Source organism: Lactobacillus sp. ESL0791 (assembly GCF_029433255.1).
Lineage (GTDB): Bacteria > Bacillota > Bacilli > Lactobacillales > Lactobacillaceae > Lactobacillus.
This window is the reverse complement of the sequence record NZ_JAQTHU010000001.1, coordinates 519,042-633,779: the sequence shown is the minus strand read 5'-3', so window position 1 is coordinate 633,779 and position 114,738 is coordinate 519,042. Positions and strand designations below refer to the sequence as shown.

The following is a 114,738-nucleotide window of genomic DNA, read 5'->3' as shown; positions in this document are numbered from 1 at the left end:
CTGCTAATAAGATACCATAAGGTTACTCATCAACAGGATAAATTGTACAACCATAATTTCTAAATGAAATCTTCTAGCAGAATTTAATCAGATCAAAAATTACATAAAACTCAAACACCAACCATTAAGAAACATGGCCCTCAATTGTTGCAATATCTTTCTTTCCATCCATTTCCACAATTGCGGTAATCGCTGCGGTAATCCCCTTCACATCATCGCTTAGGCTCAATGCCGGGGTATCCGGACGGTCCACTACCTGCTCAGGTAAGAATGGGATGTGCATAAAACCGGCCTTAAGGTCATGAAATTCCTTATCAATCATATACTGCACCTGGTACATGATGTGGTTGCAAACAAAGGTACCAGCAGTAGTTGAAACGTAGCTCGGGATTCCGGCTGCCCGGATTGCCCGCGCCATCGCCTTAACCGGCAACTGGGTGAAGTAGGCATTCTGCCCATCTTCATGAATTGCTTCTGCTAACGGCTGGTGGCCTTTATTATCGGCAATCCGACCGTCATCAAAGTTAATCGCTACCCGTTCAGGAGTTAAGCCATAACGGCCACCGGCCTGACCGATGTTTAAGACATAATCAGGATTTTCCTTAACAATCGCGTTGTGCACCACGGTGGCACAATCACCAAAAACCGTCGGAATTTCTACCTTAACAATTTTTGCACCAGCAATTTCATCGTCCAGGCGTTTAACGGCCTCAATTGCTGGATTAATTTTATCATCACCAAAAGGGTCAAAACCCGTTACTAAAATTTTCATTATTTTTCTCCTTATTAATCACTAAAAAGCCAAGAAATACATCAAAATAATTTGAATGACCAGCATACTAATGGCAATCGGGAATTGTTGCTTGATAACCCCCAATTGATCCTTCATTTCCATCAGGGCCACCGGCAGCGTATTAAAGTTGGCAGCCATCGGGGTCAGCAGGGTACCACAATAACCTGAGGTCATCCCCAAGGCGGCAACGACAACAGCCGAGCCACCTTGAGCCACAACAAACGGGATCCCAATTCCGGCAGTAATCACCGCAAAAGCAGCAAAGGCATTACCCATAATGGCGGTAAACAAAGCCATGGCAACACAGTAAAGGCAAACACCTAAGAGGTGATTGCCAACAGGAAACAGCCCTGAAATGGCTTTGGCTGTAACCTGACCCACACCAGAAGCGGTGAAAACTACGCCTAAGGTTGCAAGCAGCTGCGGTAAAATACCTGCCGAGCCGACCGAACGCACCATTCTTTGCGTATCCTCGTAGGCGGTTTTAACATTTGACTTGGTCAAGATCATCGCAACCAGCAGCGAAACAATGGCGGCAATGCCAATTCCGACCTGACCTCCTAACTTAGTAAACTGTGCAATCACTAGGGCTAAAACTGCCAATAAAATACTTGGCAGAAAAATCCAGTTGCCGATGCGCTTGACCGTTTTGTTTGCGACCTCTTCGCTCAATTCCTTAATGTGACCAACGCGAACCTGCTTAAGCAGCGATAAAAGTGCAATTACCAGCAGCAGACCACCGTTTATTTCGTTAGGCAGCCATTGACCGCCACAGAACAAAACGGCAAACAAAAACCAAAATAAGCTGGTACCCCAGCGAACAGGATTAGTCTGATCACGCCACGATTCAATTGCAGCAGCCAAAAAGAAGAGGCCAATCAAAATATAAAATGCGAGCAATAAGTTATTAATTAAACTAGTCATTTACTTTTTTCCTTTCTGCTTCAGCTTCTTATCAAAATTATGGTTATAGAACAAGCATAAAATGTAACTAATCACAGCCACCGGAACCGTATATAAGGCAACTCCCGAGGTGCTGACAGGGTGCCCCAGAGACTTCATCGTGCTGGCGATCAGCAGGACGCTTGATGAGGCAACAAACAGGTTTTGGGCAAAAAAGTTCCCAAAGTTTTCGTTGGCGGCAGCACGCCCCTTAATCTGATCAACTTCCAGCGGAGTCAATTCGCCATTCACCTTGCCCGCAGCCTGCGCCATCGGATTGATCAGGGGCGCAATAAACTGCACATGCCCCTGAAGCGAAATTCCAAAAACACCAGCAAGTTCACGGATTGCCAAATAAATGTCAAAAATCCGTCCTGGGGTTAAATTCTTCATCTTCTTGATTAAATTAACTGCGGCTTTTTTCAGTCCGTGTCGTTCTAAAATACCGATCGTTGGCAGCGTCAAGAAGAATAACGATACCATGCGGTTATCCATAAAACCTTTGCCCAAAATCCGTAAAAATGAAACAAAGTCAATTCCAGAAACCAAGGCTGTGACCAGAGCAGCAATCACAACCACGGCTACTGTGTCCAGACCAAGGGCGAAGCCGACAACAATTACCAGCACGCCAAGTAGACTTAAATATTCCACTATTTTCCTCCCTTTTTTAAAAAACATTAATTAACTCTTATTAATAATATCACATCCAAAATAGTTTTTTTGATGAATTTCGGTCAACGACGATGAAAAAAAGCCCTAGAATGCTTATCTAGCGCCATTTTAAATTGATGTATAAATATAGAAAAATTTCAATGGAGCTTGCTCAAAACCAGCGAATCAACATCGGGTTTTATTGCACTAACCGCTTTTTATCTAAAATAAGCATTGCCATACAATAGACAACCATAAGTAGTGTAACTATCGCCGTAACCGGCAGGCTAACATTAGTAACTGCTCCATTGTGTAAAAAATCCGCCGGCGAGTAACTTACATCACCGGGCAACTTAATAAATGAATTCAAAACAAAAATAGCTATTTGTAGCACCAGCCCTGAACTCACAGCTACAAAGCGATTACTAACCCAAAGCGAAGTAACCATGACAAAAAGTGCAAATAAGCCGCCCCATACACCCGCAAACAGAATTGCCAGCAGTGCATGAATAAAAGGATGGGAATAATAAAGTGACACCAGCATTGTATTGATATTAATTATCAAGGCCCGTTTATTTAACAAATTATCCGGCCTAATATTGGGCAAGCGTAGCAGCCATAAAAGCAAATTAATAAGTAAAGGAATTACGATTACTACAAAACCGGTTATAAAAGTTACTGCAGCATATTTAAGCAAAGCGTGCTGCAATGTATTTCTTAGCTTAAACTTAGCAAATAAGCCATTATCAACATCATCTTTTAACATGACTCCCGCTGGCAAGCTGGCAATCAGCGGCAACAAAACAAAGAAAACAATTGGCGTAAAACCAAACGAATCTATCCCAAGCCATTGCGTATACGGCGTATCTTCAAGGGGAATTTGCTTTACTAAAAAGAATTGCGCAAAACTAATTATTAAGCCAATGACTAAAGCCAGCCATAATGCCCGTTTACTCAGTCGTACATATAAGAATCTCATCTTTTTCCCTTTCTATTCCAGCAGTAGTGAGTACTTAATATAGTGATCCGGCAACGGCACTAAAAAGCTGAACCTTGTTTTCTCAGTTCGTTTATCATAAGTTTCTCGCGGAACGGAAAAATATAAAGTATACAATTGTTTTTTCTTAATATTTTTAGCAATGTAATTATAGCCCACTCGCTGGCTTTTTTTATTTAAAACATAGTCACATTGATTACTAATGCCGTATGGCACGTTAAAAAACATATTATCCCTAAAATCAGGATTATCTTTCTTCAAACCATAATTAGCTGTTCCCGTTTGTTTAAGTGACAAGCGTACCTTAAGCCTAGCTTCATCCTTAGTTTCTGTTAATTTGACTTGATGCACAACAAAATCAACATGATAAGCATGAACCAATTCACCCCGCTTAAAAAACTTTTCCTCGGTTACGCCGCGCAACGCTGGATGGGCATTAACTTGTCGATAACGAAAACCAGCAGCTATACCTATTAAAAGCAAGCACAATATCAACAGACCATATTTTGATTTTTTACTTTTCATGACTAATTGTCCCCTCTTCGACAATCAAACGCTTGGTGGCAATCTGCTCAATAAAATCGCGATCATGGGAGGCAATGATGAAGGTCGAACCATTATGACTGTATTCTGTAATAATATTTATTAGTTTATCAACACTTTTGACATCAAGTGCATTTGTCGGTTCATCCAAAACAACTAGCGGATACTTGCCAAGCAAAGCCTGAGCAATCCCTAATTTTTGCTTCATCCCTAAAGAAAATTTCTTGACTTTTTGCTTGGGAAAACTGCTTAGGTCAAAATAATCGAGTAACCGGTTAAGTTCTCCAGCTTTAATGCTTTTATCTAGCTTGGCTAATAAAGCCATATTCTGGTATGCAGTAAGGTCTCCAATCAAACTAGGATTTTCAATTAAAATTCCCGCTTTCACTGGATAGGGCTCTTCAACCTTTACTTGCTTACCAGCAACAATGACTTCACCTGTTACCTTAATTAAGCCAAGAATTGCCTTCAATATTAATGTCTTTCCGGATCCATTAATCCCCTCTAAAACCGTAATCTCATTTTGGTCAATCTGGGCATTAATATCATGTAACAGTGGCCGTTTTTTAACTATTTTACCAACCTGTTTTAATTCTATAAAACTCATCTGACTTCTCCTAAATTTAAATCAACAAAATAATCAGTAATCAAATAAATAATTGCAGTAATCAATGTCGCAAGAATCAGTAGTAAAATATTGCCGCGGCTCACCCGTGCAAGCATCAGCGCGTTTAGCGGATTATTATGCCATGCAGTATATGGTGTCATAATTAACATACTGAACGGTACAATCACTCCTATCGCGGGATGCAAATTGCTAAACAATATCTGCAAAAGCAATAAAAAATAAATTCCAAGACAATTAATTACAGATAAAGACAATATTGCCTGACTATTTTTTAATTGACCTATTTGCAAGCCAGGCAATTTAAATAAAGAGGTGCACACAGCCAGCGTAAATATAGTTATACCGACATAAAAAAGCGTGAGCAGGACAAGCAAAACTAAATTTATTAGTGCAAATTTATACGGAGCAAATTGCAATCCACGTAAATGCATCGTCCGCGTTTCCCATAACTGCCGCAGACCATTCAATAAAATTAGCAGCGGAACAGCAAAATAACTAAACCAGAAAGCCGGAAAGTGAATTTCTTGAAATGTAACCCCTTGAAAAAATAAAGTAAAACCACTTGTGTACGGATTACCAACAAGCTGCGCACTAACAACACCAATTGCTAAGCAAATAAGAATTAGCCACATGATTAACCGTGTCCGAATTATTTGCCATAAATACAGCAACTGATTCCAAAATAAACGGCCCATCAAAAATCCCTCTTTTCAATAATAACAGCTAATAATGTCCCCACCACAAAAATAATGGCAAGCAAAACAAGAAATCTTGACCAAACAATTGCTTCAAAATCAGGCACAATAAAATCATAAAAAAGTGAAATTTTTTTGGCCCTATTAAGTGAAAAAGAAAAACTATTAATGACAAAAACAATAAAAAAAGCCAAAATTTTATTCTTTATAAATGCGTAAGCAGTAGCAGCAATTAATCCCAACGCAAAGCAGCACGTCCATAAATAAAGGAGCCGTAAAATTAATGACTTAAAAATATGGTTTAGCAATATAACTGAATTTGTTACTAAAATCACCCCTACATTGCCAACTAGCCAAATTATACACATCAGCACACAAGCTGCTGCAGCCCGATAAACAATCTCCCATACCAACACTTTCCGCGTTTGGCAGCGCAAAACATCATTGACCCGAAAATCAAGCGTTGCTAAAATCGTAATCAGCAAGGTCGGCACAAGTGCTAAGCAAATTGTAAAACGCGGTAAAACTGCATTCAGTAAGCTATAATCCGTATGACCATTTAACTGAAGATCAGGATACGTCGTAGCAGCAATTAGGAATGTAATCAGCCCACATAAAAGATAATTTTTTAAGTATGCGCGATTCAATAGTTTTTGCTGCTTTAAAAAATTTAGGTACACTGCTTTTCCTCTCTATCAGCTAGCAAAAACTCTTCATTTAGCAAATCACTTTTACTGTAATAAGATGGGCTTATGATATTGCCCACCCATGTTTTTAAGTTTTTGGACTGATTAGACCGATATTCCCTTAGTAATTCACCAACAGTCATTTCTGTCGCCTCTGTCTTCAAATTATTATAAGGATTTAATTATTTATATTTAACTATATCATAAAGATTTATTAATGAAAGACATATTTAAAAACTAAATTAATTTTAGATTTTTTATATAACAAAAAAAGAATCGTCCCTAGTAAGAACGATTCTTTAAAATTTTTAATAGCTAACTAAATTACATCATCCCTGGTGCGCCAGCGCCTGCAGCACCTGCGTCAGGAGCAGCAGGTTTATCTTCAGGAATATCAGCAACAACTGCTTCAGTGGTCAGAAGCAAAGCAGCAATCGAAGCGGCATTTTGCAATGCAGTTCTGGTTACCTTGGTTGGGTCAATAATTCCGGCCTTAACCATGTTCTCCCACTTGTCGTCAGCAGCATTGTAACCAACTTCAGCATCTTGGCTTTCAAGCTTGTTGACAATAACTGAGCCGTCTTGACCAGCATTTTCAGCAATTTGCCGAACTGGAGCTGCCAGAGCTTTCAACACAATGTTGATTCCTGTTTGTTCATCGGCTGTTCCACCTTTGAGACTCTTAACGGCATTTTCAACGTTAACTAAAGCAGTACCACCACCGGCTACGTAGCCTTCATCAACAGCGGCACGAGTTGAGTTCAAAGCATCTTCAATGCGGTAGCGGCGTTCCTTTAATTCAGTTTCAGTAGCAGCACCAACGTGGATAACTGCAACGCCACCTGTAAGTTTTGCAAGACGTTCCTGCAGCTTCTTCTTGTCAAAGTCAGAAGTAGTCTCTTCGATCTGCTTTCTGATTGACTCTTCACGCTCTTGAATTGCTTCACTTGAGCCAGCACCATCAACAATTGTCGTTGAGTCTTTGGTTACAGTTACGCGACGTGCTTGACCTAATTGGTCAATCTTGGTGTCTTTTAATTCCAAGCCAAGGTCTTCGGTAATTACTGTACCACCAGTTAGAGCAGCAATATCTTGTAATTGCTCTTTACGACGGTCACCAAAGCCAGGAGCCTTAACACCAACAACATTAAACGTCCCACGAACCTTGTTCAAAACAAGTGTTGGTAAAGCTTCACCATCAATGTCGTCAGCAATAATCAATAATGATTTACCTTGTTGAACAATTTCTTGCAGCAATGGCAAGATGTCTTGAATGTTGGAAATCTTCTTGTCGGTAATCAAGATGTAAGGATTGTCCAAATCTGCTTCCATCTTGTCGTTATCAGTTACCATGTATTGTGACAGGTAGCCGCGGTCGAATTGCATCCCTTCAACAACTGACAATTCAGTGTTAATTCCACGAGAATCCTCAATTGTGATAACACCATCGTTACCAACCTTTTCCATTGCATCGGCAATCAAGTCACCAACTTCTTTAGAAGAAGATGAAACAGAAGCAACTTGTGCAATCTGGTCTTTTGAAGAAACCGTGTGGCTAATCTTGTGTAACTCATCAGTTACAGCCTTAGTAGCCTTTTCAATTCCGCGACGAACGCCAACAGGATTAGCACCGGCAGTAACATTCTTCATACCTTCGCGAATAATTGCTTGGGTTAAAACAACGGCAGTGGTCGTACCGTCACCAGCAATATCATTGGTCTTTTGTGCAGCCTCGGCAACTAACTTGGCACCCATGTTTTCGTAGTGGTCCTTTAACTCAATTGCCTTGGCAATTGTGACACCATCGTTAGTAATTTCTGGATTGCCGTATGATTGCTCCAAAACAACATTTCTGCCCTTAGGGCCAATTGTTGTCTTAACAGTATCAGCTAACTTGTCTACACCCTTTAATAGGGAACGTCTTGCATTTTCTGAAAATTTAATATCTTTTGCCATCTTTTATATTCTTCCTTACTTATTTAACAATTGCTAAAATATCTTTTTCATGAAGAACTAAGTATTTTTCACCATCGTATTTAACATCTGTGCCAGAATACTTATCGTATAAAACAACGTCGCCTTTCTTAACAGTTAACGGGATTAGATCCCCAACACTGTTATGAGCACCTTCACCAACAGCAACGACTTCGCCTTCAGTTGGTTTTTGTTTAGCATTAGAAGCGAGAACAATTCCACCTACAGTTTTTTCTTCTTCTTCTTTAACTTTTACGATCACGCGATCACCAATTGGTTGTAACACGTTTGTCCCTCCTATATCATTTAAATCTCTTTTTGATGATTAGCACTCTTATTAGCTAAGTGCTAACTTACATCTATGATAATAACCTCTTTTAGAAAAAAAAGCAAGAAAAAAGTTAGCACTTTTTTGTTTCAAGTGCTAACTTCGCTCTTATTGTCGCTTTATCAAGCTTTTTGTCAATTATTTATATGGAACAGCAGCTGGTAATTGAGCGGCAGCAAGAACATTTGCCGGAATTGCCAATTGATTATTTTTACCAAAATCGGAAACTGCAACTGTAGCAGCCAAAGAATATGTTTTGCCGTATTTAGCTGAGAACTTAACTTGGTAAGACGTTAATTTTTCGCCGGTAACCGTTACCTTAATATGATAAAGGCCAAAACTAAAATGTTTCTCAAGCTGCTGATACTGCCCTTGATTCAAATATTGTTTTGCCATCGAAGCAAATAGTTTCTTGAGCTGCTTCTTTTGGTTAATCGTAGCAGTCAGTACGTAAGAATCACCATCCCGCGTCAATTTACCCTTTTTAGCCAGTTGCTTATAGAAACTGCTATTTTTCTTGGACAGAGCCGAATTAGTCACAGAATCAAGCATTGCATCATTAGACGTAGCACTTTTAACCCATGCATCATCATGCTTAGTGTAAGTAACTTTGTTCTTTGTATCAATCCACATTTCATTATTCTGGGTCTTGCCGTCAGTATTAATAGAATAATTAATATGACTGACTAGCGGATTCCCGCCAAAATCGCCATCTGCTTTGATTGTGGTTGGTTGCTTCGCAACTTTAAAGTTCATATCAGCATTTAATTTCCCGCTAGTTACTTTGCTGGCATCTTTTTTAACAATATTAATAACTTGATTCTTATTCATCGCTGCGGCAGCTTTTTGCGGTTGCATTAAACCACAAGAAAGCATCCCTACTGCAGCAACTAAACTAACAAGTGTCTTTTTTAAATTCATGATTTTTCTCCTCTTAAAATATTTAGATTTATTATATACCTAAAGATCGCTTTCTTAAATTTTATGATTAACACTTTTACCATTAAATTACTTTGACATTTCCTTCGTCATTTTTCGATCCTGAACAAGATCACCAACAGTAATAATTACCATATTTATTAGCATAATACTAAGAATAATATAGAATTCCTGCAGATGCCTGCCCGTATCCATTGGCAGGAAAGTGCCTAATAGCGGCACAAATTGCATTGCAAAACAACTGCCAAGGTCATTGATTAACTGCTGAGGCAGGGAATCCCGCACCACCGGAAACAAAACAAGTTCCGTTAACGATAAGATAAAGTTTAGAACTGACCAGATCAAATACAAATTGCTCCAGTCATTTTTCTGCCAAAAAATAATGGCTAAAAATACCAGTCCAAACCAAAAAATATTCTCTAAAATTCGGCGTTTCTTACTATTATCCATCTCATTCACCACTTGTCTTTCATTATAATTAAGAATAATGATTTTAATATTTTGTTACTTTAATTATATTATGAATTGCAAAAAAAGCAATCTGCTAATGCAAACTGCTTTCATATTTTTTACTTATTATTTTCTTTTTCTGAATCCAGGAAATAAATTAGGGTTTGCAGTTCTGTTGCCAAATCAACATTCTGCACGCGGATGCCGGCCGGTGTTGACAAGCGGATTGGTGTGAAATTCATAATCCCCTTCACCCCATCATTAATCATTTCATTGGCCGTTTTTTGTGCCGTATCTGATGGAACCGTCAAAATCGCGATTTCAATCTGCTGGTCAGTAATTTGCTTTTTTAGTTCACTCATATCATAAACCGGCACACCGCACAATATTTTTCCGGTAATTGCTTTGTTAATATCAAAGGCGCAAGAAATGCGGATATTGTTAGTGCGCTTAAAATTATAATTCAGCAAAGCATGACCCAAGTTGCCGACACCAATCAGTGCAACATTTGTTAAAGTATCCTGATTCAAAATCTTTTTAAAGAAGGCTAACAAATTTTTTACATCATAACCATATCCGCGTTTCCCCAAAGCACCAAAATAAGAAAAGTCGCGCCGAATTGATGCACTATCAACCTGAACCGCTTCAGACAATTCAGTTGAAGATACCTTTTCTTTACCTGCATCATTCAAGATAACGAGATAGCGGTAATATAGCGGCAGTCTTTTTGCCGTTGCCGTAGGGATTTTTATTTTTTCCATTTTTACAGAAGCCTCCATATATTTTTTACTTGTGAATTGGAATCGTCGATTAATACTATCTTACCTGTAATGTTGGAACTTTTGCAAGTATTTTTTTCACAAACTACCCGATTTTATCATTTTTATAGACCTTTTTAAGTCAAAAACCACTCAACTGCTAAATTTAACCACTTATCTACCCATTTCAACCATTTGTCGGCATTTTATTTCTTAGTTTGCGCAAAATTGTTAATCTAAAACCAGCACTTAAGGAAGAGGTTCAATAATGTTATTGCAAACAAAAAATTTAACTAAAAAATACCACGATAAAACTGTCGTGAATGGAGTCAATCTGCAAATCAGGCAGGGCAGTTTCACAACCTTGCTGGGCACAAATGGTGCCGGCAAGTCCTCCCTCATCAATATGCTGGTCGGCATCAGTACTCCCAGCAGCGGCACAATTAATTTGCAGCCATACACTAAAATTGGTGTGGTCTTTCAAAATAGCGTGCTCGATAACGAATTAACGGTTAAGGAAAATTTGCTCATCCGCGCACACCAGTATCCTAAATTTGACCCAAAACTCATTAGCCTTTTAGGTACACAACTAGGACTTGAAAAATTTATTAACCAGCGTTATGGCCGTTTATCCGGCGGCCAAAAGCGGCGCGTCGACATTGCCCGTGCCTTGCTGAACAAACCTGATATTTTATTCTTGGATGAACCCACAACCGGTCTTGATGTCCAGACCCGCACTGCCATTTGGAAACTACTGCTGCAATTACAGGAAAAAGAAAACCTAACAATTTTGCTGACGACCCACTACCTTGAAGAAGCCAGTCGAGCCGATTTTACCTACATTTTAAATTCAGGCAAAATCGTTGCCAGCGGCACAACCAAAGAAATAGTTGCTGCAAATGCGCAAAATGAACTGCGCTTAAGCGGAAATTTTGCCAAATTAGAAGCAACTCTTAATGAAAGGCAAATTTCCTTTAAAAAAGAAAAAGCTGCACTTGTGCTTACACCTAAAAGTGCAGCTGCGGCAGTAAATATTTTGCTGCTTGTGAACGAAAATCTAAGTGATTTTTCCTATTCACCGGGAAGTCTGGAAACCGCCTTTATGAATATTACTGGTTGGGAGATGAAATAATGTTTTACTTATGTAAAAGAAATTTACTACTATACTTTAGAAATCATGCGCGTGTTTTCTTCTCTTTACTAGGTGCACTGATTACCTTTGTTTTGTACGTAGTCTTTTTAAAAAAGACTTTTCAAACCAGCTGGCAGCAGCTACCAAATTCCAAACAACTGCTAGATCGTTGGCAAATCGGCGGCACGCTGGCAGTTACCAGTATCACAACCACGCTGAGTGGTTTGGCCGTGCTCGTCAGTGACCGCGAAACCAATGTCTTGGCCGATTTGACTTTGACTAAGCGCTCAAATTGGCAAATTCACCTCAGCTATTTAATCAGCAGCACAATCATCGGTATTATCCTACAATTAGTTCTGCTAATCAGCATGGTGGTTTACTTCCATCTTACTGATAATCTGAATTTCCCTTGGCATAATTTATTGCAAATTTGCCTGATAATTATTCTAAGCTCAATTTTGGCTGTACTTCTAAACGATCTTCTTCTTTACTTTATTAAGACCAATGCAACTTTAGGACAATTCAGCACGATTATCGGCACGGCATCCGGGTTCCTCGTGGGTGCATACCTGCCACTAGGCAGCCTGCCAAAATTTGCGCAGCTGTTAATGAAGTTAACACCTGGAACCTATGTTGCATCTATTTACCGCCAACTTTTAGTCGGCAATTCCGTTGCTCAACCCATGCGGGCTGAATTTGCCAAAATAATGGGAATCCGGTTAAAATGGAACCATCTATTAACGCTGCAGCAAACATTTTTGGTTGTCATAAGCATTTTGTTTGCCGCACTACTAGTTGACTACTTATTGCAAAAAGTAAAAGCATAGGAGTGATGAAAGTGCATGTAAGTTTTGAAAAAGATGCAAAAGTTGATGCTCATGAACCAACTATAGTTATCAAGGCTGCCGAAAAAAGCCCGGAGGTTGAGGCACTTTTACACTATTTGGACAATTATAATGAAGGTAGGCAAAGCAGCATTGTTGCTATTAAAACAAGCGAGCGGATTTTGATGGTCAAAACTGCCGAGATTATTTTCGTTGATATTTATAATGCGGCACTACTAATTTACACGACCAACGGAATTTTTCATGCTAAAGACACATTGGCAAACTTTGGCCGTAAATTACCCGCAGAACAATTTTTACAAATTTCCAAACATGCAATCATTAATGTCGATCATTTGCTGGCTCTTGAAGACAGTTTTTCCGGAAACCTAACCGCCAAACTAACCGGAGATTTTCGTACCAGTGTCAGCCGCAAATACGTCAAAGACTTGATGAATTTTTTAGGAATATAGGAGGCCCAGATGAAACGAATATTATCGGAAGCAATTTATGGGATTGGCTTTGGCGCATTTGCATATTTGATGCTCCTATTGTTTAAAACGCCCGCAACTTTTCCCAGTCAAAAAAATATTCTGACAGTTATTGTAATGAGCGCGTTAATCGGTATGCTGTCGGAAATTCTGCAAACTGACAACTTCCCTATTGTTAGGCTGCTACTACACTTTGGCCTTACTTTATTAATTGTCCTTGCCGCCACCGCTTATGAAGGCAAACTGGTGCTGGCCCTGCATTCAGTTATCTTCTGGCTTATTTTCATTACTATTTATGTTTTTGTCTGGATCGTCCTGATACTGATGAGTTATCTCCGAGTTAAAAAAATCAACGAAACTTTAGCTAAAAGAAACCACAAGAAACAAAACTAGCTTTGTAGAACCAGTGTATTTTTCACAATTCGCAATAGGGCAGATTTAGCTCCCTAAAGATTAATTATACAAATAGTAACCTAACAATTATCTTGTAAAAAATCAGGTTAAGATTATACTTAGCTACATATTTTTAAAGGAAGTGCGAACTATGTTTGTAAACAAATTAACCAAGAAACAAGCACTGCAAGTCTTTGCCTTACTGCAAATTATTATCGGCATTGTGTATTATCTTACTGTAAAAGGAAACTTTCGTTATATTTCCTTAAGCATTTTTGTTGTCCTCGGCTTACTAATTTTTATTTGCTCATTTAATAAAAAAATTGCTAAAGAAAAAGCAGTCATTAAAGAAAAGATGACGCAAGCGCAAAAATGGGATTAAGTCCTTGGTATTACGCTTATTTGCGGAGCAATATTGACCATGATTACTGAGCAACGGATCAGTGCTGGATTAATTATGATGGATGCTGGTCTTATAGGTTTGCTTAAGCCGCCAAGCGCAAATGATAAAAGAAAATCTATTTAAAATAGCAAAGGCTAGCCAAGATTTATTTCTGCGCTAGTCTTTTTTTGCCGTGATTGCCTTGCTGACACCTATTTTATTGCCTGATACTTGCCTGCAATATGCTAAAATAGGTTTTAGGTGAAAAATATGATAATTACACAAAGGCACAATTTATAAAAAATTCGGTGCCTCTATTTTATTCAAAAATGTTAACTTGGACAAAAAAAAACGGCATAATAAATAAAAATCTTCCACTGACTTTTTAAAATCATTGGAAGATTTTTTGGTATCAACACAGTTTTTATCATTTACGCTTTTTATAAATCAACAATCGAACCAGCACCATGTATCTGGGACCAGTCTGAGCTAAAGTCGCTAACCGCATCCATAATCAAATGGTTTTCCAGTCCCTTTTCAATAAACTCAGGAGCAACTGTCACTGCCTGAGCTCCGCTTTCAATTGCCTCATTTATTTGTTGAACGGTGTGGAAACTGGCAGCCAATACTTGAGTCTTACTCCCTGTTCTTGCAATGGCTTCGACAAAGTAAGAAAGAACTTCCTTAGCATTGATATTACTTTCCAGCATCCGGTTATAATACGGGGCAAGATAATCAGCACCGGCACAGATTGCTAAATAGCCCTGCAATTCGGTGTAAATCGCCGTTGCAGTTATTCTAACGCCCTCTTTTTTCAGCACCCTAATCGCTGCCAAGCCCTCTTGCGTCACAGGAATTTTAACATAGGTTTCTTTTCCCAGTTCAGCAATTATTCTGTGTGCATCTTTAATAATGCCGTCTCTGGTTGTAGCAACTACTTGTACATGCAAGGCACGGTTTGCGCCAATAATTTCCTTAATTTTTTTCAGTCGTTCGAAGAAGTCAACTTTGCCTTCTTTTTTCATAATTGACGGATTGGTAGTCACACCAGCCAAGGGAATTATTTCTTTGTATTTTGCAATCGCAGCATCATCAGCTGTATCTAACAGAAATTCCATTTCCAACACCTCTATTTATAATTTACAGTCCATTTTAATTAGCCGCTTTCATTCTACTACTTTTTGTCCTCTTGTTTCCTTGATTTTTATATTTACATTAGCACAATTCTTACCAGCCCCAAACATTTAGCATCTATTCCAAGATTAGCAAAGTAATATCTGCACCCAATATGCTAAAATAGTTTTTAGGTGAAAAATATGATAATTGCACAAGGGCACGATTTAGAAAAACAATTCGGTGCCACCACTTTATTTAAAAATGTTAACTTTTCGATTGACTCTAATGCCCGCATCGGTCTCGTCGGACCCAACGGTGTCGGCAAAACCACCCTACTCAAAATCATGACGGGTGAAGAAGAAGCAACACATGGCGACTTTACCGTTAACAAGAACATTGACGTCGGCTATATTGCCCAGGAAAATGCGCTAGACGAGGATAAAACCATCTGGAACGAGGTGCTGGAAGTCTTTGCACCACTGATTAATACAGGCAAAAAGATTGAACAGATGCAGGAACAAATTGCCGAGCAGCCAGAAAATCAGGATTTGCTCAAACAATATGACCAAATGCAGTTCAATTTTGAACAAGACGGCGGCTATACTTACCAGGCAGATATCAAGAGCATTTTGAACGGGTTTAACTTCCCCGAAAAAACCTGGTCGAAACTAATCGGCAGTTTGTCTGGCGGTGAAAAAACGCGACTGGCTTTTGTCAAATTGCTGTTGCAAAAACCGCCGCTGCTGCTGCTTGATGAGCCGACCAATTATTTGGATTTGGATACACTAGATTGGCTGGAAAGCTTTCTTAAGGGCTATTCCGGTGCCATTTTGGTTGTTTCACATGACCAGTATTTCTTGGATCATCTTGCGACCCAAATTTTCGAATTACAATTTGGCAAACTGACTGCTTTTAAAGGCAACTATTCCGCCTATCTCGCTGAACGCAAATTGCGCGACCGTCAGCAAGAAGAAGCTTACGAAAAGCAGCAGGAAAAAATCAAAAAAGATGAAGAATTCATCCAAAAAAACCTAGTGCGTGCAACCACAACTAAGCGGGCGCAAAGCCGGCGCAAACAGCTCGAAAAAATCGAACGGATTCAGCCGCCCAAACACAAGAGCAAGGTACGGATTCACTTTGCAAGTGAACGGCCATCAGGCAAGGAAGTCCTAATTTTAAAAGACCTTACAATTGGTTATCCCACAAAGACGATGGTCAAAGACATCTCGCTGCAGGTCAACAAGGGTGACCGCGTCGCCGTGATCGGACCAAATGGGATTGGCAAGTCGACTCTGCTCAAAACAATCATGAAGCAGCTGACACCTAAAGGCGGCAGCATTAAGTACGGTGCTGCGCTAGATATCGGCTATTATGATCAGGAACTGCAGACACTTGAACCGGGCAAAACCGTGATCGACACGGTCTGGGACCGCCATAAAACGATGCCGGAAAAGGATGTCCGGTCGATTTTAGCCAGTTTTCTTTTTACGGCCAAAGACATTGATAAGACCGTGGGCCAGCTATCGGGTGGACAAAAGGCGCGGTTAACTTTAACCGTTCTGTCACTTGAGCACAACAACTTCTTGTTAATGGACGAGCCAACCAACCACTTAGACATTGAAGCAAAGGAAGTTTTAGAAAATGCTCTGCAGGACTTTGACGGAACCTTGCTCTTCGTTTCCCATGACCGTTACTTTATCAATCAGCTGTCTAACAAGATTGTGGCGGTCAAAGACGGCCAGGCCAAAGTATACGAAGGCGACTATTCATATTACCTCGACGAAAAGGCCAAGCAGGATGCCACTGAGCAAGATAATAATGCACTGATGCAAAATGAAGATAAGAGCGATAGTGGTTCACAAAAATTATCGTACCAGGAACAAAAGCAGCGTGATTCGCAAAAACGAAAATTGGAACGAGATGTCAGTCAAGCCGAAGACAAGATTGACGATCTAGAAAAACAGCAGGCAGCAATTGAAGAGAAAATGGCGAATCCAGAAATTGCCACTAATTTTGATAAGTTAGGACCGCTGCAGGAACAGTTAACAGAAATCAGCCAAAAACTTGATAAGGCAAACACCGCTTGGGAGCAAGCCGTTGATGCATTAGATAAATTTGAATAACAAAAATGATTAGAGGAAAAATCTTCTAATCATTTTGAAGTGTTCTATAAAGGAACTATAGAACACAGAGCAGACATGTATGCTCTGCGTGTAATTTATGATTATGCCATGCGCCAAATTGATATATGTGTTGAGCCTGGCGAATTTATGAACCAATATGGCATTCCTGATTGGATGCTTGATGATACTAAATCATTGTTTAAGAAGAACGATGATTTGGTATTTTAGGAGGTTGAAATGTCAGATTTTGTGATGGGACTTGGCATGCTAACTGTGTTTGCTAGTATTGCTTTGTTTATTGTCGATTTGGTTAAGTTAGTAAAGAAACTGCCAGCAAGAATTAGTTATTCACTTATGCTTTTTGTGGCTGGATGGTTTATTGCATTTTTCGGTGCGGCTACTTCCATTGGCATGTTCTTAGTAATTTTGGCGATTGGCGTAATTATTGAATGGACCATTTATGCAATTAGTAAGGCGCTAAGAAAGCCTTCAAAGTATGCAACTGACAATGATAAAGCAAATTTAAAAATTACAAAGGATTTAAAACCTAATCTTATTGTTAAAGATTCTGAAGCCGAAAAAACTAAGATTACAGATAACAAAAAATCGGCAATTTCTGAAAATGTCCAAGAGAAAATTTCGACTCTTAAATCTTCAACAGATAAAATTATTTCAGATGCCGTTTTAAAGGATTGTGTGCTTAACCCTAAAACACCCAAGATACCTAAGTATCAGCAATTTTTATCAAAGCATGGCGTAGATATTGAAGATGTATCGGATACTAAATTAAAGGATTGCGTAGTATTTGATTTGGAAACCACAGAGCTTGGTTATGAGAACGATGAAATTATTCACGTGGCTGCGGTAAAGGTTAAAGATGACCAAGTAATTGATCAATTTAATAGCTATGTTAAACCTAAGAAAAGTATCCCTAGTTACATTACAAAAATTACTGGAATAACTGATGCTGATGTTGCAAATGCGGACCCAATTACTGAAGTAATGCCAAAATTTAATGAGTTTGTTGATGATGCAACTTTAGTTGGCCATAATATTATTCAATTTGATATTCCATTTGTTGTAAATAATGGTTTTGCTCAAAAGCATATTAAAGCTATCGATACTCTTCGCATGGTTAGAAGAATACGTGATGACTTTCCTGTCGCACTTAAAGATATGAAGTTCGCCACGCTAAAAGAATATTTTGGTCTTGGTAATAAGCCGCATACTAGTTTAGAAGACTGCAAGACAAATTTAGTAATTTACCAAAAATTACGTGATCATGACCTAGAATACAAAGTTCCTATTTGCCAGGAACCTGATTCTGAACTTAAAGGATTAACGTTTGTTTTAACTGGTATTTTTGATAAACCTAATAAAGATATCAAGGCTGAAATTGAGGCTCACGGCGGTTGTGTTACTGGTTCGGTTTCTACAAAGACAGATTACTTAATTGATGGTGTGCAACCTGCAAAAATTCTCAAAAACGGAAAGTATAGTGCTAATGAATGGAGGGCTCGCGAATTGCAAATGGATAAAGGCAAAATTCAGATAATAGCTTATCCGTATTTAGAACAACTTATAAGTGATCGGAAAGCTGATTAAAAAAGAACAGCAAATTAGTTTAAAATGTGAGGGATAGAATTATGGGCAAAGAAGAATTTGAAGTAAAGTATGCTAAATATATGGAAGAATTTCTTGATGAATTTGACACAAAAGAGCGTAATGATAAATTTCAAAAACGACTAGAGAAAGAAGTAGGAGAATCGAAAGATTTAGGTACTGCAGTAAGTAAGCTGGTTGCTGTTGCGTATGGTTATGGCATAGAATATTCAAGTTTTCTAGTTAAGCTTATGCTTGAAAAATTTTTAGATGTAGAGGATTAAGTAATAATAGCTTTTAATCAAATGAGCCTCTCAACAAATACTGAGAGGCTTTTTGAATGCAACAAAAAAAGCAATCGACTGCTTCCAGGTACCTTGCAAGTAGTCAAATTGCATTGTGCGTTTGTTCCATGCTATCCTTAACAAACTAATCAAGTAGTACAGGGAAAGAGCGATCTATTATGGATTTACCCGCGCTGGAAACAGCTCAAGATTTTCTTGGGCTGTCTTTGCTTATTTCAAATGCTCACATAAATCTAAATCTACAGCAATTCCTGTCTATTTATAAAATGACTCTTTAAGCTTTAATTTGCATGTAAAATTGCTTTAGTCAAAAGAGCGGAAAAATTCAACTTTTGCTTTTTAGCTTTTTGATCAGCCCATTTAGGAATAGTCAACGTCTTTTTAACAAGATCATTATTAGTTAAGTATTTTTCTACATCAGTTTTAATTAAAGTTGCAAATGAGCCAGCAGGAACTTTAAGCTCATTAATAGCGGTCGGCTTTTTAAAGGCATCATTATTTTCAATATAGTCCGCCAAAGTTAATCCAAGCGCCTCTTCAGCCATTTCAATCCCATATGAAATATCATTTGTATTAATTCCAGTGAATGCTCCTTGAACATCAGGAAAATCAATAAAATAGCCACCCTTTTTTTCTGGAGTAAAAATTGCAGGGTAAACTAAAAACATTTTTTTCGTCTCAGTCATGTTGATTCCTTCCTAAGATTTATTCTTTATAAGGCCGGCTTCTTTAAGGATTTTACGTTCAAGCCCATTGCCTAAATCCTGATTGCCATGAACTGGTACAGTAATTCTCACACCATCTTTATACAAATGATGATGTGAACCAGCAACCCTACGTTCAATCCAGCCATGTTCTAGCAACAGTTTTAACATATCTTTTCCAGTAAAAGGCATTTCTAACTCCATATTTATATTTTAACACGTATAATACGTGTTAAGCAAATAACACCACACATAATTAGTGTAACTTCCTGCTTACTAAAAATATATCATGCTTAAACATATTTTACTAGCTACATAATAGCAAGTTTGTAAAGATAAATTTGCACAACAAATTAAAAGCCATGAAGCTTTATTCCACTTCATGGCTTTTTTTAATATCACTTTATTTCAACATGCTTTTTGCATACGGCAATTCCAAGGATGGATCTGCATTCAGGGTCAAGTCAGCGAACTTACCCGCATTATACAAATTATAAGCGGCCGCCCCAATCATTGCCGCGTTATCGCCACACAATTTTAAATCCGGTAAGATCACTTTGGGCCGAATCGCTGCAGGAAGAGCTGCCAATTCCTGATTCATCCGCTCACGCAGACCCAGGTTAGCAGCAACACCGCCGCCCATAATAAAAGTTTTAGGCTGATATTCCTTAATCGCTCTGATTGTCTTATGGGCCAAAACATCAATGACGGCCGCCTGAAAACTAGCAGCCAGATCATATTTATTCAATTCTTGATGAATCTGCTCTGCATGATGATAAGTATTGATAAACGCACTCTTCAAACCGGAAAAAGAAAAGTCATAGTCATCGTCTTCCATCATTGCCCGGGGAAAATTAAAGGTATCTTTACCCTGATGTGCCCATTCATCAATTGTTTTACCCGCGGGATAATTTACCCCTAAAACCCGGCCAATCTTATCATACGCTTCACCCGCAGCATCATCACGGGTATCGCCCACAATCTCAAAGTGCAGCGGATCTTTTAATAAAACAATTTCCGTATGACCGCCAGAAGCCTGCAGTGCGAGCGCGGGATACACAATTTCATCTTTTAGCTGTGCAGCCATGATGTGCCCCATAATGTGGTCAACCCCAATCAGCGGCAAGCCAGTAGCCATCGACGCAGCCTTGGCGGCACTGACACCAATCAAGAGCGCTCCAACCAGCCCCGGTCCGTAAGTGACGGCAATCGCATCGATATCCTGCCAGCTGGCATCAGCCTCACGCAGCGCTTCTTTAGTTATCTGACTGATTACCTCAATATGGTGGCGGCTGGCAACTTCAGGCACAACACCGCCGAAACGCTGGTGACTCTTGATCTGCGTTGCCACAATTAGGCTCTCAACTTCGCGACCATTTTTAACGACCGCGGTCGAAGTTTCATCACATGAACTTTCATAAGCTAAAATCCGAATATCTTTTTTCTCACTCAAAACTTCTCTTCCCTTTCCCGGCCAAATCTGGTTTTAAACGCATAACCATCCGTAGGCCGGCAGTATGCGTATCCTGATAATAATTTTCCTGAACGTTGGTAATTGTGAAGCCAAATGTCCGATACAGCCTTTGCGCACCCAAATTATCAGACCGCACGTTTAAACTCACATATTTACTATCGTTATTCTTGGCCCAGTTCAGCATTAACTGCAGCAAGTATGTCCCCAAACCATGACTTTGCCAAGACGGATCAACCGCAAAATTAGTGATGTGGCACTCAACCGGGGCAAACCGCATTCCAATAAAGGCTACCAAATTCTCGGCATGGTAAACAACCAAATACACCGTGTTTTTTTTGCGTAACTCCGTTTTAAATGAAGATGCATCCCACGGCAAAGGACCATGATATACCTTCTGCTCCAGCGCCAGCAGTGCTGGGATATCTTCGCTGCCTGCCTGCATCACTTGCAGGGTCTGGCCCTGCACAATCGTCGCAACCGGGGCAAAAGTTGGCCGTACTTGTTTTTTCTCTGGATGAAACAAGCCCTGCAATAAATTAAACTTCTTCAACATAATTACGATCAGAGACAAATGGCTGGCCCGTTTTATTGTGCCAGTCAATTTCTGCTTGGGTCCGGCGTAAATATTTTGGCAGCAGGTCATCGGGTTCAGTCAACGGTGCCCCTAAAGCCAATTTTCCTATTCGTCCCGCATGAACTAGATTTTGTTCATCGCTGCCATAGGCATAAGCTAGCCCCAGTTGCTTAATCAGTTCATCCTGCTTGGCAAAACCGGAACCGAGAAATATTACCTTGTCACAATTAGTTTTAATTGCCCACTCCTTCACAGCCTGAAGCAGCGTCGTAATATGGTAGTGCCCGTCCGGAATCACGTTCACCAGTTGGCCGTCCTCATTGCAATAAGCACCCGCAAAATAATTATCATTTCTGGCGTCAATTCCGGCAACCGTCAGCATCTTTGTTCCAATTTGGTTAACCGCCAGGGCCTGCAGCGTAGAAATACCGGCAACCTCTTTTTCTAAAATGCTGGCAAACATTTTAACCGTTGTGATGCCGATTCGTAAGCCCGTGTACGAGCCGGGGCCGATTGCTACGGCATAGCGGTCAATATCCGCAAGCTGCAATTTATTAGCGGTTAGCATCTCATTAATAATTGGATCTAGGTGTTCATTATAATTGCGCCCTCCCTGCTCATTTTTTTCAACGATCACCTTTTCGTTTTCATTCAGGGCAATACTTAAATTATCAGTAGCTGTCGAAACACTCAAAATTTTCATTCTTAATTATTTTCCTTTTTATTCAAACTACTTTTTTATTTTAACACGAGAAAGTGCCGTCAAAACAAAGTAACTGGCAAAGATTTGCAGCCAGGGTGTGATTGTCTCTTTGGGCAGGCGTTGAATCAGCGCCGCCTTAAACTCCATTCCATACAATAAATGCACCCACAATGTGTTCAAGCCAATGTTTACGACTATTGTCACCAGCAGTGTTGCCGCAATTACGCGCCAAAGTTTTACCTGCCGGTCAAAGAAAAAGAGGCCATAAATAAGGGGGCCGACCATCGCGGACAGCGTGAAGCCAAGAAAAAAGCCGCCGCTATTGCCAAATAGCGCAGACGAAACCAAATCGCTGACACCGCCACCAACACTGCCCCAAACGGGGCCAAAAAAGTAGCCCAACATGACACTACCGACAAAACCCAAACTCAAGCGCACAGTAGCGGTGCCAAAAGCAATCTTACCCAAGATTACTTTAATTGCAACAACAAGCCCCAACAAAACAAGGCCCTGCAAGTCAATCTTCAGCCATTTTTTGCTTATCATTCAAAGTCCCCTTCCAATAAAAAAACATGACTTCTTGGTCATGCCCTAATAGTTCATCATATTTCACGCCAGGTAAGCTCACAAAGTGCCCGTGCTTTGCCTTCATCATCTTCAATCGCATGGTAAGACTTTGTCTCAGCATCATTTTCTTTCACTGTGACGCAAGAATATGGTTCCTGACCATAACGGACTTCTTGGTTAAATTTAATTTCAATTTTACTAACAACATGCTGACGCAAAAATTCACGGTCGAGCATGTCCAAAAACCAATTAAAATAATGACTATTGGTTAAATGATGGTTGGTATCTAAATCATCGTAGCGCACACGGTACTGCCTTTTTTTCTCATATTCAGCTTGCTGGCGCAGGCGCGGGAAGTGTGGCAGCTTTGGCAGCAGCGGAATATGCAATTCGTTCATCATTTTTTCGTCTGTCGCCACCATTTTACGTTTTTTCAAGTCAAACAGAACCCACTCACTCTTAACGGTAATCAGCTTATTGCCCGCCTGATCATCAATGCTAAAATCACGATATTCAAAAAAGCGGTTATATCCTTTAGCCTCGGTCGTCAAAACAACTTTTTCCGTTACGCGTGGCAAACGATTAATTTCAAAATGGTATTGGGTGACCACCCAACCAAGTCCCCGCTCATTCAGCGACTTGGTGCTGGCATCCCCATGCCAGAGCTGGTGCTCAGACACTTGCATCATTAAATCGATCAGCGATGCAAGACGGAGATTTTTATTTTCATCACATTCATCATATTCTACTTGGTGCTTTTCACTGTATTGCATTTTTACCTTCCTTTGGCTATTTTCTATTGCTCGTGGTACTTGTCATAAAGTTCATTTTTAGAAACACGATGTTCTTTAGCCACATTCTTCACCGCGTCCTTTTTGCTGCTGCCAGCTGCAACTTGGGCATCAACTAATTTGATCAATTCTTTCCAAGACAATTGCTCGGGTTCTTCCGTACTCGGTGAAACCAAGATAACAAATTCGCCACGTGGCGCATTTTCTGCAAAATATTCGGCAACTTCTTGGACCGTCCCACGGACAAACTCCTCATGTATCTTGGTTAATTCGCGCGCAGCAACAATTGGCCGGTCTGCTGGCAAAACACTCGCCAAGTTTTGCAGGGTTTTGCTTAAGCGGTGGGGTGCCTCATAAAAAATTGAGGTCGCATGCGCCTTATTCATTTCCGCAAAATAAGGTACCTGCTCCGTTTTCTTCCGCGGCAAAAAACCATAATAAGTAAAGGGCTGAGCATCAAAGCCGGAAGCAATTAATGCGGTCGCAAACGCCGACGGTCCTGGCAAAGGTACGACTGGAATATCATGCTTGATGCATTCCTGCACCAGAATATAACCGGGATCAGAAATCACGGGCATCCCCGCATCACTGATTTCCGCAATTACTGCCCCGTCCTGCATTAGTTTGATCAGTTCCGGAGCTCTCTCTTTTGAATTATATTTATGAAAGGACAACATGCGGTTATGCACGCCAATTTTTTCCAGCAAAATACCACTAGTTCGTGTATCCTCGGCCGCAATATAATCTGCCTGCTGCAGAACCTTCTTGGCCCGGATCGTAATATCTTCCAGGTTACCGATCGGCGTCGGTACAAGGTAAAGCTTGCCTTCATCTTTTGCATAAGAACTTTGCCGCTGCATGCTCTTCATCCCCTACTGTTTTTTCTTTTTTTCGCCAAAATTATCTAAGATATCAAGGCAAAACATGCAATCAGAATCGGGATCACGGTGTGAACCATAATACATGTTGCAAATATGATAGCCGGACTTGTAAATCTGCCTTAATGATTCAAGCCCGCTTCTCGTCTTGACAGCCGGTTCATTATTATTACTAGTCAACTTGTCCAGTTTCTCACGCAATAATTCATTTTCCACTTTCAATTCTGTGTTTTCCTTAAGCGTGTCCAAAATATTATTCTCAAGACTGGCAATTGTCTTAGTCATATTGGCCATCGTGTCGTGAAGCTGTTGCAATTTTGAATAAGGATCCACCATTTTCACCTACCGTTTCCACTGCAAGGCAAGATAATCGAGCAGATTACGAAAACTTACATTGCTATAACGCATTCGATCAACATCTACTAAATATTTTAACATTCTCGCACTCACTTGCGGATGTTCAGGTAAATCTTTTTGCGCCAATTGCTTAAGCTGAAGCAAAACATAATCCTGATCAAGCTTGCTGCTAGCTGCAGCGGCTAATTGATGGGCACTAACAAGAGACAAAGGATTTTTTTCTAGGCATTCCTGATAAAAATATCTACTTGTTTGATCAAGCTTAGCCGGATCATCCAGTCCAGAAATATCTTCCGGTGAAAAACCGTTCTTGAGTAAAAAATCACTTCTGCCATCGGCCTGATTACCCGCAGGAAAAACAACTGTCTGCGTACGCGAGCGCACAGTTGGCAAGATCTGGTCACGGTTGTTGGTTATCAAGATAGTAACAACGGGTGCAACCGGTTCTTCAAGTAAATTAAGCAGAGCATTAGCCGCCGGCAGGGTCAGCTTTTCTGCCTGATCAATAATGAAAAAACGGCGACTGCTCTGCACCGGGCTCTTCGCCAGCTCCTCTTTCAACGGTCGCACCTGGTCAATCCCCAAACTTTGCTTACCTTCCGGTTCCACCAGCAAAATATCCGGATGGTTGCCGGAAATAATCTGCCGGCAATTTTGGCACTGACCATCCGGCTTTTGCTTGCCAGTACAATTATCTAGGCAGGCCAGCCAGTAAGCTGTATTAATGCCTTGCTGCCGGTCACCAGTAACAAAAAGATAACTGTGGGCCAGCTGCCCTTTGTCATGAGCCGCACGCAAGCTTTGCGTTTCCGGGCCAACCTGTTTAATATCAATCTTCATCAAAAACGCTTAAATTCATCAATGGGCACAACAAAACAGGTTGCGCCGCCGACCGTAATTTTCACCGGCTGACTATTCATATCAAAGCCTGTCGGCACCATGTTGGGATTCATATACTCCTCGCGCGCCTTTGATTCCTGCTTAATAATCCGCAGCACCGTCTTGACATGCTCGTCATCAATCCCGATCAGGAAAGTCGTGTTGCCTTGACTTAAAAAGCCACCGGTAGTTGCCAGTCTGGTTTCCCGGATATTATTTTCAATAAACGCACGCTGCAGTTTCTTTGCGTCTTCTTTTTGAACAATTGCGATTACTAACTTCATTAAAATCAGTCCTTTATAAAATCTATTGGTAAACTATTTTCAATAATTTTAATACAATCAGCAACAACCTGCGTAAAATTTCGACTTGCATCAACAATCTTGATGCGCTGAGGATTGGCCTGGCAGATTTCTTGATAACCCTGATAAACTTTCTTATGAAAAGTCAATTTTTCCTGTTCCAAACGATCTTCAGCATGGGGACGCAGGCGATTGATCCGCGCCAAGCCAACTTCCGGCTTAACATCCAGGAATAGCGTTAAATCAGGTTCAACCCCGCTGGTAGCAAAATCATTGATCTGTTTAACTTGCGCAATGCCTAAATCACGCCCCACGCCCTGATAAGCAAGTGAGCTGTCAACAAAGCGGTCAGAAAAAACCATTTTTCCTGCCGCAAGTGCTGGCAGAATAACTTCCGCCATGTGCTGGCTGCGCGAAGCGGCATAAAGCAGTGCCTCGGTTTTAGCCGCCATTTTACTATTTGCAGGATCTAAAATCATCTGCCTAATTTTTTCGGCAATTTCCGAGCCGCCCGGTTCACGTGTCACTAGATATTGTGTCTTAAGTCTAGGTGCAAGTTCACGCACCACTTGGGCAACAACCGTACTTTTACCAGCACCGTCGGGACCTTCAAAACTAATAAAAAAACTTTTCATAAAACTCTCCATAAGTACATTTTACCTAAGTTACTACAATAATGACAGTTTGGACCAGCAGTTAATTGCCCAAAATAAAAAAGCCCAAAGTTTGAGCTTTTTACTGGCTGATCGCATTTGTAAAACCACTAAATCTTGTGTTGCGGTGCCGCGCTTCCTTATATAAAAACGAGTACTTGGCCTGCAAAATTTTACTGGCAGCAATATTATCATCCGACAAATCCATTGTGGTTTGATCAAGATCACTTTCAAGTGCTATTTCTGCCTGCAGCTTTTCAATCAAATCAACCAGAAGCTGGTCGCCTTGTTCTTTAACTATGTCTTTTTTTCGCATCTAAATCGCCGTTCTCCCCTGCACTGCCCGTTTCAAAGTAATAGAGTTAGCATACTCAATATCACTGCCGACGGCAAGCCCTGCAGCCAGCCGCGTAACTTTTATTCCCGCGGGTTTAATCAACTTGCTGATATACATCGCCGTTGATTCGCCCTCAGGCGTTGAATTAAGCGCCAAGATAATTTCTTTGACACTGTCCTGCTTTTGCAGGCGGACAATCAGGGATTTAATATTAATTTCTTCCGGACCGATACCATCCATTGGCGACAAGACACCATGCAGGACATGATAAAGTCCGATATATTCGCCCATTTCTTCAAACGCCATCACATCTTTAGGCTGCTCCACCACCATGATCGTTGCTTGGTCACGATTCGGATTGCTGCATATTTCACACGGATCTTTTTCCGTAATATTTCCGCAAATAGAGCAGCGCCGTAAATTCTGCTTGACCTCTGTGAGCGCCTTGCCAAAGTCCTGAACATCTTCATCAGGCATATCAAGCGTATAAAAAGCCAGCCGTGTCGCAGTCTTTTCACCAATTCCGGGCAGCTTCATGTAGGAATCAATCAAATGCGCAATGGGTAATGGATATTGCAATTAGATCATACCTTTCGTGTACTTACCTAAACTGGCCTGAGTAGCCTGATCAATCTCTTCCAGTCCCTTATTAACCGCATCAATCACTAGATCCTGCAGCATATCCGGATCATCTGGATCAATTGCCTCCGGATTAATCTTTAAATCCTTTAGTTTCCGGTCGCCGGTAAAAATGGCAACAACCAAATCATCGGCTGACTTACCAGTAAATTCCTGTGCGGTAATACTTTCTTGTTCTTGGGTCATCTGTTCCTGTAATTTTTTGGCCTGCTTCATCATCTGCTGCATATTCATGCCGCCCATACCGCCAAAATTAGGTCTCTTGCTCATTTTATCTCCTTTACACTTCTGCTTATTTAATCTTTAACAGTAACTGCATCGCCAAAAAGTTCCTTGGCCTTCGTCACAACTTCCTGTTCTTCCTTGATTTCTGCCTCATCAGCAGGAACATCTTGTTCCGGATCAGACTGCTTTTGTTTTGCCAGTAGCTCGTCTTTATGTCCCTTTAAAAATTCTGCCCTGACTTTCAGCCAGGATTCATCGGGTACCAAGACAATCTCATATTTATGCTTAGCAAATTTTTCAATCTCGTTTGTCAGCAGCGTGAGCAGGTCGCTATCAGAACTGGCCTTCTCAAACCAGAAAGCATACTTACACTTCATAACAACTTGATCACTGCTGGCAGCAACCGGCTCAAGCACATCCAGCAAAGCCCGCTGCGACACACCTAGTTTCGATTGCACGTCGGGCCAGACGTCTTTAATTGCCGTCAAGTCCCGCTTAGTCGCATTTTCAAGAACGTGGTAAATTCGTTTCCGATCCTGTTCATCATCATGCTTAACTTTCTTGAGCGGCTTTTTCGTCTTAATCTTTTGCTGTTCCGGCTCATTCTGAGAAGTTTTTGTCTCTTTAGCAGGAACACCTGCATCAATATGAAAAATTTGCTCACTAGAATGTGAACTTTGACGGCCACGAGCCAAAGTGGCTACTTGCTGAGTCAAAGTTGACACCTGCTTTTTTAACGTGGCAACTTCCGTCTGTAAGTTCAAATCTTCTTTAACTTCGCCCGCGCTATTTGCCAGTGCCTCTTCAGAAGCAGCGGCCACCAAAAATACCTCAAGCGGAATTTCCTGCTGATTGGTATAACGTAGGTCGGTTAGAGCCTTGTTGGCTAAGGTAATCAGCTTAAAGTACGTTTTCGCCGGAACCTTTTTGACCTTCTGAACAAAATCAGCAGTTAAAAAGTTGCCCGAACCGTCTTCACCCGCCTTAACAATAATTAACGATGTGGTCGCCATTTCAATCAGTTCGTCTAAAATATTTTTGACACTTGCGCCCGCTGCCAGCAACTCCTGGGCCATTGTCAGCGCGGCACCCGCGTCATGCTGCAAAAGACTGAGCAGAAGCTGCTCGATCTTTTCTTGAGCAGCAAAACCGGTAACATTGAGCGCGTCGGTATAATTAACACTGCCCTTTTCATAACTTAACAGCTGGTCCAAAATGCTTAGTGCATCCCGCATCCCGCCGTCGGCAACCTGAGCAATCACAGAAAGTGCCTTATCTTCATAAGAGATTTTTTCTTGATCCAGGATATACTTCATCCGCTGCTCAAGGTCAGCCTGGGAAATCCGTTTAAAGTTATAGCGCTGAGTTCGCGAAATAATTGTGGCCGGCACCTTCTGCAGCTCGGTCGTGGCCAAGATAAAGACAACATGCTCTGGCGGCTCTTCTAATGTTTTCAATAAAGCATTAAATGCTCCCATCGACAACATGTGCACCTCATCGATGATATAAACCTTGTACTTGCCTTGGGTAGGCGCATACTTGACCTTATCACGAATATCGCGAATTTCATCAACACCGTTATTGGAAGCAGCATCAATCTCAATAATATCCGGCATTATGCCTTGATCTGCTGCCTTGCAGTTGGCACATTCATTGCATGGCTCCCCATCTTGCAGGTTGCTGCAATTTAACGCTTTAGCGAAAATCTTGGCACAGGAAGTTTTTCCCGTACCACGCGGCCCCGCAAACAAAAAAGCATGCGAAACCGTACCACGCTTAATTGCATTCTTTAAGGTGGCAGTAATTTCTTCTTGACCAACAACACTTGCAAAAGTCCGTGGCCGCCACTTACGATATAACGCTTGATAAGCCATGAATTTGTCTTCCTAGTAAAAAACTCCTAACTCTTTAAAAGAGTTAAGAGTTTATGAATTTCTAATAAAAGGCACATGCTCAAGCGGCCTTAGTGCTGCTACCTTCCGGTCCTGACACGCTTTGGGAGTCAAACATTGCCCACAAATTATGATAACGTATTTTTCCAGTTTTTTCCACCGTTTTGCTGAATTTTTGCTTTTTTCTGTTCTGCTCGAATCGCCTGAAAAAAACTCTTTAACATTTGACTAGCCTCATCACGGTACAGGCCGCGAATTACGTTAGGATGATGGTTAAATTTGGGAACGGAAAAAAGGTCAATCACGCTGCCGGCAGCGCCAGCCTTAGGATCAGGTGCACCATAAAACACATTTTTAATACGGGAATTAATAATTGCACCGGCACACATCGGACAGGGCTCCAGGGTAACAAACAGGCTGCAGTCGATGAGGCGCCACAGGCCCAAATTGGCACAGGACTGCCGGATTGCCAGCATTTCCGCGTGACTACTGGCGTCTTGATCAAGCTCGCGGCGATTATACCCCGTACCGATTACCTGACCAGCGGGTGCAACAACAATCGCACCAATTGGCACTTCACCTTGTTCTTCAGCTTTTTTGGCTTCCGCAAACGCTAATTGCATGTACTTCTTTTTTTCTTCACTGGTAAAATCCATTTAACCCCCCTACTTTTTAACTGCTTGAAGCACGTAGTAGCCCTTATCACGCGCTAAAATTGTGCAGTTGCCATAAGTTGCCGTGAGCAATTTTCTAGCACTCGGTTCCCCCTGCTTTTTCTGGATGACAGCAAGCAAAACGCCATTATCAACCAGGTATTCTTTGGCGCCCGTCAAAATCGCGGACACGACTTTTTTGCCCGCACGGATTGGCGGATTGGTTACAATTAGGCCAAATTTTTTACTCTTATCCACTTGGCTATAGGCATCAGAAGAATAAATTGTTACATTCCGGCAGTAATTAAGCTGGGCATTCTCTTGCGCCAGTGCCAGCCCACGCTCATTAACATCTACCATTTCTACTGTTTGCTGGGGCCAGAATTTACTGGCAAATAGACCCAGAGGGCCATAGCCGGTCCCAACATCCAAAATATTACACGACGGAAAGGTCACTTCGTGCATTACTTTAATCAAAACACCGGAACCATAATCAACACGCATTTTTGAAAAAACACCAGCATCCGTCTTAAATTTTAAATCAATCCCGGCAACATGGTAGTCCACCACATGCTCATCATGTTTAGCGGTGGGATCAGCGGCAAAATACATTTGGTTTTCATTAGCCATCTTATTACTCATTTCTAAAATACTTCTTTAAATAATTTTACCAAAAATAAGAACAACAGTTAAAAACAAGGGTAGAAAAAAGTGCTCCTAACTGTTAGTTCTATGTCTAACAATTATGGAGCACTTCACTTTTACCGAACCTTGGAATTTCATGCAAGCTTATGGCATTCCTGATAGAATGTTTGATGACACTGTGAAATTATTTGAAAATCACAATGATTTATTGTTTTAGCAAAGTAAGCGTATTAATTAAAATTAATCTCTGATAAAATTATAGTTATAGATGAAAATTATTAATTTTAAAGAGGAGAACATGGTTTATATAATAATATTATTTACAACTATCGTTTTATGGTTTTTCGCAGTACGCCTTTTGCGACCGGCATATGATACTTGGAAAAGACACAAGGAAGGAAAGCAACGAAAATATGGTTGGTTTAAAATTATAATCGGTGGTTACTTCGGAATAGCGTTTTTGCTTAGTCCAATTCTCATGATTTACTCAGCTGTTAATCCATCCAGCTCTTCCACAGAATCATCAAGCACCACAGAAACTCAATCTCATGATGACTATGAACAAAAACAGAAAGACAAAGAAAAAGCTGAACAGAAAAAAGAAGCTAAGGCTAAAGCAAAGCAAAAGAAATTTAATGCCGAAGTTAATCGAGAACTTAAAAAAGGCCTAAGTGAAGATCAAAATTTCTTTGCTAAAGGCGATAAAAGATATAACTACGCGCCTTTTATTAACTCAATAAAATATACTGGTGAAGATGATACAGACAGAGCCAGGGCCCAAGTTAATACAAACTTTGCTAGTCTGGATAATGAAAGCAAAAGTATTGTAGCTGAAAAGGTCCAAGGAGTTATAGGTGCTGCACTTGCAGTTGTTAAAGATGATTACATGCAGGAAGAGCAAGACCAAGGTGCAGGTTTATTTTTCTATTTAGGTAAAAGAGCTGTGGGCCACTCAAGGATGTTAAGCAGTCATAAATACAAATGGTATAACTTGGATTAATTTTGAGGAGATAAAAATGAGTTCAAATAAAGAAGACAAGACTAGTTTTTTAGAAAATTTAGCAAAGATAAGTGAAGGTATGGATGAAATTCATTCAGCATTTCAGAAAAAAGTTCGTTGCCCTAGATGCAGGTCCACAAATGTTTCAGCCATAGGCCAACACAAGAAAAGTTTTTCGGTTGGCAAAGCTGCTGCTGGCACAATTCTTACTGGTGGAGTCGGAGCATTAGCCGGTTTTGCTGGCAAAAAGACCAAGAAAGTAGACATGATTTGTATGGATTGTGGTCGCCAATTTCAATATAAAAAGTAAACAAAAAATCCCTCGTGCATAAACACGAAGGACTTAATGGCTACCTAAAGTAATCGTCTTTAGGATTTACGAGACGAATCGCCTTTGAAACAATTTATTATTGGTTTAGTATCTAGTATACTGGCCAGCATTATTTCCGAATGGCTAATCAACCATTTTAAGAAATAATGTCAAAGAGGCTGTGGACAATACCACAGTCTTTTTTTATTAAAAAGCCTTCAAGAACAGCCTGGAAAACTCATCTTAAAAGCTAGTAATTGTGGGCAAAATACTGAATAATTCAGTGGTTTTTGTCTACCCTGTTTTATCATATTTAGGAGAAATTAAAAATGGCAATTACAAAACGCGGCAGCAAATGGCAAGCTCGCTTCATCTAGTACGATGAGCAAGGCAAACGTCATAGTAGATCTAAAGCTGGCTTTAAAACAAAATCTGAAGCTTCGAATTGGCTGGCGGATATTAAAATTAAGCATAATTCTGGCGTTGACGTTGTTAAGAATCCCGTTTTTGTAGATTATTTTAAAGATTGGTATGAAACTTATCGTAAAAATTCTTTAAGTTATATGGTACACAGCTTAAATATCGAGCTGCATACAATCATCTAAAAAAATATTGGGGCAATACAAAAATTAAGAATATTAGTCGCAAAAGTTTGGCAATAAGTTGGGAGAGAACCTGTCTGCCGATACTGTGAACAAAAATTGTGCCCCTTATAAAGCTTGTGTAAAAAATGCTATGACAGATGAAATTATCACTCGTGATTTTACTTTTGGTGCCCAAATTATTGGTAATGAAGCTCATACCAGAAAGGACAAAGTTAAATTTTTATCGCTGGCCGAAATCAAGAAATTGTTTGCTGTCGCTTTAGACAATCGATCTACCAATTCGACTAGCACATATATGATAATCACGGCAATTTTAACTGGTGCTAGAATTAGTGAGATAAAAGCTCTGCGTTGGCATAACATTCATTATGATAAACATACTATTGACATCCATCACAGTTACAGTGAAAAGCTCCACCAACTTATGCCAACTAAAAACGAATCTTCATACCGTACAATCAAAGTTACCCAACAATTGCTAGATATTCTAGATGAATTAAAAATTAACAAAACTGATTTTGTTTTTGAAAACAAGCGATATCAAACTATTCCTTTAACTGGTAATGTTAATAATGCACTTAAAAAATTAATGATTAAGGCTAATTTATCAAGCCCCGCGTTTACTGTCCACTCATTGCGTCATTGTCATGTGGCCATGCTTCTATACCAAGGAGTAGATATTTATGCAATAAGCCAACGCTTAGGACATAAAAATGTAAACATCACTTTGGGTGTTTATGCGTACATGATTGAGGAACTAAAAAACAAAAACGATAAAGAAGTAGAGGACAAAATAAACGATTTATTTAGCAAGTAGGTACACGTTTGGTACACAAATGGAAAAATTAAAAAAACGCACAGGCTCTAATCGTTGAGCTTGCGCGGTTTTTGTTAAGTTTGTCCAGTTGGACCGTAACTATTTAAGGGTTACAGTTGCGCCAACTTCTTCAAGCTTAGACTTGATGTCGTTAGCCTCATCTTCAGAAAGACCTTCCTTAACGTTCTTAGGAGCGCCATCAACAAGATCCTTTGAGTCCTTAAGGCCAAGGCCAGTAATGTCACGAACTGCCTTAATAACCTTAACCTTTTCTTGACCTGCTTCAGTCAATTCAACATCGTAAGTTGACTTAGCAGCTTCAGCAGCGCCAGCACCTGCAGCAGCAACTGGAGCAGCAGCTGAAACGCCAAATTCATCTTCAATAGCCTTTACCAGGTCGTTCAATTCAAGAATTGAAGCACCTTTTAAGTCCTCAATAATCTTTTCATTATCTAAAGCCATTTATGTATCCTCCAAAAAATTAGTATTTAGATATTATTTTCAACATTATTCTGCAGCAGATTCATCTTTAGAATCAGCAACAGCCTTAACAGCATATGCGAAGTTGCGCACAGGTGCTTGCAATACAGAAACAAGCATTGAGAGCAAGCCTTCACGGCCAGGGATAGCAGCAAGCTCCTTGATTTCTTCTTTAGAAGTCAATTTGCCTTCAAGCATACCACCCTTAATTTGCAAAACTTCAAAGTCATCTTCATACTTAGAAACAATTCTTGCTGGTTCAGTAATATCATCAGCATCATCAGTATAGACAACAGCGGTTGGGCCAACAAAAGTATCGTCTAAACCTTCAATGCCAGCCTTCTTAGCGGCCCGGCGAAGAAAAGTATTCTTGATAACTTTCATCTTAACGTCGTTATCGCGAAGTTCTTTACGCATGTTGGTAACTTCTTCAACAGTTAAACCAAGATAGTCAATTATTAAAATCGCCTTGGCAGTCTTAAGCTCTTCTGCAAAAGCATCAACCAATTTTTCTTTTGCAGCAATAGTAGCTTTACTCAATCGAATTCACCTCCGTTAGTAAAAATTGATAAATTCTCTAAAGGCCGAAAAAAACTCCATGCCAAGCAAGACATGGAGCATTCAAAATTCTTCATTATCTTCTGGCCTCGGCGGGATTTTAAGACTTTTCGTCACCCGAGTCTTAGGTAGAATCTACTCTGATAAGTATAGCAGATCAAACGGCTTTTGCAAAGCCATTATAATTCTTTTTTCGGATCATTCAGTTCAATCAATTTGCCCGTTGTTTTATAGACAACCCAGCCTGCCAGATTGACAATGTGGTCACCGATTCGCTCCAATAGCCTAATAACAACAAAGTAACTAGCAGAGGCAACGGCTGCGTTCGGATCTTTTTCAATGCCATCAACAATTAATTTGCGCGCTTTAATATAATCCTTAATCACTAGCTCATGGCTGCTGACAACTAAACGCGCCATTTTTTCATCATCTTGAACATAGGCTGTTAAAATTTGAATGAGCATGTGCCGTACCTGGTGGGTCATTCCCGAAATGATTTCCTCAACATCAGGGATCCGTGGATTACCTTTGAGACGAACTGTTTCCAGAGCAATACTCAAAGCATTTTCACCAATTCGCTCCAAATCAGTAGTTGCTTTCAAGATACTGATAACTACCCGAAAATCGGTTGCTACTGGCTGCTGCAGCGCAATCAGATCCAAGGACTTCTTTTCAATCCGCAGAGATTTTTTAGGAATTTCAACAGCATTCTCAATCATCCCCTTGGCAGTTTTCTTATCATGATCAACAAAGGCACGCGTCCCCTGATCGATTTGATCATTGACAAAAACACCCATTTCCATAAATTGTTCGTTTAATTTTTTTAATTCATCTAAAAATATTTCGTGCATTTTTCTTCCTCAAAGATTTAACCAAAACGGCCGTTTAAATAATTACTAGTGATTTCATTTTTAGGAGCAATGAACATTTCTTTAGTGGAGCCAGACTCAATCAAATCGCCGTTCATCAAGAATGCAACCTGGTCGGAGACACGGCTGGCCTGCTGCAAGTTATGCGTTACCATGATAAAAGTATACTTTTGCTTTAAATTCATCAAGGTTTCTTCAATTTCCATGCTGGAAATTGGATCAAGCGCGCTGGTTGGCTCATCAAGCAAAACCACTTCTGGCCGCACAGCCAAAGCCCGTGCGATACAAATCCGCTGCTGCTGACCACCGGAAAATTCTTGCGCATTGCGCTTTAAATTGTCCTTGGTCTCTTCCCAAATGGCTGCCTGCTTCAAACTCTCTTCAACACGCTGACTAATCAGTTCCTTGTCTTTAATGCCGGAAACTTTCAGGCCATAGGCAACGTTATCATAAACCGAAAAGGGAAATGGTGTCGGCTGCTGAAAAACCATCCCTACTTTTTTTCGTAACGCGACCAAATCCATTCGCGATTGATAAATATCCTGGTCTTCCAATAAAATTTTACCCGTGATCTTGATATTAGCAATATCATCATTCATCCGGTTTAAGCAGCGCAAGAAAGTCGATTTACCGCAACCCGACGGGCCAATCAGTGCCGTTAATTCCTTTTCGGGAAAATCCAGACTGATTCCGTGCAGGGCTTCAAACTTACCATAACTTAGTCTAACATTTTTGGCAGTGACAATATTTTTCATTTTTTATCCCCTATCCAAAACTACCCTGAATGTACTTCTCAGTAATTTCACCCTGCGGATTAGTAAAAATCTTAGCAGTAACATCATATTCCAGTGCGTGACCCAGATGGAAAAAAGCCGTATAGTCACTGATTCTTGAGGCCTGCTGCATATTATGGGTTACCATGATCATCGTATATTTGCTGCGCAGCTGCTTCAACGTATCTTCCAATTTAGACGTAGAAACCGGGTCCAAGGCACTGGCTGGCTCGTCCAAAAGCAAAATTTCCGGCTTAATTGCAATCGCCCGTGCAATACATAGCCTTTGCTGCTGACCACCGGACAAGGCCAAGGCACTTTGGTCAAGTTTATCTTTAACTTCGTCCCATAAGGCAGCAGCCCGCAAGCTTTCTTCTACTATTTTATCCAGCTCTTTCTTGTCTTTTAACCCATGCGATTTTAATGCATAAGTGATGTTTTCACGAATCGATTTGGGAAAGGGATTCGGCTTTTGAAAGACCATGCCAATCGTCTTCCGCAGTTCGTAAACATTGATATTATGCTTATTGACGTCCAGCCCATGAAACATGATCTGCCCGTCAACCCGGGCCACCTTGTCATTCATCCTGTTTAAGGACCGCAGAAAAGTGGACTTACCCGACCCAGAGGCGCCAATTAAAGCCGTGATTGTATTTTTTTTAAAACCCAAACTGACGTCAAACAATTTTTGTACGGTGCCGCCGTAAAATACACTTAGGTCGCTGGTAGATAGTGCTAATTCGTCGTCATCAAAAGTTTTAAGGTAAGCTTTTTGTGTTTGTAAATCATCCATTAAAATCACCTTACTTAGCCTTAGCGGCTGTGAGTTTGCGGTACAGCCAATTACCGAGTGTCCGCGCACCAAAATTAAAGATAATGACAACAATTACCAGCAAAGCGGAAGTTGCTGCCGAAACAAGCGTTGCGTCAGGAATAATTCCCTCTGTATTAACCTTCCAAATATGGACGGCCAAAGTTTCTGCTGGGCGCATCACATTCAAAAAGCTGGTCGGACTGAAGATATTCCAATTGGAATAATCAATCGTTGAGCCGCTTTGCCCCGCGGTATAGATCAGTGCTGCCGCCTCGCCAAAAACACGGCCGGCACTTAAAATAATTCCGGTTAAAATTCCAGGCAAGGCTGCGGGCAGAACAATCCCGCGAATCGTTTTCCAATTAGACAAGCCTAAAGCAAGGCCCGCCTCTCTTTGCGACTCCGAAACCCCATTAATTGCCTGTTCAATATTACTGGTCAGAATCGGCAGGTTGAAAAAGGTTAGTGCCAAGGCACCAGAAATAATTGAAAAACCTAGACCAAATTGAACAACAAACAGCAAATAGCCAAACAGACCAACAACAATTGAAGGTAAAGAACTCAGAATTTCAATCGTTGTCCTGATTAACCGGGTCAGCCAGTTATCCTTGGCATATTCCGCCAGATAAATGGCCGCACCTAAGGCAATCGGCAGGGAAATCAAAATTGTCAAAACAAGCAAGTACAAAGAATTAAATAATTGGTCGCGCACACCGCCGCCAGCCGCGAACGATGAGGCAGACGATGATAAAAAATGCCAGGAAAGATGGGGAACACCAGCAATTAAAATATCACCTAGGATGCCTGCTAAGATTAAAACAACAATACCAACAAAAATATAAATTAAGGCTGTTGCAACCTTATCATTTCGTTTTGCATTCATCTTATTACCTCTTCTTTCCGACTAGCCGCACTAAGAAGTTAAACACTAAAGACATCAAGAGCAGCAGCAGTGCCAACGACCACAAGGCATTGTTCGGTAAGGTTCCCATAACTGTATTCCCCATTTGACTGGTCAGTTGGCTGGTCAAAGTGGCTGCCGGACTAACCAAGTTATACGGCATCAAAACCGCATTACCAATAACCATCTGAACAGCGAGAGCCTCCCCAAAAGCCCGAGCCATGCCAAAAATAATTGCCGTCAAGATGCGCGGCGTGGCTGCCCGCAGCACCACGTGGTAAATTGTCTGCCAGCGTGTTGCTCCCAAGGCTGCCGAGGATTTGCGCAATTCATCCGGCACCGCCTTAAAGGCATCAACTGTCAAAGAGGTAATCGTTGGCAGTACCATTACAAACAAAATCAGAGTGGCTGCCAAAATTCCGAAGCCAGTGCCGCCAAAAATCATTCTGATTGCTGGGACCACAACACTCAAGCCTAAGAAACCATAAACAACCGACGGAATTCCGACCAGCAATTCAGTAACCGATTGTAAAAAGTTGGCGCTTTTAGCAGACGAATACTCTGTCATAAACAGCGCAACCGCAATTGCAAACGGCGCGGCGATCAAGGCCGCAATCAAGGTGACCGCAAAGGATGTAACAATCATGGCCGCGGCGCCGACATGCTTGTTGCCCGCACCCGGATTCCAGTCACTAGAAAACAAAAAACTAAAAAGATTGACGTGGTCGCTGAAAAAGGTCGCTAGGCCATGTTCACCAACAAAACCGATGATTGAAACCACCAACAGGCCTATCAGAAAAATAGCCAGCAGGGTCAGACCCCGGCCCCAGTATTCTTGGTGGGTTTCTTTAGATGGCTTAGTTAATTTTTCAATATCAACACTGTTGGGACCGATTTTTTTCAGCTTAACGTGAGGAACTTTTTGCTCAGCTAATGCTTGATTGACAACTTCTTGTAAGTCTGTTTCTTTTTCACTCATAATTATTTACCTATTTCCGTAATCTTATTATGACTGTCACGCATAACTTTCATTTCATTGACGCTAAGATAACCAATTTGGGGAATTAGGTTCTTTTGAACTTTTTTACTCAGCATGTACCTGAGAAAAGCTGCGGTGGCCTTGTTAGGTTTGCCCTTGGTATACATGTGCTCATAAGACCACAAATGCCACTTATTATCAGGAATATTTTTATTTACCGGCTGGATGTGGTCAATGCTCAGTTTCTGGATATTGCTGTCTTCCGCATAAGGAAAAGAAATGTAAGAAATCGTTCCCGGAGTAGAATTGACAATTTTCTTCACAGTACCATTGGAATCCTGCTCTTGCGATTTCATTGCGTCTTGCCCCTGCAGAATCAAATCTTCAAAAGTGGCACGAGTACCGCTGCCGCGGGAACGGTTGATTACGATAATATTCTCTTTTTTGCCGCCGACCTGCGACCAATTGGTAATTTTACCGGTAAAAATTGCCCGCAGCTGCTTAGTCGAAAGATTTTTAACACCAACATCTTTATTGACAATCGGAACGATGCCCACAACCGCGACCTTGTAATCATGCAGCTGGTTCGCATTAATTCCCTTCTGCGTGTCCGCGAAGACATCAGATGAGCCTATCTGCACGGCGCCTGCCTGTACCTGACTGAGGCCAGTACCGGAACCACCACCCTGGACGACAATATTGCTGCCCGAGTGTGCTAAACGATAGTCATTGCCTGCCTGTTCGGCAAGGGGCTGCAGCGCACTTGAGCCCACGATGGTAATCTTGGAGCTGTCATTGCTGCACCCGTCTAAGAGCGATACTAACAACAATAAGAAAATAACTAGTTTTGGTAAGGTTTTTCTTTTCATTCTATTTTTCCTCATAAATTATCATGACGCTATTGGTCCCTTCAAATGATAATTTTATTATTAGGGAACAATGTAAAGAATGACTACCGTTTAATGTAAAAGTTATGTAAATTTTCCAAATTTTAGATAATTTTTACATGATTACGGTTAAACATTTATAATCCATTATAACCTGAAATAAGTTATCATTGGTAATAGAACTATCACCCGCTGCAGCCGCTTGCAGCCTGAGGTGCACTCCTCCACTGCGCTCTGCAGTTGCTTTTTTTAATACCGATCTTAGGTGTAAAATAAAGTTTGTTTAATTATTTATGAGGAGGACCAGATGAAAAAACGAATTTTAATTGTCGAAGATGATCCTGCAATTTCAGAATTATTGCGCTATAACCTTGAACAAAATAACTTTCATGCGCTGACAGCATTTGATGGTCAAGAAGCCATGGAATTGCTTAAGAGCGTTTCTTTTTCACTCGTACTGCTAGATTTAATGTTGCCGAAGATTAGCGGGCTTGAAATTATTAAGCGCTTACGAGCAGATAAGAATAAGGTGCCAATCATCATCTTAACCGCAAAAGATAGTCAAGAAGACAAGGTGACAGGCCTGAATCTGGGCGCCGATGATTATGTTACTAAGCCCTTTGAAATCACAGAATTAATTGCCAGGGTTAACGCCGTTTTGCGCCGACAAGGGGCGGAAGCAAACCATATTAATACAAATGCACCGCTGCAAATTGATAACAACAACTTCCAAGCAGTGGTGGCAGGCAAACATATCCTTTTAACTAAAACTGAATACAAGTTATTCAAATATTTGTATGATAACGTCAACATTACCCTGACTCGCGAACAAATCGCGCAGCACCTTGGCGACATCTCTACTTTTTCATTGCAGTCTTCTCGAGCAATTGACATTCAAATCAGTCATTTACGCGACAAAATTGAACAAAATCCTAAAGAACCTAAGTATCTGCAAACTGTGCGCGGCTTCGGCTACCGCTTAACAATGTGAGGCAGTCAAATGAAGCAAAAAAATAAGGTCTCACTGCTTTTATTGGTGCTGGGGATAATCAGCTACAGCTTGTGCCTATTTACAACTACGGAATTTGCCAAACAGGACCAAATTAACCACCTAACAGCTTTAAAAGCTGATTATGCACTGCTTGATAAGGTAAGCAGCCGTCAGACACTTACGGCTTGGGCTGACCACCATCAAATGCAGATTGTAACTAATTCCAATAAGCCGCGTTCGGATTTGCAAGCATACGTGCACAAGCTGCTGCCGCAACAAAAAATGGATGATAACCTTCCAACCTATATAACCTATTACCACCAGAAAAAATACTTGTTTTGCCTGCTGGATACGACCAAAGCCAGTCCCCAAAAAGTTATCGTGAAAAGATATCGGTCCATCTGGTCAATTGCCAACTGGTTAATCCTTTTTTCAATTATTTTTGGCGTCATTTGGGCCTGTATCATTTACGGGCAACGTACACTGTTCAATGAAGAAAATCTAAAACGATGGACACTTAAGCAAAAACTTGACCAGCTGCTTTCAAATAAAAACGAAAATGCATACCAACAGCCTTCAAAAAAGCAGGTAACAATAGTAGAACTGCAGCAGGCGGTTGCATTATTGGCAAATAAAATGGACAAACTCGCAACCGATAATTTTCTTGCCAAGCGGCAGTTTAAAAGTTTAATGAAACATCTGCCCGTCGGGGTGATGCTGCTAGACCACAACGGCAATGTAATTCTGCATAACCAGGCAATGGCCGTGATTTTAGGCAAAAACATTTCTGATGAACCTCACTATTTTGACCAGGATATTACCACCGAGCGGTTGCAGAAAATGATTAGGCACACCATGAAGCAAAACCGCAACCACCACCAAGAAATCCAATTGACCAACGATACTAATAGCCTAGTTGATGCAAATGTAATCCGAATCACCCACACAGAAGAAAGGGTGCAGCGCCAAGTAATTGTAATCCTTTATGACCTAACGGAATTTAGGCAAGTGGAACAAGAACAAATCGATTTTGTGGGTAATGTCAGTCATGAACTTAAAACTCCAGTCACGTCCATCATTGGTTTCACTGACACATTGCTAAATGGAGCAATGAATGACCATGAGCAGAGTGAAAAATTCTTGAAAATTATCAAGCAAGAATCCTTGCGTTTGACTAACCTGATTAAAGATTCGTTGACACTGACCAAGATTGATCAGAGCACTCAAAATAAACTAGAACGAATTGACCTCAGGAAACTGGTTAATCAAACCTTGACTGAATATGCTCAGGCAAGTAAAAAAGCCGCTGTTACGGTCAGCTACCAAATTCAGGGCAACCCGTGGATTAGTTCGAACAAACACACACTGACACAAATTATCCAAAATTTGACTAGCAATGCAATTAAATATACCCCGCCCAAGGGTAAAATTGCACTTTTACTTAAGCACGACGAAATTGACAACTATTTAAAGCTTGAAGTCAGTGACAACGGCATCGGAATTGCGCCAGAAGATCAGGCACACATTTTTGAACGGTTTTACCGGGTGGATAAATCGCGCAACAAGAAAATTCCTGGTACTGGGCTGGGTCTGGCAATTGTCAAACAAGCCGTCCAGGCTCTCAACGGCAAAATTTCTGTCACCAGTAAGCTCGGTGTTGGTAGCTGTTTCAAGATCTTGCTTCCGCTGTAACAACACTTAAAAAGTGTACAAAAAAATAAGACTAACAGAGAAATATAATTCTCCATCAGTCTTACCTATAAAGCTGAGCTTTTCTCAGTTTTTTTAATTACGTGATTTAATAAAAAACTAGTCCAAGTTTAATGGGTCCAGTTTGATCCCAGGACCAAAGGTTGCAGCAACTGCAACACTCTTAATGTATTGTCCCTTTGCTGATGCTGGACGTGCACGTAAAATGACGTCACGCAAAGCATCAAAGTTTTCAATTAATTGCTCATCAGTAAAGGAAACTTTACCGATTGCCGTATGAATCGCTGCTTGACGGTCAACCCGGTATTCAACCTGACCAGCCTTAACGTTCTTAACGGCCTTTTCGATGTCCATTGTAACCGTACCGGTCTTCGGGTTTGGCATTAAGCCTTTAGGCCCAAGAATCCGACCCAAGCGACCAACCTTTGCCATCATCATTGGGGTTGCGATTACAACATCAAAGTCCAAGTACCCGTTTTGAATTTTTTCTACCAGGTCATCTGAACCGATTTCGTCAGCGCCAGCTGCCTTAGCCTGCTCAGCTTGCGGACCTTCAGCAAACACAACAACCTTTTGTGTCTTACCGGTACCGTTAGGCAAAACAAGTGAACCACGGATTTGTTGGTCGGCTTGCTTAGGGTCAACGCTCAAGTTATATGAAACTTCTACTGAAGCATCAAAGTTGGCATATGAAGTCTCTTTCACCAGCTTAATTGCATCTGCTACCGAATATAATTTCTTTGAATCTACTTTTTTAGCAGCATCCGAATATTTTTTACCATGCTTTGGCATGTGATTTCCTCCTTAATATGTGGTCAAACAAGTTTTCGTTAACTCTCCCACCTAAATTGTTATAAATAACAGGATTAGTCTTCGACTTCGATACCCATACTTCTAGCGGTACCTTCAACCATACGCATAGCAGCTTCGATATCAGCAGCGTTAAGATCCTTCATCTTGGTCTCGGCAATTTCCTTCACTTGATCCTTGGTTACTTTACCAACTTTCTTTGTGTTCGGCTCACCGGAAGCTTTCTTGATCTTAGCAGCTTGCTTCAAGAGCACTGCTGCTGGCGGTGTCTTAGTAATGAATTCGAATGAACGATCTTCATATACTGTGATGACTACAGGAATAATCATACCCTTTTGGTCAGCAGTTCTTGCATTGAAGTCCTTTGTAAAGCCAACAATGTTAATTCCTGCTTGACCCAAAGCTGGACCAACTGGGGGTGCAGGAGTTGCAGCACCGGCCGGAATTTGTAATTTAACTACGTTAATAACTTTTTTTGCCACGGTCAAAACCTCCTTGATTCCGTGATGTGGTTAAAATGGAAAGATTCCGTTCTTTCCTCCCACAATAATAAAAGTACTGTTGTATTTTATCATCGTTTACGAATAAATTCAACAGCCCATGTTTTTACTTAATTAATTTTCTTAACCTGATCATAATCAAGCTCGGTTGTGGTGGCCCGGCCAAACATGTCAACAGAAACAAATAACTTGTATTTGTCCGGCTGAATTTCGGTAATCTTGCCGACCACACCGTTAAAGGCACCGTCAATGATCGTTACGCGCTCGCCAATTTCAAAAGTGATGGCTGGCCGTTTGGCAGGTGTGCCCTGCTGCCGCAATAAGCGGTTAATCTCGTCATCAAGCAGCGGCGACGGCTTCGACCCACCACCGTGTGAACCGACAAACCCCGTAACGTTGGGCGTGTTTCTGACAACGAACCAGCTTTCATCGGTCATCACCATTTCAACCAAGACATAGCCGGGGAAGATTTTTTCCTCAACCGCTTCTTTTTTGCCGCGGACCTTTTCAATTTTTTCTTGTTCCGGCACCATCACTCGAAAAATATAGTCCTGCATCCCCATGCTTTGCGCACGCGAAAGCAGATCAGACTTGACTTTGTCTTCATAACCCGCATAAGTGTGCAGAACAAACCATTGTTTTTTTGCTGTTTCTACCATTATTATTTTCTCTCCTTGAATTTTTGCCAAATAAAAAAGCCTCCAAAAATACACGAGGGCTTTTCAACTTGCTTAAATTATAGCACTGATCAACAATTATTTCTATGATTATAAAAACCACTGTGCAAGACTGGTAAACAGCCAGTCCAAAGCACCCAAATAAATTGCAAACAAAATCGATACTACGATAACAATTATTGTATCGTGACGATTCTGCTTAGCACTTGGCCAGCTTACCAACTTCATTTCGTGTCCAACGCTCTTCAAAAACTTAAACAATGCCCTACCTCGTTTCCTTATGCAACGTCTTTTTTCCACAATGCTTACAGAATTTATTCAACTCAAGCCGCTTGGTGCGATTTTGGCTTGCGGTGATTGAATAATTACGCGCGCCGCATTCGCTGCAGGCTAAGGCCGCCTTTTTTACTGCCATAATCTCACTCCTAAACTTCTTTATTTTAGCAAAAATTTGCTAATCAAGCAATTATTTTAAAAATACCTTGAATCGCAGCTTCTTATTGCCATGATGTTCAACTAACTATTTAATGACTTGATATTGTTTTTGATCTTTCATCAACAAAATAATTCTTTTCACTATGACCATAACCACAAATAAAGAAAATTATGGCACAAATAACTTACTAGTTTAAATAAAGCATACATGATAGCTTTCAAAAGAAGCGCTCCAACTGGATACTTGAAATTTTTTGATCTGTATCAACAATTTTGATATTTTTAGTTGCTTTGTTTTGTCTTGTCTTAATAAGAGATGAATGCTTTGTCCGTCCAATTCTTTTTTCATAGAATGCAAATTCAGCAAAGTTTTAGATACAAATAAATCTGAACTTGTATGTTTTAGTCCAATCGCTATAATTTTACTTTTTGTAGACACGAAGCCGTCATATTCAAAAGAATAACTAATTTGCATATCTTTCGTTACCTTAACTTTAATACTAGTAAAAAAATACGGAAACACTTCTTTTTCTAAAAACAAATATGAGCTTTTTAAGTCTTTCATATGATACTTAAGCAATTTATTTGTTTTAGGGTTATATTTTCTGAAAAGATTATGTGGTATTTCTGACATCTATATTTCTTTCCATCGTGAAACAAACAAAAAACGCATCACCCTTAAAGTGACACGCTTAATCAGTTTTTAACTGAGCCACACAGTTTACGCTACATTAACAAATGCAGCAACCATATCTCTTTTAAGGCTAAAGAGCTTAACCTAACGTTAAACGCACAGATTTAACAATAACTTTTGGCTAGGTACTAATCAAACCTTTACTATGATTATAATCAATTTTTTATAAACTGGCAAATATTTGAAACAATTGGTTAGAATCAGAACGCCAGACAAACAAAATAGATATATAATGAAGTGAAGTTAATTATAACAATCATCTTATTTACCAGTTAAGGAGAACAATCATGAATCAGCACCCAAACTACTTATTAAATAAAATTTCCGGCCCCACCGATTTAAAAAAATTATCACTAACACAATTGCAACAGTTAGCCAAAGAAATTCGCACCCTAATCATTGAAAAAGATACTGCACTTGGCGGGCATTTAGGTCCAGACCTGGGAATTGTCGAAGCCACAATTGCTTATCACTATGTTTTTAACGCACCCAAGGACAAGATTATCTGGGACGTTTCCCACCAAAGTTATCCCCATAAAATGTTAACGGGACGCGCACAAGCCTGGCTGGATCCGGAACACTATCAGGACGTTGGCCCATATACCGATCCCGAAGAAAGTCCCTACGATTATTTTGCCATCGGCCACACTTCAACTTCAATTGCATTGGCCACAGGCATGGCTAAAGCACGCGACTTGCTGGGCGGTCACGAAAACATCATGGCCCTAATTGGTGACGGTGCAATGACCGGTGGACTGGCCTTTGAGGGTTTTAACAATGCTGCACGGGAAAAAGGCAACCTAGTCATTGTTGTCAACGACAACCAATGGTCAATTGATAAAAATGTCGGCGGCTTGGTTACTGCTCTCAAAAAGCTGCGCGCTTCAAACGGCACCAGCCCTGAGAATCCCTTCACGGCGATGGGCTTTGATTACCGCTACGTTGCCGATGGTAATAGCCTTGAAGCAATGATCGCCGCATTTAAAGCTGTCAAAAATATTGATCACCCCGTTGTACTGCACATTAACACGCTGAAAGGCAAGGGGTTTGCGCCTGCACTTAAAGATGAGGAGCACTATCACTGGGCTTCAGCCGACTTACTTTCAGGTAAAACGAGCAACAAAACAAAAGCAGATGCAAATTCTGTCGCAATTGATGTTCTCAAAGACGAAATTACTGCCGGACAAAAAATTATGGCCATCAATGCCGCGATCCCGGCTAATTTCTCCTTAGATGAAATCAAAATTAATTATCCAGAAAACTATCTTGATGTCGGGATTGCTGAGCAAGACTCAATCGCCGTGGCTGCCGGCTTTGCCAAAGAGGGCGGCATTCCGGTGCTGTTTGAAAATGCTAGCTTCCTGCAGCGGGCATTTGACCAGCTGTCTCATGATGTTGCCGCCAATAATTTACCCGTAGTAATGATGGTTGGCCGCAGCGGCATTTCCAATCAACCTAAAACGCACCTCGGCCTGTTTGATCAAGTACTGCTTAGTAACTTACCCAATTGGCTTTATCTTGCGCCAACCACGCTTGCAGAAGAAAAGGCAATGATGCACTGGGCAATCAGGCAGCGGCAGCGTCCGGTAGCAATTAAGATGCCCGCCCAAGCAGTTCCTGAAGATAATTTGACTGGCACCCTAACAGATTATTCCGAAATCAACTACCAGGTTAAGCCAGGAAAAAAGGTGGCGGTTTTGGCTTTGGGCGACTTTTATCCGTTGGGACAAGAAGCTGCCAGCCAGCTTGGCGCAACCTTGGTCAATCCCCTGTCTGCCAATATTTTAGACAAAAAGACATTGGCGCAACTAGCGCAGACTCACCAGCTGATCATTACCTTGGAGGATGATGTTCTTGATGGCGGCTTTGGTCAAAAAATCGCATCATATTTAGGAAAATCCGCTGTAAAAGTTCTTAACTACGGGCAAAAGCGTGTCTACACCGATCAAACACCACTTGATCAGCTTTACAAAGAAAATCACTTGACGGTTCCGCAAATTATCGCTGATACCCAGCAAGTACTAAAATAAATATTCCGTAATTATTAGATATAAAAGAGGAAAATCATACTAGATGGTCTTCCTCTTTCTCATCTTTTTAAATTATAAATATTCGGTTCACTGTGTTAATCAGTATTTTTTCTACTATAATATTAGCCACCAAAGTAAACACGCTGAACGTCAGGATTTGCCAGCAATTCAGCACCGGTTCCGGTCAGCTGGACGTTGCCCGTTGCCAGCACATAACCGCGGTCCGCAATTGCCAGCGCCTGCTTGGCATTTTGCTCAATCAATAAAATAGTTGTGCCCTTTTTATTTAATTCTTGAATAATTGTAAAAATTTCTTGAATAAAGAGCGGTGACAAACCCATTGAGGGCTCATCCAAAAGCAGCAGTTTTGGCCTGGCCATCAACGCCCGCCCCATCGCGAGCATCTGCTGCTCACCACCGGACAACGTGGCCGCATCCTGATTTTGCCGTTGTTTCAAAATGGGAAAGCGCTCGAAAACTTCTTTATAGGTGGCGAGTGTTTCTGTTCGGTTATGCTGTAAAAAAGCACCCATTTGCAAATTTTCTAAAACCGTCATTCCGGAAAAGATGTGCCTCCCTTCAGCAACCTGGGAGATTCCAGCCGCAACAATCTGCGGCGCCTTCATCTTTTGAATTTCCTGATCCTGGTAAACGATCGTGCCTTCCTTAGGCTTGAGCAATCCAGAAATTGTCTTAACAATTGTTGATTTACCGGCACCGTTGGCACCAATAAGGGAAACAATCTCGCCCTTATTGATTTCAAAGCTGACGCCTTTGACCGCCTGAATAACTCCGTAATTGACATGTAAATCCTTAACTTCAAGCATTGCCATCTAATCGTCACCCTCTCCCAAGTATGCTTTGATAACTGCCGGATCAGCCTTGATCTTTTCCGGCTTTCCGGCAGCCAAAACTTGCCCTTGATCCAGAACATAAATTCGCTGCGCCAGATTCATTACCAGCGACATATCATGTTCAATCAGTAACACCGTGATCTTGAATTCTTTTTGAATATACTTGATCAAATCCGTTAAATCAGCAGTTTCTTCCGGGTTCATCCCTGCAGCTGGTTCATCCAAAAACAGAATCTTCGGCTGAGTAGCCAGGGCCCGCACAATTTCCAGGCGGCGCTGCGTTCCGTACGGCAGATTCTTGGCTAACGTCGTCTGCTCATTTTCCAGGTCAAAAATTTTCAGTAACTTCTGTGCGGCGGTCTTCATTTCCTGCTCAGTCCGGTAGAAACTGGGTAAGCGTAATACTGTCGTCAAAAAGCCTTCATGATACTTGTTGGTCATTGCCGTTAAGACATTGTCCAAAACAGTCAAGTCCTTAAAAAGACGAATATTTTGAAAGGTTCGGGATAAACCTAAGTCTGCAATTTGCGTCGCCGTCTTACGCGTTAAATCATACGAATGGTGTTCCGTGTTCAAGGTTATTTTTCCGCTTGTTGGTGTCACCATCCCCGTTAACAGATTAAACAGCGTCGTTTTCCCGGCACCGTTCGGGCCAATCAAAGCAATCAATTCATTAGCATCTAAATACAGCGACACATCATTAACGGCAACTAGTCCGCCAAACTTTTTTACAACATGGTCAACTTCAAGTAAATGTTTCATGCGCTAACTCCTCTGCTTCCTGGTAAAGTGCTGACCCAACTTCTTTAATGATAATTCCCGGTTGCCTAAAAGGCCAGACGGTTTAAAGATCATGATCAAAATTAGGGCAGCAGCGTAAATCACCATTCTTAAAGCACCGAAGTTCTGCAGAACCGTATCCAAAATACCCAAAACAATCGCTGCAAGAAAGGTCCCGGTCATGCTGCCGACACCGCCCAAGACAACAATCACCAAAATTGAGATTGACTCCATAATGCCGAAATCACTTGGGGCAATTGTCTGCAGGTAAGATGCGTGAAGGCCGCCAGCAATAGCCGCAGTCGCTGCACCTAGGACAAAAGCAGCAAGTTTCCACTTGGTTGTGTTGATGCCCATTGCTTCAGCAGCAATATCGTCTTCGCGCACAGCCTTGATTGCCCGGCCGCTGCGGGAACGGACAAAGTTCAGTAAAACAATCGTAGTCAGGCAGACCAAGACATAAACCGTGGCCCAGGTACAATATTGGGGAATATTAAACATCCCGCTTGAACCGCCGGTAATCTTCAAATTATTGATCACGTTGCGGATAATTTCCGCAGCTCCCAGCGTGGCAATTGCCAAATAATCGCCGCGCAGACGCAAAGTCGCAAAACCAACAATCAAAGCCACGATAATTGACAAAATCATTCCCACAATCAGCGAAATGAGAAAGCCGAGATTGCTGTCCATGCGCTGCGTGATAATTGCCGTCGCATAAGCACCAATCGCCATAAAACCGGCGTGGCCCAATGAAAATTGCCCGCTAAAGCCGATAATCAGGTTTAGTCCTGTTGCCAAAATGATATTAATGCCGATCGTTACCAGCATGTTTTCAATAAAGTTGTCAATTACCCCAACCGCAATTAGAGCATCAATCAGGCAAAAGCCCGCAATCATAATCAGCAGCCAGGCTAAAATGTATTTCCAATTCTTTTTCATTTTGCCACCTACACCTTTTCCCTAGTATTTTTGCCGAAAATTCCGGACGGTAAGAAGAGCAAAATAATAATCAAAACAAGGTAAACAACGGCATCCTTATACGCCGACAAGCCGATTGACTGGAAGAATGTCTCCAAAATTCCGATCAAGAAGCCGCCAACCGAAGCACCAGGAATAGAACCGATGCCGCCCAAAACGGCAGCAACGAAGGCCTTAATCCCAGGGGTCATGCCCATCAATGGGTCAATTGAGTTGTAGTACATCCCAATTAAGACACCGGCGGCACCAGCCAAAGCCGAACCTAAAGCAAAAGTAAAGGAAATCGTGTGGTTAACATCAACCCCCACAAGCTCGGCTGCCTCCGGATCGACCGAAACGGCCCGCATGGCACGGCCCATTTTGGTTTTTTGAATAATAATTTGCAGCAAAACCATTAAAATCAGCGCGGTCGCTAAAATCAAAATTTGAATGTTAGAAATCAGCACACCGCCAATATTGAAATTAAACTGCTTAATTACCTGCGGAAAACTCCGCGGATTGGCGCCGAACAGATAGGACATTCCATTCTCTAATAGGAAGGAAACCCCAATTGCTGTGATCAACACCGCAATTCGTGGGGAATTACGCAGAGGCCGGTAGGCAAAATATTCAATCACCACACCCGACAGTGCGCCAATAACCATTGATGATAATAAAGCACCGATGAAGTTTAAATGCCAAAAGTTAATAACATAGTAAGCCCAGAAGGCCCCTAGCATATAAATATCTCCATGAGCAAAATTGATTAGTTTAATAATACCGTAAACCATCGTGTAGCCCAGCGCTAACAAAGCGTAGACCGCACCCAGCGACAAGGCATTAATTACCTGCTGCAAAACAGTTTGCAAATTGACCATCCCTTACTTATTTAACACTGAACGCCTTATTAATTTTACCGTTGACCAGTTTTACCATCGTGATCGGCATTTCCGGATCGTGCGTCTTATTCATCGTGATCTTGCCCGATACTCCCGGGAAATCTTTTAATTTGGCTAAACCATCGGCAATTTTAACTGAATCGTCAGATTTTTCAGATTCGATCGCTGCCTTAACCATGTAAACCGCATCGTAAGCTAAAGCTGAAAATGTTGGGGCCGCTTCGTTATAACGTGCCTTATAAGCCTTCATAAATTTAAGTGCAACTGGATTCTTCGTTGCTGCGCTGTTAGAAAACGGCGTCGTGTAATAAATATTAGTGGCGCTCTGACCAGCAATTTGTACAAACTTCGGATCAGCCATGCCATCACCGCCAAGGATCGGTACTTTGATGCCCATCTGCCTTGCCTGCTTAACAATTAGTCCGGCTTCAGTGTAGTAGCCAGCAACATAAATTGCATCAACTTTCTTAGCTTTAAAAGAAGTTAAAACGGCGTTAAAGTCCTTATCACCTGCTGAATAATTCTGCATATCAACAACTTTACCCTTGAAAGTCTTCTTAAAGGCCTTAGCTAGCCCAGTACCGTAGTCACTAGAATTATCCGCATAAATTGCTACTCGTTTAGCATGCAGCGTATCATCGGCAAACTTGGCTGCACTTGTTCCTTGGAAGTTATCCTGGAAGCAAGCCCGAAAGACAAACGGCTGCACCTTGCCATTTTTCTGCAGGGTATAATTAGGATCCGTAGCCGAAGGACTCAAGCCAACAACGCTTGCCTTGGTGACATTCGGAATTTCTGCAGTTGCAGCATTAGTTGTCGCCGGTCCAACAACAACTGCTACTTTATCTTTATTTACCAATTGGGCAGCAACTGAAGCCGAGGTCGTATTCGAACTCTTGTTGTCACGGGTAATCAGTTTAATCTTTTTCTTGTGGCCGTTAACATTGATGCCGCCAGCTTGATTGATCTCAGAAACAGCAAGGTCAATCCCGTTTTTTTCAGCGTTGCCATAACCAGCCGTTGCCCCCGACAATTCCATGTTCATTCCAATTTTAACAGTCTTGTCATCCTGCTTTGTGCCTTTTGAGCTGTTTTTCGCTACGCTACAACCAGCAAGCATCATTGTTGCCGCCACAGCTGAAAATACCGTCATTAATTTTTTCGTCGTTTTCTTCATAATTCCTCTCCTCTACCAAATAATCATGAATTACATAATTAATGAAAAACCTCAGTCAGATTAGTGACCGAGGTTTAAGTCTTACTGTCAGCCCCGGTCAATGATAAACGCAAACTAGGGCTTAACTTTAATTGTGCACAAGTCAAGTCCTCACCGCAGCAAAATCTCAATCTTTTGCACGGAAAACAAATTAATAATAATTTTTGTAGTAATTCCTTGGTTTATCATTAATTTATCCTCCCATGTATATCATTTTTATTTAATAAACAAAATTATAAACTTCTATTTCCGGCTGTCAAGTTTCTCAGTAGAAAAAATTTTTTGCACATTATGTTTGCTTTTTTTAATTATTTGACACTAAACGAATTCGTCACCTTGCCGTTAGTCATCTCTTCAACAGCAATCGGCATTTCTGGGTCATGGGTCTTGTTGACGGTAATTTTACCTGTAACACCATCAAAGTCCTTAATCTTGGCTAATCCGGCAGCAACTTTCGCTGAATCATCAGATTTCTCAGATTCAATTGCCGACTTGACCATATAAACCGCATCATAAGCTAAAGCTGAAAATGTTGGTGCAGCAACATGGTAACGGGCACGAAATGCGTTCATAAATTTTACAGCAACAGGATTTTTCTTAGCAACCTGAAGTGAAAATGGTGTCGTGTAATAAACATTGGTTGCACTCTGTTTACCGGCAATTTGTGCTAGTTTCGGATCGGCCATGCCGTCACTGCCAACGATCGGCGCCTTGATACCAATCTGCCGTGCTTGCTTGATAATCAGCCCAGCTTCGGTGTAATAGCCTGGAACATAAATTGCATCGATTTTCTTTGACTTAAACGAGGTTAGAACCGCATTAAAGTCCTTATCACCTTCTGAATACGTTTGACTGTCGACAATTTTTCCGGTAAAAGTCTTCTTGAAGGCATTGGCTAATCCTGTACCATAGTCACTGGAATTATCGGCATAAACGGCAACTCGCTTAACCTTTAATGTTTGTGCCATAAATTTAGCGGCACTTTCACCCTGGAAATTATTCTGGAAACAAGCCCGAAAGACATATGGCTGCACCTTGTCGTTCTTTTGCAGCGTATAACCCGGATCAGTTGCCGACGGACTGACGCTGGCAACAGAAGCTTTGGTAATATTAGGTATTTGGGCCGTCCCCGCATTGGTCGTTGCTGGCCCGACAATTGCAGCTACCTTATCCTTAGTTGTTAATTGCGCAGCAATTGAGGAGGAAGTGGTCGTTGCCGTTTTATTATCACGGATTACCAGTTTGATCTTTTTCTTGTGGCCGTTAACATTGATGCCGCCGGCCTTATTGATTTCGGAAGTTGCTAATTCAATTCCCTGTTTTTCCGCATTACCGTAACCTGCAGCCGACCCGGATAGTTCCATGTTAACCCCGATTTTAACGGTATCAGCATCCTGCTTATTACCGTGGCTACTGCTTTTGGCGCCGCAGCCCGTTAGCATTAACGCTGTCGCAGCAGCCATTACTGTCATCATTGTTTTTCGCATCTTTTTCATAATATCTTTCTCCTTAAACTAACTTCAGCCAAAATAAAAACCCCGTTCAATAATGAACGAGGCTCTATTTACCAGCTAAGCCCCGTCATTAAGGAACGCAAACAAGGACTTAACTCTGATAATTACCAATATAAGTAATCTAGTTAAGTCCGATAGCGCAACAACAAGGCCTCTATTTTTTGAGCAGAATATACTCTAATGTCTAAAAATTTTATTATTTGTTTTTCCATTAAAGTACCCTCCTCTGACTTTCATCTATATTTAACAACTAAATTATAAATGACTCATTTCTAGTGTCAAGCTAATTTTAAAATCTTTTTTATCTTTCCAAACGAAAAGACAGTCACTTAATTGAGCAGCTGTCTTCTTTAGTGGTTAAACTAATGCGTAACCACCGGGCGTAGAACATCATTATTAGTTGGATTTACTTCTTAAGATTTTTGTTGACGAAGGCTTCGATCTTATCATCAGAGTCGTTCAAAAATGGAAGCATATCTTCTTCCGTCTTAATGGTATCTCTACCATTCTTTTCCATGAAATAGTCCCAAAGGGCATCCCTGACCGGAATCTTTGAATCACTCCAGTCAAATACTTCATCCATGTAACGGTCCAACAATGCAGTTTTTTCTAGTTCTGCCATCTTAAATTACCTCCTAAAAATATTCTACAAATCAAATTATAGCCTCGTTGGACGTCATCTTCTAGTAAAACGCTAATTAAGCAGCACTTTGCGCAGCTTTTGCATCACGCGCGACCTTGCCCTGATCAATGTCAACCGGTCAATTTCTACTTCTTCTAGGCTGACTTCACCCAAAATAACTAGCAAAGCCTTCATTTCCAAATTCGATAGACTGTCTAAAAATTCTGTATAACTTTCACTCGCCGGAATTGATAAAAAATAATTAATTTGCGGCATAAAGCTGCATGCGTCCTCCGTAGTTAAAAATGCTTCCCACGAGATGGCTTCTTTAGAAGCGCGCCTGCGATAAGCCAAATCACGCCGCAGCAATGACGTTGCATGATTATTCAACCGCCTCTTAAAATAAGAACCAAAATGCCCCTTATCCGGCGAATAATCTATGGCCGCCTGGTGGCAGACAATCATTGCTTCTTGGTCCCAATCCTGGTCATCATAATCGCGGACAAAGTAGCTTTTCTTAACATTATTGATCAACGGTTGATAATAAAAGCACAGCTCGGGTAAGGCCTGATCATCATTTTGCCGAATGCGCTTGATTAAGGTCAGTTCTCTTTTTGGATTCATTTTAAGTTTCGCCATTTTGTATTCCTCCTTAAATAATCATTTATGAAGGAGCTTATAAAATGACGGATACCAAAAAAACAAAACTGATGTTCAAAGCTAACAGAAAGAAAAAATTGTTTTGGCAAAGAAAAAGCAAACGTAAATATGTAAAAATAAGATTACATAAAAGTTTGCAAATTTTGTGATATCTAAATGAATTTAACTATTTTACCGAATTTCTGCTATTCAGCATCTGGTAAAGCAAAATTCCCGTAGCAACACTGGCATTTAGCGATTGCACATGCCCCACCATCGGTAAGGTAAGTGTTTGATCCATTTGCTTTTTCAGCAGAGGAGCAATCCCTTTGCCTTCGTTACCAATTACCAGAACAGTTTTGCCCTTAGCATTCCACTGCCGGTAGTCCGTTCCCGCCATATCGGTGCCAAACAGCCAGTAGCCACGCTTTTTCAACATTTGTGCTGTCTGCACTAAATTATTAACACGGCAAACAGGCACATAGTCAATCGCTCCAGTGGAAGTTTTAGCAACCACAGACGTTAACCCAGTTGCACGGCGCTTAGGAATAATCACGGCATCTACACCCGTTGCGTCACAAGTCCGCAAAATTGATCCTAAATTATGGGGATCCTCAATCGAATCAAGCATCAATAAAAAAGGCTCTTTATTGTCTTGTTCAAATTGCTGGAGCAATTCATCTAAAGCAGCATATTTAAAACTTGAAACAGCCAAAACCAAACCCTGATGATTCTGTCCTTGAACTAAGCGATCAAGTTTATTTCGCGGAACTTCCTGCACAACCAGCCGCTTTTTCTTAGCCAAGCCATAAACCTGATTAGCAAAACTTTCTTGTGCTCCCTGCTGTAAAAATACCTTGTTGATTTTATCCGCATTCTGCGTTTTTAAAAAATCTAACCCACTGTGCCGGCCAAAAACAAAATCTTTATTTTCATCAGTCGAATTTGTATTCATCGATTCCACCATTTTCTACCGTTTCAATACACCACAAGGTCAGTTCTTTAATTCGCTCATCTTTACCGAGTAAATCAAGATAGCCCCAGACCGCTTCAAAGCCGGTCGAAATCTGGTATGTCCCTAAGCTCGTATTCTTCGCCTTGGTATGACTTTTAGCATTGCGACCGCGGTGAAAAATTGCAATTTCTTCTTCCGTTAAGCGGCCTTCATCCTGCAACTTGGTAATCAGTGCTGCCTGTGCTTTAGCCGAAACATAATGGGTGGCTTCGCGCTGCAAAACTTGGGGACGGACAATCCCGCCTTTAAGCAAATGCCGCCGGATATAAACTTCATAAACCGCATCCCCCAAGTATGCCAGCGTTTGGCCACTCAGCGTATCCGGATTAATCTCTTCTTCCACCAATTTTTTTATTTTAGTCACGTGTCCACCTAGTCCCTTGCGGGGTATCTTTCACGGTTACCCCCAGTTCTTTTAACTGATCGCGCAATTGATCACTCAATGCCCAATCCTTATTTTTACGCGCAGCGTCCCGTTTTAGTACAAGTGCGGTAATCTGGTCATCTTCTGTACCTGCTGTTTTCGCAATTAATTTTTCTGTATCAATGCCAAAAACACCCAGCCACGACTTAAGTAAATTATTCAGCTTCGCTAACTCATCCTTATCAACTTTAGCTAAATTGAGATTTTCATTAATCAGTGGTAATAAATTATAGAGTGTCGTCAGTGCATTCTGCACGTTGAAATCATCATCCATCGCTGCTTCAAAGTCAGTCTTCGTTGCCGCAACGGCTGCACGCAAAGCCGGTGCAGACAAACTATCTGTAGCATCAGCCAAACGATAGTCAAGTTCCTGCAAAGTATTTTTAAAGCGTTTCAGGATAATTTCCGCCTGCTGCAAATTTTCTTGTGAATAATTGATTTGCTTACGGTACTGCACGCTTGCCATAAAGAAGCGCAGCACCTGCGGATCAACCGTTTTAAGCAAGTCATGAACCGTTACAAAATTATGCAGTGACTTGGACATTTTTTCCTGCTCTTTACCAACCGTCACAAAACCATTATGCAGCCAATAATTAACAAATTTCTTACCGGTCGCAGCTTCACTTTGGGCAATCTCATTTTCATGGTGGGGAAATTCCAAATCCTGACCACCACCGTGAATATCAATCGTTTCGCCCAAATACTTGGTCGACATTACCGAACATTCAATATGCCAGCCCGGCCGACCCATTCCCCAAGGTGATGACCACGCAATTTCATCAGGTTCTTTTTGCGCCTTCCACAGTGCAAAATCAATCGGATCTTCTTTGCGTTCTTGTTCAACTTCATTAATGTGCTGGGAAGCTCCTTCTTCAAGGCTGCCAATATTTTGCTCGCTTAGTTGCCCATAATTTTTAAATTTTTTAGTACGGTAATAAACGTCGCCGTCAACTTCATAGGCATAGCCCTTAGCAAGCAGCTTCTCAATAAAAGCAATAATGGCTGGTATTTCTTCGGTTGCCCGCGGATGCAGACTTGCGGGTTCAATATTTAACGCCTTTGTATCTTCCAGATAGGCATTAATGAAACGCTCAGCCAGTTGCGGAACACTGATTCCTTCGGCCCGCGCCTCGTTAATCATCCTGTCGTCAACATCGGTAAAGTTAGACACATAATTAACCTGATAACCCCGATATTCAAAATAGCGGCGAATGGTATCAAAGGCAATCGCGCTGCGGGCATTACCAATATGAATGTAATTGTAGACAGTCGGCCCACAGACATACATCGAAATCTTGCCCTGATGTAAAGGATGAAATTCTTCTTTTGTTCTCGTCAGCGTGTTATAAATTTTCACGAATATTAACCTTTCTTAAAATATATGCTCTCTTTATTTTAGCAGAACTATAGTGAAAAATAATTATTAAAGCAAAAAATGCCTGATCTGCTAGCCTTCGGGCCAACAATTAGGCATTTGCACAATTGCTAATTAATTCTAACTAAGAATATCCCTTACTAAGGTTTTTCTTAATAAGAAGAGGGCAAACACAATATCGACAAGTATTTGAACAACAATTGACACCAGCGACAAATCATTAAGCGCTGTCGTCGCTAAAAAGTTAGCACCAAAATCTGCCGCAAAATGGAGCACCATTGGCAAGAGCAAATTCTTGGTCCGCAAATACAGTGCACCAAAAAGCAGGCCAGTACCGGCCGCGCCACAGGCATTCAAAACGGTATCAGATAAAGTCATATCCGAGAAAAAGAGGTGAATACAGCCAAACATTATGGCACTGAGAAATAGCGCCTGCAAAATGCCATGCCTATGCTGGCTAAAAACCTTAACCAAAGTCAATAATACGATCCCGCGAAACCAAATTTCTTCGAAAATTGCAGGGCCGAAGGTAAAGCAGAGATTAGACATATCGGTTACATTAAAACCAATTTGCAGTGTAGAAAAATTATAAAGATAGAATATCAGTGCAGCAACTGTGACAATAATCACGTTCCATGACCAGTGCCAATTATTAAAAGACAATTTTTCCTTAAACCAATATTTATTAGCAAGACAGAGCAGCCAAACAGCAATTACATATCTAAGGACGGTAAAAATAATCAGTAGGTTATTACCAATCTGCCTACATTCGGCTTTACCAATTGCAGACCAATGATATAACACAGACGCAAATAAACTGGGGATAATCATGCACAGAAGCGCAATTACCGTAAAGGCTACCAAGATACCAAGCCAAATAAGAATTACCGACCAGACACTCTTGTTTTGTTTTCCTAAATTCATTAAGACTCCTTTAACTAAATTTACTATAATTACCTTCACAAATGATTTAAATTAATTTAGACGATCAGTAATTATTATTTACACTTTCAAATTTTGAAATTTCCCAGAATTTTAAATTTGAAGCAAATAAATTGCTCACTTATTTAGCAACTGCTTTAGCTGTTTATTTCCCATAAGATACAAAATATTTGTTCCCAATTTGAACAATTTTCGTGAGCAATGCATCAAAAGGTGCTTGTTTTTCGTTCAAAATCATTCATAATTGTTCAAAATCGTTCATAATACCAAAATATTAATACAAAATAATGAAATTAAAAATCTATCTATCCAAATGAAATCATGTTACAATACAAGTGTAGACAAAAAAGAAGCCCCAACACAAAAGGGGACATCTTTTGAACTACAGCTCCCGCTTAAAGAGCGGTGGTCAGTAATAATAACTAAAAAGCTACCTGTAACTAGCCAAAGTTAAAACAAGGTAGTTTTTTAGTGCCGTCATTTTTTGTGATGATTGTCGATATATGTCAACAACATCAGCAGAAACGATCCAAATGCAAACAGAGTTGCAAGCAAATCGGTAACGCTCATCGGTCAAATTCCTTTCTGTGGATTTTCGTACCATTGGCACCCTCTCCTTTTTTAGAAAAATGACCACTACCCTTAAAACTCTTTGCTGTGTTCATGATTAATTATAGCAAAAAAATTATTATATTGCTTTAAGCTTTATGAAATTTATAGTCACAAAGCTATCTATCCAAGTGAAATCATGTTACAATACTGATGTAGAATAAAAAAGAAGCCCCATTACAAAAGGGGACATCTTCTGAACTACAGCTTCCGCTTAAAGAGCGGTGGTCAATTATAGTATAACTAAAAAGCTACCTGTAACCTACCAAAGTTAAAACGAGGTAGTTTTTTAGTGCCGTCATTTTTTGTGATGATTGTCGATATATGTCAACAACATCAGCAGAAACGATCCAAATGCAAACAGAGTTGCAAGCAAATCGGTAACGCTCATCGGTCAAATTCCTTTCTGTGGATTTTCGTACCATTGGCACCCTCTCCTTTTTTAGAAAAATGACCACTACCCTTAAAACTCTTTGCTGTGTTCATGATTAATTATAGCAAAAAATTATTATATTGCTTCAGCATTTGAGAAATTTGCGGTAACAACTCTACCCATTCAAAAGCAATCAGTGCGTTTCCCCAACACAAACATAAATTTCACCATTATCTAATACATGAGCGCCAATAGCAATTTCAGTTATTTTTGCAGTTGTTAAGTTCTTCTTTAAACTTTTAAAAGCTTCATCGGCAAATTTAACAGAAGACCCATTAAATGTTCCTGAGTAACCAGTATAGCCAAGAGAATTTTCATTTACTAGTTTTAAATTTGCAATATTCTGGCCAGCATTTATATCTTGCAAAAAAGGATAGAAGTTACAAAAACGACAGCCACTTAGACTGTCGCGATTAAGAATCGTTTTTATTTTTTGCTTGTCACAGAAGCAAACTCCGCTAACCTAGCTTCGCAATTCTTTAACTGCCAGCTGGCTAACTTAACTTGCGCCAAAGTAGCTGTTTTAGAATCATTAGCAGATTGAGCCAGCACAAGCGCCACTTCATAATTATCTCGCAAAGTGCCGGAACCTTGAGGAATCTCTATTTTCTTGTTAATCAAAGTTGTTAATTCCAGCTTATCATCAGGCGCAGCCACGGCAATATCGTCCTGGGCTTCTGTCGCCGTGTTGAGTGGCGTTAATTTGGTATAAGTAACAAATTTAACATCACTTGTCTTAACAAATTCAGTATCAGAAATTGCCTTATTATCGGCTGGCTCATCCAAATTTAGTACATGATAGAAAAGCTCAGCTTTTTGCTCATCCGGCACCCAAATATACATCAAGCTATCAACATTTATTCTCTTTCCCGGTTTAAAAGCGGTTTTGCCTGCATCTTTTTTGCCATCAATCGTGTAGACTGGTGTTTCTTTAGTTGGAATGACACCATAGAGGAACACATCCGCTGAATTAATTGGCTCTAAATCAGGTCGCGGTTTAGCACAAGAATATGCGGTAATGTATTCTTTAGGGTAATTATATAGCCGATAATATTCTGAAACTTCATCATCATCGTCCTCTTTATCATAAATCTTCAGGCCAACCTTAATTTTCTGTCCCTTTTTTAACTTTCTAGTTTTGTCGGACATATCCAAATTTTCTGTAGTGGCATTAGCAGCCAGCGTGACATAGACCGGACCGTCATAAAATTGTTTAAGTCCATCAATATAGCCGACATTATCAGCTCTCAGATAGCGATTGCGACCCAATGAATAATATTCTTTGCCCTTGATTTTTTTGGTTGCCAATGCTGTTTTAGTTTCTGTCCCCACATTAGAGGTATCACCACTAACAAGGTAATATTTTTGTTTAGCAGTCTTCGGCTGCACTTTACCAGCATACTTAACTAAGATATTCTTAGCCAGGCTTTTAATGTTTTTACGCTGACCATTCTTATTATAAACAGCTGCCTGATGATTAAGAAGCAGCTTCCCTTGTTGCAGGCTCTTGCCATTAACGGTTGCAATATCCGAATCTCTCAAGAAGGTCGTTTTGTCCAGCTGGTAATAAGTATGGCCCTTAAGTTTTCTGGTTTTACCAGTATAGGTTATCTTGTCGTAACTTGCGGCATACCAGTAACCCTGCTCATTTCGATGCATATCGGGGACACCAGAAGCTTTGCTGATCTTGACACGTTGCCCATTTTTATTATAAAAATATGCATCCCGCAGCAATGTCAGCTTATTCTTTTTGGCTGCTTCTACGACCTGCACGTTACTGCTTGGCAAAATTGCCGGACTGGCAGCAAGCAGCACGGCTGCCATCCCAGTAATAATTTTTCGTTTAAAACTCATTTTCAGCTCCTACAAGTTGTCGCCGCGTTCAAACTGATATTTAGATGAATTCAGTGTCTGCCGGACAAGCGAGCTGAGTAGTTTCTTGGTTTTCTTCGTGATCTCCGCAGCCGTCTTAATATTTGCATTGGTCAAATACTTAACCAGCGCTGTCCCCACGTCTGCCTTCGCCTCGCGATCAATTTCCTCAATTCGGCTTATCGCATAGCTTTGACACTCATCCCGGTAAGCGTTGACCTGATAAATAAACTGGTGGTAGCGCGGCTCAACCACAACCTGCAGTACCTTATACAACCAATATGCACTCCGGTCAGGGTCAACCATCTGGTCGGCAACCTGGTAATTCGCCGGTGTATCATCGATATTGGTATAAAAAGGTACATAAGGCGAATAAGCATAAAAGCCCATATTAAGCCACTGAACGGCCGCAAATTTGGCCGGAACATCGTTCCTAATCTGCAAGATACTGGATTCCTGATTACGGTCCAGAGCAATTGCCCGAAACATTTTCTGCTCTTTCGGGCTGCCCGATGCAAAAGTGCCCATCGGATCATACGGTGTTTCATTATAATGGCTGGTCAAAAAGCGCTGAACATCCTCAACACCGATTTTCTTTTCCGGTTTTCTTGTAAAGGGCATTTCCTGGCTGGTTGGTTCCTGCACAACATGCGGATTAAACAGTTTCTGTCCGTACCACGTCCGCGGTGTGTTATAGTAGCTGTCCGCTTCATCTTGCGTTCCGAAAATATCCCGAAAGTTGAAACTGTCATCGTTTGCCGCATTTAAATTATTTTTGCTCACAAAATCCTGCAGGGTGGAAGCAAACATAAAGTTATCCGCATCAGCAAAATCTACGTTTTGAATGACCATTAGATTCGGACAAATTGCGTAAGAATCGTCGGGAATGCGGGCTGCCACCCATTGGTGCCCGGCACCAGTTTCAAAGTACCAGACTTCTTTGTTATCGGAAAAAGCAATGCCGTTACTCTCACCGGTGCCGTATTTTTCAATTAATGCTCCAAGACGTGCAACGCCCTCACGGGCTGTCTTAACAAAAGGCAGGGTCAGATAAAGCATGGAATCCTCGTTAATCCCAGCCTTAACCAGTGGATCGTGCCCCAAACAGCGAGCATTCGTCATTTCCGTTTCGGTCGCCGACATGGCAACATTATATTCGTTGATCCCCTGCTCATCCCAGCGGCCGGCGCTGCTGTCAGCAGTGGGTGTCGCGGTCCACTTGCAGCCCTTGCCTGTAAGATGCATTTTAAAACCATTATAATTTGAAACATAGTCTTCATTGTAGGTTTTAGCAGGATTCAGAACAAAAACTTTTTCATTTATGCCGCCATACCCGTCTTCATCACGGGCAATGATGGTGGAACCATCAATCGTTGCGTCTTTACCGACCAAAATTGCTGTACAATTATCTTTTTTCATTTCGTCCCCTCTTCGCTTAGTAAAAATATATATCTATATTCTACTATTAACTTGCAGGTTGTGAGCAATTTTTACGTGACCATTCTGATAATCAAACAAATATCCGGGCTGAACATTAAATAAATAGACATTAAAATCCAGGCTGCCGTCTGTTGACACGGCCTGCAAGTTAATGCCCCGCGCCATCAGCTCATTACCGCGAAAAATCGGTGTTGCCTGGTAAAGCACTTTTTTATTTTCCCGCAGTGCTTCCCGGACTTTACTTTCAAAAACTGTTTGAATCCGCTGGTTGGAAAAAGCCGACTGTGTGAAAAGATTTTTAGGATTATTTTGGTCACCCGAACGATTATCGGGCTCATAATTACCCTCCTGGTCGATGCCCGCGGACACGGAATAAGCAATCAAATGCCCCCGATTATAGATTTGTTCACCATCACGGCGGTTGTAATGCCAGGCCGTCGGTTCAATAAATTGCCGCACCCGCAGACTATCATTGGCCACATTTCGTTTTTCAATAAAGGCGGTATTGGAATGTGAGGTGCGGTTCAGACTGTCCAGATCAGAATAAATTACCCGGTTAACCTTCCAGGCATGCTTAATTAGGGTTGATTTATCATTGTTGACAGTTATGTAGGCAGCGCCGCCGCTTTTAAAATCAAGCTTGGCCAGCTTTTCATAATCTGCGTGGGACAAGCCGCCATAAATTTTATTGGCTGGTTTAGCCTGCCTCAATTCTTTGCGCGGCGAAACCTTGGTCGTTCCATCCGTGAAATCCTTGACGGTCTTGCTCCCGTTCGGATCACTGCCGCCCTTGGTGCCAACGCCCCAAAGCAGCGCAATAATAATGATAACCAGCGTTAATAAGCTATTAGAATTTTTCTTTTTTCTGCGTCTTCTTGCCATCAGTCTGCTCTTTCTAGATAATTCAAGAGTAAGTATAGCAAATCGAACATTTGTTTGCAATGAAATTATGGTATTAAAAAAGTAATAAAGTGCTCCATAATAATTAGCAGAAGCACTTTTTTAACCTAACCAATTCTAATTACCTGATCAAAGAGCTTAATTGAAGATTGGCTCAAATTATGCGCAATAAACAGAATCGTGGCATTGCTATGACACAATCTTTGCAAAATCTTTTCCGTGGTTGCCTGATCAATTGCAGATGTCGCTTCATCCAGCAAAACAAATTTATACTCATGAAGCCAAGTTCTTGCCAGAACTATTTTTTGCCGCTGGCCGCCGGAAACATTCAGATTGTTTAAATTAATTCTGGTTGCTAATTTATTGGCAAATTTATCAAGGTCGTCTTTTAAATAAACATCCGCAACAATTTGTTTAACCCCTGGCTCTAGTTCATGATCAAACATGGTTATATTGTCGCTAATCGACGCTGGAAACAAAACGGGTTCCTGTGGAATGTAGCCTATTTTAATTTTCTCTGGTGAAATATTGCTGCCATTTTTATCTTTAAAAATAATTTGCCCCTTATCAGGATTAATTTTATTGCCTAGCAGCTGAAACAAAGTGCTTTTTCCGCTGCCCGACGGTCCTAAGATAAGAACCTTGTCATTGCTCTTAATATTAAAATCAGGAAAAGCAATCTGCTTGCCATTCTTAAACTGATACGAAAGATTGGTAACAGAAAGGGTTGCCGGTTCAACGACTTCTTTCTTGGTAGACAATTTCGTTCTATCCTTTTTAATCGCCTTATTCAAATCGCCAACTGAAGAAATCTGTCCAAGTTCATTGGTCAGCATCTGGAAACCGCCAGTCAAAGATTGGCTAAAGCGTTGAACCGTTGCAATCACACCAAAAATAATCATGTGTTTCGTAATCAAGTAGGCTGTAATTGTCAGCAGAGTAAATTGTAAAAACAAGGAAGTAGCTTTGTTCAAAATGCTAAGAGCCTGAACGGTCTTAGTTCTTTTAACATTAGCACTTTCTAAATTTTCAGAAGCATGTGCCATTTCCTGAGACAATTTTTTGCCCGCCATAAAGTTTTGCAATTCGGCTAAACCGTTTAACCACTTTTCCGTCGTATCCAAATAGCTTTTATTTGCTTGTGAAAGTTTATTTGCCGCTCTTTTCATCATTGGCCTTAACAATTGCGGCAATTTAAAATTAAGCAACGCTAGAATGAGCACAGCAATTAATAAGCTCCAGTGAAAAGAAAATAAACCAATCATTGCAAAAAGCACTTGTGCTAAATAATAGGGAATATCGGTATAAACGCTTAAATCCGAAGACTTAATGATATTCAGGTCATTAGTTAATCTGTTCTGCAACTGACTAACCGGGTGATCCTGATTATCATAGAAATAATGCTTAACCAGCTGCTTTCTCACGAGATGATTGTATTCCTGAATTTGCTTTTCAATCCAAAACTGACAACAGTTCATCCCAAGATAACTAAGCAAAAATGCGACTAATTCATAACTCATAAAAGTTAAAAAGGCATGCCAATTCTTAGCTCTAATGAAGGTGAAAATGTAAGTTGTAAGATAGCTAGTACCAATTACTAAGCCCGAAGTAATAAATTCTAAGATTAACAGGGCGATCATTCTTGGTTTATTAATCGAATATAATCCTTTAAAGCTCATTGCTGTCATCTCTTTTACATAAATGAATCTCACGGTCAAATAAATTTTTTGTCGCTTGGTCAAGATTATGTGCAATCACAATTATTGTTTGTTTACCTGCCAACAATTTGGTCAGAATCTGCTTACTTGTGACTTTATCAATTGCACTAGTCGGCTCATCGGCTAATAAAATTTGTTTTTGTCTAATTTCATTTCTTGCCAGAATGATTTTTTGCTTTTGCCCACCAGAGATATTGGGATTATCAAGGTTGATTTTAACTGTCTTTCCTTTAGCTGTTTGCTGAAGATTTTGGGCTAGCTCGACTTCTTTGAGAGTGTCATCAACTTGAGAATCCAAATTTTGGTCAAACATCGTAATGTTTTCTTGAATGGAAGCCGGAAAAAGTGTGCCGTCTTGAGGAATATAGCCTATTTGAAAGGCAGCACGGTTCTGCGTCTTGCCAACATCATCTTGGAAAACAATTTGCCCAGTTGCTGGTTTGATTTCCCCCAGTAACAATTTAAACAAAGTTGACTTGCCAACGCCGCTATCACCAGTTAATAATATCTTCTCACCCTTGGTAATTGTTAAATCCGGATAAGAAATTTTTTGCCCGCTGCTGTAAGCAATACTTAAATTTCTGGTCTTGATTGCAGAAAACTGTGCATGCGGACAAGTTTTATTATCCAAGCAAACTCGTAAATGTAAAATTCGCCCATTAATTGGTTTAGCTGATTGCATTCTCGTTAACGAAGTTGTGATCGTTAAAATGCCGGCAAAAATACTGGATGAAAAATTCCCGACGGCAAAGATCGCTCCAAATGAAATACTTCCTTGAAAGAAAAGCAGTGCTGCTTCAACTGTAATTGCGATTTGTGAAAATGAATTAGCACAGCCATTAATGAATTCAACAATCGACCAAATCTTTTGCCGCCTGACATATGTCTTTTCCAAACCCCAACCTTGCTTCTGCATTACTGTGTCCAAAACAGAAAAAGCCAAATACCGCCGTAATTCGGCCAGTCCATTAAACCAATTTTGAATATTAGCCAAGTAAGCTGTATTCTTTTTAGCAATTTCTTCAGTGGCTGCCGCAGTTTGCTTTTGGGCAAAACGCGGAATATAGAGTGTAACAAGTGCCAGAACGACTGTTAAGAGGACCAAGCGCCAATTTAAAATGAACAGTGTTCCAATAGAAGTAATAACTAATAAAATCGAATTTAAGATATTGAGGAGCTGATTAGCATAGCTATCAGTTAAAATTTGCAAATTATTGTTCAGCTCATTTTGCATGTTGGCAACAGCTAGCGGCTTATTTTGATAATAATGCTTAATCATTTGCGACCTAATCTGGTGAATGTAATCCTGGATTTGCTTGCTAAATAAGTAATTTGCCAATGCAGAAAGTAGGTATCCGCCAAATTGCATGACCAGACTAGCAACAACAATTAGTACAAACAAAAATAAATTATTGCCGCTTAGTTGATTGTAAGCCGTAATAATAATATACGAGCCGTAAGTAATTGCTAGTGCATTGGCAATTTCTAAAAGCAAAATTGTACTAGCTCTTAAATAATTGATCTTGATTAAACCTTTTAACTGCATAATTCTCACGCATTCTGCTTATGAACAATTATTTTTGCTTGCAGACAGTCATCTGTCTTGGCAAACATTTTTGCTAAAAACACATTTCTTCCTAAATGGATATTAGTTCGTTTAAAGATTATAAATATTATACCAAGATAAAATTATTTTTAAATATATTTAATTTTCAGTTAATAATTTCAGGGATTTATGTAGTATTCTAGAAAGAGGACTTACTATTTTTAGGAGGAAAAAATGTTTTCAGAAAAAATACTTAAAAGGTGGCACCTGTGGCAGACTTGGGCACAGATTGTTATCCTGCTGACATACAATTATTTCACCAAACTTAACATACAGCATCTAGGTCGAACCGCCAAACTAAGCCAATTAATTTTAATTAAATTTTGCCTGCTGTTAGCCTGCTTGGAATTTTTCTTATTAAAAAAAACCAAGAATCCAACCAGTGGCTGGCAGCAGTTCAATCACTATTTTCAGGCAATTGCGGTCACCTTCACCTTGCAAGAAAGTCTAAACTTTTTGCTGATGATGCTGGCTCATTTCCATATCTTAACAAGCACTTTCTGGGTGGCTGCGGTAACACTGTATTCTTTTGTAATGTACATTCCAATGACCATGCTGGCCTTGGTAAAGATTCAAAACAACTGGGGGCGGATCATCATTTTATTCGCAATTCTATTTGGTCTGCTCGTCGGCACGCCAAGTTCCATTGCGGAGGGTTTAAAATATGCTAAACCACTTAAAATTTTAACTGAATCGGGGTTAAGCGGCACTTTTATCCTAATTATTGTCACTGCAATTACCATGCGTGAGTGGGGGTTCCACAGTCCTCACTGCAAAATTAATTCTCAGGTAAGCAAAGGGATGCTGCTGGGGCTTTTGCTGATCATTGTGGCAACGACCCTCTTCAACGGCTTTTCAACCGCAGCGTCATTTAACAATCTTTTTACGGCCTGGAATTTCAAACTGGTCAAGGTCAACTGGAAATTAGCACTGACCGCCGTCGAAGCCGGAATTGCTGAAGAGTGGCTGAATCGATACTGTGTTTTAAATTTACTAGCCAGAATTTTTAAAAACACCAAGCAAAAGTTAATTTTGCTGGTTGTCACTGACGGAATTATTTTCGGGCTTTTCCATTTCGGCAACTTGACGGCCCAGCCCCTGTCTGCCACTTTAGAGCAAATGTTTGCTGTCGGTTCCTGGGCTTTGTTCATAGCCGCCCTATATCTCTACACAGATTCACTGACAATCACCATGATTTACCACGGCTGCTGGGATTTGTTGGCATTCTTTACCACCGGCACAACCCACGAAAGCGTGCCGACCACATTTGACTGGCAGCTGGACATTGTTTTTTTAATCATTTATGCTGCTTTAGCCTACTTCTTGATTTCCGGTAAGCGCAAAGAGGTAGTTGAAAATAATTTACACCAGGCAGGATTATGATTCATTAAAAAATAAAATATTCTTTTAAACTAATTCACTGCCGATGGCTTATTGACAACGGGCGCATCAGGCGGTTTTTCTGGTGGATCGTCAGGCGGTTTTGGCGGCGGTGCTTTTTAAACTTTCTCATTCAAAATATCCTAAAATAAAAACGGAAAGGCTCTCACCTTTCCGTTTTTATTTATCTTCTTGCCCAATCATCCAGCATATTCAGAAAAAAACTCTCAGACCACGAACGAATCTTGGCTCCCTGTTTACTGAGATCGCGGACAACTTTCAAGTCTTCATTTTTCTTATCAAAAAAGTCATGGTCGCCGCTAATCACATAATCGGTCTGCGGTGTCACAGCCTGGTCCACCTGCCCGCCTAAATTGCTGACCATCGTCGCCGCTTCCGCTTTATCCATTGCCAGATTGCCGGTAAACAAAACTCGTTTATTTTTAACCGGATTATGGAAACCATACTGCAACGGCGCAAGTTCTTTTTCAAGTAAATCGATATTTTTAACATGCGCCTGAGCCTGCTCAAGCAAAGCGGGCGTAAAATTATCCCGAAAGTCATCATAGACTTTTTTCGTATCAAGCGAATCAGCTAAACCATGGTGCTCCTCCACTTGGGCAATCCCGGCCCGCTGCATGCAGTCCAGCAGGCGGTTGTGCTTTTCATGTGGATAAAAAGCACGAGCCAAACGCAAGACATCAACATAATCATTATTAAGTTCTGGCAGGTGAAATTTTTTTGCTAAGTCATACAAAAAATTTAGGTCAAAGTTGACATTGTAGCCAATGATAACGTCATCCCCGATAAATGCCCGAAAGTCTTTCATGGCATCAGCAACCGGCACCCCTTCACTAAGCAGCCGCTCCTCGGTAATTCCGTTCAGTTTGGTAATAAATGCGGGGACTTTATTTGATTTGGGGTAAAATGTCAGATTGGTATATTGGTCAACAACTTCGTTATTGACTACCTTAATTGCCCCGAGCTCGGTCACCCGGTCGCGGTATGGGCTAAGCCCCGTGGTTTCGATATCCAGCAGCGTGTAATCGGTCAAAAAAGCAGGCCGCTCCTGCCCCTTGCCGCGCAGTTTTTCCTGGGCGCCTGAAACATGCAAGACACCATTTTTAACAAAAATGCTCATTTTTCTTCCTATTCTTTTGCTAATTCGGTTAAAGCCGTGGTTAAATCTGTATCAAGTCCAACCGCCCGCTCCTGAATGGCATCCGGCAGTGCTTCTTGGCTAAAATCAGCCGCAACATACGACCAAGTCGGGTATTGTTCCACCAATTTAACAATTGGTTCCGCTAGCTGCGGGCTGGTTTCATCAACACCGAGTTCCAAAAAGACCAGCTTTTGCTCTTCGTGACCGGTTAAAAACCAGCGAAAAACGGTATTGGCATCTGTGTCGGGAAAGAAATGAGGCGTCAGCGGCATGTGCAGCTCCAGCGGCTGGCCGCATTTAGGGCATTTTGGCACGAATTCATCTGTCACCTGCTTGCCCGCTTTCAGCGCAGTCATGATTTTGCTAACAACCGCACCATCATCATAAAGACCGTGATTGATGCCACTTGAACACTGCATTTTTGTCCAATCACCAAAAGCATTAAAAATGCGCTTGGGATTAAAGCCGGCGTTTTCAAAAAAATGCCCAAAAGTAGACGTTGCAATAAAATATTCTTTGCCCTGCAAAACGATTTTTAAAGCGGCCATCGCCTGACTGGGCTGATAGTCATGCGAATACTTGCTAATCAACTGACTCCAAACGGCCCAGGCCTCATTCCAAGAAGCAAATTTTTGATCCAGCGCGTCGCCAATTGTCCGCACATCATATTTGATAGCAAGCTCTGGAAAAGCAGCAGCAAAATCCTGGCTGCTTAAAATATCTAGCCCCTCAGCCTTGGCAAATCCGTTACCTGCGGTCACTATCACCGCGTCGGCCGCTGCCAGCAGCTGCTGTGCATGCTTAATTTTTGTCATTTAATCCTCTTCTTTACTATTGCTGATAGCTTGTAAAGGAAATTTTACCATTATTAAGTTCACCCAAGAAAACATCGTTAACACTGTTAAAGCCGGCCTTCTTGACTTCTTCCTCAATCCAAGACTTATCCTTATGAATTAATTCAAGCACATCTTGGTTGATTTGACCATCACTAATTAATGGGAAACGGATATTTGCTTCATCATTCTCGATCACTGTCAGCTGGCCGTTTTGTTCAAAAATACAATTCTTAATCTTTTCCACCGAATAAATGCCCTGGCTGCGCAATTTAAACATTAATTCATTAGCCGAAATTCCGGCCTTCATGCAGTTGGCCACCAGCACACGCCCGTTCTTGATGACCTGCACGGGCTTGCCGTCAATCAAGCCGCGAATCCAATTATTATGGTCACGCGCAAATTTCAAAATAAAGACTACTAAAGTCCAAACAACCAGAACCAGCAGGAATTGCAGAATGGTGATACTGGAATTATAGATCAAACCACCGATAATCCCACCAAGAACGTAGTTTTGCAGCTGGTCTAGGGCTGTTGAAGGCGCTAAATTACTCTTACCAAAAATATTGATCTGAAAAATCAGCGTTAACACGCCAAGTGCAAATTTAATAAAAAGCTGTGTATAATCCATTTTTGTCTCCTACTTCTTAATTACCCGATGATCAATTACGTGCGCCTGCTTCAGCGTATAGCTGTTGTTGTCGCCATTCAGCGTCAGCTGGTAATCCTTGTTCTGTGAATCAATCCGCACGATAATTCCGTCCTGCAGCGTGGTTGAATTAACCATCACATCGGACTCCGCCACGCCATAATCTTTGGCTACCGACTTAATAAAGGGTACAACTTGCGCCGACTGTGATTTTTGCGTGTTTGTCTGAACGTAACGTTCATACTGCGTTCCCGCAAACAATAACAAAAATAGCAGCGCAATGATACCTAAATCCCGGTAACGGGTATCGAGACGGTGCCGTAAATAGAGCACCGCAAAAATAATCATTAAAACAGCAGCGACCAAAATCAGCGTGTACAAAATTGTTTTGTTTTGATCTTGGTTTTCCTGAATAAACTTAAGTGTGTAAAAAGTCATAATGCCTCCCAAATTAGCGATAAATACAGATCTTATTATTCGCTTAGCTTTATTTTAGCATAACAAAAAACTGCTAGAAAATTCTAACAGCTTTCTCACCAACTTTATTTTTAACTTTGCGAAGCGCCTGTTGCTGTGTCTTCACTGGCGGCAGTTTTTTCTTCCTTCTCGGTTTCGGACTTGGTTGAAGCACCACTCGTACTATCGGGATCAGAATTGCGCCGGTAAGTTGCACCCGTCGCTGCATCCTCATCAACGACCAGCTTTTGACCAGTGGTCTCGCAGAAATACTTTACGAGCGGATAGAGGTCCTGCACCCATTCATAAACGCCGGCATAATTGCCTTCGTCGTCTTCTACCCGCTTATAATAATGCAAAATCAACTTTTGCAAATTACCATTCGGCACCGGCATGTAAACATCGTCATGTCCCGCCTCCTTGGTGCGCAAGGCGTGCACAACTTTTTTGGCTTCGGGAATAACGTCGCCAATATCCGGGTGAACATCCTTCATCGTATCGCCGACCTGCGCCGGCACACGCTTGGCCTTCATTTTTGCATTTGGGTCAACCGGCCGGTTGTACCACAAGAATTGGTTGTTATCATCAACAAAACTTAATTCACCGATTGTGCAGCGTAACATCCAATTAAGCTGGTTGACTGTGAGCAGACCGCTATCAAGCTTGACATAATCATCGCCTTCTGCCGCGTGCACCTTCTTAGCCGCCTTGTCCAGCCAATCCGGATCTTCTTTATCCATACCTGTAACCGTGTAGCGCGACTTGCCTGTTGCAGCAAAGTCTTCTTTAAGATACTCGTCACGGTTCATCTTTTTTAACCACTCTGGTTCTGCCATAATTATTCCTCCTTACACCAATAATTAATTAAATTATACAACAATATTCCACCAATAATACTACTATATATTACCTTAGCGTAGCCTTTGCCCTTTTACAGATAGATAGTCTAAAATAGAAAATAATAAGTTAATTAAGGAGAAAAATATGAAAACTGGAACCAAAATTATCACACTAGACAACGGCTACCATCTTTGGACCAATACTCAGGGGCACGGCGACATTCATTTATTAGCGCTGCACGGCGGCCCCGGCGGCAATCACGAATACTGGGAAGACACCGCCGACCAGCTTAAAAAACAAGGATTGGACGTGCAGGTAACAATGTATGACCAATTGGGCTCACTTTATTCCGATCAACCCGATTTTTCCGATCCAAAAATTGCTGACAAATATTTGACTTACGAATACTTTTTAGACGAAGTTGATGAAGTGAGAAGAAAGCTGGGCCTTGACAATTTTTATCTGATTGGTCAAAGCTGGGGCGGGCTGCTCGTACAGGAATATGCCGTAAAGTACGGTCAGCATTTAAAGGGCGCCATTATTTCGTCGATGGTTGACGAAATTGATGAATACGTTGCGTCTGTCAACCGGCGCCGGCAAGAAGTGCTGCCGCAAACCGAAATCGACTTCATGCACAAATGTGAACAAAATAATGATTATGATAACCAGCGCTACCAAGACGATGTTAATATTCTGAACATTAATTTTGTTGACCGCAAGCAGCCGTCCAAGCTTTATCACCTGAAGGACATTGGCGGCAGCGATGTTTATCACGTCTTTCAGGGCGATAATGAATTCGTCATCACGGGCAAGTTAAAAAATTGGCACTTCAGAAAGCAACTGAAGAACATCAAGGTGCCGACCTTACTAACCTTTGGTGAACATGAAACCATGCCGATTGCAACTGCCAAAACCATGCAGAAGGAAATCCCTAATTCAAGATTGGTAACCACCCCAGAAGGCGGCCACCACCACATGGTCGACAATCCGACTGTTTATTACAAGCACTTGGCCGATTTCATTAGGGAAGTAGAAGCCGGAACATTTAAGGGTGAATAGAAAAATCGTAGGAAATACTGCGAGATTAAGTAAATACCATTTAAAAAGAACGTTAGTTTTTTATTCTAACGCTCTTTTTTTAAGTTAAATTTTTCTAATTGGCTTAATTAAAAAATACCACTTTCTGCAATACGACTTAAATACATAAAAATAATTCTTAGTTACCAGTAAAATAAGCAAACAAAATCTTATATGCTTCTACATGATTCATATTATTAATAATTCTAAAGTAAATCTCTTCTCCAAGGCTCAGTATCTTTGTACAGATCAGCCTTATTAATCGCATTAAATAATTTATTCTTATGGTGAACAACCTTTTTAGCAGCTACAATACAACTCGGGAAAAGATGATTAGGATCCCATCCATCATTTTCCGAAAGCACTTTACGCGCTTCTGCAAAGAACGCATATTTATAATCTGAGGAAATATTAACTTTAGTTATACCTGTTTTAACAGCATCAGCAATCTGATCATCAGGATTAGAAGAGCCACCATGCAGTACTAAAGGAACATCAACTTTAGCTAATATTTCTTTTAAAATATCAATTCTAATTTTAGGAGTAACATCTGAAGGATAGATACCATGTGCAGTCCCAATTCCAACAGCCAAAGTGTCAACGCCAGTTTCATCAACAAACTTTTTTGCGTCATCAGGCTGAGTATAAATTCCATTCTGTAAATGCTCTTTGATATGGTTACCAGTCTGACCTATGGTTCCAATTTCGCCTTCGACTGTAACTCCAACAAGATGACACATTTCAACTGTCTTTTTAGTAATTGCAACATTATCTTCCCAAGTACTTAGAGAGCCATCAATCATTACAGAACTAAATCCATCATGAATAGCTCTAGCAACATTTTGTATTGTATCACCATGATCTAGATGCAAGACAAAAGGTACCTTACTATTTTTTATTCTTTGAAGTACATAAGCAAAAAAGTCGTCTTTTGCATACTCAAGTTCGGAAGGATGTACTGCAATTATTCCAGGTGCATTGTCATCTTCACATTGTTCAACTGCTGCTTTTAAAAGTTCCGAATTAGAAACATTATATGCTCCAACTGCAAAGTGATTCTTTTTAGCTATTGGAAGCAACTGATTCATATTTATTAACATATTTTTTCTCCTTAGTATTAAACTTTATTATTCTTTATTACTTGAGCCGACAATTTTAATATATTTTTTTACAGTATCTATAGCAGGCTGAATAGTCGTTTCAACAATTTCTACAAAATCGCGATCTGGATTGTTTTTATATTGTTCACATAGTGAATCTGATTGTGCTTTCATTACATCAGAGCCAATGTTTACTTTATTTATTCCAAATTCAACAGATTTAGAGATATTTTCAGGTCCACATCCAGAACTTCCGTGCAAAACTAATGGCATATTTGTAGCCTTTTTTATTTCTTTTAAAATATCAAAATTAAATTTTGGTACATAATCTTTAGGCATTATGCCATGCGAAGAACCAAAAGAAATAGCTAATGCTGTTACTGGAACTAACCTCACAAATTCTATTGCTTGAGCTGGATCAGTATACATCTTTTGATTAGTGTATTGACTATTCTTCACAGCACCCATAGCTCCCACTTCCGCTTCAACAGAAACATCATTTTTTTGTGCTATTTCACATATTTCTTGGCAGTTTTTTATATTTTGTTCAAACGTGAGCTCTGAAGAATCCATCATTACACTAGAAAATCCAGCATGGATCGCTTTGACAACATAATCCTTAGACTTACCATGATCTAAATTTATTGCAACATGAACCTTTGCTTTTCTAGCTAAGTCAATAACACACGGAAGGACTGTTTCCATACCAAGGTGTTTTTGTAAGTGTTCCATCAAAAGATCAATAATAATTGGTGAGTTCATCTCTTCCGCCGCGGTAATTACTGCATAAGCGCTTTCTAAATTAAAACAATTAATTGCTGCAACTGCATAATTTTCTTTGTTAGCCTTTGCTAACATATTAGTCATTGATACATACATATGTCTCTTTATTCCTCCAATATAATAATTAATTTTCTTTAATATCACTTAAATCAATGTCATTTTCAGTCTGTGCTGTATCCTCTTTTTCTTTTACTGGATTTCTCTTTAAAAGGAGTAAGATGAGTGCGGTTATTAAGCTTCCCACAAACAAATCTAAACAAAAGATCCAAGGATGGGTCATTGCAGGAACAATAAACATGCCTCCTGACGGGACTGGACTTTCCACTCCAAATGATAAATTCATTCCGCCCCCAATAGCAGCACCTATCGTACAAGCAGCAACAACTCTAACTAAATCTGCCATTGCAATTGGAATACATCCTTCTGTAATCATGCATATTCCCATCGGAAAGGCAATTTTGATATTATCTTCTTCCTTTTTCCCATAAATTGGGTGCTTGAAAAGTAGTGATAATACCCATGACAAAGTAATTCCAAAAGGTGGAACCATTGAAGCTAAAATTTTTACGGCTTCTGGTCCTTTTATTCCTTGCAAAAGCAGTCCATCACAGAATAATGATGCAACCTTATTAACAGGACCACCAAAATCAAAAGCAGCCATTCCTCCTAAAATTCCACCAAATAAGAATTTAGCTGAACCTTGCATACTTTGTAGAAATTCTGTTAACCAGTCAGTCAACCAAACGATTGGTTTTCCAAGGATAAAAAACATTAAGAACAAAGCTGCTATCGAAGCAAGCAAAGGGACAATTAACATTGGCTTCAATCCCTCAGCCCACTTAGGAACTTTAATATATTTCACTAAAAACAGTACTATCCAACCAATAACAAAGCCACCAAGTAGACCACCTAAGAATCCGGCTCCAATATAATAAGAAATAATTCCTGAAAGCAACCCGGGAGCTATTCCTGGTCTATCTGCAATCGAATATGCAATAGCTGCTGAAATAACTGGGGCTAACAACATCATGCCCCATACCCCCAGAGTGGTAAATGCATCTGGTATGCTCAGCCCATTTTTAATTTGATTCATATTCGTAATATTCGAGCCACCACTTAAATTGCCAATTGCAATTAATAATCCAGCAGATACAACCAGCGGAAGCATATATGATATAGCCGTCATTGCATGCTTTTTCAACTGTAATTTTTTAAACATAACTAATCATCCTCTTTCATTTTTTACTTTTTCTACTAATAATTCAATTAACTTAATAGGTGATTTTATAACTACATTAGTCGGAACTTCAAACACTTTCTTTCCCTTAAATCTTTCTTTACCGCCTATTTTTATATCAACTGCTAAAATAACAAAATCAGCTTCTTCGATCTCCTTAGGAGTTAATGCATTTTCAGTTCCAATAGTTCCTTGAGTTTCAATATGTACCTCATGTCCCAATTTAGTAGCAGCCTGAATTATTTTCTCTCTTGCAATATATGTATGAGCTATTCCAGAAGTACACGCAGCAACACCTACAATTTTCATTTTTTCGCCTCTTCTTTACTTAAACATGTTAATTAATTCTGTTTTGGATTTTACTTCATGTAATTTTTTAACAAAATCATCATCTGCTAACAAAATAGCCACATGTTGCAATAATTTTAAATGCAATACATTAGCATCTTCATCTCGTACTGCAAACAATATTATTACAGTTACTGGTTGATTATCTAAGCTCTCCCATTTTATTGGTTGATTAGAGATTCCGATTGCAAGAGAAGTTTCTAACACAGCTTTTGATTTTCCGTGTGGAATTGCAATGCCTTGCCCCAATCCTGTAATACCTTCAGTTTCACGATAAAAAACATCCTTAACAAATTCTTTTTGGCTTTCTAATTTTCCATTTTCCTTCAGCAATTGTGCTAACTCATTTATTACCCCTTCCTTGGTACGAGATTTCAAATTTAAAGTAACAGTATTTTCATCTAACACTTTGGAAATATTTATTGCATTCACTTTGTCTCCTTTTTGTTTAACTTACTTTTTTTGTTTAACTTTGTTTACAAATGTATTGTAAACGATTTAATTACTGATGTAAAGCTATTTTGAAAAATTATTATTATTAGACTTTTTAGAAGTTAAACATTGTCAAACACATACATTAGTTATATTATATAAATTAAGTTGAATTTTATTTTAAGAAAAAAACAAGTAACTGTTTATAATATTAATCATTTAAAAATAATTAAGGGCAAATATGAAAATAACTAGACAAAATCGCATTCTTTCTTTACTTAATAATTCTGAAAATAAGACATTATCAACAGAAAAAATTGCCAAGGCACTTAATGTAAGTTCAATGACAATCAGAAGAGATTTAAATGAATTATCAGAAAAAAAATTACTTTCTAGAACATATGGCGGCGCTTCATTGATCGTAGAGCAGTCGACTAATGAAAAAAATCATATTCAAAAAAAAGCAAAAATAGAGATAGGAGTTGCCATAGCTTCACTAATTGAAGAAAATACAACTGTATATTTAGACGCTGGAACTACAGTTGCAGCAGCATGTCAATTTCTTCCATTAAATATTGGCGTACAGTATATAACTAATTCTGACCTTGTTTTTCGTTATCTTGTTGATAAAAATGCTTACGTTACTCTTACAGGTGGTACATATAATAAATCTTCCAATCAATTTATAGGATCTGTAACCGTTCAATGCATACAGAACTTTTTCTTTGATAAAGCCTTTATAGGAATTAATGGAATATTTCATGATGAAGCAGTAACTTCAAATTTTTCTGATGTTAATATTAAAAAAACTGTTTTAGCACATTCAAAAGAAACGTTTATAGCAATTGATAGTAGTAAAATAGGCAAACCTAATCCCTATATTTTTTCTAATATTAAAAATGTAGACGGGATAATTGTAGATTCTAAATTAAATAGTTATCAAAAATCTATTTTAGGAAAACAAACAAAAGTAATAAGAGCAAAAGCTTTAACATAGACTATGACCACTCGCAAAATATATGGTTTATACAGGTTGGATAAATCTTTAGTTTTAGTCAGAGTTTCGACTGCGAACTTCTATTTTTGAGCTAAAAAAATTAGAAATCACGCTTTTTCTGCGTAATTTCTAGCTTTTAAGTTTCAATTTAATAATTCGTCCGCATTTTTCCACCAACTTATTTTTTGTTCTTCACCAGATGAATCTCGCGGTCAAACAATTTCTTCATTTCATCGTTAAAACTGTGGGCAATAAACAGCACCGTTGCATCACTCTTTGTTACCTGACGTAAGATTTCCATTGTCGCCTTCTGATCAATTGCACTCGTTCCTTCATCAATCAGGATAATTTCACTTTGGTGAACCAGAGCCCGCACTAAGACAATTTTTTGTCTTTGACCGCCGGAAATATTCAGCTTATCCAGATTAATTTCCTCATTCAAACCATCGTGAAACTTAGCAACATCCCCAGCAAATTGCACTTTTTCAACCAGTGGTACCAAATTTTGTTTCAATTTAGCGTTAAACATCGTCATGTTATCGGCAATAGTTGCCGGGAATAGCACTGGTTCTTGCGGAATATAACCAATTTTACTCATATCGGGGTTAATTGCTCTTCCTAATTCGTCCTTATAAATCACCCTACCCGTTGCCGGTTTGATTTCGCCCAACAATAATTTGAACAGAGTGGTTTTACCAGCTCCAGAATCACCGGTCAACAGGATTTTTTCGCCCTTTTTCACATCAATATCAGGAAAGGTCAGTTTTTCACCATTAGGAAACTGCAAACTTAAATTAGAAATTGTTAGTGCAACTGGTGTCTGCACCTTTACCGGCTCAGTTTCAGCAACTGGACTAGCCGATTCCGCAATCTGCTTATTCAAAGGCCTAATCCCCTTAATTCGGCCATATGAATCAATCATTTGCTCAATTGAACTAGAAAGATAGTAACGACAATTGCTGACAGCTATCAATGCCCCGAATTGAAGCTGATTATGCGTAATCAGCCAGCCAGCTAGCACGAAAAGCAAAAAGCTGAAGATTTCAGAAACAGCGCTGGTAAGCACCCGTAGAATTCGCCTAACACCAACTTGCTTAACGTTTGCATCCTCTAATTTTTTCGAACTCGCCTGCATCACCTTAAAAAGTTTAGCTCCGGATAAATAGCGGCGAATTTCGGCTAACCCCGACAACCATTTTTCCAAATTATCAAGATATGCCTGATTAGCAACAGAAATATGCGTAGTTGCTTTTTCGAGCCGCTTTGCTAATAAGTTGGGCAGCAAAAGCGAAACAAACGTCATTAGCAAAACGGTCACAAGTAAAAGCCAATGAAAACTGAGAAGCAAGACAAAGGCAGAAATGAAAAAACTAATGTCCATAACGATATTGCTCCACGATGCAAAATAATCCCAAGTTGCCTGAACCAGATCGTTGGTCAAACGATTTTGTGCCTGTGAGGCTTGATGGTCAGCCTGATCATAGAAATAATGGTAATTAATTTTTCGACGCAATGTTACGTTGTACTGCTCAGACTGTTTAGTAAACAAGGAGTTAAACCAGCCTTGAACAAAATAATCAGCTAAAGAAAGTACAAAACTAGCAGCAAGCAGCCAAAAAGCAGACGCAATCTGCCATTTCTGCGCGGCTGTTGTCATTAGAGCCATCAAGCCAGTTAAGGCAATATGAGTTGCAGGAAAAAATGCCGCAGTGAAAATCAAGAGCATACAGCGTAGTGGATTCTCTTTGAAAAAGTCTTTAATCGTCATTTGCTGCCTCCTGTGATTTTCTCTAAATGAATTTGGTAATCAAACTGAGCGATTAATTCTGGGCTAAAATTGTGGGCAATCATCAGCAACGTTTGCTTTGACTGAAGTAATTCATGGACAATTTTGGCAGTTGCCCTGCTGTCAATTGCACTCGTTGCCTCATCCAGCAATACCATTGGTACTTCATGAATTTTTGCTCTTGCTAAAACCACCTTTTGCTTCTGTCCACCCGATAAATTATTTTGAATTAAATCGACCTGCGTTTCTAAGCCAGCGGGAAAATTAGCTAAATCCGGTACCAGCTGCATTTGCTGCGCAACTTGCGGCACTTTTGCCTTTAATTTATTTGCAAACATCGTAATGTTGTCAGTAATATTGCTCGGAAATAGGCTGCCATCTTGGGCAATATAGCTAACTTGGGCTTTCTTAGGAGTTATGGCTTTCCCTTTAGCAGTCAAGTAAGACACTTGCCCTTGCTGCGGTTCAAGCTCGCCTAACAATACTTTAAACAAAGTTGATTTGCCGCTACCCGAATCCCCCGTCAAAAGCACTTTGTCGCCTGGCTTGATCGTAAAATCGGGATAACTAATTTTTTCGCCATTTTGATATTTCACAACCAAATCTTTTACCTGAAGACTGTTAACAGGAACAGTTGCTGGTAATGATTCAGGCACACGCAATTTTACAGTTTCATTCCGTAATTCTTTGGTTGAATTAATTGCTGTAATTGCATCAACTATCTCCCACAGTCCGTTGAAAACACTAGAACAAAAACCAGTAGCAATTATCCAGCCGCCTAGGTCAATTTGGTGATTAAAAAACAAGACTAGCGCTAGACCCGAGATTCCTATTTGCCCCAAAACATTGCCAATTCCGTTAATGCCAATCGCTATCCCGTGCAAGTTTTCCTTTTTGATATTAGCCTGTGCTAATTTTTGGCTATCACGGTCTAATTCCTTGTTCATCCTAGGAAAAGCACGATAACGCCGCAATTCACTTAATCCACTAAGCCAGTGTTCAATCGTATCTAGAAAACGGGAATTTTGCCTAGACGCATCGGCAGTAGCTTTTGCCATCGGCTTTTTCATTATTTTAGGTAACAACATAACAATTATCGCAACTATAACGGTTGCTAAAATCAAGATCCAATGTAATGAAACCAAAACGCCGATTGACATTGCAACTATCAGTACATTTTCAAAAATACTGAACCAAGGCTGAGCATAATTATCAGCCAAGATTTTCATGTTATTGCCAAGCTCATTTTCCATTTCTGAAAGTTTACTTTTGCCACTGCCATAATAATGGTGCATTAATTCGTCGCGCACCTGGTGCAAATAATCCTGAACTTGCCGGCTGGAACTATAGACAGCGAGCGAATAAAAAGCTGTACTTAAAATTCCGGCGATTACTTGAATAACCATCCAGAAAAGAAAACTGCTAAAATTTGCAACTTTGAGACTATTTGTGGCAAACTTCAACACATATTCCGTCACAGTCCCCGAGAATGAATAAATGAAATAAACAACCATAATGAACAAAGCCCGCGGCCAATTGCTTTTGATAATCTCTTTAATGTTCATTAATTCTTCCTTTCTAACTCAGTAATATACTTTAATTGATATTCATTAAACCCTAATTTTTTACAAAAGTAATGTTATTTGACCAAATGGTCCATTTTACCAAGCAAAATAAAAAGTTCTCCTGCCGCTCAAGCAAAAGAGCCTATATAAAATTATTATGGCTCAATCCAACTAAATTATTTATCTTCAAAAAGAATGTTATTTTTTTGAGCTGAGTTTTTTCCCCCCGGATTCATTTCTATTCACGTAAAATTTTTATCCTACTTTTTATTCTTCACCAGATGAATTTCCCGATCAAACAATTTCTTCATCTCATCGTTGAAACTGTGGGCAATAAACAGCACCGTTGCGTCACTACTTGTTACGTGGCGTAAGATTTCCATTGTCGCCTTCTGATCAATTGCGCTGGTTCCTTCATCAATCAAGATAATTTCACTTTGGTGAACCAGAGCCCGCACCAACACAATTTTTTGCCTTTGACCGCCCGAAACATTCAGCTTATCCAGATCAATTTCTTCATCCAGGCCATCGTTAAACATAGCAACATCTCCGGCAAATTGCACTTTTTCAACCAGTGGTTCAAGCCGATTCTTCAGCTTGACGTTAAACATCGTCATATTGTCGGCAATTGTTGCAGGAAACAGGATCGGTGCCTGTGGAATATAACCGATTTTACTCATATCGGGGTTAATTGCTCTTCCTAATTCATCCTTATAAACCACCTTGCCCGTTGCCGGTTTGATTTCACCTAACAGTAATTTAAACAGGGTTGTTTTGCCCGCACCAGAATCACCAGTCAATAGGATCTTTTCGCCCTTTTTCACATCAATATCAGGAAAAGCCAGGCTCGCACCATTAGGAAACTTTAAGCTTAAATCAGATGTTGTCAAGGCAACCGGTATCTGCAGTTTTTCTTGCTTAACAGGCGGGATCCTCGCAGCCGTAGCGGCAATCTCATGATTAAGTGCTTTCGCGCCCTTCATCTGTCCCTGTGCAGTAACCAGACGGTTAATTGAATTGGTCAAGTAGTACTCGCAATTGCCAACAGCGGTGATTACACCAAAGATAGCAACGTGCTGCACAATCAATATTCCGGCTAAAGCATATAAGAGCCCCGAAGAAATTTCCGAAACAAGACCGGTAACGATCGTTAAGCTTTGGCTAATTGTTGTTTGTTTAACATTAGCATCTTCCAATTCTTTAGAAGATCTAGCCATTACGTGAAACAGCTTATCACTAGCTAAGTAGCGGCGAAGCTCATCTAGACCTGAGAGCCATTTTTCAAGACTATCAAGATATTTTTGATTACTGTCAGAAATCTGCATCATTGCTTTCTGCAACGGCTTCTCAATTAATTTCGGCAGCGTTAATGAAATGGCTGTCATTAGGATGATCGTCAGTAGCAGACTCCAGTGCAAAGTCAGCAAAAAAGTAAAAACTGCTAATAACATGCTGCCTTTATTGACCAGCTGTAAAAATTGTAACAAATAATTTTGGGCATTTTGTTTTAAATCATTAGTTAAGCGATTTTGTACCTGCCCAATCTGGTGGTTTTGTCCATCCGCATAAAAATGCGCGACAATTTCTGCACGCAAGCTAAAATTATACTGTTCCACTTGTTTAGCAGACAGATAATCTGCAAACGATTCAATTGCATAGTCACCAGCAAGAATGACAAAAGAAACAATTTCTAATAACAGCCAAATTTTAAAATGCCGGTCTTTAATTGCGGTAGTTTCATACATAACCAGCATGGTATTAAAAATGGTGAACCACGGCCGAATAATGGTTATCATAATCAGCAGACAAAAGCGCATGGGATTTGCTCGGTAAAAAGCCTTAATTGTCATTGTCCTGTCTCCTTTCCTTAGCCTGTAAACGGATTTCATAATCAAACATTTTACGTAATTCAGGACTAAAATTATGAGCAATCATTATGACCGTCTGGTCGGAATTTAACAGCTCATGAATAATCTTGGCAGTTGTAGCTCTATCAATCGCACTGGTCGCCTCATCACACAAAATTAGATTGGCAGGGTGAAGCTCCGCACGCGCCAAAACAACCTTTTGCTTCTGCCCACCAGATAAATTATCCTGATCCAAATCAACCACTGTCTCCGCGCCATTGGGAAATTGTGCCAAATCCGTTTGTAACTGCACTTTGGCCGCCACCCGTTTGACACCAGTCTGCAATTTTTGGTTGAACATGGTGATATTATTGGCAATCGTATCGGGAAAGAGACTCGAATCTTGTGCAATATAGCCAATCCGGGCTATATCAGGTTTAACCACCTGTCCATCCTGGCCGGTATATATAATCTCGCCATGCGCCGGTTTGAGTTGTCCTAATAACAGCTTAAACAAGGTGGATTTACCGCTGCCCGAATCGCCGGTTAGCAAAACTTTATCGCCGCCTTTTATGGTAAAATCCGGATAGGCAATTTGCTCACCATTGTCATACTTCACAAACAAATTTTTACCGCTGACCCCAGTAACAAGAGCAGAATTGTGTGTAACTTTTACCGATTGTAGAAGCCTGCTTGTTTCTGCACGCAATTTTTTAGTGGATTTAATCTGCGTCACCGCACTGGTAATTTGCCACAACCCCGCAAAAATTGAAAAGGCAAAACTCCCTGCAATCATAAAACTGCCGAAGTCTATCTGACGGGCAAAAAATAGTAGACCCGCACAAAAGCTAATACCGGCTTGCCCAATTGCGTTACCTAAACCGTTAAAAGCCTGAGCAATTGAGTTCTCTTGTGCCCGCTTAACATTCGCATCTGCCAAATTTTTACTGCTTTGCCTAAGCTCCCGGTTAAGGCGACTGGAAGCACTGTAGCGCCGCAATTCATTCAGGCCGCCAAACCAATTTGCAACGGTATTCAGAAAGGTCGCATTCTTTTTAGCGGCAACGGAAGTGGCAGTGGCAGTTTTCTTTTCCATAATTTTGGGCAGCAGCATGACAATTATGCCAGCAACAATCGTTGCCAAAATCAGGCTCCAATGCAGCGAAAACAAAACGCCAATTGACATTGCCATAATGATAAGATTGCTCCAAATGCTGATCCAGGGCGTGGCATAGTCATCGGTCAAAACCTTCATGTTGTTAACCAAATCATTTTGCATATCCGCAACTTTTTCTGAACCCGCAAAATAATAGTACTGCAGCAATTTACTCCGAAGTTGGTGAACATATTCTTGAATCTGTTTGGTAAACAGGCAGGTGGCAAGCGGCAATAGCAAAACCGTTAATAACCCCATACCTATCTGAACAAGCAGCCAAAAGAAAAATTGCGGTAATTTGCCGCCCGCTAATTCATTAGTGACATATTTAAAAACATACTCCTGCATCGTTCCAGCATAAGAATAAACAACGTAAATTCCTAACACCAGAATTGCTCTTAGCCAGTTAGTTTTAATCAGTCCTTTAAGATTCATTTCTAGCTCCCTTCTCCTCATAATTTTATTAAACTTTAATCTTACCCCAAAAGCAATACCATCTGACTAAGTAGTTGCTGCAACGCGCTAAGTGGTCAATTTTTCTAACCAAAATAAAAAGCACTCCTGCCTTCCAAGCAAAAGAACTTCCGTTAATTCCTATTTAGTTACATCAACCCATTCAAATGGTGTCGTAAATTTTTCCAGTTCTTCCAAAGTCAATTTAATGGCCGAATTGGGCAAGCCAGCAGCCGGATAAATAATTTGGTGTTTCTTAAGGCTCTCGTCTAGATAAACCTTGACCCCAGGTTTCAAGCCAAACGGGCAGACACCGCCTGCGGGATGCCCGATCTTCTCTTCCAGTTCATCGAACTTGACCATCTTTGCTTTTTGCCCAAACTTCCCCTTGTATTTGCTGTTGGCAATTTTAGCACCGCCCTCGGTAACGATCACAATCGGTGCTTCCTTCAGTTGAAACGCCATCGTTTTGGCAATTTGGTTGGGATCAACCTGCAGGACATTTGCTGCCTCCTGTACCGTTGCTGTTGTTTCATCAAAAACATGTATTCGATCTTCCATGTGGTACTTTTTAAAATAGTCTTCAACATCCGTAAATGACATGCGTTCATCCTCCTAAGTTTAGCTTATTATTAAAATATTATGACTAATATTTTAGCATAATCTAAAATATATTTGGAAGTTAATCGAAATAATATCCTTGTTTGCTGCCAAAATAAAAAAGATATTGGCGAAAATTCATATTTGACAGTAACAGCAGCATTTAAAATACCGATGAAAAATAATTTTTCCACCGGTATTTTAATTTCTGAAAATGATTCTAATTAATGCTTATCTTTTTCATAACGTGTATTAAACAGCGGGCTGAGCGGCTCATTCTTTTGAATACACTTAATTGCATCCCCAATTAACGGGCCAACAGACACGAGCAGCATCTTGTCCAGCTTATTTTCAATCGGTTGGTTAATCGAATCTGTCAGCACAAGATTTTTAATCGGTGAGTCATTCAACCGCTTAATGGCAGGCCCTGACAAAACCGCGTGGGTTGCGCTCGCATAAACCTCTGTCGCTCCGGCATCAATCAAAGCTTGCGCAGCCAGCGTAATTGTTCCAGCCGTGTCAATCATGTCGTCAATAATAATCGCACGCTTGCCTTTGACATCACCAATGATATTCATGACTTCGGCGACATTGGCTTTCGGCCGACGCTTATCAACAATTGCAATCGGCGTACCCAAAAATTCTGCTAACTTTCTAGCCCGGGTTACACCACCATGATCAGGTGAAACAACCACAGCGCCTTTTTCCAAGTGCTTGGTTAAAAAATAATCAGCTAATAAAGGAGCGCCCATTAAATTATCAACCGGAATATCAAAGAAGCCTTGAATTTGCGGTGCATGCAAATCCAGCGAAAGAACGCGATCAGCTCCTGCCGTTTGCAGCATATCGGCAACTAACTTTGCTGTGATCGGTTCACGCGGCCTAGTTTTCCTGTCCTGGCGAGCATAACCGTAATACGGCATCACGATATTAACGCTATGCGCACTAGCACGCCGCACCGCATCAATCATGATCAGCAGCTCCATCAGGCAATCATTGACAGGTGCACTAGTAGACTGAATCAAATAAACATCCTTACCACGAACAGAATCATCAATGTTAATTTGAATCTCACCATCACTAAAGCGTTCAACACTCGACTTACTGAGCGGAATGCCGATACGCGCGGCAATCTTTTTCGCCAAGGGAACATTCGAATTAAGGGCAAACAACATCATCTTGTCTTTATAAGACATAATTTCCTCCATCAAAACATGTTAACAACTTATATTTTAACAAAAGTTGCAGAAAAAGCACTATCAATAACTATTATTCAACTTTATTGTCCGACATTCAAGCCTCAACTGTATATTAAGATACAAAAAAGCAAATGCTTTTTGTAACATTTGCCTTTTCCATTATTTTCTATCTAAAACTTGCCCAACACGGCCATGGTTAACCTGAAGCAATTGCTTCGCAGCGTCCCTGTCCTTACCAGTTTTGATCATGACAATCGCCAAAGCAACATCGTTAGCCGTGTCTTTCAATGCTGCCAGTGCTTTTTCTTTACTTGCACCAGTTGTAGCGCTGATAATGCGGCAGGCGCGATCAACCAGCTTGGCATTAGTTGGCTGCACGTCAATCATCACGTTTTGATAAACTTTGCCTTGCCTAATCATCACTCCGGTTGAAATCATGTTTAAAATCATTTTTTGGGCAGTTCCCGACTTCATCCGCGTAGAACCGGTGACAACCTCGGGACCAACCACGGCTTCAACTGCCACCTTCGCATGCTTGCCGATTTCCGAATCTGCAACACAGGCAATAGCAACCGGAAAGGCGCCCACCTGTTTTGCATAATCAAGACAACCAATAACATATGGAGTGCGACCACTAGCAGCCAGACCTAAAACCGTGTCTTGCGCGTTTAAATTGAGTTCACGCAGATCCTTTTCCCCAAGTTCGGGTGAATCTTCCGCGCCTTCAACTGCACGATACATGGCACTTTTACCGCCGGCAATCAAGCCGACCGCCCGTTCAGGCTTAATGCCATACGTTGGAACTAATTCCGCCGCATCAAGCACACCTAAACGGCCGCTGGTGCCAGCACCCACGTAAATTAGACGGCCGCCCTGCGCGTAAAGCTTTGCGGCCCGGTCAATTACCCTGGCAATTTGCTCATCCTGACTGCCAACTGCCTGTGCCACTTTTTGGTCTTCGGCATTAATTGTCTTAACCATTTCAAGAGTCGACATAGTGTCAATGTGCATTGTCTTGGGATTGCGGGTTTCGGTTACTAAATTTTTAATTTCCATAATTACCTTCTATAGCTTATTCAGCAGGTGAACCATCTTCATTAGTGGCAACCATTGCTGATTTTGGAACGCCAAAGAAATAAGTAACTACAAAACCGCCAGCGTATGCAGCAAGCAAACCTAAACAGTATGCCCAAGCTCTTCCGTTTACAATCAACGGAATTAGCGGAATACCTGAAGTACCAATTGCTGAGGCACCGACGCCGCCCAAGGCACCGATAACAGCTCCGCCGATACCACCGCCAATACATGCGGTAATAAATGGACGTCCTAAAGGAAGTGAAATACCATAAATTAACGGCTCACCAACACCTAAGAAACCAACGGGTAAAGCTCCTTTAATCATTTTAGTTAAATGTTTGTTCTTTCTGCACTTAACCCAAAGTGCAATCGCTGTTCCAACTTGACCGGCGCCTGCCATTGCCAAAACTGGCAGTAAAGGCGTGCTGCCTGTCTTTTGAATCATTTGAACATGAATAGGTGTCAGGATTTGGTGCAAACCAAACATAACCATTGGTAAGAATGCTGCACCTAAAATGAAGCCAGAAAATGCACCACCAACTTTTAGTATCCAGTTGATTGCTCCGATTAAGCCATTTGATACCCAACCAGCAAACGGCATGATCAGGAAGAGTGTCACTAATCCCATAATTAAGACAGTCAGTAATGGCGTAAAAATAATATCAATGGAGTCTGGAATATGTTTGTGGAAGAATTTTTCTACATATGATAGCAGCCATACACTAATCAAAACACCAATTAATCCACCTTGATTTGGTGCGAGCGGCTGACCACTGAACAAATTAGGAATTGTAGCAGGCGGGGCCAAGTTGAACATTACAATACCACCGATAATTCCACCAAAACCTGGTGTTGCACCAAATTCTTTCGCTGCATTAATACCTGCAAAAATGTTTAAATAGCCGTACATTCCATTAGCAATTACGCCTAAAACATTTATTGCTAATGCCCAGCTTACCGGCAACATTTTTGCAGTCATCATATTCCGAAAAATGCCAGCAACACCGGAAATTAAACCAGCACCAACAAAGGCTGGAATCAATGGAACAAAAATTGCAGAAATATGTTGTAAGGCTGCACGCCACCAAGTTTTTTTCAATGCTGCTTTATGAGCTGCATGAACTTCGTCAGCCTTTGCAGTTACTTCGTCTTTTCCAGATTGATAAGAGCTTGTTTGATTAACCGTAGTTGGGAACTCGTCATTTTCTTTAACGCCTGCTAAATCTACCATATAGGCTGCAACTTTAGTATTAACGCCAGGGCCAACAACAACTTCTAGTGTGTCACCCTCAACAACTCCAAGGACGCCATCAATTTTCTTTAAGCCATCAACATCAACTTTGTCATTGTCCTTAATCTTAATTCGAATTCTTGTCATACAATGATATAATGATTGGACATTTTCCATTCCACCAATATGGGCATAAATTTTGTCACCCAACTTAGTGTATTTATCTTCGCTCATTATTTTCTCCTTTTAGATTTATCATAATTGTCTCTAGACCAATTCAAGTAAAGCGCAAATAACAACTTTATTTGCTCAAAGAACTATCTATACCAAATATTATTTATTTTTAAAATGTGCCTTATAGTCTTTAACCGATGATTGTGAATTTTTAATTGCTTCATAGCACCGGTCAAAATCACGACTAAAATACAAGTAAAACAGGACATCAATTACGTAAAATTGACCCGTAATCGAGTTTGTCGCCCCAACACGAACATCGGGTTCAATCGGCTTGCAAGTAGTCAGTGGAAGGTCTGCTAATTTATAGAGGCTGTTATGCCCAAATTTTGTCAAAGTAACTGTCAGAATACTGTTTTTTTTTGCATAATTTGCTAAGTATAAAACTTCTGGTGTTTCGCCCGAATTAGAAATCAGCCACAATGTATCTTCCTTAGTAGCATTGATTAACTGAGCAAGAAAAATATTAATATCTTGTCCTAATACTACATTTGCACCAATTCTTGACCACTTCTGATAAATATTTTGGGCAGCCAGCGCCGATGCCCCAACTCCGAAAACATAAATTGTTCTAGTTTCAAGCAAACGGTTAATGACCAAATTGCAATTTTTATGCTTGAGCAGATCTTTTGTTTGCTTGATATTCGTCATCTCATTTTCAATCAGTTTATTGCAAATCGAAGTAAATGATTCATTCGCCCGAATATCAAGTTGACTTTCTAGGTGCTTATCTTCACTGGCTAAGTCGCCAGACAGCATCACTTTCATTGCCGTATATGAATCAATATCAAGTTTTTTAATCATCCGTGTGACCGTTGCAGCACTTACGCCAGCTCTGACAGCCAATTGACTAATACTAGAAGCCATCGCAACTCGTGGATTTTTTAAGATGTAATCTGCAACCTTCAATTCAGCCGCAGTTAAGCTACTTTTTTCCGCAATAACTCTATTTTTAAAATCCATTTGTAAACAGCTCCTATAAGTTAAAATATTTTACTTATATGTTAGTTTACACCCAATTAGCTTACCCACCTCTTTTTTAATGTTTCTTTCACTTTTATTTGCTTTTTTACTTGAAAATCACCTCTGTTCCAGCGTCAATGAAATCTAGCAGGGGTAAATCTTTTTTAACCACATGACCGATAACATTGACTTTTTCATCTGGAGGAAGAGCGTACTTGGCAATCTGTAGTTCACCCTGATAACGTAAATACTTTTTATTGTCACAAGTCACGGTTCCCCGCGGTCGCGGCTGTGGGTCTTCTTGCGGCATGGTAGAAAAAAGCTGTCTAGCTCGACCCTCTTCAAGTCGCACCACATCCCGAGCAACATCCGGTCGATTATGCCAGGTATTGGCAGATAATTTCGGCAGATCGTTTTCAAGATGTAGTGTCAACGCTCCCTTTTCAAGATAATCTGTGAAATTAGCTGCTGCTTTACTCGTTAACGCGCCATCTCCCACAAATACGTGGTCACAGCCCCAAGCCTTTAGTTCCAGCATTGCCGCTAGCGGATTGAAATAACGATGTTTTTCTAGTGTTGGCAGGCCCGCATAAATTGGACCCCGTTTTTCAGCATCACCTGCAATAAAAGCCATTGTCTGCAATCCAAAATGATGAAGCCAAGCATTTTTGTCCTTCAGCCAAGCAGCGTCTAAGCCGGTTTCAGGACGAGGATAATAATTGTGCCAAGCCTGAAGATTAGCAAAATCAGCATTAAAAGTTTTCAAAGCATTAATATTTTCTTCAGTAATCGTGCTGGCATTCAAAGCAATCGGCATCATCCGCGATAGCTTCACCACAGTTTGATAGTCAACCCCAGCATCAATGCGCAATCCCGTTAATCCTAAGGATGCAACTTGCTCTGAATTTTCAATAGCCACACCTAAATTATTCAATCCAGCTTCAGACACATCCGCCACAACTGCTAGATCGAGCTCCTTACACCACTTGGTTAACTGCGCCAAATATTGCAGAACTAAATTAGGATCGTTTTCGGGAATGTGAAGCGACGTAAACACAGTTGTAAATCCGGCATTACGCATCATGAGCAGGTAATCATAATCTGCAGCTGTCAAAGTCCTGTTAAGATATACAGAAAAGCCTAACATATTACCTCCTTAATTCATATTCTAATTTATGAATTCGCTTACATTATATCTTATTAGAAAAAATTTTTCAATATTTTTATAAAAAATTAGATTTATTTTTTCATAAGTGAGAAATCATGTTCAACTCATAACTTATTTTTGTTGAACAAATTTATTATAGTTAATTTACTATACCAATTCAAATTAAATTTAAATTATTCTTTTTTTATAAGTAAAAATAGGTTTATACCAATTTTGAAATATTTTCTTTACAAATAATAATTTTGGCTATATAATCATTCTCAAAATCGTTAGCAAGAAAGAAGGTCCATTTTATGTGGGAAACAATTGCTGGAATTGTCGCTATGTTACTAGGTATTTGGGAATTTTATGCAACTTACAAAGCATTTAAAGGCCTGCAAAAGCACGGAACAAATAGTAATTTTATCTTAGTGGCACTTTGGAGCGGTTTATTCTTAGGTTTTATATTCTTTATGGGTGGAATAACACTCATCTTTCACGGATATTAATATTTTTTGCAAATTAAAAATCCTGCTATGAGTTTTAATACTTATAAACAGGATTTTTTTAATTACGATGGATTTTTATCCATATTATTCAGCTTTAATTTCAGCCTCAGCTGCTTGTTCTTTCTTCAATAATACGTTGTCGTAATGTTTGATAAACGGATACCAAACTATGAATGCCACAACTGCACAAACAACAGAAAGTACTGCCCCTTGCCAACTAGTGGTGGCAATGAACCCATTAAGACCAACTGGCGTCGGCCATGGTTGTTGTACTTTGATTATTGGAACTAAGCCCGAGGAAATACCTAAAAAAGTAACAATTCCTGATGCAAGCGGTGCACCAATAAACGGAACTAACAAATCAATATTATAAACAATCGGCAACCCAAACAGAATTGGCTCGTTAATGTTAAAAATTGCCGGTACAATCTCTACCTTACCAATTTCTTTCAACTGAACCGAGCGAGCACGCAGCAACAACCAAATTGCCAAGCCAAGCGTAGCACCAGAACCACCAATTGTAATAAAAGCATTCATAATTTCACCGGCAAAAAAGTGGTGAGCTCTTATCTGTACATTAGCATTAGCCTGCATATTTGCCATAACAATTGGTGTATAGAAGGAACTAATAATCGTCGCCCCATGGATTCCAAACCACCATAAAAAGTGAATCAAGAAAATAATGATTAAGAAGCCCCACCAGGTATCTGTAATATTACTAATAAACGAAAATGGAATAAACAAAACCTTAAATAGATCTGTCCCCATCATTACCAATATTAAATTTATCGCAGCAACAATTGCAGCAATTAAAAATCCTGGAATCAATGCACTAAAAGAGTTAGCAACACCTGACGGTACCGATTCAGGCATCTTAATGCGCCAGTTATGTTTAACTGTATAACGATAAATTTGCACTGTTAACCACGCAATAACTAATCCAGTAAAAATTCCTACAGCGCCAATCCGATAAATTCCGCCAATCGCCGCTGATTGGTAACCACCAGCAAGCAGCTTATCCTTCGTAAACAGCGTAACAAATTGGATTGAGCCATTCTTCCAGACTAATTCAGGAACTGTAATGAAGAATGCCATTAAGAACATCATTAAACCATTAACAGGAATTAAATCAAGGTGCTCCTCAGTTCGATAAATTCTCGTGTATGAATACGCAAACGTTCCTGAAAAGACTAATGCTAAGATTCCCATTGTTGCGTTATAAACAGCCTGAAATAAATTAGTAAAACGACCAATAGTACCTGCATACCATGCGGCAAATCCTGGTATTGGAAATGCTGATGGCAAAACCGTCAAAATTAAAAATATAGCCCCGACAATCGAAAATGTAATAACGCTATAGCCCGCGTCCATAATTGCACGTACAAAACGCGTAGCCGCAAACCTTCCCGCTATTTCAGCAATTCGATCTTTCATTGGCTTTCCTTCTGCCTTTGACATATTAACCTCCCACAACAAAAATAACAAATAATAACTTAATAATAAGATTATACATCGAAACGCTTACAAATTAAAGTTTATTTTGCGTTTTCGAAGGTTTTTATTACGTGGGCATACCGATCAATATTTTTGTTAATCTTACGAATCTTAAGCTCACATAAGACACATATTATTATTCCGATCAGCAAAAAGCCGATTAACAAGAATGTGGCGTTCTTATTATTTAAGAACGGAAAGAGCTTCAATTTTAACGGTGACACAGTAAGCAAAAGTAAAATAACATTCACAACTATCTGCACCCAAAAATATATTCTCGTAATCGGCACATCAAGTTTATGGTTATGCATCTTGCTTAACTGTTCAATCGCTGCAACACCAGAATAAATGGTCATACTGCCCGCGACAATATCTCCTAGCAAGCAGTTATATCCTAAAGAAATAAACAGCCAAAACAAATTCGTAAATAAAAATAGAACCACCATATATCTTAGGAAAAGATACCTGCTAAAATACAGATATTTGACGCTGTCTTCATGTTTTTTACGTTCAACCTCTTTTAGTTGCGCTTCGTGCGTTTTGCTCATTTTTCTTCTGTCCTTCATAATTATTCCAATTCATTAATCTTAATCCTAATAAATTCTAACTTCAAAAACAGGCAAAGTAAATATAGCGTTTTCAAATCATAATATTTCTTTGATTGCTTTTGCTACACCGGCATGCTCACAGTCAGCCGTCACCATATCAGCTACTTTTTTAACATCAGGTACAGCATTGCCCATCGCAACACCACAGCCAGCATATTTAAGCATGGAAATATCATTGCTTTCGTCGCCAATCGTCATGACGTTTTCAGCACTTAAGCCTAAATGCGAACATAATGCTGCTAAACCTGTGCCCTTATTAATGCCCTTTGTCACCGCCTCTAAATAAATCGGCTCAGTTCTAGTCAAATCAGCCTTATCCATCGCGTCTTTAAACAAAGAGCTTTTGACAAATTTATCTAAATGTTCCGGGGGATCAAGATACATACACTTATAAATCGGCAAATTTGCCATCTCTTCTTTAGTCCGGTAAGAAATGCCCATCTTCACAACTCGCGAATTATAAACCGTATAATAACCCAAATCACGATTAGCAGTGTAAATTCGATTTGCGCCCACCGCCTGAAAATGCAGCTTGGCTTCACGTGCAATTCGTTCCAAATCAAGATAATTTTCATAACTTAACTGCTGCGCAAAAATTTCATTTCCATTAGTTGTTTCAACCACTGCGCCGTTAAAACCGACGATGTACTGATCCTCTTTTTCGGTCATTCCCAACTCTTTCAAATACTGCTGCGTACCAGAAAGTGAGCGGCCAGTACAAATAACCACCTTGATGCCCCGCTGCTGAGCCGCAAAAATTGCGTCTTTGACTTGAGGCGCTATCTTTTTCTTCGCATTAACTAAAGTATTATCTACATCAATGCCAATTAATTTTATCTCTGCCATATAAAAGTCCCTAATATCTAACCTAATTAATTTTACTATACCAGCAAAATGCCATAGAGAACCTAATCCCTATGGCATTTTCTATTTTATTCTTACTTATACTGCAAAGCACGTGACAATCGCTCCAGCAAATAGACGACTGGAATTTGTGTCGTTAAATTAATCGTCTGTCCGATAATCTTATACTCCAAATGATAAGAAAAATTTAAGTCTGAAAGCTTGGCAATGGTATTGTCTTCTTCATTAGTAATACTAACAATTTGAGCACCTTGCTTCCGAAAATTTTTCACTTGTTCGATTGTTGGTTGGCCTTCACCGCTGACCGATAACACAATCACCGTTTTATTCTGGTAAGAATCGCGACTTAAAATAATCGGATAATATGGATCATCAATTGCAAACGCATTGCGTCCGTTGTTAACAAATTGACGCGCACCATAGTCGCACAAGTCACCAGATGTACCAATACCAAAAAAGATAAAATCTTTAGTCTGGTCAGCAATCTTTTTAAAACTCGCGATTTTTTGGTCATAATCTATCAAGAAATCCTGGTCAAAATAATATTGTGCCTGATAAGTAATATCGTCAACCACTTTATTTCTTTTAAGCTCGATTTTGATTTCATTTTGCAAATCAAAATAGTGTTTGTAACCCAAAGTTTTCAGTGTGCGAACAACAGAAGCGGGCGAAACCTGTAAAATACCGGCCAAATTGCGCAAAGTTATATCCTTAACTTTATCTTTATTAGCTACAATATAGTTATAAATTCGTAATTGGGTTGCCGTTAATTTCTGCTTCATTCGCAATACTTAGTCCTTTAGTTCAATATTATAATTTATGGCTTTTCAGCTTCCATTTCTTCCTTTAGTTTAGCACGATCCATGCTCTTGAAGAAACCATAATAAATTAATGTATCCATTATAATATTAAACAGCTGCATAACGCTACCAGAAATATGCCCAGTGGCCAGAAAACCAGACAAAAGCGCCGGTGTTGTCCATGGCGGGTAAATTCCAATCGTTTTTGCAACCCAGCCCATCTTCATTGCCGTATAAGTCGTGATGATATTAGCCACAGGAGCTACAACAAAAGGAATCGCGATTCTGTAGTTCAAGACAATTGGCACACCAAAAATAACTGGTTCATTGATATTAAAAATTGCTGGTCCAATCGACAATCTACCAATTGCCTTCATTTCTTTATCTTTTGCAAAGAATGCCATTAAGATAACAAAACCTAAGGTTGCGCCACAGCCACCGATTCGAACAAAATTATCAAAAAATGTCTTAGTAACAATATTAGGAACAGCTTGATGAGCTTTAAAAGCAGTATAATTAGCTGCTAACGCGGCATACATAATTGGATCAATAATTCCAGCTATCGCATTAGCACCATGGATACCACAGAACCAAAGAATACATACGACTAATTCAATGATGATCGCACCACCTAATGTATTAGTGATCTTACTCATCGGCTCCTGTAAGAAGAAAGTAATCACGTTAGGGATACTCTTCATCGGCGTTGCTTCAACACCTATACGTATTAGCCAAACGACAAATAACGAAATTGCGCCCGGAAACAGTGCAGCAAATGAATTGCTGACTGCCGGCGGTACTGAATCTGGCATTTTAAATACCAAATTTTTATGCATCATCCAAACATACAAATCAGTTACAAACAAGCCAACTAACATTGCTGTAAAAAGACCTGCTGAACCAAGTTGCCCTAAAGGTATCGTTAATTGACCAGCCTCGCCGACCTTTTGCATTGGAATCGTCAAAATATAGGCTGCTATTGCCACAATCATTGCTGAAAAAGCATCAATATCCTTATAACTTTTCGCCAAGCTGTATGAAATACCAGCAACAGCTATTAAGCCCATAATACTAAATGACGCGTTAGTAATATATTGCACCACTTCAGTCCAATGAGGATTAAATGTATGTGACATTAAATTCAAATACCATGGCCATGGAAATTGACCAATGATCATGAAAATTGAACCAATGATAATCATCGGTACGGCTGCCGTCATTCCGTCTCTTAATGCAACCATGTGTCTGGCACTAGAGACTTTGTTGAAAAACGGTATTAGCTTTTCATTAAGGAAGCTGCTTCCTTTTTTCTTTTTCATCTAAATACCCCCATCTATAAATTTACAATTACGAACATCGCAATCGCTTACAGATGATATTAGCACTATGTTTCATAAAATCAATAGTTTTTTTGAAACATGTTTCAAATTTAACGAAATATTAACCGCTTTCTCAATAAGATTGCTTTATAATATGGGTGTTGGATGATAATAAATTTTTTATATAAAGGAGACTTAATAATGTATTCAGCAAAAATGCCAAAAGGCTTTCTTTGGGGTGGCGCCGTTGCAGCACATCAGCTTGAGGGTGCGTGGAATGTTGACGGCAAAGGCGTATCAATGGCAGATGTAATGACCGTTGGTTCGGCAACCAAGCCAAGAGAAATTACGGATGGCGTCCTGCCGGGTAAGAACTATCCTAACCATTCTGCGATTGATTTTTATCATCATTATGATGAAGACATCAAATTAATGGCAGAAATGGGCTTTAAAGCATTTAGAACTTCAATTGCATGGACAAGAATTTTTCCTAATGGTGATGATCAAGAACCTAACGAGGCCGGCTTAAAATTTTACGATGACTTGTTTGACACTTGCCATAAATATGGCATCGAACCTGTAATCACTTTGGCACACTTTGAAATGCCTTACCATTTAGCCAAAAAGTACAACGGTTTTACCAACCGCAAGGTGATCGATTTCTTCCTCCGCTTTGCAACCGTTTGTTTCAAGCGTTACAAGAACAAGGTTAAATACTGGATGACCTTCAATGAAATCGACAATCAGGCTAACTACAGTAATGATTTTTCAATGGCCACCAATTCCGGTATTTTATTCAAAAAGGGAATGACTGATGAAGAAAAAGAAGCAGCAATGTACCAAGCTGCACACTATGAACTAGTTGCTTCCGCATTAGCCGTTAAAGTTGGCCATAAAATTAATCCTGACTTCCAAATCGGCTGCATGATTAACTATTCACCGGTTCGGCCTTTAACTCCATCTTCAGAAGATGTTTTGCTGGCCGACAAATTCGAACAGGGACGTGATTGGTTCTCAGATGTCCATGTCTTTGGTGAGTATCCGCGTGCGGTTGAAGCTTACATCGAACGCAAAGGCTACCGTCTTGATATTACCGATGAAGATCGCATCGTATTAAAAGAAGGAACAGTTGACTATGTTTCCTTCAGCTACTACCAAACAACCACTGTTTCAGCTGAAAAAGTTAAACCCGATGAATTGAGTGACTTAGCAAAAGCAATTGCAGTCAACCCAACTCTTGAGCGCAGTGATTGGGGCTGGGAAATTGATCCTGTTGGCCTGCGAATTGCCTTGAATCACTTAACCGACCGTTACCATAAACCATTATTCATTGTTGAAAACGGCTTGGGCGCTTTTGATAAGGTTGAAAAGGATGGTTCAATTCACGATGATTACCGTGTGGACTACCTAAGAAAACACATTTCAGAAATGGAGAAGGCCGTTGCCATTGATGGAGTTGACCTAATGGGCTATCTGCCATGGGGCCCAATTGACCTTGTTTCCGCCGGAACCGGACAGATGGACAAACGTTATGGCTTTATCTATGTCGACAAAAATGACGCGGGTGAAGGTACTCTGAAACGGTCACGGAAAGATTCATTTTACTGGTACAAAAAAGTGATCAAGTCAAATGGAACTGATCTAGACTAAAATAATTGAACAGTAAAAAAGTTGCTGACTTCAAGATAGAAGTTCAGCAGCTTTTTTTGACCGGTTTATTTAATTATTCATTATTATATTTACGATACATCACATTGTAACTGTACATATCTGGGCGTGCCCAACTGTAAATCAAACTGATCAGTTCATTCATCTGATTTAGATATTTGCGTTCAATCTTAAGCAAAGGACAGCTCTTTTTTAGCTGCAGTTTCCTAATCAGCCTAGTTGAAGGCGCAGAAACAATATCCAGTTTATCATACACAAAGATTGCTTCCGAACTGTATCCTTCAGTGATTACTTCTTCAGTAGACTTTTTTTCAAAGACTGTAAGATCAATTTTCTTAAATTTGTCATATGCAAAATAGGTCTTCTCAAATAAAACTGGAATATCATCGCCGCAATACAGCTGTTCCACCTTAAGCAGCTCGTTTTCAGAATTCATATAGAAATCATGTTCCAGCTCTTTAGTATATTTTGCAAGTTCTACTTTAAGCAGCTTCATCCTAGGCTTTTTCTGCTGTTCAAGCATCTGTTTAGCAAAATTACTCTGCGTTGCATTGATTTTTTGAATTTTTTTAAAATTGGAAACGACTGTCCCCTTGCCCTGGATTCGCTCAACCAAGCCCTCTTGTGCTAACTTTTGCAGGGCAATCCGCACAGTTGTCCGGCTGACATCATAAGATAAAGCTAATTTTCTTTCGGTGGGTAGTAATTCACCACAGTGATAATCGGTGATGATCTTTTCTTCCAACAAATTTTTCAATTGATCATACAGCGGTTTATCCGAATTATTATCAACAAATTTAACCAAGTTTATTCACAATATTAAACATAGAAGTTGACTAGAAAGAAACTTTCACCTTTCGCAAATTGTTTTTCGTTTAAATTAAAAGTCGCTAATATCAATCAAAAACCTCTATGTTTCTTCTTTCTAAATATTCAATTGACAGCAGCAAATAATCAAAACTATTGCAATTATCTTAGCATATTTTTCCATTCTGTCTTCAATCAAAAATTTAATTCCAAGCCATCATAAGAAGTGACTATCTGATAACGCGAACTTAATTCGCTCATTTCCTGATAAGTTTTCCCACCATTATGAGAGAAATGATTCGCAACAAAAATCGTTTTTTCATCTGCTAACTTATTTTCGATCAATTCGCTTTTAAATTTCAGATCTTCAAACCAATTCATATGAACCTTGATTGTTGGCCTAACTTGAACCGTGCAGTCCATTGACACTAAAGAAAATTTTAACTTTTCACTTTTTAAATAATTAATTACTTCCTGCATCGGATATCCCGTATCATGACCATAAAAAATTGTCTTAGCAGAGATTATATCTTTAATTGCATAGACTAAGCAATCAGCTTGATTATGCCCATGAACAGCCGGAAGCGGGTAAACCTCATAATTGAGAAATTAAAAATTTCTGGTAGGGCTTAACCACTTGAAACTCAAGCCGGTCTGGTTCATTCATCTTTTCCAAATTCAAAGCCCGGTCAAAAAACTGCTTAACAAAGACACTTCCATAAATGGTTAGTTTCTTTGAAAGATTTTGCCCGTATTCTGACATGCGATAGGCAAGATCTTCACCATAAAAATGGTCAGAGTGCCAATGCGTGATCAGCAAATGTTCAATTTCATTAAAATTAATTCCTTCAGTCAATTTGTGTAAATAGCTATCACCAGGAAAGTCCAGTAATATTTGACCATCATCAAGCACAGCTTGTGCTTGGGTTCTAATTTCACGTCCCTTTTTAAGCTGCGCATTTCTGCAGATCGAACAATTACAAAATATTGCCGGAACTCTCTCGGCTGCCCCTGTACCCAAATACTTAAATTTCATTTATTTAAAACCTACTCAGTTGTCGCCATATCCTTTTCCATGGCTTTTGCCTGCTCTTGTTCATAAAGCGTCTGGTCATATTTTCTAAAGAACGGGAAGTAAATGCCCATTGATACTAAGAGATTAACTAACTGTAATAAGACACCGCGGAAACTACCGGTCGCCAGATAACCGCTCACAAAAATAGGTGTAGTCCAGTGAATAACGATCCCATTAGTTTTCGGAACAATGCCGAATTTCATTGAAAAGTAGGCAATTGTAAAGGCAACTACAACGGAAAGCACGTAAGGAATCAGCATGATTGGATTCATTATCACCGGTAAACCAAACATAATTGGTTCGTTGACAGAGAAGATGGTGGGCACAATTCCTAATTTAGCAACTTCTTTATTTTGGGCACTCTTTGATTTCCATAGCATTAATAATGCAAGGGCTAAAAGCATGCCAGAACCGCCAATATGAACAAATACCCAAAATGAATCAGTAATGATATTCGGTAAAGCCATGTGTGCAGCAAAAGCCTTACGGTTTTGGTCTAATTGTGCAAGAAAGATTGGGCTCATAATGGAGTTGGCAACATTGCCGCCGTGAATTCCGACACACCATAACAAATGAACGGTCAAGACATAGACTAAGCCACCCAAGTAGCCGCCAGTAACCTTCATTAACGGAATTCCCAGAACCTTTTGAATGATGGCATTGATACTGCCCCAGTTCATGGCCTCAACAAATAGTCTGACAAGCCAAGTAATAATAATTACAACGATCGTCGGAAACATTGCAGAAAAGGATTTAGCAACTGCGGGCGGAACCGTTTCTGGCATTTTAATTTCTACGTGGTGATCGCTCATAAACTTGAAAATGCGAACACTAATGTAAGCAAAAATCATCGCCACGAATAAGCCTAAACTGCCCGTTTCAGATAACGGGATGCCCAAATCCTTGGTGGCAGGAATCGTTACCACAAAAGCTGCCAAGTTGGCGATCGCTGGGCCGACTGGATCCAGCTTCCAAGACTTCGCATAAAAATACGCAATCGACATTGCCGCTACTAGGCCCATCAAGTTAAACGTTCCGTTAACTGCATAATTAAGTTTAACTGACCATTCCGGCCCAAAAATATGAGCCATCGTACCATCGAAATGCAGTAATACCGGGAAGTTAATAACTATTAAGAAAATGGAACCTGTTAAAATCAGCGGTAGAATGGACCCAAAGCCATCACGAATGGCACCGACAAATTTAAAATTAGCTATTTTCATAGCAAAAGGAATAATCTTGTTGTTTATAATATCTGAAAATTTACTTTTCTTCGCCATCATACTCTACCCCTCTATAATTTGAACGTGACATCATCGTTATCTGGTGTCGGTAACCCCGAATTGCTTCTCCTAAGGCATAAATATTTTGTGGCAAAGCTATCCCGGTCATCGAATCACCGATATGCTGAATGTCCACACCGCATTCTTTAGCCGTTAAGGCAATCTTTTTGATTGTCAACGGATCACTTGAATCCTGACTAGTACCGTTAGCAGCCATCACTAAGACCTTTTCTTCAATCGTTTTTCCTTGGTTGTAATTACGGATCCAGCGAACAATTTCTCGTAAATCTTCGACCATAAATCCTGGAACAGTATACGGTGCTGGAACAAGCAAGACATCAACGCCTGCTTTCACAAACTGTTTAGCAATATCAAGATTCATAATCTCCTCAGAGATACCGGCACCATGCATTTTTCCTGCAAAAATCAAGCCGTTATAGTTTTCCTTGCATAACTTGATGCTCGCTAAGATAGATTTATTAGAAACACCAGTTGCAGGATTACCTGTGAGACAAATAAAGTCAAAACCTAACTTTTCAGCTTGTTTTAAAGTTTCAACCGATAATCTTCGGCCCAATGGAATTTCAAAACGACTTTCAAGCATTGATGCTTGATTATCAATCGGCTCTAAGTTAAGTCCCATCGGCCGACACAATGCTTTTTTAAGCCACTGAATGGGATGCGTCTGAATCTTTTCAGCTTGCGGAATCCCTTGGATTTTGGGATTAAAAATATCGAATGCATTAAACAATAATAAGTCCGCTCCGGCAGCTTTTTCAATTTCCGCATTCGACACGGTTGCCCCTAAATATGGCTGACTCGTAGGGACATTTTCAGCGCAAATTACCCGTCCTTCAGAAGCCAAAATCGCCTGCTTTAATTCTATTTTAGATAAATTAATAAAATCTTGTCCTGCTAAATCTAACAGTCTTTTCATAAGTCTATTCCTTCTTTAATAATCTAAAATTATTTCTAAATTGGTTATAACCAATTTTAGTTTAGCGCTTTCAAAATAAATGTCAACTTAAAAATAAGAAATTACGAAAAATAATTGGTTATTACCATTTATAAATCTGGCAAGGAGCAATTTACATTGGACGCACCAAAAAAGCTGCTGACTTCAAGATAGAATTCAGCAACTTTTTTGATTGGTTTATTTAATTTTATTTTCTTTCAGAATAAACGTGGACCAAGGCTTAATTAAAGTCAGCAAGTCCAGATCATCCTGTCGAATTTTACCGACCAGATTGCGCCGACCATCGTTAGGAATTGGCTTTAACACAATCTGCATCTCGCCTTTGTAACGGGGATATTCCTCATTAACTATGACAACATCGCCGCGCTGAAAAGTGGAAACAGCGCTCTTACGGACTGGAATTTCTTTATCAGCATAAGTTACACGCGGTATAGTATCACGCAGTAAATATTCCGAGGCATCCCCGCGATAAAGGTGTGGCTCTTTCAGGCAAATCGTCTGCTCTAAGTCCGTTATTTCTTGTGCAAAATTAATTCCTAATACTGGATAAGAACTATTAAAAGCCTCTGCAGCTGCAGCAAGTTCCGTTTCACTTGCAAACGCATTACCGATAATCACGTCATCAATCATCTTACTTAACCGCAAATGCGTCACTTGACTAAAAATATTTCGCTTGCGGTCACTTTCCATCGTCGGCAGACCTTCATGAACAGGCCACGGACCAAGAGGTGCGTCCTTAGCGGTGATAAATGCAGCGGTATGCAAGCCATACTTGCGGTATTTTTGTGAATATTCAAAAAAGTAGTTCTCTGCTAAGCCGGTAAATTCTTGTGGATAAAAATTGTGACAGCCTATCAAATTATCAATATTTGGCGAAAAGGCCATGATGCTATCCAAATAATTTGTCCCGCTGCTCATATTCAATTCAATTTTTAACCCATATGGATTGTGCGTCATTGCAGCTTCTTCCATCCCGCTAAAACCTTCATCTAGACGCAGTCCCCAGACTTTTAAATCAGCAAAAAAGCTAAGATCATCATACTTGATTTTCAGTTCTTTAAATAATTTAGGATTAATGTCAACAATGGTCTTAAAACCTAACATATTGGCATAATTGATGTCTTCTTTAAATCTTTCCAGTAAATTTTCGCCATTGCTGCCAACTAACTGCAAAAGCGACGTAAAAACGCGTTTGTAACCATATTTGTTAGCTAAAGTTAAATACTTTTGGTCTTGCTCGAAATCACTCTGATCTGGATAAATGGATATTCCTAGTTCTCTCATGTTTTCTCTCTTTTTCAAAATAATTAGTACCTACAAATTTATAATACCACGAATAATTATGCTATAAAAGAATTCCCAAGAATATTTAATCAAGCTATTTATTAGGCCAATTTTAGTCAAAAAAAGGCAAACGCTTTATTGCATTTTAAATTTATATGGATTAATATTATTTGTAGGTACAAATAATAAACGTTTTACTAAAAGGATGGGCCCAAGATGTACCAAAAAATTGCTGAAAGTATTATCAAAAACATTTTAGACGAAAAATACACTGATAAATTACCTACCGAAAAGGAATTAGGAGAAAAATATCACGTAAGTCGTCATACAGTGCGTAAAGCATTAGATATTGTTTTTACTCATGGAATGATTAAAAGAGTACGAGGAAGTGGTTATTATGTGATTAAGCGTCCGTTAAAATCAAAAAAAGTTTTGAACTTATCACTTATTTTTGAAAAGAATGACGATTATTCGGAAAATGCATTAAAATCAAAAGTTATTAAATTTGATATTATTCATGCAAATAATGAATTAGCACAACGTGGCAATATTGACGAAGGAACTGAAATATACAGATTAATTCGCTTGCGGTATTTCAAAGGTCAATTATATGACCTAGAGGAATCCTACTTTCCACGCAGCGTTGTTCCATTATTAACAGAAAAAAGTGTTTACGGTTCAGTCTTTAATTTCTTGTATGATACATACAAAATTGTTGGTGAAACTTCTGAAGACTACATTCAAATCGGAAATGTAAGTGAGTACTACACCAATTTATTAAAAAAGGACAAAAATGAAAAAGTTTTATACCTAGATGCAATTAATTATTTATCAGGCGGTGTCGTATTCAACTTTTCAAGAACCTTTTTTGCCGATGATGATCTAATTTTATATTATCATACAAAAAATATTGGTTTAAACAATTAACCGTACTAGTTTTTAAAATTATTTTTGTAGGAAAGTAAGGAGAATTATATTATGATGAATAAATTTATGAATTGGCTACAAAAATATGTTATTCCACCAATGACTAAGATCGGTAATAACAAGTATTTGGTTTCTGTTCGTAATGGGCTAGTTTTAACTTTGCCACCAATAATTAGTGGGAGTATTTTTTTGATACTGGGTAATATTCCAATCCCTGCATGGTCAAATTTTATCAAGCCATATCAAAATTGGATAAATGTAGCAGTTAACGGATCTTTTGGTATCATTTCTCTTATAGCCGTTATTGGCATTGGCTATGAGCTCGCAAAAGAATTGAAACTTGATCCAATTACGGGTGCTGGACTGTCAACTATGGCATTTATTATTCTTTCTTTTAACAATAAATATCAAATTGACGTTAACAACTTTTCTTCATCCGGGCTATTTACTGCAATTATCACAGCATTTGTTTCTGTATCAATTTTTAATTGGTTTATCAAGCGAAATTTTGTAATTAAATTACCTGACGGTGTTCCTAGCGCTGTTTCTAATTCCTTTGTTGCATTATTACCTGGGTTTGTAATCTTAGTTTTATTTTGGTTAATTCGCGTTCCTTTCGGAATTGATGTTGAACAGGTAATTCAAGCTGTCTTTCACCCGTTATTGTTCGCCTTAAATTCATTACCAGGAATCCTGGTTTACACATTACTTGTCAGCCTATTATGGGTTTGCGGTATTCATGGTGATATGACATTAGAAGGAATTGCTGATCCAATATTTCTTCAATTTTTAACTGCAAATGGAATTGCATACGCACATCATCAACCGCTGCCTTATATTACATCATCCGGTTTTTCTAGTTTATTTGTTAATGTTGGCGGCACTGGTGCCACTATCACATTAGTTATTCTAATGTTATTCAGTAAGAGTAAAACCTATAAAGAATTAGGCCGCTTGGCTTTCCCAAGTGCACTTTTTGAAATCAATGAACCAGTGATTTTTGGATTTCCAATTGTTATGAACCCAATTACAATGATTCCATTTATATTGGTTCCGCTAGTTCTAGCTACCCTTTCATATATCGTAATCAGCATTGGTTGGGTTTCCGCTCCATCAGCAATGGTTCCTTGGACAATGCCGCCAATTCTTGGCCCATTAATGGCAACTGGCTGGGATTGGCGTGCGGCAGTTTGGTCTGCAATAGAATTAGTTATCGCTGGCGTAATGTATTTTCCTTTCTTTAAGGTCGCAGAGAAACAAATGATTGCAAAAGAAAGCACTGCACCAGAAAAATGATGTTTTTATTATTCGGAGAAACTATAAATGTCTAATTACCGTTTAAATACTACAACCGATATTGAAAAGTTTTATCATCTTTACCTTTATGCTTTTAATGCAGAAGATACACCCATCCGACAAAGTTTTTTTTATGATCGTTGCAAACATGGGCTAGTTTATGGAATTAAGCAAAAATCGCAATTAATTAGTGCGTTATATAGTCTTCCATTTAAAGTTGATTTCCATGGCGTGCAATATTTAATGAATGGAATTGGTGATGTTGCAACTGCACCAGAGAATGCTGGCATGGGGAGTGCAACCAAATTGCTCCAAAACGCATTAGAGGATATGGAAAAAAATAACATAACTTTGTCATATCTTGCACCCTTTTCATATGAATATTATCGACGACTTGGTTATGAGCAAGTATTTAATCACCTTCAGTATTCTCTTTCAAATAAAGATATTCCAAATTTTAAGCCCAATAATAAGAATGGGAAACTAGTACGAGGCTATCTTAAAAACTATTTGTCACAAGTTTCTAACTTTTATTCTTTATATGCTCAAAAAGGCCTAAAAGGCGGATTAATCCGTGCATCATGGTGGTGGGAATATTTAACCATTAAAAATAATTGGTATGTATGTCTTTATTTTAATGAACAAAAAGAAGCAGAAGGTTACGTAATTTATGAAATAACCTCATCAAAGTTAATTGTTAAAGAATTTATTTATTTAACTAACTCTGCTTTTGAAAATTTATTAGCATTTATCTTTAATCATAAAAATACAGTTTTTAAATTTGTCTGGGATTCGCCGGATCCCGTTTATCACGGAGATTTTTTAGCTAATCCAAGCAACTTAAAGGCTGAAATTGTTCCTTACATGATGGTAAGAATTATTAATATTAAAAACTTTTTACTAAAATATCCATACCAGAAGAAAAACTTTAACCCTATTCGGTTAAAAATTGAAGATAAAAATTTAGAAAAAAATTCTGGCATTTGGCAAATATCCTCTACCAATGGAACAGTAAAAGTTAACAAGCTTAATGATCTTTCAACAGATTTGACTGAAAAAATTTCTATTCAAGAATTAACCAAGGCGCTATTTGGGAGCGAAAAGATTAGTAATATTTCAAAGGTTGGTAAAACTTCAATAAAAAAAGAAACTATTCAGGAATTATCACAAATATTAATAAAAACCCCACCTGAAATTACTGATTATTTTTAAATATATAAATAATATTACAAAAAAGCTAAGCGATACTACTTAGCTTTTTTGTAATAATTAGAGCAAATTGATCAAAAGTTGTTGTCTCAATCGTAAAGATTTATCATCTTTCAAGAAAAAATTGTTGTGGATTATTGCCTTACCGTAGAAATCACAGTTGTATCATCAACTCCAGGATTAGCCATAAAAATCTTTTCTTCCTCATTACTAGTTGCAACACAGAAAGTAAATTCAACGTTAGTTGCAATTCCCCACTGTCCCTGCTTGTTCAAAGCAATTAAAGAAATTTCGCCTACTCGACCATAGCGCTTCTTCAGTTTGTGCACAAAAGGATAAACCGTTTGGTCACACGCCGCTTGCGGCGATAATCCTTCAGCCATTTTCCGTACTATTTCATACGATAAACAGCCCTTCATAATATCTTCGCCTAAGCCGGTTGCAGCAGCTCCGCCTACTTCGCTGTCCACATAAAGACCTGATCCAGACAAAGGTGAGTCGCCAATACGGCCGTCCTTTTTCATAAATAAACCGGAAGTCGAGGTCGCTGCGGCCATCGAGCCCTGCTGATCAAGCGTAATCGCCCCGACAGTATCATGACCATTATAAGAAGACATCTTTTCGTTTTTTTCTTTTTGCAGCTTCTCCTGCCACTCCGTTTTAGCTTTTGCAGTCAGCATATTGGTCATTTCACAGCCGCTTAATTGGGCGAACTTCGTTGCCCCAGCGCCAACACGAAAACTATTATAATGCTGATGACTGAGCAGTCGGGCCACCGAAACTGCGTGCAAGACATTTTCAATTGCGGCTACCGCGCCTTGAGCCATCGTGTCGCCGTCCATAAACGCTGCGTCCATCTGCACCACGCCTTCTTCGTTCGGCAAGCCGCCATAGCCGACTGACTTATAGAGCGGATTGGCTTCAACCGTCTTAACTAATTTTTCTACTGCATCGTCTGCTGTGCCTTTACCCTTCAGCAATTTACTAGCTTCATTAATGCCTTCAGCAGCCATGCGCCACGTTGCAATTGTTCCCCATGTCATAATTATTTTATCTCCTTGACTTCTTTCTTTAGAAAAAAATAGATTGTCACATTTTCACGTAAACAATCTATTTATGTATATCTTCACTTAAATGAAAATATCTTATTTCTTCAAACTGCCAGATTGGTATAATTTTTCATACAAATCAACCATCTCACCAGCTAAATCCCTAAACGTAATTGCATTCATCAAGTGATCCTGTGAGTGCACTACAAGCAGGGTAACATTCATGTGGTGGCCCTGCGCTTCTTCAGTCAGCATTCCAGTTTGTGAATTATGCGCCTCAAGCAAAGAAGCATCGGACTCCTTTAATTTGGCACGCGCGCCTTCAATATCACCCTTTTTAGCTAATCTAATCGCTTCAAATGCTAAACTTTTAGCATTTCCACCATTAGCAATCAAGCCCATCGCGGCCATTAAAGTAGCTTCTTCTTGCTCTTCAGGCGTCTTTTCTTTTTTATCTGTCTTTTTTTCGTCTGCCATAAAATTTCTCTCTTACAAATTAGCCGTTCATCAGATCTTCAGCTTGCTTAAGGACCTTGTCGCCCTTCATCATGCCGTAATCTTGCATATTAATGACTGCCAACGGAATATCCTTACCGTCTTTACCAGCGCCTTTTACTTTATTTTCAAAGTCGCCTTTCATGTAACTAACTTGCGGCCCTAAAAGAACGCAGTCAATTTCTTCCTGTTCAATATGCTGAGAAGCGTCTGCTGCAGGACAAGCAAAAATCTTATAGTCAGCTCCTTCATCTTCAGCAGCCTTTTGCATCTTACTTACCAAAAGTGATGTACTCATTCCCGCACTACAATTAAGCATTATTGTTTTTTCAGCCATTATAAAAATTCCTCCTAAGCGTTATCCCACCAAAGATAAGACAACATAAATTATTTATAAGTCAAATTATAAAGTGCTTACACTAAATTGTAAATGATCTTATAAAAACTTTAGTTTTCTTTTTAACACCCATTTGCCCTTATCGATTACCATAATGTAAAGAAAACTCAAGAAAAAATTAGCAATCACGCATATTATTGTTTAGCAACTGCATAATCAGCAACATTTAAATCCTTAGCAAAGCCATTGGCATTTGTAATTGTTAAATTGCTGTTATTATTGGTAAATTTGACCGCACTCGCATCAACGCCATTAACTGCTGCTGCCAATTTAATAATTTGGTTTGCCTCATCTACGGTCAAATTATTTAAATCAGCAACCTGAATCTTTTTACCGTCTAAGGCCTTTTCCGCTTCGTTCAAATTATCAATCGCTTGCTTGATATCAGATAAGGTTGTATTAGCCCCAATGTTGGCACTATTGGCAGCTGTCAGGGCAGTGTCAAACGGTTCTTGTAATGATTTAGCAGACAGCAGATAGGCATCACTCTTCTTAACATCGTTACCATGATCTAGTGCTACTTGTAAAGGCTGCTTATCTGCTGTTGTGGCAATCGTAACATCATTCTTAGCTTCTTCCTGGGTATTTACCGGAACCAGTCTCACACCTTGAACATCACTAATATCTATATCTCTGAGATAACCATTTTTATTATTGGCCATCTTATAGAATAAATCAGCTTCATTCTTGTTTGGCAACCAAATGTACCTTAACTCCGTCACACGTGTCTGTGTCCCTTTCGCTAAAGTATTTATTTTTTGCTTGCTACCCTTGTCGGAATAAACATTGGCCTTGTTGCCTAACGTCACAACCGTGGTCTTGGGATCAACGACCGGCTTATTGTTAATTGGTTCAATTTTATCACCGGTTACAACGCCAATATTATTTTTCTTGATCCACTGATCGTCCCCAGGGTAATTTTTGTCTTTAATCCGGTAATACAACTTACTGTCAATGTACTTGAGCTGATCAACTGTCACCTGCTTATTTTTGGCAATTTTTTTATTAAGACTTTTACCGTTGCCATCATAGATATAGGCATTATGCGTCAACGTTGCAACTGCAATGGTCACTGGTTTAGAATTCACCGGTTTTAATTTTTTCGAGACAGAACCAACATTATTGGCTTTGACAAACTGGTTCTTTTGGTCAGCAATACGGTAGTAAAGGTTGTTGCCAATATATTTTAGCTGGTCAACAGAAATCGTGAGTTTCTTTTTCAAAACCTGCTTGGTTGTGTCGCCGTCGCCATCATAAATATAGGAATTACGTTTTAACTTGGCAGTAGCGGCTTTATAATTAAACGCTTTGCCGTCCACATAACCGACATTAGCTACTTTCACATAGGCACCGCCGCCAATATTATAAAAACTTGTGCCATCAATTGACACCGGCGGCTCGGCATACTTCAAACTTACGCCCTTGCCGATCAAGGTATTTTCCTTACTCCCCATGTAGGTAGACAGCCTCTTACCGTTTTTGTCATAAACATAGGCATTACGGTTCAATTTAATCGTTCCCTTTGCAGACGTTTTTTTATCATCTGCTGCCTGCACGGTAACACCAACATTTTTAGTTATAGTAATCACGGGATCAATAGCCAGCAAAGCCGCAACAGATAACATGATTAGCTTACGCTTCTTTTTCATAAATTAACCTCACATAAAATTAACATCGTTTATTTCTATTATAATCAAAAAACATTTCATCAATGTATCACATTAATAAAATATTTTTAATAATCGTTATTTATATTATAGGTAATCTAGATAATTAAAGCTAGACCTTATTTATTATTTCCAGTCATCATTTTGAGAAAGCGGTAATTTATGCCAATAATCCGCCTTGTTAATCTGACGGCCGCGTGCAATTGCCATGTCATATCTGGCAACATCCTTAGTAATCGTTGAATCAGCAGCAATAAAGGCATGATCAGCAATTTTCACCGGTGCAACCAAAGTTGATCCAGAACCGATAAAGGAACGGTCGCCAACCGTCGTATGATCTTTTTTTACACCGTCATAATTGGCAAAAATTGTTCCGCAACCAATATTAATGTCCTTACCTAAAGTGGCATCACCGACATAGGTCAGATGGCCCACTTTGGTATTGGCACCAATCTTGGCGTTCTTAATTTCAACAAAATTACCGATATGGACACCGTCACCAATCAGTGAATTCGGACGTAAGTGCGAATTCGGGCCCACATCACTGTTGTTGTCCATCTGGGATTGTTCAATTGTGGACGAGGTAACCGTCACGTTGTCACCGATTTTCGAGTCAACAATTCGAGAACCGGCAGTAATGTAACAGTTGCTGCCAATCATCGTTTTGCCCTTAATCACAACGTTGCCCTCAATAATTGTGTCACTGCCGATTTTGACATCAGTATCAATGTAAGCCGTTTCTGGGTCAGCAAAGGAAACACCCATACGCATATGTTCATCATTAATTCGTTTTTGCATAATTTTAGTGGCTTGAGCCAGCGCCAAGCGGTCATTAACACCAAGGCTCTCACTGAAGTCTGGCATCTTATAAGCACCAACACGCTCACCTTGAGTACGCAATATTTCCAAAACGTCTGTTAGGTAATACTCGCCTTGAGCATTGCTATTACCAACATGAGGTAGAGCCGCAAACAATTTTTCATTATCAAAGCAGAAAACACCGGTATTAATTTCCTTAACTTTTAATTCCTCGCTATTGCCGTCTTTTTGTTCGACAATTCGCAAAACGTTGCCCTGATCATCACGGATAATGCGTCCATAACCCAAAGGGGCGGGCGCCTCCGCCGTCAAAACCGTCGCCGCATTGCCCTTTTTAAGGTGATATTCAAATAGATTTTGCAAAGTAGCACTGGTAAACAGAGGTGTGTCACCCGTGATCACCAAGGTAGCCCCCGCTTGCCCCGCAAGCTTTTTGCTGGCAGTCATCACGGCATCGCCGGTACCAAGCTGCTTTTTCTGAAAGGCAAAGTCTGACTTACCTTTGAGCACCTGTTCAACTTCTTCGGCACCCATTCCGACAACCGTGACAATTTTATCCGGCTGCACACCCTGAGCTGCTCCAACCACGTGTTCAACCATAGTTTTACCGCATACCTCATGCAAAACCTTATACAGCTTGGATTTCATGCGTGTGCCCTTGCCGGCAGCAAGAACAACTACAAATTTTTTCATTAATTCAACCTCTTACTCAATTTTAATCTAAATTCAAGTATAACATTTAAGTTACATTTCATCTCTTCCAGAATTAATTGGTTCAATTTTTTTACAACTAAATCTGCTATTCGTCCATTTCCAATTTATTCTTATAAAATAAGTTGAACAAAAAAGCGATAATTAAAGCTACCGTCTTTTTGTGTGTAAAATTTTTATAAATTTATTTACTACAACATATATGCCAATAGCAATCCAAAATACTGATAACAGGATTAGCCCTTTATCATGAATTATAATGCCATAAGCAAATAGTAGCACAAAAAAATCAATGCCCAGAAAGTTTTCATTTTTAAAATTGTCTTGAAATTTTCCATTTAATTACCTTTTTCAATATATTTACTTATTTAAATTTAATAATTGTAGTTCTCAAATCGTTAGTAATAGTGAGGATACGTTTTAGAAGAAGTGAACTGCTATATTAGACTTCTTCGAAAATTGTTTTAGAATTGTGACAATTCATAATTACAAAGTCCACAAATTAAGCTTGCTCTTAATTTAAACCTTCTCCGCCGATTGCGATACTTTTCTGCCATTATTTTAAATGTCTTGAACTTAGCATTAATTTGTTCTACTTTAATCCTGACTTTTGATAATTCATGGTTAAACTCTTTATCTGTCTTGGATAATGGCCGTTTCTTTGATTTCTTAATTGGGGTTGTGCTGTTAAAGTGTAATTTTTTAATTCCTTGATACCCACTGTCGGCAATTATACAGTGGTTACCTATTACTCTCTTACCTAATGAAGTTTGATATAACTTGAAATCATGAACTGCTCCTTTGGCAAAAGCAATGGCAATAATTTGTATCGTCTTGGCAGCAATCACTATTTGCGTTTTGAGTGCATGCTTTTTATGTTTACCGGTGTAGTATTCTTTTTGCTTTTTTTAGGCCTTTGAATTGGTGAGTCGGTCCCATCAACGATTAGATAATCAATCTCCATATCGCTGCCAACCAGTTGTTTACGACCAGGTAAGTTGAACTTGCCGCTTTTAATTAAAACTTCTTCAGTATGAGTAATAATGTCATGAACAGTTGATTCTGCTAAGTGAAAGTTGACAGCTAAAGACTTCATTGTGATATATTCACGATAGTATTTAAGCATGATTAGGACTTTGTCTTCAATTGAAACCTTGCTTTTACGGCCATAATGCGCATGACTGCGGTCATAATCTGCCTTAACCAGGTCACACATAACGGAAAAAGTAGCAGGTTTGACACCAACTAA

At 39.8% G+C, this 114,738-nt stretch carries 127 protein-coding genes, 1 other RNA gene, 2 pseudogenes and 1 other annotated feature (1 of these 131 cut by a window edge); of the genes and pseudogenes, 24 read left to right on the top strand and 106 right to left on the bottom strand.

Going from position 1 to position 114,738, the window contains the following annotated elements; translation table 11 throughout:
- Window positions 1-124: 124 nt before the first annotated feature.
- The 14 genes from pcp to PT285_RS03060 form a co-directional block, all read right to left on the bottom strand.
- Window positions 125-772, bottom strand: a complete 648-nt coding sequence (gene pcp, locus PT285_RS03125; RefSeq protein WP_277147750.1) for a pyroglutamyl-peptidase I — start codon at window positions 770-772, stop codon at window positions 125-127.
- Between the two features lie 21 nt (window positions 773-793).
- Window positions 794-1,717 (bottom strand): DUF979 domain-containing protein, encoded by a 924-nt coding sequence (locus PT285_RS03120; RefSeq protein ID WP_277147749.1) that lies wholly within the window; start codon window positions 1,715-1,717, stop codon window positions 794-796.
- The gene (locus tag PT285_RS03115; protein WP_277147748.1) at window positions 1,718-2,386 is read right to left on the bottom strand and encodes a DUF969 domain-containing protein; all 669 of its coding nucleotides are present in this window, start codon (window positions 2,384-2,386) and stop codon (window positions 1,718-1,720) included.
- A gap of 199 nt (window positions 2,387-2,585) precedes the next feature.
- Window positions 2,586-3,365: a hypothetical protein gene (locus tag PT285_RS03110; RefSeq protein ID WP_277147747.1), complete on the bottom strand. Its 780-nt coding sequence runs from the start codon at window positions 3,363-3,365 to the stop codon at window positions 2,586-2,588.
- 12 nt (window positions 3,366-3,377) lie between these two features.
- Window positions 3,378-3,908: a hypothetical protein gene (locus PT285_RS03105; RefSeq protein WP_277147746.1), complete on the bottom strand. Its 531-nt coding sequence runs from the start codon at window positions 3,906-3,908 to the stop codon at window positions 3,378-3,380.
- A complete protein-coding gene (locus tag PT285_RS03100) occupies window positions 3,898-4,533 on the bottom strand; it encodes an ATP-binding cassette domain-containing protein (protein WP_277147745.1) in 636 nt (211 codons plus the stop codon). Before PT285_RS03100 ends, PT285_RS03105 begins: the two co-directional genes overlap by 11 nt.
- Window positions 4,530-5,249, bottom strand: coding sequence for a rhodopsin (locus PT285_RS03095; RefSeq protein ID WP_277147744.1), 720 nt, complete (start codon window positions 5,247-5,249; stop codon window positions 4,530-4,532). Before PT285_RS03095 ends, PT285_RS03100 begins: the two co-directional genes overlap by 4 nt.
- A complete protein-coding gene (locus PT285_RS03090) occupies window positions 5,249-5,896 on the bottom strand; it encodes a hypothetical protein (RefSeq protein ID WP_277147743.1) in 648 nt (215 codons plus the stop codon). Before PT285_RS03090 ends, PT285_RS03095 begins: the two co-directional genes overlap by 1 nt.
- Before the next feature lie 23 nt (window positions 5,897-5,919).
- Window positions 5,920-6,078, bottom strand: coding sequence for an XRE family transcriptional regulator (locus PT285_RS03085; RefSeq protein ID WP_277147742.1), 159 nt, complete (start codon window positions 6,076-6,078; stop codon window positions 5,920-5,922).
- A 181-nt stretch (window positions 6,079-6,259) separates the two neighbouring features.
- Entirely contained in the window at window positions 6,260-7,891 is a 1,632-nt protein-coding gene (gene groL, locus PT285_RS03080) for a chaperonin GroEL (RefSeq protein WP_277147741.1), read from the bottom strand.
- Between the two features lie 19 nt (window positions 7,892-7,910).
- Entirely contained in the window at window positions 7,911-8,195 is a 285-nt protein-coding gene (groES, locus tag PT285_RS03075; RefSeq protein WP_277147740.1) for a co-chaperone GroES, read from the bottom strand.
- 180 nt (window positions 8,196-8,375) lie between these two features.
- Window positions 8,376-9,158 (bottom strand): DUF6612 family protein, encoded by a 783-nt coding sequence (locus PT285_RS03070; RefSeq protein WP_277147739.1) that lies wholly within the window; start codon window positions 9,156-9,158, stop codon window positions 8,376-8,378.
- 87 nt (window positions 9,159-9,245) lie between these two features.
- A complete protein-coding gene (locus PT285_RS03065) occupies window positions 9,246-9,626 on the bottom strand; it encodes a hypothetical protein (protein ID WP_277147738.1) in 381 nt (126 codons plus the stop codon).
- 119 nt (window positions 9,627-9,745) lie between these two features.
- Window positions 9,746-10,387, bottom strand: a complete 642-nt coding sequence (locus tag PT285_RS03060; protein ID WP_277147737.1) for a redox-sensing transcriptional repressor Rex — start codon at window positions 10,385-10,387, stop codon at window positions 9,746-9,748.
- Between the two features lie 265 nt (window positions 10,388-10,652).
- Between PT285_RS03060 and PT285_RS03055 the strand changes: the two genes are divergently transcribed.
- From PT285_RS03055 to PT285_RS03035, 5 genes are all read left to right on the top strand, one after another.
- Window positions 10,653-11,516: an ABC transporter ATP-binding protein gene (locus tag PT285_RS03055; RefSeq protein WP_277147736.1), complete on the top strand. Its 864-nt coding sequence runs from the start codon at window positions 10,653-10,655 to the stop codon at window positions 11,514-11,516.
- Entirely contained in the window at window positions 11,516-12,343 is an 828-nt protein-coding gene (locus PT285_RS03050) for an ABC transporter permease (RefSeq protein ID WP_277147735.1), read from the top strand. The genes PT285_RS03055 and PT285_RS03050 overlap by 1 nt, the downstream gene beginning before the upstream one ends.
- An 11-nt stretch (window positions 12,344-12,354) precedes the next feature.
- Window positions 12,355-12,813: a LytTR family DNA-binding domain-containing protein gene (locus tag PT285_RS11375; RefSeq protein WP_277147734.1), complete on the top strand. Its 459-nt coding sequence runs from the start codon at window positions 12,355-12,357 to the stop codon at window positions 12,811-12,813.
- 9 nt (window positions 12,814-12,822) lie between these two features.
- Complete coding sequence (locus tag PT285_RS03040) at window positions 12,823-13,224, top strand: DUF3021 family protein (RefSeq protein WP_277147733.1); 402 nt, start codon at window positions 12,823-12,825, stop codon at window positions 13,222-13,224.
- Between the two features lie 151 nt (window positions 13,225-13,375).
- Complete coding sequence (locus PT285_RS03035) at window positions 13,376-13,606, top strand: hypothetical protein (protein ID WP_277147732.1); 231 nt, start codon at window positions 13,376-13,378, stop codon at window positions 13,604-13,606.
- A gap of 440 nt (window positions 13,607-14,046) precedes the next feature.
- On the opposite strand, the gene PT285_RS03030 is transcribed toward PT285_RS03035, so the two are convergent.
- On the bottom strand, window positions 14,047-14,724 hold the full coding sequence (locus PT285_RS03030) for a fructose-6-phosphate aldolase (protein ID WP_277147731.1): 678 nt from the start codon (window positions 14,722-14,724) through the stop codon (window positions 14,047-14,049).
- Window positions 14,725-14,922: 198 nt separating this feature from the next.
- Between PT285_RS03030 and abc-f the strand changes: the two genes are divergently transcribed.
- The 4 genes from abc-f (at window position 14,923) to PT285_RS03010 (ending at window position 18,731) form a co-directional block, all read left to right on the top strand.
- Window positions 14,923-16,845 carry a ribosomal protection-like ABC-F family protein gene (gene abc-f, locus PT285_RS03025; protein ID WP_277147730.1) on the top strand — a complete coding sequence of 641 codons (1,923 nt, stop codon included), beginning with the start codon at window positions 14,923-14,925 and terminating at the stop codon, window positions 16,843-16,845.
- A gap of 75 nt (window positions 16,846-16,920) precedes the next feature.
- A complete protein-coding gene (locus PT285_RS03020) occupies window positions 16,921-17,073 on the top strand; it encodes a hypothetical protein (protein ID WP_277147729.1) in 153 nt (50 codons plus the stop codon).
- A gap of 9 nt (window positions 17,074-17,082) precedes the next feature.
- Window positions 17,083-18,450 carry a PolC-type DNA polymerase III gene (locus tag PT285_RS03015; RefSeq protein ID WP_277147728.1) on the top strand — a complete coding sequence of 456 codons (1,368 nt, stop codon included), beginning with the start codon at window positions 17,083-17,085 and terminating at the stop codon, window positions 18,448-18,450.
- A 41-nt stretch (window positions 18,451-18,491) separates the two neighbouring features.
- Window positions 18,492-18,731 (top strand): hypothetical protein, encoded by a 240-nt coding sequence (locus tag PT285_RS03010; protein ID WP_277147727.1) that lies wholly within the window; start codon window positions 18,492-18,494, stop codon window positions 18,729-18,731.
- A 302-nt stretch (window positions 18,732-19,033) separates the two neighbouring features.
- Here the strand turns inward: PT285_RS03010 and PT285_RS03005 are convergent, their stop codons facing one another.
- The 19 genes from PT285_RS03005 to PT285_RS02915 form a co-directional block, all read right to left on the bottom strand.
- Window positions 19,034-19,438, bottom strand: a complete 405-nt coding sequence (locus PT285_RS03005; RefSeq protein ID WP_277147726.1) for a type II toxin-antitoxin system HicB family antitoxin — start codon at window positions 19,436-19,438, stop codon at window positions 19,034-19,036.
- Between the two features lie 12 nt (window positions 19,439-19,450).
- On the bottom strand, window positions 19,451-19,648 hold the full coding sequence (locus tag PT285_RS03000; protein ID WP_277147725.1) for a type II toxin-antitoxin system HicA family toxin: 198 nt from the start codon (window positions 19,646-19,648) through the stop codon (window positions 19,451-19,453).
- Between the two features lie 211 nt (window positions 19,649-19,859).
- Window positions 19,860-20,909: a tRNA (adenosine(37)-N6)-threonylcarbamoyltransferase complex transferase subunit TsaD gene (gene tsaD, locus PT285_RS02995; RefSeq protein ID WP_277147724.1), complete on the bottom strand. Its 1,050-nt coding sequence runs from the start codon at window positions 20,907-20,909 to the stop codon at window positions 19,860-19,862.
- Window positions 20,902-21,462, bottom strand: a complete 561-nt coding sequence (gene rimI, locus PT285_RS02990; RefSeq protein ID WP_374211460.1) for a ribosomal protein S18-alanine N-acetyltransferase — start codon at window positions 21,460-21,462, stop codon at window positions 20,902-20,904. The genes tsaD and rimI overlap by 8 nt, the downstream gene beginning before the upstream one ends.
- Window positions 21,463-21,466: 4 nt before the next feature.
- Window positions 21,467-22,207 (bottom strand): tRNA (adenosine(37)-N6)-threonylcarbamoyltransferase complex dimerization subunit type 1 TsaB, encoded by a 741-nt coding sequence (tsaB, locus tag PT285_RS02985; protein WP_277147722.1) that lies wholly within the window; start codon window positions 22,205-22,207, stop codon window positions 21,467-21,469.
- Window positions 22,208-22,234: 27 nt separating this feature from the next.
- Window positions 22,235-22,753 carry a folate family ECF transporter S component gene (locus PT285_RS02980; protein ID WP_277147721.1) on the bottom strand — a complete coding sequence of 173 codons (519 nt, stop codon included), beginning with the start codon at window positions 22,751-22,753 and terminating at the stop codon, window positions 22,235-22,237.
- Window positions 22,754-22,809: 56 nt separating this feature from the next.
- On the bottom strand, window positions 22,810-23,547 hold the full coding sequence (locus PT285_RS02975) for an acyl-[acyl-carrier-protein] thioesterase (protein WP_277147720.1): 738 nt from the start codon (window positions 23,545-23,547) through the stop codon (window positions 22,810-22,812).
- Window positions 23,548-23,570: 23 nt separating this feature from the next.
- A complete protein-coding gene (rsmI, locus tag PT285_RS02970) occupies window positions 23,571-24,425 on the bottom strand; it encodes a 16S rRNA (cytidine(1402)-2'-O)-methyltransferase (protein ID WP_277147719.1) in 855 nt (284 codons plus the stop codon).
- A 12-nt stretch (window positions 24,426-24,437) separates the two neighbouring features.
- Window positions 24,438-24,776, bottom strand: coding sequence for a DNA replication initiation control protein YabA (gene yabA / locus PT285_RS02965; RefSeq protein ID WP_277150587.1), 339 nt, complete (start codon window positions 24,774-24,776; stop codon window positions 24,438-24,440).
- A gap of 9 nt (window positions 24,777-24,785) precedes the next feature.
- Window positions 24,786-25,640 carry a DNA polymerase III subunit delta gene (locus PT285_RS02960; RefSeq protein WP_277147718.1) on the bottom strand — a complete coding sequence of 285 codons (855 nt, stop codon included), beginning with the start codon at window positions 25,638-25,640 and terminating at the stop codon, window positions 24,786-24,788.
- Window positions 25,640-25,963 carry a cyclic-di-AMP receptor gene (locus PT285_RS02955; RefSeq protein WP_277147717.1) on the bottom strand — a complete coding sequence of 108 codons (324 nt, stop codon included), beginning with the start codon at window positions 25,961-25,963 and terminating at the stop codon, window positions 25,640-25,642. The genes PT285_RS02960 and PT285_RS02955 overlap by 1 nt, the downstream gene beginning before the upstream one ends.
- Window positions 25,964-25,968: 5 nt before the next feature.
- Window positions 25,969-26,616: a dTMP kinase gene (gene tmk / locus PT285_RS02950; RefSeq protein ID WP_277147716.1), complete on the bottom strand. Its 648-nt coding sequence runs from the start codon at window positions 26,614-26,616 to the stop codon at window positions 25,969-25,971.
- A gap of 100 nt (window positions 26,617-26,716) precedes the next feature.
- A complete protein-coding gene (locus PT285_RS02945; RefSeq protein ID WP_277147715.1) occupies window positions 26,717-26,950 on the bottom strand; it encodes a YaaL family protein in 234 nt (77 codons plus the stop codon).
- Complete coding sequence (gene recR / locus PT285_RS02940) at window positions 26,951-27,550, bottom strand: recombination mediator RecR (RefSeq protein WP_277147714.1); 600 nt, start codon at window positions 27,548-27,550, stop codon at window positions 26,951-26,953.
- Window positions 27,551-27,880 carry a YbaB/EbfC family nucleoid-associated protein gene (locus PT285_RS02935; RefSeq protein WP_277147713.1) on the bottom strand — a complete coding sequence of 110 codons (330 nt, stop codon included), beginning with the start codon at window positions 27,878-27,880 and terminating at the stop codon, window positions 27,551-27,553. It abuts the gene before it with no gap.
- 26 nt (window positions 27,881-27,906) lie between these two features.
- Entirely contained in the window at window positions 27,907-29,709 is a 1,803-nt protein-coding gene (gene dnaX / locus PT285_RS02930) for a DNA polymerase III subunit gamma/tau (protein WP_277147712.1), read from the bottom strand.
- Between the two features lie 56 nt (window positions 29,710-29,765).
- Window positions 29,766-29,861: signal recognition particle sRNA small type (gene ffs / locus PT285_RS02925), an RNA gene on the bottom strand.
- The gene (gene tadA, locus PT285_RS02920; RefSeq protein WP_277147711.1) at window positions 29,856-30,383 is read right to left on the bottom strand and encodes a tRNA adenosine(34) deaminase TadA; all 528 of its coding nucleotides are present in this window, start codon (window positions 30,381-30,383) and stop codon (window positions 29,856-29,858) included. The genes ffs and tadA overlap by 6 nt, the downstream gene beginning before the upstream one ends.
- Window positions 30,384-30,392: 9 nt before the next feature.
- Window positions 30,393-31,022, bottom strand: a complete 630-nt coding sequence (locus tag PT285_RS02915; protein WP_374211459.1) for a class I SAM-dependent methyltransferase — start codon at window positions 31,020-31,022, stop codon at window positions 30,393-30,395.
- 301 nt (window positions 31,023-31,323) lie between these two features.
- On the opposite strand from PT285_RS02915, the gene PT285_RS02910 reads away from it, so the two are divergent.
- From PT285_RS02910 to PT285_RS02900, 4 genes and pseudogenes are all read left to right on the top strand, one after another.
- Window positions 31,324-32,025, top strand: a complete 702-nt coding sequence (locus PT285_RS02910) for a hypothetical protein (RefSeq protein WP_277147710.1) — start codon at window positions 31,324-31,326, stop codon at window positions 32,023-32,025.
- 16 nt (window positions 32,026-32,041) lie between these two features.
- A complete protein-coding gene (locus PT285_RS02905) occupies window positions 32,042-32,335 on the top strand; it encodes an LITAF-like zinc ribbon domain-containing protein (protein WP_277147709.1) in 294 nt (97 codons plus the stop codon).
- A 392-nt stretch (window positions 32,336-32,727) separates the two neighbouring features.
- A pseudogene (locus PT285_RS11425) lies at window positions 32,728-32,940 on the top strand (Arm DNA-binding domain-containing protein); the annotation flags it as partial.
- A 58-nt stretch (window positions 32,941-32,998) separates the two neighbouring features.
- Window positions 32,999-33,757 carry a site-specific integrase gene (locus tag PT285_RS02900; RefSeq protein WP_277147708.1) on the top strand — a complete coding sequence of 253 codons (759 nt, stop codon included), beginning with the start codon at window positions 32,999-33,001 and terminating at the stop codon, window positions 33,755-33,757.
- Between the two features lie 99 nt (window positions 33,758-33,856).
- Here PT285_RS02900 and rplL read toward each other — a convergent pair whose 3' ends face one another.
- The 8 genes from rplL to PT285_RS02860 all read right to left on the bottom strand — a co-directional run bounded on the left by rplL (window position 33,857) and on the right by PT285_RS02860 (window position 40,000).
- Entirely contained in the window at window positions 33,857-34,219 is a 363-nt protein-coding gene (gene rplL, locus PT285_RS02895; protein WP_277147707.1) for a 50S ribosomal protein L7/L12, read from the bottom strand.
- Between the two features lie 45 nt (window positions 34,220-34,264).
- Window positions 34,265-34,777: a 50S ribosomal protein L10 gene (rplJ, locus tag PT285_RS02890; RefSeq protein WP_277147706.1), complete on the bottom strand. Its 513-nt coding sequence runs from the start codon at window positions 34,775-34,777 to the stop codon at window positions 34,265-34,267.
- 38 nt (window positions 34,778-34,815) lie between these two features.
- Window positions 34,816-34,942: a sequence feature (ribosomal protein L10 leader region), on the bottom strand.
- 32 nt (window positions 34,943-34,974) lie between these two features.
- On the bottom strand, window positions 34,975-35,646 hold the full coding sequence (gene phoU / locus PT285_RS02885) for a phosphate signaling complex protein PhoU (protein WP_277147705.1): 672 nt from the start codon (window positions 35,644-35,646) through the stop codon (window positions 34,975-34,977).
- Between the two features lie 17 nt (window positions 35,647-35,663).
- On the bottom strand, window positions 35,664-36,419 hold the full coding sequence (gene pstB / locus PT285_RS02880) for a phosphate ABC transporter ATP-binding protein PstB (RefSeq protein ID WP_277147704.1): 756 nt from the start codon (window positions 36,417-36,419) through the stop codon (window positions 35,664-35,666).
- Between the two features lie 10 nt (window positions 36,420-36,429).
- Entirely contained in the window at window positions 36,430-37,230 is an 801-nt protein-coding gene (pstB, locus tag PT285_RS02875; protein ID WP_277147703.1) for a phosphate ABC transporter ATP-binding protein PstB, read from the bottom strand.
- Between the two features lie 10 nt (window positions 37,231-37,240).
- Window positions 37,241-38,134: a phosphate ABC transporter permease PstA gene (gene pstA / locus PT285_RS02870; protein WP_277147702.1), complete on the bottom strand. Its 894-nt coding sequence runs from the start codon at window positions 38,132-38,134 to the stop codon at window positions 37,241-37,243.
- Window positions 38,135-38,138: 4 nt separating this feature from the next.
- Entirely contained in the window at window positions 38,139-39,131 is a 993-nt protein-coding gene (pstC, locus tag PT285_RS02865; RefSeq protein ID WP_277147701.1) for a phosphate ABC transporter permease subunit PstC, read from the bottom strand.
- Window positions 39,132-39,133: 2 nt separating this feature from the next.
- On the bottom strand, window positions 39,134-40,000 hold the full coding sequence (locus PT285_RS02860) for a phosphate ABC transporter substrate-binding protein (RefSeq protein WP_277147700.1): 867 nt from the start codon (window positions 39,998-40,000) through the stop codon (window positions 39,134-39,136).
- A 325-nt stretch (window positions 40,001-40,325) separates the two neighbouring features.
- On the opposite strand from PT285_RS02860, the gene PT285_RS02855 reads away from it, so the two are divergent.
- On the top strand, window positions 40,326-41,009 hold the full coding sequence (locus PT285_RS02855) for a response regulator transcription factor (RefSeq protein ID WP_277147699.1): 684 nt from the start codon (window positions 40,326-40,328) through the stop codon (window positions 41,007-41,009).
- A 9-nt stretch (window positions 41,010-41,018) separates the two neighbouring features.
- Window positions 41,019-42,701 carry a cell wall metabolism sensor histidine kinase WalK gene (locus PT285_RS02850; RefSeq protein WP_277147698.1) on the top strand — a complete coding sequence of 561 codons (1,683 nt, stop codon included), beginning with the start codon at window positions 41,019-41,021 and terminating at the stop codon, window positions 42,699-42,701.
- A 117-nt stretch (window positions 42,702-42,818) separates the two neighbouring features.
- Here PT285_RS02850 and rplA read toward each other — a convergent pair whose 3' ends face one another.
- The 6 genes from rplA to PT285_RS02820 all read right to left on the bottom strand — a co-directional run bounded on the left by rplA (window position 42,819) and on the right by PT285_RS02820 (window position 45,775).
- Window positions 42,819-43,511, bottom strand: coding sequence for a 50S ribosomal protein L1 (gene rplA / locus PT285_RS02845; protein WP_277147697.1), 693 nt, complete (start codon window positions 43,509-43,511; stop codon window positions 42,819-42,821).
- Window positions 43,512-43,585: 74 nt separating this feature from the next.
- Entirely contained in the window at window positions 43,586-44,011 is a 426-nt protein-coding gene (rplK, locus tag PT285_RS02840) for a 50S ribosomal protein L11 (protein WP_277147696.1), read from the bottom strand.
- Between the two features lie 128 nt (window positions 44,012-44,139).
- Window positions 44,140-44,688: a transcription termination/antitermination protein NusG gene (gene nusG / locus PT285_RS02835; RefSeq protein WP_277147695.1), complete on the bottom strand. Its 549-nt coding sequence runs from the start codon at window positions 44,686-44,688 to the stop codon at window positions 44,140-44,142.
- 108 nt (window positions 44,689-44,796) lie between these two features.
- Window positions 44,797-44,967, bottom strand: coding sequence for a preprotein translocase subunit SecE (gene secE / locus PT285_RS02830; protein ID WP_277147694.1), 171 nt, complete (start codon window positions 44,965-44,967; stop codon window positions 44,797-44,799).
- Window positions 44,968-44,971: 4 nt separating this feature from the next.
- Window positions 44,972-45,121, bottom strand: coding sequence for a 50S ribosomal protein L33 (gene rpmG / locus PT285_RS02825; protein ID WP_277147693.1), 150 nt, complete (start codon window positions 45,119-45,121; stop codon window positions 44,972-44,974).
- A 213-nt stretch (window positions 45,122-45,334) separates the two neighbouring features.
- Entirely contained in the window at window positions 45,335-45,775 is a 441-nt protein-coding gene (locus PT285_RS02820) for a hypothetical protein (protein ID WP_277147692.1), read from the bottom strand.
- 347 nt (window positions 45,776-46,122) lie between these two features.
- Here PT285_RS02820 and PT285_RS02815 point away from each other — a divergent pair, with 347 nt between their 5' ends.
- A complete protein-coding gene (locus PT285_RS02815) occupies window positions 46,123-47,865 on the top strand; it encodes a 1-deoxy-D-xylulose-5-phosphate synthase (RefSeq protein WP_277147691.1) in 1,743 nt (580 codons plus the stop codon).
- A gap of 122 nt (window positions 47,866-47,987) precedes the next feature.
- Here PT285_RS02815 and PT285_RS02810 read toward each other — a convergent pair whose 3' ends face one another.
- From PT285_RS02810 to PT285_RS02725, 20 genes are all read right to left on the bottom strand, one after another.
- Window positions 47,988-48,698, bottom strand: coding sequence for an ABC transporter ATP-binding protein (locus PT285_RS02810; RefSeq protein ID WP_277147690.1), 711 nt, complete (start codon window positions 48,696-48,698; stop codon window positions 47,988-47,990).
- Window positions 48,699-49,481 carry an ABC transporter ATP-binding protein gene (locus tag PT285_RS02805; protein ID WP_277147689.1) on the bottom strand — a complete coding sequence of 261 codons (783 nt, stop codon included), beginning with the start codon at window positions 49,479-49,481 and terminating at the stop codon, window positions 48,699-48,701.
- A gap of 3 nt (window positions 49,482-49,484) precedes the next feature.
- Window positions 49,485-50,438 (bottom strand): branched-chain amino acid ABC transporter permease, encoded by a 954-nt coding sequence (locus PT285_RS02800; protein WP_277147688.1) that lies wholly within the window; start codon window positions 50,436-50,438, stop codon window positions 49,485-49,487.
- Window positions 50,439-50,446: 8 nt separating this feature from the next.
- Window positions 50,447-51,325: a branched-chain amino acid ABC transporter permease gene (locus PT285_RS02795; RefSeq protein ID WP_277150583.1), complete on the bottom strand. Its 879-nt coding sequence runs from the start codon at window positions 51,323-51,325 to the stop codon at window positions 50,447-50,449.
- Window positions 51,326-51,341: 16 nt separating this feature from the next.
- A complete protein-coding gene (locus PT285_RS02790) occupies window positions 51,342-52,532 on the bottom strand; it encodes an ABC transporter substrate-binding protein (protein WP_277147687.1) in 1,191 nt (396 codons plus the stop codon).
- A gap of 347 nt (window positions 52,533-52,879) precedes the next feature.
- Window positions 52,880-54,067, bottom strand: coding sequence for an ABC transporter substrate-binding protein (locus tag PT285_RS02785; protein ID WP_277147686.1), 1,188 nt, complete (start codon window positions 54,065-54,067; stop codon window positions 52,880-52,882).
- Between the two features lie 424 nt (window positions 54,068-54,491).
- The gene (locus tag PT285_RS02780; RefSeq protein WP_277147685.1) at window positions 54,492-54,707 is read right to left on the bottom strand and encodes a hypothetical protein; all 216 of its coding nucleotides are present in this window, start codon (window positions 54,705-54,707) and stop codon (window positions 54,492-54,494) included.
- Window positions 54,708-54,779: 72 nt separating this feature from the next.
- A complete protein-coding gene (locus PT285_RS02775; protein ID WP_277147684.1) occupies window positions 54,780-55,346 on the bottom strand; it encodes a sigma-70 family RNA polymerase sigma factor in 567 nt (188 codons plus the stop codon).
- A 187-nt stretch (window positions 55,347-55,533) separates the two neighbouring features.
- Complete coding sequence (rlmB, locus tag PT285_RS02770) at window positions 55,534-56,301, bottom strand: 23S rRNA (guanosine(2251)-2'-O)-methyltransferase RlmB (protein WP_277147683.1); 768 nt, start codon at window positions 56,299-56,301, stop codon at window positions 55,534-55,536.
- A complete protein-coding gene (locus PT285_RS02765) occupies window positions 56,282-56,725 on the bottom strand; it encodes a Mini-ribonuclease 3 (protein WP_277147682.1) in 444 nt (147 codons plus the stop codon). The genes rlmB and PT285_RS02765 overlap by 20 nt, the downstream gene beginning before the upstream one ends.
- On the bottom strand, window positions 56,718-58,142 hold the full coding sequence (cysS, locus tag PT285_RS02760) for a cysteine--tRNA ligase (protein ID WP_277147681.1): 1,425 nt from the start codon (window positions 58,140-58,142) through the stop codon (window positions 56,718-56,720). Before cysS ends, PT285_RS02765 begins: the two co-directional genes overlap by 8 nt.
- A 138-nt stretch (window positions 58,143-58,280) precedes the next feature.
- Complete coding sequence (locus tag PT285_RS02755) at window positions 58,281-59,084, bottom strand: CPBP family intramembrane glutamic endopeptidase (protein ID WP_277147680.1); 804 nt, start codon at window positions 59,082-59,084, stop codon at window positions 58,281-58,283.
- A 495-nt stretch (window positions 59,085-59,579) separates the two neighbouring features.
- A complete protein-coding gene (locus PT285_RS11420; protein ID WP_374211458.1) occupies window positions 59,580-59,672 on the bottom strand; it encodes a putative holin-like toxin in 93 nt (30 codons plus the stop codon).
- A 337-nt stretch (window positions 59,673-60,009) separates the two neighbouring features.
- Window positions 60,010-60,102: a putative holin-like toxin gene (locus PT285_RS11415; RefSeq protein ID WP_374211458.1), complete on the bottom strand. Its 93-nt coding sequence runs from the start codon at window positions 60,100-60,102 to the stop codon at window positions 60,010-60,012.
- A gap of 175 nt (window positions 60,103-60,277) precedes the next feature.
- Window positions 60,278-60,511 (bottom strand): hypothetical protein, encoded by a 234-nt coding sequence (locus tag PT285_RS02750; protein WP_277147679.1) that lies wholly within the window; start codon window positions 60,509-60,511, stop codon window positions 60,278-60,280.
- A 59-nt stretch (window positions 60,512-60,570) separates the two neighbouring features.
- The gene (locus tag PT285_RS02745; RefSeq protein ID WP_277147678.1) at window positions 60,571-61,998 is read right to left on the bottom strand and encodes an SLAP domain-containing protein; all 1,428 of its coding nucleotides are present in this window, start codon (window positions 61,996-61,998) and stop codon (window positions 60,571-60,573) included.
- 9 nt (window positions 61,999-62,007) lie between these two features.
- Window positions 62,008-63,435 carry a C69 family dipeptidase gene (locus PT285_RS02740; RefSeq protein WP_277147677.1) on the bottom strand — a complete coding sequence of 476 codons (1,428 nt, stop codon included), beginning with the start codon at window positions 63,433-63,435 and terminating at the stop codon, window positions 62,008-62,010.
- Between the two features lie 33 nt (window positions 63,436-63,468).
- Window positions 63,469-64,338 (bottom strand): DNA/RNA non-specific endonuclease, encoded by an 870-nt coding sequence (locus tag PT285_RS02735; protein WP_277147676.1) that lies wholly within the window; start codon window positions 64,336-64,338, stop codon window positions 63,469-63,471.
- A 125-nt stretch (window positions 64,339-64,463) separates the two neighbouring features.
- Window positions 64,464-66,035, bottom strand: a complete 1,572-nt coding sequence (locus PT285_RS02730) for an ABC transporter ATP-binding protein (protein ID WP_277147675.1) — start codon at window positions 66,033-66,035, stop codon at window positions 64,464-64,466.
- The gene (locus tag PT285_RS02725; protein WP_277147674.1) at window positions 66,025-67,620 is read right to left on the bottom strand and encodes an ABC transporter ATP-binding protein; all 1,596 of its coding nucleotides are present in this window, start codon (window positions 67,618-67,620) and stop codon (window positions 66,025-66,027) included. The genes PT285_RS02730 and PT285_RS02725 overlap by 11 nt, the downstream gene beginning before the upstream one ends.
- A 234-nt stretch (window positions 67,621-67,854) precedes the next feature.
- Here PT285_RS02725 and PT285_RS02720 point away from each other — a divergent pair, with 234 nt between their 5' ends.
- A complete protein-coding gene (locus PT285_RS02720; RefSeq protein ID WP_277147673.1) occupies window positions 67,855-69,063 on the top strand; it encodes a CPBP family intramembrane glutamic endopeptidase in 1,209 nt (402 codons plus the stop codon).
- 181 nt (window positions 69,064-69,244) lie between these two features.
- On the opposite strand, the gene PT285_RS02715 is transcribed toward PT285_RS02720, so the two are convergent.
- The 5 genes from PT285_RS02715 to PT285_RS02695 all read right to left on the bottom strand — a co-directional run bounded on the left by PT285_RS02715 (window position 69,245) and on the right by PT285_RS02695 (window position 72,996).
- Complete coding sequence (locus PT285_RS02715) at window positions 69,245-70,201, bottom strand: exonuclease domain-containing protein (protein ID WP_277147672.1); 957 nt, start codon at window positions 70,199-70,201, stop codon at window positions 69,245-69,247.
- 8 nt (window positions 70,202-70,209) lie between these two features.
- Complete coding sequence (locus tag PT285_RS02710) at window positions 70,210-71,037, bottom strand: Sir2 family NAD-dependent protein deacetylase (RefSeq protein ID WP_277147671.1); 828 nt, start codon at window positions 71,035-71,037, stop codon at window positions 70,210-70,212.
- Between the two features lie 16 nt (window positions 71,038-71,053).
- A complete protein-coding gene (locus PT285_RS02705) occupies window positions 71,054-71,686 on the bottom strand; it encodes a DUF421 domain-containing protein (protein ID WP_277147670.1) in 633 nt (210 codons plus the stop codon).
- 9 nt (window positions 71,687-71,695) lie between these two features.
- Window positions 71,696-72,142: a DUF3290 domain-containing protein gene (locus PT285_RS02700; protein WP_277147669.1), complete on the bottom strand. Its 447-nt coding sequence runs from the start codon at window positions 72,140-72,142 to the stop codon at window positions 71,696-71,698.
- 110 nt (window positions 72,143-72,252) lie between these two features.
- Window positions 72,253-72,996 carry a PAS domain-containing protein gene (locus tag PT285_RS02695; protein WP_277147668.1) on the bottom strand — a complete coding sequence of 248 codons (744 nt, stop codon included), beginning with the start codon at window positions 72,994-72,996 and terminating at the stop codon, window positions 72,253-72,255.
- Between the two features lie 148 nt (window positions 72,997-73,144).
- Here PT285_RS02695 and PT285_RS02690 point away from each other — a divergent pair, with 148 nt between their 5' ends.
- Window positions 73,145-74,059, top strand: a complete 915-nt coding sequence (locus PT285_RS02690; protein WP_277147667.1) for a proline-specific peptidase family protein — start codon at window positions 73,145-73,147, stop codon at window positions 74,057-74,059.
- A 224-nt stretch (window positions 74,060-74,283) separates the two neighbouring features.
- On the opposite strand, the gene PT285_RS02685 is transcribed toward PT285_RS02690, so the two are convergent.
- Genes PT285_RS02685 through PT285_RS02665 form a run of 5 tightly spaced genes read right to left on the bottom strand, consistent with a single transcriptional unit; the run spans window position 74,284 to window position 77,977 of the window.
- On the bottom strand, window positions 74,284-75,177 hold the full coding sequence (locus PT285_RS02685; protein WP_277147666.1) for a ketose-bisphosphate aldolase: 894 nt from the start codon (window positions 75,175-75,177) through the stop codon (window positions 74,284-74,286).
- 27 nt (window positions 75,178-75,204) lie between these two features.
- Window positions 75,205-76,056 carry a class II fructose-bisphosphate aldolase gene (locus PT285_RS02680; RefSeq protein WP_277147665.1) on the bottom strand — a complete coding sequence of 284 codons (852 nt, stop codon included), beginning with the start codon at window positions 76,054-76,056 and terminating at the stop codon, window positions 75,205-75,207.
- A gap of 28 nt (window positions 76,057-76,084) precedes the next feature.
- Complete coding sequence (locus PT285_RS02675) at window positions 76,085-77,179, bottom strand: PTS fructose transporter subunit IIC (RefSeq protein WP_277147664.1); 1,095 nt, start codon at window positions 77,177-77,179, stop codon at window positions 76,085-76,087.
- A 6-nt stretch (window positions 77,180-77,185) separates the two neighbouring features.
- Complete coding sequence (locus PT285_RS02670; protein WP_277147663.1) at window positions 77,186-77,506, bottom strand: PTS fructose transporter subunit IIB; 321 nt, start codon at window positions 77,504-77,506, stop codon at window positions 77,186-77,188.
- A 15-nt stretch (window positions 77,507-77,521) separates the two neighbouring features.
- On the bottom strand, window positions 77,522-77,977 hold the full coding sequence (locus PT285_RS02665) for a PTS sugar transporter subunit IIA (RefSeq protein ID WP_277147662.1): 456 nt from the start codon (window positions 77,975-77,977) through the stop codon (window positions 77,522-77,524).
- Between the two features lie 241 nt (window positions 77,978-78,218).
- On the opposite strand from PT285_RS02665, the gene PT285_RS02660 reads away from it, so the two are divergent.
- Window positions 78,219-78,974, top strand: a complete 756-nt coding sequence (locus PT285_RS02660) for a DeoR/GlpR family DNA-binding transcription regulator (protein ID WP_277147661.1) — start codon at window positions 78,219-78,221, stop codon at window positions 78,972-78,974.
- 178 nt (window positions 78,975-79,152) lie between these two features.
- Here PT285_RS02660 and PT285_RS02655 read toward each other — a convergent pair whose 3' ends face one another.
- From PT285_RS02655 to PT285_RS02610, 10 genes and pseudogenes are all read right to left on the bottom strand, one after another.
- On the bottom strand, window positions 79,153-80,742 hold the full coding sequence (locus PT285_RS02655) for an ABC transporter ATP-binding protein (protein WP_277147660.1): 1,590 nt from the start codon (window positions 80,740-80,742) through the stop codon (window positions 79,153-79,155).
- Window positions 80,739-82,325, bottom strand: a complete 1,587-nt coding sequence (locus PT285_RS02650; protein WP_277147659.1) for an ABC transporter ATP-binding protein — start codon at window positions 82,323-82,325, stop codon at window positions 80,739-80,741. Before PT285_RS02650 ends, PT285_RS02655 begins: the two co-directional genes overlap by 4 nt.
- 260 nt (window positions 82,326-82,585) lie before the next feature.
- A complete protein-coding gene (locus PT285_RS02645; protein WP_277147658.1) occupies window positions 82,586-84,175 on the bottom strand; it encodes an ABC transporter ATP-binding protein in 1,590 nt (529 codons plus the stop codon).
- Window positions 84,165-85,763 carry an ABC transporter ATP-binding protein gene (locus PT285_RS02640; RefSeq protein WP_277147657.1) on the bottom strand — a complete coding sequence of 533 codons (1,599 nt, stop codon included), beginning with the start codon at window positions 85,761-85,763 and terminating at the stop codon, window positions 84,165-84,167. The genes PT285_RS02645 and PT285_RS02640 overlap by 11 nt, the downstream gene beginning before the upstream one ends.
- Before the next feature lie 159 nt (window positions 85,764-85,922).
- Window positions 85,923-86,384 carry a YbaK/EbsC family protein gene (locus PT285_RS02635; protein ID WP_277147656.1) on the bottom strand — a complete coding sequence of 154 codons (462 nt, stop codon included), beginning with the start codon at window positions 86,382-86,384 and terminating at the stop codon, window positions 85,923-85,925.
- Between the two features lie 221 nt (window positions 86,385-86,605).
- Complete coding sequence (locus PT285_RS02630; protein WP_277147655.1) at window positions 86,606-87,577, bottom strand: ribose-phosphate diphosphokinase; 972 nt, start codon at window positions 87,575-87,577, stop codon at window positions 86,606-86,608.
- Window positions 87,578-87,739: 162 nt separating this feature from the next.
- Window positions 87,740-88,636, bottom strand: coding sequence for an N-acetylmuramic acid 6-phosphate etherase (gene murQ / locus PT285_RS02625; protein WP_277147654.1), 897 nt, complete (start codon window positions 88,634-88,636; stop codon window positions 87,740-87,742).
- A gap of 19 nt (window positions 88,637-88,655) precedes the next feature.
- A pseudogene (locus tag PT285_RS02620) lies at window positions 88,656-90,122 on the bottom strand (PTS transporter subunit EIIC); the annotation flags it as partial.
- A gap of 99 nt (window positions 90,123-90,221) precedes the next feature.
- Window positions 90,222-91,085: a MurR/RpiR family transcriptional regulator gene (locus PT285_RS02615; protein ID WP_277147653.1), complete on the bottom strand. Its 864-nt coding sequence runs from the start codon at window positions 91,083-91,085 to the stop codon at window positions 90,222-90,224.
- A 106-nt stretch (window positions 91,086-91,191) separates the two neighbouring features.
- Window positions 91,192-92,232 carry a DUF871 domain-containing protein gene (locus tag PT285_RS02610; protein WP_277147652.1) on the bottom strand — a complete coding sequence of 347 codons (1,041 nt, stop codon included), beginning with the start codon at window positions 92,230-92,232 and terminating at the stop codon, window positions 91,192-91,194.
- Between the two features lie 314 nt (window positions 92,233-92,546).
- Between PT285_RS02610 and PT285_RS02605 the strand changes: the two genes are divergently transcribed.
- Window positions 92,547-92,741, top strand: a complete 195-nt coding sequence (locus tag PT285_RS02605) for an immunity protein (protein WP_277147651.1) — start codon at window positions 92,547-92,549, stop codon at window positions 92,739-92,741.
- Between the two features lie 84 nt (window positions 92,742-92,825).
- Here the strand turns inward: PT285_RS02605 and celB (PT285_RS02600) are convergent, their stop codons facing one another.
- The 5 genes from celB (PT285_RS02600) to celB (PT285_RS02580) form a co-directional block, all read right to left on the bottom strand.
- Complete coding sequence (gene celB / locus PT285_RS02600) at window positions 92,826-94,199, bottom strand: PTS cellobiose transporter subunit IIC (protein WP_277147650.1); 1,374 nt, start codon at window positions 94,197-94,199, stop codon at window positions 92,826-92,828.
- A gap of 77 nt (window positions 94,200-94,276) precedes the next feature.
- The gene (locus tag PT285_RS02595; protein ID WP_277147649.1) at window positions 94,277-94,783 is read right to left on the bottom strand and encodes a PTS cellobiose transporter subunit IIA; all 507 of its coding nucleotides are present in this window, start codon (window positions 94,781-94,783) and stop codon (window positions 94,277-94,279) included.
- Window positions 94,784-94,879: 96 nt separating this feature from the next.
- Window positions 94,880-95,689 (bottom strand): sugar-phosphatase, encoded by an 810-nt coding sequence (gene yidA / locus PT285_RS02590; protein WP_277147648.1) that lies wholly within the window; start codon window positions 95,687-95,689, stop codon window positions 94,880-94,882.
- Window positions 95,690-95,781: 92 nt separating this feature from the next.
- Window positions 95,782-96,489 (bottom strand): MurR/RpiR family transcriptional regulator, encoded by a 708-nt coding sequence (locus PT285_RS02585; protein ID WP_277147647.1) that lies wholly within the window; start codon window positions 96,487-96,489, stop codon window positions 95,782-95,784.
- 35 nt (window positions 96,490-96,524) lie between these two features.
- Entirely contained in the window at window positions 96,525-97,826 is a 1,302-nt protein-coding gene (gene celB / locus PT285_RS02580; protein WP_277147646.1) for a PTS cellobiose transporter subunit IIC, read from the bottom strand.
- Between the two features lie 201 nt (window positions 97,827-98,027).
- On the opposite strand from celB (PT285_RS02580), the gene PT285_RS02575 reads away from it, so the two are divergent.
- Entirely contained in the window at window positions 98,028-99,476 is a 1,449-nt protein-coding gene (locus PT285_RS02575; RefSeq protein WP_277147645.1) for a 6-phospho-beta-glucosidase, read from the top strand.
- Window positions 99,477-99,549: 73 nt separating this feature from the next.
- On the opposite strand, the gene PT285_RS02570 is transcribed toward PT285_RS02575, so the two are convergent.
- The 6 genes from PT285_RS02570 to PT285_RS02545 form a co-directional block, all read right to left on the bottom strand.
- A complete protein-coding gene (locus PT285_RS02570; RefSeq protein WP_277147644.1) occupies window positions 99,550-100,299 on the bottom strand; it encodes a GntR family transcriptional regulator in 750 nt (249 codons plus the stop codon).
- A gap of 197 nt (window positions 100,300-100,496) precedes the next feature.
- The gene (locus tag PT285_RS02565) at window positions 100,497-100,781 is read right to left on the bottom strand and encodes a hypothetical protein (RefSeq protein ID WP_277147643.1); all 285 of its coding nucleotides are present in this window, start codon (window positions 100,779-100,781) and stop codon (window positions 100,497-100,499) included.
- Window positions 100,782-100,896: 115 nt separating this feature from the next.
- Window positions 100,897-101,337, bottom strand: a complete 441-nt coding sequence (locus tag PT285_RS02560) for a hypothetical protein (protein ID WP_277147642.1) — start codon at window positions 101,335-101,337, stop codon at window positions 100,897-100,899.
- An 11-nt stretch (window positions 101,338-101,348) separates the two neighbouring features.
- Window positions 101,349-102,659 (bottom strand): PTS sugar transporter subunit IIC, encoded by a 1,311-nt coding sequence (locus PT285_RS02555; protein ID WP_277147641.1) that lies wholly within the window; start codon window positions 102,657-102,659, stop codon window positions 101,349-101,351.
- Window positions 102,640-103,596: a haloacid dehalogenase-like hydrolase gene (locus PT285_RS02550; RefSeq protein WP_277147640.1), complete on the bottom strand. Its 957-nt coding sequence runs from the start codon at window positions 103,594-103,596 to the stop codon at window positions 102,640-102,642. The genes PT285_RS02555 and PT285_RS02550 overlap by 20 nt, the downstream gene beginning before the upstream one ends.
- A 216-nt stretch (window positions 103,597-103,812) precedes the next feature.
- The gene (locus PT285_RS02545; RefSeq protein WP_277147639.1) at window positions 103,813-104,919 is read right to left on the bottom strand and encodes a DUF871 domain-containing protein; all 1,107 of its coding nucleotides are present in this window, start codon (window positions 104,917-104,919) and stop codon (window positions 103,813-103,815) included.
- 216 nt (window positions 104,920-105,135) lie between these two features.
- Here PT285_RS02545 and PT285_RS02540 point away from each other — a divergent pair, with 216 nt between their 5' ends.
- Genes PT285_RS02540 through eis form a run of 3 tightly spaced genes read left to right on the top strand, consistent with a single transcriptional unit; the run spans window position 105,136 to window position 108,354 of the window.
- Window positions 105,136-105,846: a GntR family transcriptional regulator gene (locus PT285_RS02540; RefSeq protein ID WP_277147638.1), complete on the top strand. Its 711-nt coding sequence runs from the start codon at window positions 105,136-105,138 to the stop codon at window positions 105,844-105,846.
- Between the two features lie 51 nt (window positions 105,847-105,897).
- Entirely contained in the window at window positions 105,898-107,142 is a 1,245-nt protein-coding gene (locus PT285_RS02535; protein WP_277147637.1) for a PTS sugar transporter subunit IIC, read from the top strand.
- A gap of 27 nt (window positions 107,143-107,169) precedes the next feature.
- Entirely contained in the window at window positions 107,170-108,354 is a 1,185-nt protein-coding gene (gene eis / locus PT285_RS02530; RefSeq protein ID WP_277147636.1) for an enhanced intracellular survival protein Eis, read from the top strand.
- A 131-nt stretch (window positions 108,355-108,485) separates the two neighbouring features.
- Here the strand turns inward: eis and PT285_RS02525 are convergent, their stop codons facing one another.
- The 7 genes from PT285_RS02525 to PT285_RS02495 form a co-directional block, all read right to left on the bottom strand.
- Window positions 108,486-109,394 (bottom strand): N(4)-(beta-N-acetylglucosaminyl)-L-asparaginase, encoded by a 909-nt coding sequence (locus PT285_RS02525; RefSeq protein ID WP_277147635.1) that lies wholly within the window; start codon window positions 109,392-109,394, stop codon window positions 108,486-108,488.
- Window positions 109,395-109,496: 102 nt separating this feature from the next.
- Window positions 109,497-109,811: a PTS lactose/cellobiose transporter subunit IIA gene (locus PT285_RS02520; protein ID WP_374211486.1), complete on the bottom strand. Its 315-nt coding sequence runs from the start codon at window positions 109,809-109,811 to the stop codon at window positions 109,497-109,499.
- An 85-nt stretch (window positions 109,812-109,896) separates the two neighbouring features.
- Complete coding sequence (locus PT285_RS02515) at window positions 109,897-110,232, bottom strand: PTS sugar transporter subunit IIB (RefSeq protein ID WP_277147633.1); 336 nt, start codon at window positions 110,230-110,232, stop codon at window positions 109,897-109,899.
- Between the two features lie 194 nt (window positions 110,233-110,426).
- Window positions 110,427-111,941 (bottom strand): SLAP domain-containing protein, encoded by a 1,515-nt coding sequence (locus PT285_RS02510; RefSeq protein ID WP_277147632.1) that lies wholly within the window; start codon window positions 111,939-111,941, stop codon window positions 110,427-110,429.
- A 144-nt stretch (window positions 111,942-112,085) separates the two neighbouring features.
- The gene (gene glmU / locus PT285_RS02505; RefSeq protein ID WP_277147631.1) at window positions 112,086-113,471 is read right to left on the bottom strand and encodes a bifunctional UDP-N-acetylglucosamine diphosphorylase/glucosamine-1-phosphate N-acetyltransferase GlmU; all 1,386 of its coding nucleotides are present in this window, start codon (window positions 113,469-113,471) and stop codon (window positions 112,086-112,088) included.
- A gap of 482 nt (window positions 113,472-113,953) precedes the next feature.
- Entirely contained in the window at window positions 113,954-114,337 is a 384-nt protein-coding gene (locus tag PT285_RS02500; protein WP_277147630.1) for a transposase family protein, read from the bottom strand.
- Window positions 114,337-114,738 carry the 3' portion of a transposase family protein gene (locus tag PT285_RS02495; RefSeq protein WP_277146803.1) on the bottom strand. Its footprint extends 54 nt past the window's final position, so 402 of the gene's 456 nt are visible here — the last part of the coding sequence; its start codon lies beyond the right edge, outside the window; the stop codon is at window positions 114,337-114,339. The genes PT285_RS02500 and PT285_RS02495 overlap by 1 nt, the downstream gene beginning before the upstream one ends.

Excerpts from the sequence above, each read along its gene's own strand:
- pcp (WP_277147750.1), bottom strand. The coding sequence starts at position 772 with ATGAAAATTTTAGTAACGGGTTTTGACCCTTTTGGTGATGATAAAATT.
- PT285_RS03120 (WP_277147749.1), bottom strand. The coding sequence starts at position 1,717 with ATGACTAGTTTAATTAATAACTTATTGCTCGCATTTTATATTTTGATT.
- PT285_RS03110 (WP_277147747.1), bottom strand. The coding sequence starts at position 3,365 with ATGAGATTCTTATATGTACGACTGAGTAAACGGGCATTATGGCTGGCT.
- PT285_RS03105 (WP_277147746.1), bottom strand. The coding sequence starts at position 3,908 with ATGAAAAGTAAAAAATCAAAATATGGTCTGTTGATATTGTGCTTGCTT.
- PT285_RS03100 (WP_277147745.1), bottom strand. The coding sequence starts at position 4,533 with ATGAGTTTTATAGAATTAAAACAGGTTGGTAAAATAGTTAAAAAACGG.
- PT285_RS03095 (WP_277147744.1), bottom strand. The coding sequence starts at position 5,249 with ATGGGCCGTTTATTTTGGAATCAGTTGCTGTATTTATGGCAAATAATT.
- PT285_RS03085 (WP_277147742.1), bottom strand. The coding sequence starts at position 6,078 with ATGACTGTTGGTGAATTACTAAGGGAATATCGGTCTAATCAGTCCAAA.
- groL (WP_277147741.1), bottom strand. The coding sequence starts at position 7,891 with ATGGCAAAAGATATTAAATTTTCAGAAAATGCAAGACGTTCCCTATTA.
- PT285_RS03070 (WP_277147739.1), bottom strand. The coding sequence starts at position 9,158 with ATGAATTTAAAAAAGACACTTGTTAGTTTAGTTGCTGCAGTAGGGATG.
- PT285_RS03065 (WP_277147738.1), bottom strand. The coding sequence starts at position 9,626 with ATGGATAATAGTAAGAAACGCCGAATTTTAGAGAATATTTTTTGGTTT.
- PT285_RS03060 (WP_277147737.1), bottom strand. The coding sequence starts at position 10,387 with ATGGAAAAAATAAAAATCCCTACGGCAACGGCAAAAAGACTGCCGCTA.
- PT285_RS03055 (WP_277147736.1), top strand. The coding sequence starts at position 10,653 with ATGTTATTGCAAACAAAAAATTTAACTAAAAAATACCACGATAAAACT.
- PT285_RS03050 (WP_277147735.1), top strand. The coding sequence starts at position 11,516 with ATGTTTTACTTATGTAAAAGAAATTTACTACTATACTTTAGAAATCAT.
- PT285_RS03040 (WP_277147733.1), top strand. The coding sequence starts at position 12,823 with ATGAAACGAATATTATCGGAAGCAATTTATGGGATTGGCTTTGGCGCA.
- PT285_RS03035 (WP_277147732.1), top strand. The coding sequence starts at position 13,376 with ATGTTTGTAAACAAATTAACCAAGAAACAAGCACTGCAAGTCTTTGCC.
- PT285_RS03030 (WP_277147731.1), bottom strand. The coding sequence starts at position 14,724 with ATGGAATTTCTGTTAGATACAGCTGATGATGCTGCGATTGCAAAATAC.
- abc-f (WP_277147730.1), top strand. The coding sequence starts at position 14,923 with ATGATAATTGCACAAGGGCACGATTTAGAAAAACAATTCGGTGCCACC.
- PT285_RS03020 (WP_277147729.1), top strand. The coding sequence starts at position 16,921 with ATGTATGCTCTGCGTGTAATTTATGATTATGCCATGCGCCAAATTGAT.
- PT285_RS03015 (WP_277147728.1), top strand. The coding sequence starts at position 17,083 with ATGTCAGATTTTGTGATGGGACTTGGCATGCTAACTGTGTTTGCTAGT.
- PT285_RS03010 (WP_277147727.1), top strand. The coding sequence starts at position 18,492 with ATGGGCAAAGAAGAATTTGAAGTAAAGTATGCTAAATATATGGAAGAA.
- PT285_RS03005 (WP_277147726.1), bottom strand. The coding sequence starts at position 19,438 with ATGACTGAGACGAAAAAAATGTTTTTAGTTTACCCTGCAATTTTTACT.
- PT285_RS03000 (WP_277147725.1), bottom strand. The coding sequence starts at position 19,648 with ATGCCTTTTACTGGAAAAGATATGTTAAAACTGTTGCTAGAACATGGC.
- tsaB (WP_277147722.1), bottom strand. The coding sequence starts at position 22,207 with ATGAAAATTTTGAGTGTTTCGACAGCTACTGATAATTTAAGTATTGCC.
- PT285_RS02980 (WP_277147721.1), bottom strand. The coding sequence starts at position 22,753 with ATGATAAGCAAAAAATGGCTGAAGATTGACTTGCAGGGCCTTGTTTTG.
- PT285_RS02975 (WP_277147720.1), bottom strand. The coding sequence starts at position 23,547 with ATGCAATACAGTGAAAAGCACCAAGTAGAATATGATGAATGTGATGAA.
- rsmI (WP_277147719.1), bottom strand. The coding sequence starts at position 24,425 with ATGCAGCGGCAAAGTTCTTATGCAAAAGATGAAGGCAAGCTTTACCTT.
- PT285_RS02960 (WP_277147718.1), bottom strand. The coding sequence starts at position 25,640 with ATGAAGATTGATATTAAACAGGTTGGCCCGGAAACGCAAAGCTTGCGT.
- PT285_RS02955 (WP_277147717.1), bottom strand. The coding sequence starts at position 25,963 with ATGAAGTTAGTAATCGCAATTGTTCAAAAAGAAGACGCAAAGAAACTG.
- tmk (WP_277147716.1), bottom strand. The coding sequence starts at position 26,616 with ATGAAAAGTTTTTTTATTAGTTTTGAAGGTCCCGACGGTGCTGGTAAA.
- PT285_RS02945 (WP_277147715.1), bottom strand. The coding sequence starts at position 26,950 with ATGCGAAAAAAAGACATAGTTAAAGAACAAGGCGACCAGCTTCTGGTT.
- PT285_RS02935 (WP_277147713.1), bottom strand. The coding sequence starts at position 27,880 with ATGAGCAAGAGACCTAATTTTGGCGGTATGGGCGGCATGAATATGCAG.
- dnaX (WP_277147712.1), bottom strand. The coding sequence starts at position 29,709 with ATGGCTTATCAAGCGTTATATCGTAAGTGGCGGCCACGGACTTTTGCA.
- tadA (WP_277147711.1), bottom strand. The coding sequence starts at position 30,383 with ATGGATTTTACCAGTGAAGAAAAAAAGAAGTACATGCAATTAGCGTTT.
- PT285_RS02915 (WP_374211459.1), bottom strand. The coding sequence starts at position 31,022 with ATGAGTAATAAGATGGCTAATGAAAACCAAATGTATTTTGCCGCTGAT.
- PT285_RS02910 (WP_277147710.1), top strand. The coding sequence starts at position 31,324 with ATGGTTTATATAATAATATTATTTACAACTATCGTTTTATGGTTTTTC.
- PT285_RS02905 (WP_277147709.1), top strand. The coding sequence starts at position 32,042 with ATGAGTTCAAATAAAGAAGACAAGACTAGTTTTTTAGAAAATTTAGCA.
- rplL (WP_277147707.1), bottom strand. The coding sequence starts at position 34,219 with ATGGCTTTAGATAATGAAAAGATTATTGAGGACTTAAAAGGTGCTTCA.
- phoU (WP_277147705.1), bottom strand. The coding sequence starts at position 35,646 with ATGCACGAAATATTTTTAGATGAATTAAAAAAATTAAACGAACAATTT.
- pstB (WP_277147704.1), bottom strand. The coding sequence starts at position 36,419 with ATGAAAAATATTGTCACTGCCAAAAATGTTAGACTAAGTTATGGTAAG.
- pstB (WP_277147703.1), bottom strand. The coding sequence starts at position 37,230 with ATGGATGATTTACAAACACAAAAAGCTTACCTTAAAACTTTTGATGAC.
- pstA (WP_277147702.1), bottom strand. The coding sequence starts at position 38,134 with ATGAATGCAAAACGAAATGATAAGGTTGCAACAGCCTTAATTTATATT.
- pstC (WP_277147701.1), bottom strand. The coding sequence starts at position 39,131 with ATGAGTGAAAAAGAAACAGACTTACAAGAAGTTGTCAATCAAGCATTA.
- PT285_RS02860 (WP_277147700.1), bottom strand. The coding sequence starts at position 40,000 with ATGAAAAGAAAAACCTTACCAAAACTAGTTATTTTCTTATTGTTGTTA.
- PT285_RS02855 (WP_277147699.1), top strand. The coding sequence starts at position 40,326 with ATGAAAAAACGAATTTTAATTGTCGAAGATGATCCTGCAATTTCAGAA.
- PT285_RS02850 (WP_277147698.1), top strand. The coding sequence starts at position 41,019 with ATGAAGCAAAAAAATAAGGTCTCACTGCTTTTATTGGTGCTGGGGATA.
- rplA (WP_277147697.1), bottom strand. The coding sequence starts at position 43,511 with ATGCCAAAGCATGGTAAAAAATATTCGGATGCTGCTAAAAAAGTAGAT.
- nusG (WP_277147695.1), bottom strand. The coding sequence starts at position 44,688 with ATGGTAGAAACAGCAAAAAAACAATGGTTTGTTCTGCACACTTATGCG.
- rpmG (WP_277147693.1), bottom strand. The coding sequence starts at position 45,121 with ATGGCAGTAAAAAAGGCGGCCTTAGCCTGCAGCGAATGCGGCGCGCGT.
- PT285_RS02820 (WP_277147692.1), bottom strand. The coding sequence starts at position 45,775 with ATGTCAGAAATACCACATAATCTTTTCAGAAAATATAACCCTAAAACA.
- PT285_RS02815 (WP_277147691.1), top strand. The coding sequence starts at position 46,123 with ATGAATCAGCACCCAAACTACTTATTAAATAAAATTTCCGGCCCCACC.
- PT285_RS02810 (WP_277147690.1), bottom strand. The coding sequence starts at position 48,698 with ATGGCAATGCTTGAAGTTAAGGATTTACATGTCAATTACGGAGTTATT.
- PT285_RS02805 (WP_277147689.1), bottom strand. The coding sequence starts at position 49,481 with ATGAAACATTTACTTGAAGTTGACCATGTTGTAAAAAAGTTTGGCGGA.
- PT285_RS02800 (WP_277147688.1), bottom strand. The coding sequence starts at position 50,438 with ATGAAAAAGAATTGGAAATACATTTTAGCCTGGCTGCTGATTATGATT.
- PT285_RS02790 (WP_277147687.1), bottom strand. The coding sequence starts at position 52,532 with ATGAAGAAAACGACGAAAAAATTAATGACGGTATTTTCAGCTGTGGCG.
- PT285_RS02785 (WP_277147686.1), bottom strand. The coding sequence starts at position 54,067 with ATGAAAAAGATGCGAAAAACAATGATGACAGTAATGGCTGCTGCGACA.
- PT285_RS02780 (WP_277147685.1), bottom strand. The coding sequence starts at position 54,707 with ATGGCAGAACTAGAAAAAACTGCATTGTTGGACCGTTACATGGATGAA.
- PT285_RS02775 (WP_277147684.1), bottom strand. The coding sequence starts at position 55,346 with ATGGCGAAACTTAAAATGAATCCAAAAAGAGAACTGACCTTAATCAAG.
- rlmB (WP_277147683.1), bottom strand. The coding sequence starts at position 56,301 with ATGAATACAAATTCGACTGATGAAAATAAAGATTTTGTTTTTGGCCGG.
- PT285_RS02755 (WP_277147680.1), bottom strand. The coding sequence starts at position 59,084 with ATGAATTTAGGAAAACAAAACAAGAGTGTCTGGTCGGTAATTCTTATT.
- PT285_RS11420 (WP_374211458.1), bottom strand. The coding sequence starts at position 59,672 with ATGAGCGTTACCGATTTGCTTGCAACTCTGTTTGCATTTGGATCGTTT.
- PT285_RS11415 (WP_374211458.1), bottom strand. The coding sequence starts at position 60,102 with ATGAGCGTTACCGATTTGCTTGCAACTCTGTTTGCATTTGGATCGTTT.
- PT285_RS02745 (WP_277147678.1), bottom strand. The coding sequence starts at position 61,998 with ATGAGTTTTAAACGAAAAATTATTACTGGGATGGCAGCCGTGCTGCTT.
- PT285_RS02740 (WP_277147677.1), bottom strand. The coding sequence starts at position 63,435 with ATGAAAAAAGATAATTGTACAGCAATTTTGGTCGGTAAAGACGCAACG.
- PT285_RS02735 (WP_277147676.1), bottom strand. The coding sequence starts at position 64,338 with ATGGCAAGAAGACGCAGAAAAAAGAAAAATTCTAATAGCTTATTAACG.
- PT285_RS02730 (WP_277147675.1), bottom strand. The coding sequence starts at position 66,035 with ATGAGCTTTAAAGGATTATATTCGATTAATAAACCAAGAATGATCGCC.
- PT285_RS02725 (WP_277147674.1), bottom strand. The coding sequence starts at position 67,620 with ATGCAGTTAAAAGGTTTAATCAAGATCAATTATTTAAGAGCTAGTACA.
- PT285_RS02720 (WP_277147673.1), top strand. The coding sequence starts at position 67,855 with ATGTTTTCAGAAAAAATACTTAAAAGGTGGCACCTGTGGCAGACTTGG.
- PT285_RS02715 (WP_277147672.1), bottom strand. The coding sequence starts at position 70,201 with ATGAGCATTTTTGTTAAAAATGGTGTCTTGCATGTTTCAGGCGCCCAG.
- PT285_RS02710 (WP_277147671.1), bottom strand. The coding sequence starts at position 71,037 with ATGACAAAAATTAAGCATGCACAGCAGCTGCTGGCAGCGGCCGACGCG.
- PT285_RS02705 (WP_277147670.1), bottom strand. The coding sequence starts at position 71,686 with ATGGATTATACACAGCTTTTTATTAAATTTGCACTTGGCGTGTTAACG.
- PT285_RS02700 (WP_277147669.1), bottom strand. The coding sequence starts at position 72,142 with ATGACTTTTTACACACTTAAGTTTATTCAGGAAAACCAAGATCAAAAC.
- PT285_RS02695 (WP_277147668.1), bottom strand. The coding sequence starts at position 72,996 with ATGGCAGAACCAGAGTGGTTAAAAAAGATGAACCGTGACGAGTATCTT.
- PT285_RS02690 (WP_277147667.1), top strand. The coding sequence starts at position 73,145 with ATGAAAACTGGAACCAAAATTATCACACTAGACAACGGCTACCATCTT.
- PT285_RS02685 (WP_277147666.1), bottom strand. The coding sequence starts at position 75,177 with ATGTTAATAAATATGAATCAGTTGCTTCCAATAGCTAAAAAGAATCAC.
- PT285_RS02680 (WP_277147665.1), bottom strand. The coding sequence starts at position 76,056 with ATGTATGTATCAATGACTAATATGTTAGCAAAGGCTAACAAAGAAAAT.
- PT285_RS02675 (WP_277147664.1), bottom strand. The coding sequence starts at position 77,179 with ATGTTTAAAAAATTACAGTTGAAAAAGCATGCAATGACGGCTATATCA.
- PT285_RS02670 (WP_277147663.1), bottom strand. The coding sequence starts at position 77,506 with ATGAAAATTGTAGGTGTTGCTGCGTGTACTTCTGGAATAGCTCATACA.
- PT285_RS02660 (WP_277147661.1), top strand. The coding sequence starts at position 78,219 with ATGAAAATAACTAGACAAAATCGCATTCTTTCTTTACTTAATAATTCT.
- PT285_RS02655 (WP_277147660.1), bottom strand. The coding sequence starts at position 80,742 with ATGACGATTAAAGACTTTTTCAAAGAGAATCCACTACGCTGTATGCTC.
- PT285_RS02650 (WP_277147659.1), bottom strand. The coding sequence starts at position 82,325 with ATGAACATTAAAGAGATTATCAAAAGCAATTGGCCGCGGGCTTTGTTC.
- PT285_RS02645 (WP_277147658.1), bottom strand. The coding sequence starts at position 84,175 with ATGACAATTAAGGCTTTTTACCGAGCAAATCCCATGCGCTTTTGTCTG.
- PT285_RS02640 (WP_277147657.1), bottom strand. The coding sequence starts at position 85,763 with ATGAATCTTAAAGGACTGATTAAAACTAACTGGCTAAGAGCAATTCTG.
- PT285_RS02635 (WP_277147656.1), bottom strand. The coding sequence starts at position 86,384 with ATGTCATTTACGGATGTTGAAGACTATTTTAAAAAGTACCACATGGAA.
- PT285_RS02630 (WP_277147655.1), bottom strand. The coding sequence starts at position 87,577 with ATGTCTTATAAAGACAAGATGATGTTGTTTGCCCTTAATTCGAATGTT.
- murQ (WP_277147654.1), bottom strand. The coding sequence starts at position 88,636 with ATGGAAATTAAAAATTTAGTAACCGAAACCCGCAATCCCAAGACAATG.
- PT285_RS02615 (WP_277147653.1), bottom strand. The coding sequence starts at position 91,085 with ATGGATTTTAAAAATAGAGTTATTGCGGAAAAAAGTAGCTTAACTGCG.
- PT285_RS02610 (WP_277147652.1), bottom strand. The coding sequence starts at position 92,232 with ATGTTAGGCTTTTCTGTATATCTTAACAGGACTTTGACAGCTGCAGAT.
- PT285_RS02605 (WP_277147651.1), top strand. The coding sequence starts at position 92,547 with ATGTGGGAAACAATTGCTGGAATTGTCGCTATGTTACTAGGTATTTGG.
- celB (WP_277147650.1), bottom strand. The coding sequence starts at position 94,199 with ATGTCAAAGGCAGAAGGAAAGCCAATGAAAGATCGAATTGCTGAAATA.
- PT285_RS02595 (WP_277147649.1), bottom strand. The coding sequence starts at position 94,783 with ATGAGCAAAACGCACGAAGCGCAACTAAAAGAGGTTGAACGTAAAAAA.
- yidA (WP_277147648.1), bottom strand. The coding sequence starts at position 95,689 with ATGGCAGAGATAAAATTAATTGGCATTGATGTAGATAATACTTTAGTT.
- PT285_RS02585 (WP_277147647.1), bottom strand. The coding sequence starts at position 96,489 with ATGAAGCAGAAATTAACGGCAACCCAATTACGAATTTATAACTATATT.
- celB (WP_277147646.1), bottom strand. The coding sequence starts at position 97,826 with ATGAAAAAGAAAAAAGGAAGCAGCTTCCTTAATGAAAAGCTAATACCG.
- PT285_RS02575 (WP_277147645.1), top strand. The coding sequence starts at position 98,028 with ATGTATTCAGCAAAAATGCCAAAAGGCTTTCTTTGGGGTGGCGCCGTT.
- PT285_RS02565 (WP_277147643.1), bottom strand. The coding sequence starts at position 100,781 with ATGCAGGAAGTAATTAATTATTTAAAAAGTGAAAAGTTAAAATTTTCT.
- PT285_RS02560 (WP_277147642.1), bottom strand. The coding sequence starts at position 101,337 with ATGAAATTTAAGTATTTGGGTACAGGGGCAGCCGAGAGAGTTCCGGCA.
- PT285_RS02555 (WP_277147641.1), bottom strand. The coding sequence starts at position 102,659 with ATGATGGCGAAGAAAAGTAAATTTTCAGATATTATAAACAACAAGATT.
- PT285_RS02550 (WP_277147640.1), bottom strand. The coding sequence starts at position 103,596 with ATGAAAAGACTGTTAGATTTAGCAGGACAAGATTTTATTAATTTATCT.
- PT285_RS02545 (WP_277147639.1), bottom strand. The coding sequence starts at position 104,919 with ATGAGAGAACTAGGAATATCCATTTATCCAGATCAGAGTGATTTCGAG.
- PT285_RS02540 (WP_277147638.1), top strand. The coding sequence starts at position 105,136 with ATGTACCAAAAAATTGCTGAAAGTATTATCAAAAACATTTTAGACGAA.
- PT285_RS02535 (WP_277147637.1), top strand. The coding sequence starts at position 105,898 with ATGATGAATAAATTTATGAATTGGCTACAAAAATATGTTATTCCACCA.
- eis (WP_277147636.1), top strand. The coding sequence starts at position 107,170 with ATGTCTAATTACCGTTTAAATACTACAACCGATATTGAAAAGTTTTAT.
- PT285_RS02525 (WP_277147635.1), bottom strand. The coding sequence starts at position 109,394 with ATGACATGGGGAACAATTGCAACGTGGCGCATGGCTGCTGAAGGCATT.
- PT285_RS02520 (WP_374211486.1), bottom strand. The coding sequence starts at position 109,811 with ATGGCCGCGATGGGCTTGATTGCTAATGGTGGAAATGCTAAAAGTTTA.
- PT285_RS02515 (WP_277147633.1), bottom strand. The coding sequence starts at position 110,232 with ATGGCTGAAAAAACAATAATGCTTAATTGTAGTGCGGGAATGAGTACA.
- PT285_RS02510 (WP_277147632.1), bottom strand. The coding sequence starts at position 111,941 with ATGAAAAAGAAGCGTAAGCTAATCATGTTATCTGTTGCGGCTTTGCTG.
- glmU (WP_277147631.1), bottom strand. The coding sequence starts at position 113,471 with ATGAAAAAATTTGTAGTTGTTCTTGCTGCCGGCAAGGGCACACGCATG.